Raw genomic sequence first — 114,952 nt, forward strand, 5'->3', positions numbered from 1 at the left:
TGCTGAGGCCGCCGGGGCCGATGCCGAGGCCGATGCCGGGCAGGACGGTGGCGCCGATGCCGACGGCGGTGGGGTCGACGGCGATGGCGCCGAGGACGCCGGCTTTGACGTCGAGGCCGTTGTCGCCGGTGGTGAGGCTGAGCTGGTGGGTGACGTTCTGGAGTTGGCCGACGACGTCGGTGGTGTCGGTCAGCAGGGGGTCGACGCCGAGTTGTCCGGTGGGGCCGGTCGGGGTGAGGCCGTGGACCGGGGCGTAGTCGACCACGAGGGGCACGACGTCCTGCACGTCGGCGGCGGTGATGTCGTGCAGACCGGCGGCCCGCAACGCGCCCTCCGGGTCGAGGTCGAACGCCGACCGCGCGTCGGGGTCGGTGAGCAGGTTGAGGACGAAGTCGTGCAGGGTCTGGTGCGGCATGGTGCCAGTTCTCCTCGGTTGGCGTCGGTGACCGTCGATCGTCGACAGCGACCGTACGGCCGGGGGCGGCGCCGGGCATCGGGGAACGCCCCGCAACCCGCCCCGCCGGATTAGGGTGTCCACCCCCTCGTCCGTTAGGGGGACTGGGGGACTCGGGCCGGCCAGAGTTAGGGTCCCGATCCGGGAGTGATCTCTGGTACGAACGTAGGAGCCCACGGGGGTTTCGCCGGGGGTGGTCGCCGCCGGGTGCCGACACCCGTCGCCACCGGCCGGCCGACTCGCGGTGAGGGAAGAAAGCGGATGCCGTACGTCCTGGGGATAGACATCGGAAGCACCACCACCGTGGCCAGTGTGGCCCGGCGCCGGGGGGAGACCTGGAGCCGACCCGAGGCGGTCACGCTGGATGACGGTTCGGTGACCGTACCGTCGGTGCTACGGCTGTCGGCGGACGGCATGTTCCTGGTCGGCGAGCCGACCGACGCCGAGCCCGGCCGCACCGCCCGCGGCTTCGTCCGCCGGGTCGGCGACGACGTTCCGCTGCTGCTCGCCGGCGAGCCGTGCTCCCCGCAGACGCTGACCGCCGCGCTGGCGACCTGGGTGGTGCAGCGCGTCCACGACCAGGAGGGCGAGCCGGCCGAGGCCGTCGTGCTCAGCCACCCCGCCGGCTGGGGCGGGCACCGGCGTGACCTGCTGCGAGCCGCCCTGCGGGAGTTCGGGCTGGCTGGGGTGACCCTGCTGCCCCGGACGGTCACCGTGGCCGAGAGCCACGCCGCCCGTGGCTTCCCGGGCGGCTCGGCGGCCGTGTACGCGCTCGGCGGCACCACCTTCGAGGCGGCCCTGGTGCGGCGCACCCCGCGCGGCACCTACCAGACGTTCGGTCTCCCGCAGGGGCTCGACCGGCTCGGCGGAGCCGACTTCGACGAGGCGCTGGCCGACCACGTCCGCGCCGTGCTGGCCCGGGAACTGGGCGCCGCCGGGCGGCGCACGGCGGACGCCGTGCTGCGCGGCCTGCTGCCCCAGTGCGAGCGGGCCAAGCGCGAGCTGACCGTGGACGCCGAGACCGACGTGCTGCTGACCCTGCCGACCGGCCCCGCCCGGGTGCCGGTCAGCCGGACCGGGTTCGAGGAGCTGATCCGGCCGGCCGTCCAGGCCACCGTCGACCTGCTGGTCCGGACCGTCCACTCCGCCGGGTTGCGCCCGGCGCAGCTCGACGGCGTCCTGCTCGCCGGCGGGTCCACCCGGATCCCGCTGGTCGCCGAACTGCTCGCCGCGGCCTTCCCGGTGCCGGTCGAGGTGGAGCCCCATCCGCAGCTGACCGCCGCCACCGGGGCGGCGCTGGCCGCCTGCCAGGTGGTCGCGCCGCGCCCGCCGCGGCGGGTGCCGGAGCCCCGCCCGGCCGCCGGGCCGCGCCGTGCCGAGGCCCCGGTCAGCGGCGCGGGCCGAGAAGCCCCCCTGCCGGCCCGGCGACGACCCGACCTGGACGGGCCGGTGCCCGACCAGCCACCACCCCGGCCGCCGGTCCGGATCACCCCACTGGAACTGCCGAGGGCGTCCCGCCGCCTGGCGCTCGCGCGCGGGCGGGGACGCGAAGGATGACCATGATCATGAGTAGCGTCGCCGGGTCCCGCCTGGTGCTGGACCCGGGGCCGCGAGCCCTGCTCGACGCCGTCGGGCGCGACTCGGACGCGCCGCTCACGCTCGGCGTGACCGGGCCGGGCGGGCACGGCCGCAGCGCGTACCTGCAGGAGCTGGGCCGGATCTACCGGCAGGCCGGGGCGACCGTGGTGGAGGGCGCGCCGGCCACCGCCGAGGCGGTCGACCCGGACGCGGTGCTGCTGGTCGACGACGCGCACCTGCTCGACGACGCCCGGCTGCGCGCGCTGCACGCCCTGGTGGTCGCCCGCCGGCACCGGCTGGCCGTCGGCTACCGGCCGTGGCCCCGGTCGGCGGCGCTGGTCGAGCTGGCCGACGCACTGCGCCGGGACGGGCAGCTGGTCCTGCTCACCCCGTTCGCCCGGGAGCAGACCGCCGCCTACCTCGCCGCCGCCGACCTCGGCCGCCGCCCCGACCTGGTCGACTTCGTGCACACCCAGGCCGCCGGCGTGCCGCGGGACGTCGAGCGGCTGGCCCGTGGGCTGCGCGGGCAGGGCGGTGCGGTGCCCGCCGAGCCGTCCCGGCAGGTGGTGCTGGAGTTCGCCCCCGAGCTGGAGGAGTTGGCGCCGGACGTACGCCGGCTGCTGCTCGCCGTCGCCGCCGGGGTGCCGCTGCCGGTCGACCTGCTCGGTCCGCTGCTCGGGCGTACCCCCGAGGAGGTGGACGAGCTGGTCGCCGCGACCCGGGCGGCCGGCCTGCTCGGCGCGGACGGCCGGCTCGCGCCGATCGTGCGCCGGGCGGTGGCCGCGCTGAGCCCGGCCACCGACCGCACGGCGGTGTGGCGCCGGCTCACCGAGGTGCAACTGGCCCGCGGCGGGCCGGTGCTCCCGCTGGTCCGCTCGCTGCTCGCGGCCGGCGTGGCCGCCGAGTGCCCGGCCCCGACGCTGGCGGCCGCGGCCGAGGAGGCGCTGGCCGGGGAGCCGGCGCTGGCCGCGGAGCTGTTCGCCGCCGCCGCGGCCGCCGGTCGGCCGGCGGCCGTCCGGCAGGCGGTCGCCGCCGCGCTCGCCGGCGACCTGGACGCCGCCCTGCGGCTGGCCGACCGGCTGCTGGACACCGCCCCGCCGGCCGACCGCGCCGAGGCGGCGGCGGTCGCCGCCACGGCGCTCGCGCACCGGGGCCAGCTCGGCCGCAGCGTGGAGCTGTACCGCTGGTCGGGCAGCGCCTCGGCGCGCGCCTTCGCGGCCGTCGGTGTGCTCGCCGCCGGTCACCGGGTCGACCGCCCGGACAGCGCCGGACCGGTCCCCGACGGGCCGCCCACCCTGCACGCCAGCGCGGCCCGGCTGATGGCCGACGGGATCGCCGCCAGCGTCGACGGCCCGCCGACCGCCGCGCTCTCCACCCTGGTGCAGGCGGCCGCGCTGCTCGAACCGGCCGGCCGGGCGGTGCTGCTGCCGGACAGCCCGGCCGCGCTCGCCGCGCTGACCGCCCTGCACTGCGGCGAGCTGGAGATCGGCGAACGGGTGCTCGACCGGGCCCTGGCCAGCGGCACCGGCGGGCCGTTGCTGGCCCGGCGGCACCGGCTGCTGCAGGCCTGGATCGCGATGGTCCGCGGCCGTACGGTGCTCGCCGCCGACCGGCTCGCGTCGGTGACCGGCGGCCGGCCGCTGGAGTCGCGGGACCTGCTCTTCGCCACCGCGCTGGAGCTGGGCATCGCCCGCCGCAACAGCGACCTCGGCGCCCTCCAGCGCGGCTGGGGGCACGCGCTGGAGGCGCTGGTCCGGCACCCGGTCGACCTGTTCACCCTGCTGCCCCTCGGCGAGCTGGCCATCGCCGGCGCGCGCCTGGGCGACCTGGGCCGCCTGGCGCCGTACCTGCGCGAGGCCCGGCTGCTGCTGGCCCGGCTCGGCGACCCGCCACTGTGGAGCGCCCCGCTGCACTGGAGCGGGCTGCACGCGGCGATCCTCACCGAGGAGCCGGCGGCCGCCGACGACCACGTGGCCGCGTTGCTCGCCGCCGCCGGCCACAGCCGGTACGCCGCGGTGGTCGCCGCCGCGGCGGCGAGCTGGGTGGAGGTGCTGCGCGGCGTCGTCGACCCGGTGCGGGTGGAGGCGGCCGCCCGCGGGCTGCACGACGCCGGCCTGTGCTGGGACGGCGCGCGGCTCGCCGGGCAGGCGGCGATCCGCACCTCGGACCGGCGGGCGATGACCGCGCTGCTGGACTGCGCCCGGATGTTGCAGGGGCGGTCGGCCGGCGCCAAGGGCGGCCCGCGGGCCGAGGACGCCGAGGCCATCGCCAGCCCCGCGCCGCACCGGCTCAGCGACCGGGAACGCGAGGTCGGTGAACTGGTGGTGGCCGGCCTGACCTATCGCGAGATCGGTGACCGGCTGTTCATCTCCGCCAAGACGGTCGAGCACCACGTGGCCCGGATGCGCTCCCGGCTCAACTGCGCCAACCGCGCCGAACTGCTCGCGCTGCTGCGGACGCTGCTGGCCGACCGCTCGACCGGCGCGTCCGGCCGGCCGTGGCCGGAGAGGCCGGCCCCGTGAACCACACCGACGCCATGAACGCCGTGGGCCGCGCCGACGCCGTGGGCCGCGCCGACGCGGTGGGCCGCGCCGACGCCGTGAGCCGCGCCGACGCGGTGGCCCGGCCGGCCGATCCCCGGATCCGCCGGCAGCTCGTCGCGCTCGCCGCCGTGCTCCTCGCCCTCTGGTCGTACGCCGCCTACCTGACCGGCCGGGACGCCGCCGACCTGGTGCGGGTGCGGGCGCTCGCGGAGACCTTCGGGCAGCCCACCGACCGGCTGATCCTCGACCTGCAGGTGGAGCGCCGGCTCAGCGCGGCGGCGATCGCCGGGGACGACCGGGCCCGCGCCGCGCTGGCCGGTGCCCGGGCGGACACGGATCGCTCGGCCGGCGCCCTGCGGGCGGCCACCGACGGTCCCGACCTCCGGCTGGTCACCGCCGGAGCCGTCCGGGACCGGGTCGACGACCTGCTCGGGCGACTGGCCGGGCTGGCTGGGCTGCGCGCCGAGGCGGACGTCGGCCGGGCCGCCGCGGTGGCCGGCTACCACGGGCTGATCGACGCCGCCTTCGCCGTCTACGGCCCGGAATGGGGGGCGCGGGAGAGCACCCTGGCCGCCGAGACCCGCGCGGTGATCGGGCTGGCCCGGGCCCGCGAGCTGCTCGCCCGGGAGGACACCCTGGTCAGCGCCGCGCTGACCAACGGCTGGCTGACCGCCGACGACCGGCTCCGGCTGACCGAACTGGTCAGCACGCACCGCTACGTCCGGGCCGAGGCGACCGCCGGACTGCCGGCCGCCGACCGGGACGGCTACCGGGCCCTGGTGGAGGGGCCGGGGTTCACCGCGCTGCTCTCGTTGGAGGATCGGCTGCTGCGCGCCGGCGAGGACGGGCCGGTGCCCACCGGCGAGCAGTGGCGCGCGGCGGTCGACCCGGCCCTGGGCGGGCTGCACCAGCTGGTGACGTCCGCCGCCCGGGGCAGCGTCGAGCGGGCCACTCCGGGTGCGGCGCTGGTGGTCGCGCGGGCCGGCGTGGTGCTGGGCCTCGGCCTGGTCTCGGTGCTCCTCCTGCTGGCCGGCTGGGTCGGCACCGTCCGCCGGCTGACCGCAGCCGCCGGCGATCCCGCGCCGTCCCCACTGGGCGCGCCCACCGGCGTTCCCGCGCTACCACCGGCGGGCCTGTCCGCCGGCGCTCCGCGGCGCCACGACGGTGCCCCGGCCGGGCCGTCGACGGTCGGGCCGGCCGCCCACCGGGCTGGCCCCGCCGCCGCCCCACCGGCCGGGCCGGACACCGCCGAGCTGCGCCTGCCCCCGATGGCGGTCCGGCATGGCGGGCCGGCGGCCGCCCCGGGCGCCGGGCCGGTGCCGGGAGCGGGGGAGCCGGCCCTGCACGAGTTGTTCCTCCTGTTGACCCAGCGCAACCAGGTGCTGCTGCGCGACCAGTTCACCCTGCTGGACGCCCTGGAACGCCGGGAACGTTCGGCCGCCGAGGCCGCCGAGCTGTTCCGGCTCGACCACCTGGCCACCCGGATCCGGCGCAACGTGGAGAAGGTGGTCACCCTCGCCGGCGGCACGCCTGCCCGCCGCTGGCGACGCCCGGTGCCGCTGCTGGACGTGGCGCGCGGCGCGGTCGCCGAGGTGGCGGACTACCAGCGGGTCCTCGTCGCGGCGCAGTGGCCGTGGACGCTCGCCGGGCCGGCGGTCACCGACCTCGTCCACCTGCTGGCCGAGCTGGTCGAGAACGCCCTGGTCTGCTCGCCGCCCAGCAGCACGGTCCGGGTCGCCGCCGAGGCCGCGGCACGGGGCTGCGCGATCCTGGTCACCGACGACGGGCCGGGGCTGGACGCCACCGCGCTGGCCGAGCTGAACCACCTGCTCGCCGCCCCGCCGCCGGGCGGCCCCCCGGCCGGCCGCTCCGGGTTGTACGCTGCCGCCCTGCTCGCCACCCGGCATGGCGTCCGGGTGTCGTTGCGGCCCGGCCCGCGGGGCGGCACCACGGCGGTCGTGTGGCTGCCGGCCGGCCTGGTCGATCCGACCGGACCGGGCGGCGTGCCGAGGGCGGCGGCTGGCCCGCCGGCCGGCGTTGGCGGCGTGCCGACCGGAGTGGACGGCGTGCCGGCCGGGTCGGGTGGCGCGCCGGCCGGCGTGGGTGGCCGGCCCGCCGGACCGGGTGGCAGGCCGGCCGGTGGGCCCGAGCGGGCACCTGCCCGGTCCGGCGGCCGGGGCGACAGTGGCGGACTGCCGGTCCGGGACCGCCGACCCGGGGCGGTGCGGCCCGGGCCGGGCACCGTCGGCTCCGACACGGTCGAGATACCGGTACCCCGAGCACCGAGAGGACGATGATGACGCAATCGTTGGTCAGCGCCGACAGCCTGACCTCCGCCCTGAACGACCTGGTCGACCGGGTGCCCGGCGCCGAGTTCGCGGTGGTGCTGTCCCCGGACGGGCTGCTGCTCGGCGCCTCCCGGGACGTCGACGACGAACTGGCCGCCCAATTGTCCAGCATGATCGCCGGGCTGGAGGCGCTGGGCATGGCGGCCACCCGGGTCTGCGTCGGCGGTGCGCTGCGGCAGGTCGTGGTGCAGATGTCCCGGGCGTTCCTGTTCGTCGCCACCATCCGCAACGGGGCGATCCTCACCGTCCGGATCGGCGGCGACGCCGAGGTCGGCGACATGGCGTACGAGGTGGCGCTCTTCGTGGGACAGGCCGAACGGCACCTGCCGGTGTACCTGGAACCGGCCGCGACAGCGACGAGCGGAGGCCCCGGTGCCAGCGACCGGCGACGCTGACGAGGCGTGGTACGACGACGACGCCGGCCCGATCGTCCGCCCGTACGCGATGACCCGCGGCCGCAGCGCGCCGGACCAGGGACGGTTCGACCTGATCACGCTGGTGGTGACCCGGCCCGCGGCACCCGTCGCCCAGCTCTTCCCGGAGCAGGCGCGGATCGTCGAGCTGTGCCGGCGTCCACTGTCGGTGGCCGAGGTCGGCGCGGAGCTGGACCTGCCGGTGGGCACCGTCCGGGTGCTGCTCGCCGACCTGGCGGACGCCGGGCTGATCGAGACCCACGAGCCGCCGATGCTCTCCGCGTTGCCGACCGAGGCGCTGCTCAAGGACCTGCTCGCCGGGCTTCGCGCGCTGTGACCGGGCCGGGCGGCCCGCCGCCCGGCGGGCGCGGCACGATGTCCGGCGGACGATCTGTAGGGGGAGAATTAAATGCCGGCAGCACCGCCGCAGCCACGGCGGACCGTGGCGATCATCGTGCTCGACCGGATCACGGCCGCCGCCGGATCGGTGCGGCGCGTCGCCACCGGGCGGGCTGACGGGCCGACCGTCGCCCGGCTCGCCCTGCTCGCCGCGCTGGCGGTGCTGGTCGCGACGGCGGTCGCCGTGGTCGTGGTGCTGCGCACCCCGGAGCGCCTGGCGCCGGTGGCCCTGGACCCGCCGCCGGCGGTCGCGGTGCCGACCGGTTCACCGGCGGGCGGCGTCGGGGTGCAGGCCGAACCGCCCAGTTCCCGCCCGACGTCGGGGCGCCCGAGCCCGGCCGCCTCCTCGGCCGCCCGGCCGACCAGCGCGTCCCCCGCGGCGCCGCCGGCCACCGGCGCGGCGCTGGGCGCCGAGTTCGCCATCGAGGAGCGCGCCCTGCTCAGCTACGGGGCGGCGGTGACCATCCGCAATCCCGGCCCGGGCCGGGTCACCGACTGGACCCTGGCGGTCACCTTGCCCCGGGAATCCCTGGAGGTCACCTCGGTCAGCGGCGCCCGGGTCAGCCGGGACGGCGCGACCTGGACCTTCGTGCCGGACGGCGCCGGCGGGGCGGTGCCCGGCGGCGGTTCGGTGCGGGTCGGCTTCCGGGTGACCGGTTCCCCGGTCAGCGCGCGCCCCACCGCCTGCACCATCGACGGCACGCCCTGCGCCGGCCTCGACTGAGCCGCCGGGCCGGCGCGGGCACCGCCTCGTGCCGCCCGGGCGTCATCGGGTACCGCGACGACCGGGAGCGGGTGACCGCGCGTGCCGGGTCGGCGGGCGGCCGGGTCACTCGTCGGCGCCGGCCCGCTGGCGCAGCAGGGCGATCGCCTCGTCCACCCGGCCGTGCTCGGTGAGCAGGGTCAGCAGCAGCGGCAGCGAGCGCCAGTCGTCGTCGGCGACCGCCTGGCGCAACAGGCTCGTCGCCTCGTCGTGCCGGCCCTGACCGGCGAGCAGCGCGGCCAGCTCGTGCCGGGCGCGGGGCTCGCCCTGGTCGGCGGCGATCCGCCAGTAGCGCTCGGCCTCGTCGTCCCGGCCCCGGGCGGCCAGCAGCGCGGCGAGCCGGGAGGCGGCGTGCCAGTCGCCGTGCTCGGCGCGCAGCCGCAGCTCCTCGGTGCGGCCCCGGTCGGCCAGCAGGTCGACCAGCACGCTGCTCGCGCCGGTGGCGCCGGTCTCGCCGGAGTCGGCGAGGTCGCGCAGGTAGCCGGTCGGGTCGGGGACCGCCACCAGGCCGGACGCCTCGGGCCCGAAGAACCGGCTGCCGCCGAACTCCTGCCGGAGCTGGTCGTCCAGGTCGTCGGCGAGCTCCACCATGGCCCGTACGGCCAGCAGCAGGTGGGTGGGCTGGAACTCCTGCCCGAACACCGGGATCGACGCCCAGACGGTGTCGCCGGTGCAGTAGACCCGCCCGATCACCAGGCCGTTGGTGAGGTCGGACAGCCGTTGGTAGAGCGTCTCGGTGGCGTCGACGCCGGTGAGCAGCGGCGAGAAGACATCCACCAGCGGCGGGTCCTCCTGGGTGCGTACGAAGATCATCGCGGAGCCGGCCCGGATGCCGACATCGCCGTCGGAGTCCACCCGCAGCTGGTCGGCGGTGGTGCCGAGGATGCCGGCCAGCACCTCCCGGACCCGCTCGGTCAGCTTGCCGTCGCGGTAGCGGGTGGCCACCGGCGGCACCGGCCCGGAACCCGGCCGCGGGCCGGCCACCGGGCGGGCCGCGAGCGCGGCGGCGAACCGGGTCCGGGTCGGCGGGGGGACGGTGGTGGCGGTGGTGGCCGGCCGGGCGGCCAGCGCGACGGCGAGCCGGCGCAGGAAGCTGTCACGCGGCGTCATCGTGGCTGCCGTTCGGGCCGTCGCCGCTCGGTTCGGCGGGCCGGTCCGCCACCCGGAGCTGGTCGAACATCTTGGCGATCACCAGGGGCGCGGCCACTCCGAAGGTGAAGCTGGCGAAGGCGGTGGTGGCCAGGCCGCCGGCGCCCGCCGCGGCGGCCAGCCCGGTGCCGGCCACCATCCGCAGCAGGACGGCGAAGAGCACGATCGGCCGGTCCCGCGGGTCCCGCCAGGGCCACTGCCACCGGTGTCCCGACTCGGTCGTCGGGCGCATCATCCCGTAGAGGTTCAGCGCCTCCGCCACCGCGCTGCCGACCAGTCCCCACATCGCGGCCATCCATAGAGACACATCCCTACCCTACTGATCGCCGATCCGGCTCCCGCACCAACCCTCGGCGTGGGGGCCGGGCGGGCCCGGTCGGTACCGCCGACTCCGACGGTAGGCAGCGGGGGCAACCGGCGAACCGGGACCGGACGGGGGAGACCCGTCGGCGTGCCCCGACGACCGCCGGGCGTGGGACGCCCGACGGTCGTCGGTCACCGGTCAGGCGATCCGCCGGATCCGGCGTACCGCGAGCAGCAGCAGCAGCGCGGCGAGCGCGACGAAGATGCCGGTCTCGATGTACTGGAACGTCCAGTACCGGTCCGCCGGCTGGTAGAGCTGCCAGTTGTAGGCGCCCGGCTCGAGGCCGAGTTCCGCCCCGCAGCGCCCGCCGGTCGGCCCGGTGGCGCCGGGTGGGCAGGCGATCTGCGCGTTCGCCGCCACCATGGTGCCGTCGGCGTCCCGCACGCCGTTGGCGAGGACCCAGTCGCCGTGGGCCTGGTGCGGCATCGGGCTGTCGCTCTCCACCGGGAAGGTGCGCGTCCGCGCCGCCATGTAGTGCGGCCGGGCGAACTCCACCAGGGCGACGCGCAGGGCGAGGAAACCGGCCAGGGTGCCCCCCATGGCCGGCAGCATCCGCGGCCAGAGCGTGCCGGCGAAGATCCCGAGCGCGACCGCGAGCACGGTGTAGCCGACCGGGACGAGGCCCTGCATGTCGAAGAAGAAGACGTCGAACCGGCCCTGCCGCTCCGCCTGGGTCAGCGGCGCCAGCCACCACGACATGCCCAGCCCGTAACCGGCCGCCGCGACCGCCGCCCCCGCGCCGACCAGCCCGAACTTCACCGCGGCCCAGCGGCGCCGGCTGACCCCCTGGGTCCACACCAGCCGGTGGGTGCCCTGCTCCACCTCCCGGGCGACCAGCGGGGCGCCCCAGAACAGGCCGACCAGCAGCGGCAGGACGAGGAACAGCACGCCCACCAGGTTGAACGCGCCGTACTGGTTGCTGAACTGGTCGAACGCCCGGTTGCAGCTCTCCACCACGCCCGGCGCCAGCTCGGACCGGGCCAGTTGGCGTACGCACTCGGGGCCGCCGAGGTCGGCGAACCGGTTCCGCATGGCGAGGCCGGTGGGGACCAGCAGGGCGGCGAGCGCCGCCAGGCCGGCGAGGGTGAACAGCGCCTGCCGGCGGTGTTGGCGCCAGGTCAGCCAGATCATGCCGGCACCTCCCACTCGGCGTGGCTGGCCCGGGCCTCGCCGTCGGCGAGGTAACCGAGGATGACGTCCTCCAGGGACACCTCGCGGACCGTCCAGTTCGGGTCGACGACCACCCCGTCGGTGCGGACCAGCAGGGTGGACTGCCGGTCGGTGTGGCTGGCCCGGACCACCGCCGACACCCCGGCGATCGGCTCGCCGTCGTGCCGCGGCCCGACCAGCTGGCGGTGCTCGGCGACCAGGTCCTCGACGGCGCCGATCAGCCGGGCCTGGGAGGCGTGCAGCACGATCAGGTAGTCGCAGACGCGTTCCAGGTCGGCGAGCAGGTGCGAGGAGAGCAGCACGGTGGTGCCGGCGTCGGCGACGCTGCCCATCAGCGACTGGAGGAACTCGCGCCGGGCCAGCGGGTCGAGGCTGGCCACCGGCTCGTCGAGCAGCAGCAGCCGGGGCCGCTTGGCCAGCGCGATGGCGAGCGCCACCTGGGCCCGCTGGCCGCCGGAGAGCTGCCCGACCGGCTTGCGCGGCGGGATGCCCAACTCGGCGAGCCGGTTGCGGGCCAGCGCCGCGTCCCAGCGCCGGCTCAGCTTGGCGCCGAGGGTGAGCAGCTCGGCCGCGGTGAAGTCCCGGTACAGCGGGGTGTCCTGGGCGACGAACCCGATCTCGGCGAGCACCGAGGTGTTGCCGTACGGCGCCGCGCCGAAGACCCGCACCGCCCCCGCGTCCGGCCGCAGCAGGCCCACCGCCAGGTGCAGCAGCGTGCTCTTGCCCGCCCCGTTCGGGCCGACCAGGGCGGCGATGCGGCCGGCGGGCAGCCGCAGCGAACAGTCCTGTAGCGCCCATCTGTTGCCGTATCGCTTACCGAGTTGGTCGGTCTCCAGCACGACGTCCATCCGGTCTCCTCTCATCTGCTCACGCTCTGCTGCGGCGGCCCGGCCGGGAGGGTGGCCCGGATCGTCGTCTCCACCAGGGCGGTGACGTCCTCGTGGCTGAGCCCGGCGGCCCGCGCGCGGTGCAGCCACGCCACCAGGTCGTCGCGGAGCTCGGCCTGGTGCGGCAGCGAGTCGCCGGCGAGTGTGCGCCGGACGAACGTGCCCTGCCCCGGGCGGCCCTCCACCAGCCCCTCGATCTCCAGCTCCCGGTACGCCTTCAACACCGTGTTCGGGTTGATCGCCAGGGCCTGCGCGACGTCACGGACCTTGGGCAGTTGGTCGCCCGGGGCGAGCAGGCCGACCCGCAGCGCCTGCTTCACCTGCTGCACCAGCTGCACGTAGGTGTTCACCTTGGACCGGCCGTCCAGCACGAACTCGATCACCCGGAACGATCCCTCCTATTGTCCTACGGCAGTAAGACTATAGAACAGGAATCCGGTGTCAAGCGTCCTTGTGGACAGCACCCACCCGGCCGTGTCACCGCACCACCGGACGGTCGCCGGTCGTTGACCTTCGCGGGGCGCCGGGGGAGCGCCCGGAGCGGTACGGGGGAACGGAGCGGGCGTGGACGCAGCACATCGTGGGCCGCTGGCGGGGCGTACCGCCGTGGTGACCGGCGCGGCGCGGGGCATCGGCCGGGCGGCGGCGGTGGCGTTGGCGCGGGCCGGCGCCGACGTGGCCGGAGTGGACGTGGCGGCGCCGGTCAGCCCGATCCTCGACTACCCGCCGGCCGGCCCGGCGGACCTCGACGAGACGGGCCGGCGGGTGCTGGCCGAGGGCCGCCGCTGGCTCGCCGCGGTGGCCGACCAGCGGGACGTGGGCCAGCTGCGGGCGGTCGCGGAGCGGGTCGAGCGCGAGTGGGGCGGGCTCGACGTCGTCTTCGCCAACGCCGGCATCCAGGCGTTCAAGCCGCTGCTGGAGATGGCCGACCCGGACTGGCACGACCAGATCGACGTGAACCTCACCGGCACCGCCAACGCGCTACGGGTCTTCGCGCCGCTGCTGGTCCGCCGCGGCGGCGGCCGGATCATCGTGACCTCGTCCACCCAGGGGCAGCACGGCACGAAGTTCGGGGCCGCGTACTCGGCGTCGAAGTGGGGCATCCTCGGCCTGATGAAGTCGGCGGCGCTGGAGTTGGGGGCGTACGGCATCACGGTGAACGCGGTGGTTCCCGGGCTGGTCGACACGGCGCTCACCCGGCACCCCGACCGCTACGCCCAGGCGGTCAGCGAGGCGGGGCGTACCCCCACCGGTGACGCCGGGCGGGACGAGCAGGCGGCGGTCGAGGCGTTGCGCGCCCGCACCCCGCTCGGGGTGCCGTGGGTGGAGCCGGCCGACGTGGCTCCGCTGGTGGTCTTCCTCGCCTCCGACGACGCCCGGATGGTCAGCGGCACCGCGTTCGCGGCGACCGCCGGCGACAGCGCCCACTTCGTCGGCTGACCCGCCGATCCGCTCCGGTGGGGGCCCGGCGCCCGCCGGGGATGCCGGGCCCCCACCGGGCTCACCACGGTGCCGGTGGTGGCGGGGGTACGACCGGGGGCCGGTCGTCGCAGGTGATGGTGTTCGGCAACTGCCAGGGGGCGAGCCAGCCGCCGTCGTTGCCGCCCAGGTCGGTGAGGGCGAACTCGGAGCCGGCCGGGGTGAAGTGGAACGACCCGCAGTTGTTCACGCCGACGGCGCCCACGTGCCGCGCGTCGACGTTCTGGAACGACGCCGAGCCCGCGGTCCGCGCGCTCACCACCGAGGTGCCGGTGCCGTCCACCCGGATGTCCCGGAAGTGCACGTCGCTGATCGCGTAGCGGTCCTTCACCGCCCACTCGCTGACCAGCATGATGGCGTTGTAGGTGTTGTCGAGGTACGCGTCGCCGACCACCTCGATCCGCGCGTCGATGCTGCGGTCCAGCGCGTAGAGCCAGATCGCGCCGAGGCCGATCTTCCAGTTCAGCTCGTAGGTGCCGGCGCGGACGGTGGTGTTGTCCCGGATCCGGACGTACCCGGTGAACGGCTCGGCGCCGAACCGGGAGCCGATCTGGATGGCGCTGCCCTCGCGGACCGGGTCGGCGATCAGGTTGCCGGAGGCGGTGTTGTCGGTGCCGCCGTAGAGGGCGATGCCGTTGGCGAGCACCGGGGACTGCACTGTGTTGTTGGCGAAGGTGTTGCGGGCGTTCGCCGTCGACTCCGACCACATGGCCAGGCCGTCGTCGCCGGTGTTGCGGACGAAGTTGTGCGCGACCAGTGAGTCGGTGACGCCGGTGTGGAAGTTCAGCGCGTCCGCGATCTGGTCGACGATGATGTTGTTGGTGATCCGCATGTTGCGCATCGGCCCGTCGAACCACATGCCCACCTTGGTGTGCCGCAGGTGCAGGCCGTCGATGGTGGAGTCGCTGAGCGCGCCGCCGATCCCGTTCACCTGGTCGGTGTCGATGCGCTCCCGGACGTCGCCCTCGATCGCGAAACCGGAGAGGTGCACGTTCCGGCTGCCGCCGTCGGCGGCGTCCCGGCCGTAGAAACCGACGCCGGTGTGCACCGAGCCGTCCGGCGCCGGGGCGGGCAGGGCCACCTCGCGGCCCTTGACGATCGTGTACCAGTTGCCGGCGCCCTCGATGGTCACGTCGTCGACGAGGATGTGCCGGTTCACCTGGTAGGTGCCGGGCGGGAGGTAGACCGGGAGCCCGGTGCGCCGGGCGACGGCGATGGCCCGCTCGATGGCCGGGGCGGCGTCCCGGCGGCCGGTCGGATCGGCCCCGAACGCCAGCACGTTCGCCGCCGCCAGCCGCACCCGCGGCGGGCCGACCAACTCGGAGTCGAGCAGGTCGATGACGGTCCAGGCGGCGTTGCTGCCGGCGGGGACGGTGAGCCGGATCCGGTCGCCCGCCCGGTAGGTGCGGCCGAGCAGCAGCCGCTGCTCGTCGTAGAAGTGGCTGGGGCGGAAGGGCTTGGCGATGCTCGGGAACGGGGTGGTCGCGGCCGGCACGCAGGAGCACTCGGTGATCCACCAGTCCGGGTGCAGCAGGTCGGCCCGCGGGTCGTTGGTGAACGGGTACTGGTTGTAGAGCCAGGCGTACTGCGAGGTGAGGGTCATGGTGCGGACCCGCTTGCGGTTCACCGCGACGTCCAGCGGCGCGGTGATGCCGCCGCCCTCGGGCGCGTCCGGGATGCTGTAGCGCACGGTGATCGCGTTGGCCGCGGCCGGCAGCACGAACTCCACGTGCTGGCCCGGGGTCAGCCGCACCGCGCGGCGGCCGGAGGCCTCCGACGGCAGCGTGTAGGCCGTCCGGTCGGGGCCGATGACCTCGCCGTCGGTGTACGCGTTCTCCGCCTCCTGCTCGAGGAAGCCGACCCGGGCGCCCCGGCCGGCGACCAGCGCCGGATCGAGGGCGGCCCGGGTCACGACCGGGCGCTGACCGGAGCGGCCGGCCGGGTCGGCGGCGGCCGGGGCGGGCGCGCCGGCCAGCACGCCGACGGCGAGCGCGAGCGCGGTGGCGGACGCGACCGCCCGCGCGGGTCGGCTCCGCCGCGACGACCGCGGCAGGCCCGGTGGCACACGTCGGAACATCGGTGACTCGTTTCTGTCGGGTGGTGGGGCCCCGCCGGCTGGCGGAGAGCGGGGGATCGCGGTGCGGGGTCGGCGGGGCCGGCCGGCCGCCGGGTCAGGGGGCGTACACCTCCACCTGGGACAGTTGGCCGGCCGGCCACCCGGTGTTGCCGGTGACGTGCACCCGCAGGTACCGGGGCTGGGCCGGGGGAAAGGTCAGTGTCACCTGGTTGCCGGTCGCCGGGTCGAAGACCCGGCCGGCGGAGGCCACCACCGTGCTCCAGTTGGCGCCGTCCGGGCTGCCCTGGATCGAGAGCGTCTGGGTGCGGGTGGCCCAGGCCGGTGACGGCGGCAGCCGGAGCACGACCCGGCCGACCGCCGTCGGCGCGCCGAGGTCGATCCGTACCCACTGCGGGAAGGCGTTGTTGGCGCTTTCCCAGTAGCTGTCCGGGCTGCCGTCGACCACGTTGGCGCAGCCGTAGTCCTGGGTGTGGCTGCTCTCCGCCACCGGCCGGCCGCGGGCTAAATCGGTCTGCGGTGTCGCGGTCGTGCTCACGGTGACCGCGTTCGACGGCGGCGACGGCATCCCGGCGGTGTCCAGCGCGACGACGGTGAAGGTGTAGCTGGTGGCCGGGCTGAGCCCGGTGACGGTGGCGGCGGTTGCGGTGACGGAGGCGACCGGCTGGCCGCCCTGGCGCACCTGGTAGCTCGCCACCCCGTCGGCGTCGGTGGCGGCGGTCCAGGCCAGCGAGACGCTGGTGGCGCTCCGGCCGGTCACCGTCAGGTTGCCCGGCGCGGTGGGTGGGGTGGGGGTGCCGCTCGCCGCGTACGCCTGCACCCGGGCGAGTTGCGCGGCCGGCCAGCCGGTGTTGCCGGCGATCGTCACCCGGACGTGCCGGGCGGCGGAGCCGGGCAGGGACAGGGTGGCGGCGTTGCCGGTGGCCGGGTCGAAGCGGACGCCGGCCGGCGCGGTCAGCGTGCTGAAGGTCGAGCCGTCGGTGCTGCCCTGCACCGACACCGTCTGGGTGCGCGGCTCCCAGCCGGGCGGCAGCGCGAGCACGAGGCGGGCCAGCGGGTGGCTGGCGCCCAGGTCGACCTGCCACCACTGGGGGAAGCTGCCGTTGGCGGCCTCCCAGTAGCTGCCCGGGTCGGCGTCGACGGCGTTGCCGGCGACGAACGGGCCGTGCTGGCTGCTCGCCGTCGTGGGCCGCCCGGCGGCCAGGTCGCCGGTGGGCGGGTTGCCGCCGACGACCGGCGGCGTCGGCCGCACCGGGGTGAGGGCGAGCTGTCCCTTGAGCATCCGTCCGCCGTCGGCGGTGATCCGCAGGTAGTAGTCGGACGAGCAGAGGGTGCCGTCCTCGTCGAGCGCGCGGATGCCCGCCCCGGCCGGCGTGCTCGCCTGCGTCTCGCTGGTCTTGGCGATCTGGTTGCCCTCGTTGAACTCGTCGAACATCGAGATGTAGATGCCCTGGGCGCCGAGCCGGACGGTGTTGTAGAAGTGCCGCCAGTAGAAGTCGCCGTGCCGGCGGTGCCCGGCGGACAGGTCGCCGGGCATCACGCAGGGCTGGTAGTCGATGCCGTGTGCGGCGCAGTCGGCCAGGTCGGGCACGTTGACGTTGGTGTGGAACCAGTCCAGGCCGTCGAGGGTGCCGGTGCGGCCGACCATCCACGGCGAGAGCATGTCGAAGGCGTGGTAGACCTCGGCGAAGCCCGGTCGGGAGTCGTTGATCCCCTGCCGCCAGTAGGTCGGCACCCCGCCGATGACGTAGCAACCCTGCGCTTTGAGCCAGCGCACCACGTCCAGGCAGGGCGCGGGGGCGAAGGGGCGGCCGTCGTCGTTGAAGCCGAAGCCCCAGACGCAGACCACCGGTCTGCCGTTCTGCCGGGCGTACGCCGGGGAGGCGGTGTGCGCCGACATCTTCGTCGTCCAGTCCTCCTTGAGCTGGGACTGCATGCCCGTCCAGCCGGTGACGTCGTACATGATGTAGAACTTGCGCCCGAACCGCTCGGCCGCTGCGCGTACCTTGACCGCCATGGCGTCGCGGGTCGGCCCCTCGTCGCCGAACGGGTTGAACCGCTGCAACGCCGCGGTGTCGCAGCCGTGCTCCTGCATCCAGCGGAAGTGGGTGTCGACGGTCTGCTGGTCGTAGGAGGAGAAGAGCCGGGCCGGCTGGCCGTTGCCGAGGGCGGGGTAGGCGGTGGCGTAGCTGGTGGCGTACTCCCGCATGTCGGGCCAGGAGACGATGGTCGTGTTGGCCGGCGACGGCGGCTGGAACCGGTCGCGGCTCCAGTGCCACCAGCCGCCGATCGGCGCCCCGTCGCCCGGGCAGCTGAACCAGCCCTGGTAGCCGACGGTGATCTTGCCGACCACGTCGCCGGGCGGGCTGGCGGCGACCGCGCGCCGGGTGAGGGCCGGCACCAGCTCGGCCGGGGAGACGGCGGCGAGCGCGGAACCCGCCGCGACGGAACCGATCAGCTTGCGGCGGGACAGCGTCATGGCCACCGCTCCTTCACCAGGCCGGCGAGAATTGACGGTCATCATGCCAGCGTCGTACGGGCGACCGCAATACAGAGACTGCTCTTTGAAAGATTGCGCGTGCCTGCACGTAAGAACCAGATGAGGGGGTGGCGCCTCGCCGGCCGCCGAGCGGCGCTGCCGGCGACCGCTGTCGCGCACGCTGTGCGCCGGCACGGGGCCCCGGGGGTGATCATCTGCGGGTATCGTGCCTGCCGGCGAGGGTGGAGGCGGGGCGTGATGACGGGTACGAGATCGACGGGTGTCCGGTGCCGGTTGCTGGGTGCCGCGGTGGCGGTCGCCGGCCTGCTGGCCGCGACCGGATGCGCGCAGCCTGCCGACACCGCCGAGCCGGTGGCGGAGCCCGCCGTGCCGGCCACCCCCGCCGCGATGCGCCTGGACAAGCCGAAACTGCTGCTGGACCGCTGGGCCGAATCGGCCAACCGGAACCTGCACGCGCCGGCACAGCATCGCCTCGGCGAGTTCAAGAAGCTGCTGGCCGGTGAGCCGACCAGCGCGGTCGGCACCGCCTACGTCACCGCCGAGGAGGCGTACTCCCCGGAACTCGGCGTCCACCTCCCGGACGGCGGCGGCGTCGTGCTGGTCAGTGGGGTGTCCGGCACGGTCGGCGAGCCCGAGGCCGTCCTGGACGCGGTCTTCGCCGGTCTGCCCGCGGTCGCCGGCGTCGCGCCGACCGCGCCCGGCCCGTTGGGCGGCGTGGCGCGCTGCGGCACCGGCCGGAGCCGGGGCGTCCACGCCGAGGTCTGCGCCTGGGCGGACGGCCACACCGTGGCGACCGTGACCTTCCTCGGGTTTCCGGCGACCGGGAACCGGGCCGAGGACTTCCGCCGGATCCGATCGCAACTGGAGCACCCGGACCGCTGAAGCGCCCGTCCACCGGGCCGCATCTCCGACCGGCCGGCCGTCTCCCGGGGTGCGGCGCCGGCGGGCCGGCACGGGCCACAATGGGCCGGTGGAGCCCGAGGAGGTGACGGCCGAGGCGGTCCGGCCGCTGCGCCGGCCGGTGCTGGTGCAGCGCTGGGAGGATCTGACCTTCCTGCACTGGCCGGTCGACCCCGCGGCGGTCGCGCCGCTGCTGCCGCCCGGCACCCGGCCGGACGTCGTCGACGGGCGGACGTACGTCGGCCTGATCGGGTTCCGGATGGTCGGGCTCGGCCTGTTCGCCGGTCCGGGCCTGCCCTACCTGGGCACCTTCTGCGAGACCAACGTGCGGCTGTACAGCGTGGACGTCGCCGGTCGGCGGGCCGTGGTGTTCCGGTCGCTGGACGCGTCCCGGCTGCTGCCCGTGCTGGTCGCCCGGGTCAGCCTGCGGCTGCCGTACCTGTGGTCGCGGATGCGCCTGCACCGCGACGGCGACCTGCTCACCTACACCAGTCGCCGGCGCTGGCCGGGGCCGCGCGGCGCGGCCACCGCGTTCAGCGTCCGGGTGGGAGCGCCGATCGCCGAGCCGACGCCGCTGGAGCACTTCCTCACCGCGCGGTGGGGGCTGCACACCCGGGCGTACGGGCGCACGCTGCACCTGCCCAACGTGCACCCGCGGTGGCCGCTGCACCGCGCGGAACTGGTGCGCCTGGACGACGGGCTGGTGCACGCCGCCGGCCTGCCCGACCCCGGGTCGGCGCCGGTCAGCGTGCTCTACTCGCCGGGCGTCCCGGTGCGCTTCGGCAGTCCCGCCGCCGTCGGCTGACCGGCGCCAGCCACGGCTGCGCCGTCGGCTGACCGGCGGGGTGCGGCTCCGGGGCGTCGCGTGGACCGCCGGGACTGGTGATTTCACCGATGCGGGCGGCGGCCGACACGCCGAAGACTGACGGGCGTCGATATCCCCGACCGCAGGGAGCGCCCGACGTGTCCGTACCGACCACCACCCGTCCCCGTCCCCTCGCCCGCGTCGCCGGGCTGGCCCTGGCCACCGTCCTGACCGCCGCCGGTGTGCTCACGGCGTCCCCGGCGCAGGCCGCCGAGAACCCGTACGAGCGCGGCCCCGCCCCGACCGTCGCGCTGCTGGAGGCCAGCCGCGGCCCCTTCGCCACCGCCTCGCAGAGCGTCTCCTCGCTCAGCGTCACCGGCTTCGGCGGGGGAGTAATCTACTACCCGACCAGCACCAGCGAGGGCACCTTCGGCGCCATCGCCATCTCACCCGGCTACACCGCCGCCTGGTCCAGCATCAGCTGGCTCGGCCCGCGGATCGCCTCGCACGGCTTCGTGGTGATCGGCATCGAGACCAACAGCCGGCTCGACCAGCCGGACAGCCGGGGGCGGCAACTGCTCGCCGCGCTCGACTACCTGGTGCAGCGCAGTTCGGTGCGGAGCCGGATCGACGGCACCCGGCTCGCCGTCGCCGGTCACTCGATGGGTGGCGGCGGCAGCCTGGAGGCCGCCGTCTCCCGGCCGTCCCTGCAGGCCGCCGTGCCGATCGCACCGTGGAACCTGGACAAGACCTGGTCCGACGTCCGGGTGCCGACGCTGATCATCGGCGGTGAGAGCGACAGCATCGCCCCGGTCTCCTCGCACTCGGAGCCGTTCTACAACAGCATTCCGGCCTCGTCCGAGAAGGCGTACCTGGAGTTGAACGGGGCGAGCCACTTCTTCCCGCAGACGGTCAACACGCCCACCGCCCGGCAGATGGTCGCCTGGTTGAAGCGGTTCGTCGACAACGACACCCGCTACGAGCCGTTCCTCTGCCCGGGGCCGAGCGGCTTCGAGATCGAGGAGTACCGCAACACCTGCCCGAGCGCCTGAGTCTCCACGGGGCGCGCCGCCCCACGGCCCGGCCCGTCGCCGCCTCGCGCGGCGGCGGGCCGGCGCCGCATCTGGAGTGCAGAATGCGCCGTGATCCGGCTGACCGGCCGGTGCCGCGCCATCGCTCTCGACGGCCCGGCGGATCCGGGGTGGATCGTTGATCCGGGGCAGGCGGCGGGGGCATCGAAGGTATTGACGCGGCACCCGAGAAACGTACACTCCCAGTGTAAATAACGCCCCACCGTCACGAGGGATGGGTCAATGGAGCAAGGGCTCGCGCTGCACCACATCGGGGTGCGCTTCGGCGGCCTCACCGCCCTCGACGACGTCTCGCTGCGGGTGCCGCCCGGCCGGGTGGTCGGCGTGATCGGTCCCAACGGCGCCGGCAAGACCACCCTGTTCAACGTGGTCTGCGGCTTCGTGCCGCCGGACGCCGGCACGATCACCCTGGACGGCCGGCCGCTGCGCCCCCGGCCGCACCGGCTGACCCGGCTCGGCATCGCCCGCACGTTGCAGGGCACCGGGCTCTTCGCCGGGCTCACCGTGGTGGAGAACGTAATGGCCGGCGCCACGCACACCGCCCGCGCGGGCTTCCTCCCGGCGCTGCTCGGCCTGCCACGCAGCGACCGGGACGAACGCCGGCTACGCCAGGACGCCCTCGACGTGCTCGACAGCCTGGGCATCGCCGGGCACGCCGACGCCGCGCCCGGCACCCTGCCGTTCGCCGTACGCCAGCGCGTCGCGCTGGCCCGCGCGCTGGCCGCGCGTCCCCGCCTGCTCCTGCTGGACGAGCCGGCCGGCGGGCTCGGCGGCGACGACATCACCGAGCTGGCGGAGCTGGTCCGGCAACTACCCCGGCGGGACACCGACCCCTGCGCGGTGCTGCTGGTGGAGCACCACATGGACCTGGTGATGTCGGTCTGCGACGAGATCGTGGTGCTCGACTTCGGCCGGGTCATCGCCGCCGGCACCCCCGACGAGATCCGCGACGACCCGGCCGTCACCGACGCCTACCTCGGCGCCGCCGTCGACGAGGCGGCGGCATGAGCGAGCGGATCGTCAGGCTCAGCGCGGTGGTGCCTGGTGCCGGCTCGCAGCGGAGCGGAGTGCCGGCATGAACGGCGACGATCTGCTGGTGGTGCGCGGGCTGGTGGCCGGCTACGGCGCCGCGCCGGTGCTGCACGGGGTCGACCTCACCGTGCCGGCCGGCACCATCGCGGCGGTGGTGGGGGCCAACGGGGCGGGCAAGACCACCCTGCTGCGCGCCCTCTCCGGCATGCTGCGCCCGCTCGCCGGCCGGGTCGCGCTGGCCGGGGACGACCTGCGCGGCGTCCCGGTGGAGCAGCTGGTCCGGCGCGGCATGGCGCACGTGCCGGAGGGGCGGGGCGTGGTCGGTGAGCTCACCGTAGACGAGAACCTGCGGCTCGGCGGGTTGTGGCGGCGCGACCGGGCCGACGCGACGCGCGCCCTGGACGAGGTCTACCAGCTGTTCGAGCCGCTGGCCCGGCGCCGGCGGCACCTCGGCCACCAGCTCTCCGGTGGCGAACGGCAGATGCTCGCCCTCGGCCGGGCGCTGGTGGGCCGGCCCCGGCTGCTGCTGCTCGACGAGCCGTCCCTGGGCCTGGCGCCGCGGGTGGTCGCGCAGACCATGGCGCTGCTGCGCCAGCTGCGCGAGGCCACCGGGCTGACCGTGCTGCTGGTCGAGCAGAACGTGCGCAGCGCGCTGTCGGTCGCCGACCAGGGCGTGGTGATGGCGCTGGGCCGGGTGGTCAGCACCGCCCCGGCCGCCCGGCTGCGCGACGACGACGACCTGCGCCACGCCTACCTCGGTTTCTGACCACCTCGTCCCCCCGGGAGGACTGTTGGACCGCTTCGTCTTCCTCACCCTCGACGGCCTGTCCCGGGGTGCGGTCTACGCCGCGTTCGCGCTGGCCCTGGTACTCATCTGGCGGGCCGCCCGGATCGTCAACTTCGCCCAGGGCGCGATGGCCGTGGCCACCGCGTACGTCGCCTACAGCGTGTCGGCCGCGACCGGCTCGTACTGGCTGGGCTTCCTGGCCGCGCTCGCCGCCGGGCTGCTGCTCGGCGCCGCTGTCGACCTGGCGGTGATGCGCTTCGTCGACCACCGGTCGCCGCTCAACCCGGTGATCGTCGCGCTCGGCCTGGTGCTGCTGATCCAGGCGGTCCTCGGCATGGTCTACGGCAACGAGTTCCTGCCCGCCGAGGCGCCGTTCTCCCGGTCCGCGCTCACCGTGGCCGGGGTCGCCGTGCTCTCCCCGTACGACCTGTTCGCGTTCGCGGCGGTCGGGGTGGTGGTGGTCGGGCTGGCCTGGATCTTCACCCGCACCGCGGTCGGGCTGCGGATGCGCGCCGCGGCGTTCGCCCCCGAGGTGTCCCGGCTGCTCGGGGTCAACGTCGGCGGCATGCTCACCCTCGGCTGGGCGCTGGCCTCCGGGGTCGGCGCGCTGGCCGGCATGCTGGTCATCCCCACCGAGCTGGGCCTGCACCCGCACGCGATGGACCTGGTCTTCGTCTCCGCGTTCACCGCCGCAGTGGTGGGCGGGCTGGACAGTCCACCGGGGGCGGTGGTCGGCGGGCTCGCGGTGGGCCTGCTGCTCTCCTACGTCAGCGGGTACGCCGGCAGCGACCTCACCCCGCTCGCCGTGCTCGTGCTGCTGCTGGCGGTGCTGCTGGTCCGCCCCGGCGGGCTGTTCGCCCCGGTCGCCGCGAGGCGGGTGTGAGCGCCACCCGGGCGGCCGCGCCGCCGCGTACCCCGGCGCCGGACGCGGGCCCCGGACCGGCCGGCGGGCGCCGCGTCCCCACCCTGCTGCGCCACCTCGCCGTCGCGGCGGTCGCCGCGCTGCTGCTGACGGCGGTCAGCTACGGCCTGGACCCGTTCCGCAACTTCCAGCTCGCCACCGTGGCGGCCTACCTCTGCGCCACCGCCGGGCTGACCGTCCTGACCGGACTCAACGGGCAGCTCTCGCTGGGGCACGGCGCGTTGATGGCCACCGGCGCGTACACGGTGGCCTTCTGCCAGACCGCGTTCCTCGACGCCGGACTCACCGGCGGCTGGTGGCTCGCCCTCTCGCTGGCCGCGGCGGTGCTGGCCGCGCTGGCGGTCGGCGCCGTGGTCGGCGTGGCCGCGGCCCGGCTGCGCGGGCCGTACCTGGCCGGGGTGACGCTGGCCGTCGCGGTGGTGGTGCCGGCGCTGACCGTCACCTTCGACGGCGTCTTCAACGGCGAGCAGGGGCTGTCGGTGCCGGTGGAGCCGCCGCCGGCCGGGCTCGGCCCGTACTTCCCCTACGAGCGCTGGCAGCTCTGGGTCGCCGCGGCGGCCACCCTGCTCGCCCTGGTGCTGCTGGCCAACCTGGTCCGCAGCCGGTACGGCCGCACCTTCCGGGCGGTACGCGACGACGAGGTCGCCGCCCGCCTCGCCGGCATCCACGTGGCCCGCACCCAGGTGCTCGCCTTCGTGGTCAGCGCGGCCGGCGCCGGGCTCGGCGGCGCGCTGCTCGCCGTGCTCGCGCAGAGCGTCTCGCCCGGGGCGTTCTCGCTGACCCTGTCGCTCTTCCTGCTGATGGCGGTGGTCATCGGCGGGCTGGGCAGCCTCGCCGGCGCGCTCTGGGGCGCCGTCCTGCTGGTGGTCCTGCCCGACCTCACGCACACCCTGACCGAGCAGTTCACCCTCTCCCCAGCCGTGGCCCAGCGGATGGAGGGCAACCTTCCGCTGGCCATCTTCGGGGTCACCCTGATCGTCGTCATGATCGCCGCGCCCGGCGGCGTGCAGGGCCTGCTGGCCCGCCTCGGCCGGGCGCTGGCCGCCCGGCTGCCGGGCCGCCGGCGGTCCTGAACCGGTCCGGCGCCCCGTCCGCACCCGCTCCACCCACCCACCAGAAACCGGACCGAGGAAAGGTCGGTGTCCCCATGCCACCCTCGACACGACGTGGTCTCGCGATCGCCACCGCCATCGCCCTGCTCGCCACCTCCGCCGCGTGCAGCGGCGGCGACGGCGGGTCGCCGGGACGCGGGCCGGTGCCCGGCGTCACCGACACCGAGATCGTGGTCGGCACCCACATGCCGCTGACCGGCCCGGCCTCGGCCGGCTACTCCAAGATCGCGCCAGCCACCAAGGCGTACTTCGACTACGTGAACGCCAACGGCGGCGTGCACGGCCGGAAGATCACCTACAAGATCATGGACGACGGGTACAACCCGGCGAACACCCAGCAGGTGGTCCGCCAGCTGGTCCTGCAGGACAAGGTCTTCGCGGTGCTCAACGGGCTGGGCACGCCGACCCACACCGGGGTGCTCGACTTCCTCAAGAGCAACCGGGTGCCGGATCTCTTCGTCGCCTCCGGCAGCCGCAGTTGGGACCAGCCGGACAAGTATCCGGGCACCTTCGGGTTCAACCCCGACTACACGGTGGAGGGCAAGATCCTGGCCAACCACGTGAAGACCGCGCTGCCCGGCAAGAAGGTCTGCTTCCTCGGCCAGGACGACGACTTCGGCCGGGACAGCCTGGCCGGGGTGGAGCAGGTGCTCGGCGCGGGCGTGGTGGTGGCCAAGCAGACGTACGTCACCAGCAACACCAACGTGGCGCCGCAGATCGGCGCGTTCAAGGCCGCCGGTTGCGAGGTGGTCGTGCTGGCCACCGTGCCCGGCTTCACCGCCCTGGCCGTCGGCACCGCGGCCCGGCTGGGCTTCAAGCCGCAGTGGCTGGTCTCCAACGTCGGCGCCGACCACCCCACCCTGGCCAAGCAGCTCGGCGAGGCCGCGCCGCTGTTGGAGGGCATGATCGGCGTCAACTACCTGCCCATGCAGAACGACACGGCGAACCCGTGGATCCAGCTCTTCACCAAGGTGAACAAGGAGCACAACGGGGACGCGCCGTTCGACGGCAACACCGTCTACGGGATGGCCGTCGGCTACCTCTTCGTGCAGGTGCTCCAGGCCGCCGGCAAGGATCTCACCCGGGAGTCGGTGCTGGCGGCGGTCAGCAGGGGCGGCTACCAGGGCCCGGGGCTGGCGCCGCTGCGCTTCTCCGAGACCGACCACTCCGGCTACGGCGGCGAGCGGCTGACCCGGGTCAGCGGCGGCGTGCAGGCGTACTTCGGGCCGGCGTACGAGACCGACGAGGGTGACGGCCCGGTGCGGGAGTACACCGCCGCCCCGGTCACCCCGCCGGCCAACGGGATCCCCACCGCGTCCTGAACCCGGCGCCGGGCGCGGTCGGCTCGACCACGTCCGTCCTCGGGTCGGCCGGGCCCGGCCGGGGTCGACCGGGCCCGGCACCGTGGTGCCGGGCCCGGTCAGCTCTGGTCAGCTGAGCCGTTCGACGATCATCGCCATGCCCTGGCCGCCGCCGACGCACATGGTGGCCAGCCCGATCTGCCGGTCGTGCCAGCGCAGCGAGTTGAGCAACGTGGTGGTGATCCGGGCGCCGGTCATGCCGAACGGGTGCCCGACCGCGATCGCGCCCCCGTTGACGTTGAGCCGGTCCCAGTCGACGCCGAGCTCGCGGGCACTGGGCAGCACCTGGGCCGCGAACGCCTCGTTGATCTCGACCAGGTCGACGTCGGAGATGGACATCCCGGCCCGGCGCAGCGCCCGCCGGGACGCCTCCACCGGCCCCAGCCCCATGATCTCCGGGGAGAGGGCGCTCAGGCCGGTGGCGACGATCCGGGCCAGCGGGGTGATGCCCAGTTCCCGGGCCCGCACGTCGGACATCACGACGAGCGCGGCGGCGCCGTCGTTGAGCGGGCAGGAGTTGCCGGCGGTCACCGTGCCGTCCGGCCGGAACACCGGCGGCAGCGCCGCCACCGCCGCCAGGGTCACCCCGGGGCGCGGTCCGTCGTCGGCGGCGACCACCGCGCCGCCCGGCACGGTGACCGGGGTGATCTCCCGGGCCCAGAAGCCGTCGGCGATCGCCTTCTCGGCCAGCAGTTGCGACCGGACGGCGAACTCGTCCTGGCTCTCCCGGGAGACCCCGCGCAACTGGGCCACGTTCTCCGCGGTCTGTCCCATGGCGACGTAGACGTCCGGCAGTTCGCCGTCCTCGCGCGGGTCCTGCCAGTCCGGGGCCGCGCCGGCGGCCCGCGCGGCGGTCCGCGCCGTCGCGTCGCCGAACCGCGGGTTGGTGCTGTCCGGGTGCCCGTCGCTGCGTCCCCGGTGGTACCGGGAGACGCACTCCACCCCGGCCGAGACGAACGCGTCGCCCTCACCGGCGCGGATGGCGTGCAGCGCCATCCGGGTGGTCTGCAACGACGAGGAGCAGTACCGGTTGACGGTGGTGCCGGGCAGGTGGTCCAGGCCGAGCAGGACGGCCACCACGCGGGCGAGGTTGTAGCCCTGCTCGCCGGCGGGCTGGCCGCAGCCGAGCATCAGGTCGTCGATCCCGGCCGGGTCCAGTTGGGGCACCTGGTCCAGGGCGGCCCGCACGATGGTGGCGGCCAGGTCGTCGGCGCGTAGGTCGCGCAGGGAGCCCTTGTTCGCCCGGCCGATCGGTGATCGGGCGGCGGCGACGATGACGGCTTCCGGCATGGTGGGTCCTTTCCGGGGGAGAGATATATGCACCGACGGTGCGGTTACCGCTGTGGCCGTGTCAACGGATTGTGAGATGGTCATCGGCATCCGTCGTTGACGCGCCAGGCCCCGGCTCCTACTATCTGCATCGTGAATGCAGATTCAGCCCGGTTGGCCGGTCGGGTCGCCCTGGTCACCGGGGCGAGCCGTGGCATCGGCCTGGCCGTCGCCCGCCGGCTGGTCGCCGAGGGCGCCCGGGTCGGCCTGACCGCCCGCCACCCCGAGGCGCTGGCCGAGGCGGTCGCCGAGCTGGGCGGGCCGAGCCGCGCGGTGGCGGTGGCCGGCCGGGCCGACGACGCCGAGCACCGCCGGGCGGCGGTGCACCGGGTCACCGAGGCGTTCGGGCCGGTGGACGTCCTGGTCAACAACGTCGGCATCAACCCGGTCCACGGGCCCCTGGCCGAGCTGGACCTGGCCGCGGCCCGCAAGATCCTCGACGTCAACCTGGTCGGCACGCTCGGCTGGGTGCAGGAGGTCCGCGCCGCGGGGATGGCCGAGCGGGGCGGCTGCGTGGTCAACGTCTCCTCGATCGCCGGGCTGACGCCGTCACCGGGCATCGCGTTCTACGGCGTCAGCAAGGCCGCCGTCAACCACCTCACCGCCTGCCTCGCCGTCGAACTGGCCCCGGCCATCCGGGTCAACGCCGTCGCCCCCGCCGTGGTGAAGACCCGGTTCGCGGCCGCGCTGCACGAGGGCCGGGAGGCGGAGGTCGCCCGGGCGTACCCGCTGGGGCGGCTCGGCGTACCCGAGGACGTGGCCGGCGCGGTCGCCTTCCTCGCCTCCGCCGACGCGGCCTGGATCACCGGGCAGACCCTGGTCCTCGACGGCGGGGTCGGCCTCGCCGGCCGGATCGCCGGATGACCGCGCCCGCCGCGCCCCGCGGTCTGGTCGTGGCCGGGGCCGGCGTGGTGGTGACCGGGGCGGGCTCCGGCATCGGCGCGGCGCTGGCCACCCGGTTCGCCGCCGACGGCGCCCGGGTGGTGGTCAACGACGTCGATGCCGCGGCGGCCGAGGAGGTGGCGGCGCGGATCGGGGCGTACGCCTGCCCCGGTGACGCGGCCGACCCGGCCGGGGTGGCCGCCCTGGTCGGCTTCGCTCGCGACCGCCTCGGCGCGGTCGACCTGTTCTGCGCCAACGCCGGGGTGGCCCCGCCCGGCGGCGCCGACGCCCCGGACGAGGCGTGGGAGCGGGCCTGGCGGGTGAACGTGATGGCGCACGTGCTCGCCGCACGCGAGCTGCTGCCGCACTGGCTCGCCGCCGGCCGTGGCCGGCTGCTGGTCACCGCCTCCGCGGCGGGCCTGCTCACCCTGCTCGGCAAGGCGCCCTACTCGGTGACCAAGCACGCCGCGCTGGCCTTCGCCGAGTGGCTGCGGGCGAGCTACGCCCACCGCGGGATCACCGTCCAGGCGCTCTGCCCGCAGGGGGTCCGTACGCCGATGCTGGCCGCCGCCGACGACACCAGCGTCGCCCTGCTCGACGCCACCGCGGTCAGCTGCGAGCAGGTGGCCGACTGCGTCAGCGCGGCGCTGGCCGACGACCGGTTCCTGGTGCTGCCGCACCCGGAGGTGGCGGCCTGGTACGCGCGCCGCGCCGCCGACCCGGACCGCTGGCTGCGCGCGATGAACCGCACCCAACGCGAGGTCGAGCGGCGCGGCACCGACCGGCCCGACCCGCGGCCGGAACCGCCTGACCCCGACCCGCGGCCCGCGCCGCCCGGCCTCGACCCGCGGCCGGAACCGGCCGACCTCGACCCGCGGCCGGCGGCGGCCGACCCCGACCCGCACCGGAGTGCCTGATGGACTTCCGCTACGACGAGACCACCGAGCGGCTGCGCGAGGAACTGCTCGCCTTCATGGCCGAGCGGATCTACCCGGCCGAGCCCGTCTTCGCCGACCAGTCGGCGGCGCGGGTCGACCCGTGGGGCGCCCCGCCCGTGGTCGCCGAACTGCAGGCCGAGGCCCGCCGGCGCGGCCTGTGGAACCTCTTCCTCCCCGGCGAGCACGGCGCGGGCCTGACCAATCTCCAGTACGCCCCGCTGGCCGAGATCACCGGCTGGTCGCCCGGGCTCGCCCCGGTCGCGCTGAACTGCGCGGCCCCGGACACCGGCAACATGGAACTGCTGGCCCTGTTCGGCACCCCGCAGCAGCGGGAGCGCTGGCTCGAACCGCTGCTGGACGGGCGGATCCGCTCCGCGTTCGCGATGACCGAGCCGGCCGTCGCGTCGTCCGACGCCACCAACATCGCCACCCGGATCGAGCGCGACGGCGACGAGTACGTGGTCAACGGCCGCAAGTGGTTCGTCACCGGCGCGCTCGACCCGCGCTGCGCGGTCTTCGTCGTGATGGGACGGACCGACCCGGACGCGCCCCGGCACCGGCAGCAGAGCCAGCTCCTGGTGCCCCGCGACACCCCGGGCGTCACCGTCCGCCGGGGCCTGCGCACCTTCGGGTACGACGACAGCGACCACGGCGGCCACGCCGAGATCGACTTCGTCGACGCCCGGGTGCCGGTGGGCAACCTGATCGGGGCGGAGGGCGACGGCTTCGCCATCTCGCAGGCGCGGTTGGGGCCGGGCCGGGTGCACCACTGCATGCGGCTGCTCGGCATGGCCGAGCGGGCCGTCGAGCTGATGTGCCGGCGGGTCGCCGACCGGCACGCGTTCGGCGGGCCGCTGGCGGCGCAGGGGGTGGTCCGGGACTGGATCGCCGAGGCGCGCGTCCGGCTGGAGCAGGCCCGGCTGCTGGTGCTCAAGACCGCCTGGCTGATGGACACGGTCGGCAACCGGGCGGCGCACACCGAGATCCAGGCGATCAAGATCGCCGTGCCGGAGACCGTGCAGTGGGTGATCGACCGGGCCGTGCAGGCCCACGGCGCGGCCGGGGTCAGCCAGGACACGCCGCTGGCCCAGCTCTGGGTGAAGGCCCGCGCGCTGCGGCTGGCCGACGGCCCGGACGAGGTGCACCGGCAGTCGTTGGCCCGTCGGGAGCTGCGCCGGCACCAGCCGGGCCGGCCCGCGGCCCGCGGCTAGACTCCCGAGGCGGTGGGGACGACGTGGCAGCGGTGAGAGGGAGAGCGCGGATGGGCGGGGCCGACGCGCCGGGCCGGGTCGACGGGCGGACCGCCCGGGCGGAGCGGACCCGGGCGGCGATCGTCGAGGCGCACCTCGCGCTCATCTCCGAGGGCGACCTGCGGCCGACCGGCGAGCGCATCGCCGAACGGGCCGGCATCTCGCTGCGCACGCTCTGGACCAACTTCAAGGACATGGAGACGCTCTTCGAGGCCAGCGGCGCGGAGGTGCTCCGCCAGCAGGACGCCGCGTACCGGCCGATCTCGCCGACGCTGCCGCTGGCCAAGCGGGTCGACGCCTACTGCCGGCAGCGGGCCCGGCTGCTCCAGCTCGTCGCGCCGTCGGCCCGGGCCGCCCAGATGCGGGAGCCGGTCTCCGCCCAGTTGCACCGCAACCGGCTCAAGCACATCGACCGGGTGCGCGACGAGGTCGAGCAGCTCTTCGCGGCCGAGCTGGCGCAGGCCGGGCCGGGCCGGGAGCAGCTCGTGCACGCGCTGGTGGCGGCGAGCATGTGGCCGGCCTGGTCGATGCTGCGCGACGGGCTGGGGCTGGGCGTGGACCAGGCCCGGGCGGTGATGGCCCGCACCGTGGGTGCGCTGCTGGCCGACGTGGCCGGCCCCTGACGGGCTGTCGCGGCCGGCCCGGCAGCCCAGCCCAGCTCGCGCGGAAATCGACTCTTTCCTTCCGGTTTCCGATAGGTGACACTCGATGCATGGTTACTGCATCGACAGTGCAATTAACCGGGTTGTGGGGCCGCGACACCGAGTGCGCGGCCATCCGCCGGCTGCTCGACGGGCCGCCGGCCGCCGGGGGCGCGCTGCTGCTGTGGGGCGAGCCGGGAACGGGCCGCAGCGCACTGGTCGGCTACGCGCACCGGCAGGCCGGCGACCGTACAGTGCTCGCCGGTGCGGGGCTGGCCGAGGAAGCGGCGCTGCCGTACGCGGGCCTGCAACGCCTGCTCGACCCGCTGCTCGACCGGGCCGACGCGCTGCCCGAACCGCAGCGCGGGGTGCTGCGGGCGGCCCTGGCCGGCGCGGGCTGCCCCGCCCACCGCCGGCTCGCCCTGTCGATGGCCGTGCTGGGGCTGCTCACCGCCGCCGCCCGGGACCGCCCGCTGCTGTGCACCATGGACGACGTCGACCGGGGTGACCCGCAGACCGCCGAGGTGCTGGGTTTCGTGGCCCGCCGGCTACGCGACCTGCCCGTCGCCGTGCTGCTCACCGCGGGCACGGACGCGGTGGCCGGGGGAGTGCCCCGGCACCGGTTGCGGCCGCTCGACGAGCGTGCCGGCGCCGCCCTGCTCGCCGACCGGCTGCCCGGCCCCGCCCCGGCGGTGGCGGCGGCGCTGACCGCTGTCGCCGGCGGGAACCCGCAGGCCCTGGTCGACCTCGCCGAGGTGCTCACCCCCGGGCAGTGCCGGGGCGACGAGCCGCTGCCGGAGACTCCGCCGGTCGACGGCACGCTGGGCCGCGGCTACCGCGCCCGGCTGGACCGGCTGCCGGCCGACACCCGGCGGGTGCTGCTGCTGGCCGCGCTCGACCCGGACGCCGACCCGGCCACCCTGGCGCGGGCCGCGCGGGCCGCCGGCACCGCCATCGAGGCGCTCGCCCCGGCCGAGGCCGCCGGCCTGGTCCGCGTCGACGCGCGCCGGGTCGCCCTGCCGCAACCGCTGGCCCGGGCGGTGGTGGCGCAGAGCGCGCCGCTGGCCGCGCGGCGCGCCGCCCACCTGCTGCTCGCCGGCGTGCTCGACGGCCCCGACCAGCGGCTGCGTCGAGCCCTGCACCGGGCCGCCGCGGCGGAACCACCCGATCCCGCCTTGGCGGCCGAACTCGAGGCGGCCGCCACCGGCGCCGCCCCGGAGACCGCCGCGGCGGCGCTGGCCCGGGCCGGTGAACTCAGCGCCGCGCCCCGCCAGGCCGCGGCCCGGCTGGTCGGTGCGGCCCGGCTCGCCTGGACGGCCGGCCGGCCACAGTGGGCCCGGCGGCTGCTGGCCGACCCCCGGGTCGGCAACCCGGCCGACCCGGCCACCGCCGCCCGGGCCGAGCTGCTCCGCGGTGAGCTGGAACTGCGCTGCGGTACGCCGGCGGTCGCCGCGGCCACCCTGCTGGCCGCCGCGGCGGCGGTGTCCGGCGTGGATCGCCTCGCCGCCCTCGGTGCGCTGGTCCGTGCCGGCGAGGCGGCCTGCTTCACCGGCGACCAGTACCGGTACGCCGAGGTGGCGCGCCGGGTGGCGGCGCTGCGCCGGCCCGGCGACCCGCCCGCCGCCGAGTTGATGACCGCGCTGGCCGCCGGGGTGGCGGCGACGCTGCGCGGCGACCACGAGCGGGGCGGGCCCGCGCTGCGCCGGGCCGTGGTCCTCGGCAACCGGTTGACCGGGCCGGCGCTCACCCCGACCGCGCTGACCTGCGCGGCGGTCGCCGGCCTGCTGGTCGCGGTGGACGGCGCCGCCCACCGGCTCGCCGAGCGCGCCGTCGAGCTGGCCCGCGACCGGGGTGAACTCTCCCTGCTCTCCCGGGCGCTGGAGCTGCGCGCCATCGCCGAGTACTGGCTGGGCCGGCACGACGCCGCGGCGGACACCTCCCGGGAGGGGCTGCGGGTGGCCCGGGAGACCGGCCAGGTCAACTGCGCCGGCGTGCACCTGGGCATGCTGGCGGTGCTGGCGGCGGTACGGGCCGACCGGGACACCAGCCTGCGCCGGATCCGGGAGATCGGGGAGGCGGCCGCGCCGTACAGCCGGCCCTGGGCGCTGGCGCAGTGGGCCCTCGCGGTGCTCGACCTGGTGGACAACCGGCACGACGCGGCCGCCGCGCGGCTGGCCGCCCTGGCCCGACCCGCCATCGGCCGGGGGCAGGTGCTGATCCAGGTGATGGCGACCCCGTACCTGGTGGAGGCCGCCGCCGGCGCCGCCCACCGGCCGGCGGCCGCCGCCGCGCTCGCCGTCTTCGACCGGTGGGCCAGCAGCACCGCGAGCCCGTCCCGCCGGGCGCTCTCCGCGCGCTGTCACGCGCTGCTGGCGCCCCGCGGCAGCGCCGCGGCCGAGCAGGGTTTCCGCACCGCGCTGCGGCTGCACCCGACCGACGCCGGGGCGTTCGAGCGGGCCCGTACCGAGTTGCTGCTCGGCCGCGAGCTGCGCCGCAACCGCCGCCCCCGGGACGCCCGGGAGCACCTGCACACCGCCCGGGAGACCTTCGGCCTGCTCGGGCTGAGCGCCTGGTCCGAGCAGGCCACCACCGAGCTGCGGGCCGCCGGCGAGTCGGTCGGCACGCCCGACCTGCCGGCGGCGCGGCTGCTCACCGGCCAGCAACTGCGGATCGCGCAACTGGTCGCCGAGGGGGCCACCAACCGGGAGATCGCCGCCCGGATGTTCCTGTCCACCCGTACCGTCGACCACCACCTGCGCAACATCTTCCACCGGCTCGGCATCCGCTCGCGTACCGAGCTGGCCCGGGCGCTCACCTGACGACCGCCCGTGGTGAGCCCGGGGCCGGCCGTTCCGAGCGGTCCAGGGTGGCGCCGTGGGGAGGCGGGGGCGTCAGGGCAGCACGACGGTCCGGGCGCCCTCGCCCCGGGCCATCCGCTCGAACGCCGCCGCGGCGCCGTCCAGGCCGGTCCGGTCGGTGATCAGGGGCGCCAGGTCGAGGGTGCCGTCGAGCACGGCCCGGGCGAGGTCCGGTACGTCCCGGTCCGGATCGGACGAACCGTAGACCGAGGAGCGCAGCGTGCGGGCCGAGTGGAAGATGTCCAGCGCGCTGAGCCCCACCACGTCGTCCTTCGCGCCCATGCCCACCACGATCACCTGCCCGCCGCGCCGGGTGGCCCGCCAGGCGGTGCGGATGGTGGCGCCGCGCCCGACGCACTCCAGCGCGTGGTCGACGCCCCGGCCTCCGGTCCGCTCCCGGACCGCCCGGTTGAGCGAGTCGTCGGCCAGCAGGAAGTCGGTGGCGCCGGCCGCGCGCGCCAGCTCCGCCTTGGCCGGCGACACGTCGACCGCGAGCACCGGATCCGCGCCGGCCGCCCGGGCCGCGGAGACCACCGACAGGCCGACCCCGCCGAGCCCGATCACCGCCACCGACTCGCCGGCGGCCACCCGGGCGGTACGGCGCACCGCGCCGACCCCGGTGAGCACGGCGCAGCCGAGCAGCGCCGCGGCGTCGAAGGGCAGCTCCGCCGGCACCGGGATGACCGCGTCCTGCGGCACCACCACCTCCTCGGCCAGCGCGCCGAGACCGAGCGTGACGTGCAGCGGCTCGCCGGTCGACGTCCGGCCCCGCGCGGCCGCCGGGGAGCCGGCCCGCTCGCAGAGCCACGGCTCGCCGCGCCCGCAGTACCAGCACCGCCGGCACGGCGGCGCCCAGTTGAGCACCACGTGCGCGCCGGGTGCGACCCGGTCGACGCCGGCGCCGACCTCGACCACCACGCCGGCCGCCTCGTGCCCGAGCACCAGCGGGTACGGCGGCGCCAGCGTGCCGTTGACCATGGACAGGTCGGAGTGGCAGACGCCGGCGGCCCGGATGGCCACCCGCACCTCACCCGACCCGGTGGCGGGCAGCTCCACCCGCTCCACCCGAGGCGGCCCGCCCACCGCCCGGACGACCAGCGCCCTCACCGCTGGATGGCCTTGGTCTGCCAGAACTCCTCCAGCCCGTAGCGGCCCAGCTCGCGGCCGAGGCCGGACTGCTTGTAGCCGCCGAACGGGGCGAGCGGGTTGAACGGCGCGCCGTTGATGTCGACCGCCCCGGTACGCAGCCGCCGGGCGACCCGCAGCGCGCGCTCCTGGTCGCCGGACCAGACCGCGCCGGCCAACCCGTAGCGGGAGTTGTTGGCGACGGCCACCGCCGCGTCCTCGTCGTCGACCGGGATGACCGCCAGCACCGGGCCGAAGACCTCCTCCTGGGCCAGCGCGCTGTCCGGGTCGACGTCGGCGATCACCGTCGGGGCGACGAAGTAGCCGCGCTCGGGCAGCGGGGCGTCCGGCCCGCCGGCGACCAGCCGTCCGCCGTCGGCCAGCCCTCGGGCGACGTGCCCGGTGACCCGGTCCCGCTGGGTGGCGGAGACCAGCGGGCCGAGCCGGGTGTCCGGGTCGAACGGGTCGCCGAGCCGGTAGCCCTCGGCGACCTTGGCGGCCAGGGCCAGCGCCTCGTCGTAGCGGTCCCGGTGCACCAGCATCCGGGTCCAGGCGGTGCAGGTCTGGCCGGAGTTGAGGAAGGCGTTGCCCACTCCGACCTTCACCGCGGTGGCCAGGTCGGCGTCGTCCAGGATCACGTTGGCGGACTTGCCGCCGAGTTCCAGGGCCACCCGGGCGATCCGGTCGGCGGCCAGGTGGGAGATCCGCCGCCCGGTGGCGGTCGAGCCGGTGAAGGAGACCATGTCGACGTCCGGGTGGGCGGCGATGGCCTCGCCGACCTCCGGGCCGGTGCCGGGCACCAGGTTGACCACCCCCGGCGGGAAGCCGGCCTCGTGGATCGCGTCGAAGAGCAGGTACGCGGTGAGCGGCGTCAGCTCGCTCGGCTTGAGCACCACTGTGCAGCCGGCGGCCAGGGCGGGCGCCAGCTTCGCCACCACCTGGTGCAGCGGGTAGTTCCACGGGGTGATCGCGCCGACCACGCCGACCGGTTCGCGGACGACCAGCGAGTTGCCGACCGTCTCCTCCGCCGGTGGCCGGGCGGCCAGGTCCACGTAGCTGCGCAGCACGGTCAGCGGCAGCCCGGCCTGCACCCGGACGGCGATCTTCAGCGGGGTGCCCAGCTCGGTCGCGACGGTGTTGGCGATGGTGTGCGCCCGCGCAGTGAGCGCGGCGTGCAGCCGGTCCAGCGCGGCGGCCCGCTCGGCCGGGGCGGCGCCGGCCCAGCCGGGGAAGGCCGCCCGGGCCGCCGCGACGGCCCGGTCGACGTCGGCCGCCGTGCCGGCCGGCACAGTCGCGACGACCTCCTCGGTCGCCGGGTTGCGCACCGCCAGGGTCTGCCCGGAGGAGGCGGCGACCCAGGCCCCGTCGAGGTAGATGTCGGTCCGTGCGAGATCCATCGCGCCCCTCACGTACGTCGGCCAAAACTAGCGGTGCAAGTTTTGACTCTAGTACGCCGTGCGGCCGGACGGGAGGGGCGGCAACGGCCCGATGTGCTCCTCGTAGGTGCGGGAGAGCCCGTCGATGAGCGCGTCGAGGCCGAGCGCGAAGGCGCCCTCGTCCACCCGCTGCTGGTGCTCGGCGAGCCGGTGCGCCTGGGTCAGGTGCGGGTACTGCTCGGCGTAGAGGCTCGGGTCCTCGACGAAGCCGCGGGCGAACGACCCGAGCGCCGAACCGGCGACGAAGTAGCGCATCAGCGCGCCGATGTGGGTGGCCCGGGCGGGCGGCCAGCCCGCGTCGACCAGTCCACCGTAGACGGCGTCGGCCATGGCCAGCGCCGCCGGGCGGCGCCCCGGCCCGCGGGCCAGGTACGGCACGATGTTCGGGTGCGCGGCCAGCGCCGCCCGGTACGAGTGCCCCCACCGGCGCAGCGCCTCGCGCCAGTCGACGTGGCCGAAGAACGACACGTCCACCTGGCCGGTGACGCTGTCGGCCACCGCGTCGAGGATCTCGTCCTTGGTGGCGAAGTGGTTGTACAGCGACGGTCCGCGTACCCCGAGTTCGGCGGCGAGCCGGCGGGTGGAGAAGCCCTCCAGTCCCTCCGCGTCGATCAGCGCGGCGGCGGCCTCGACGATCCGCTGCCGGCTGAGCAGCGCCTGCCGCGGCCGGGGCATCCGTCCCTCCCTCGCTCGATGGTCCGCCGCAAACTCTGCCACAGCCGGGTCTGGACGGAATTAAACTTGCAGCGCTAGTTTATCGGCCATGGACCTTCAGCTCTCCGCCGAACAGGCGGCGGTCCGCCGGCTCGCCGCGGAGTTCGTCGACCGCGAGGTGACCCCGCACGCGGCGGCCTGGGACCGGCGGGAGTCGGTGGACCCGGAGATCGTCGGCAAGCTCGGCCAGCTCGGCTTCCTCGGGCTGACCATCCCCGAGGACGACGGCGGCTCCGGCGGCGACCACCTCGCGTACTGCCTGGTGCTGGAGGAACTGGGCCGGGGCGACTCGGCCGTGCGGGGCATCGTCTCGGTGTCGCTCGGGCTGGTCGCCAAGTCCATCGCCGCGCACGGGACCCCGGCGCAGCGGGCGCAGTGGCTGCCCCGGCTCTGTGCCGGCGCCGCGCTCGGCTGCTTCGCGCTGACCGAACCGGACAGCGGTTCGGACGCCGCCGCGCTGGCCACCCGGGCGGTCCGGGACGGCCGCGACTGGCTGCTCACCGGCACCAAGACGTTCATCACCAACGGCACCACCGCCGACGTCGCGCTGGTCTTCGCCCGCACCGGCGGCCCCGGCCACCGGGGGATCACCGCGTTCCTCGTGCCCACCGACGCGCCCGGGCTCACCCGCCGCGAGATCCACGGCAAGCTCGGCCTGCGCGGGCAGGCCACCGGCGAGCTGCGCTTCGACGGCGTGCGGGTGCCGGACTCGGCGCGCCTGGGCGAGGAGGGCGGCGGCTTCCGGCTGGCGCTGGCCACCCTGGCCAAGGGCCGGATGTCGGTCGCCGCCGGCTGCGTCGGGATCGCCCAGGGCTGCCTGGACGCGGCGGTCGGCTACGCCGGGCAGCGCACCCAGTTCGGCAAGCCGATCGCCGGCCACCAGCTGGTGCAGCAACTGCTCGCCGCCATCGCGGTCGACACCAACGCCGCCCGGCTGCTGGTGTGGCAGGTCGCCGACCTCGTCGACCGGGGCCAGCCGTTTGCCACCGAGGCGTCGATGGCCAAGCTCTTCGCCAGCGAGGCCGCCGTCCGCGCGGCCAACAACGCCGTGCAGGTCTTCGGCGGGTACGGCTACATCGACGAGTACCCGGTCGGCAAGTACCTGCGCGACGCCCGCGTCGCCACCCTCTACGAGGGCACCAGCCAGATCCAGCAGCTGCTCATCGGGCGCGCGCTCACCGGCGTGAACGCCTTCTGACCCCCCAGGGAGCAACCGTGACCAGATTCGCCGACCGGGTCGCCGTCGTCACCGGCGCCGCGCGGGGTATCGGCGCCGCGACCGCGCACCGGCTGGCCACCGAGGGCGCCGCCGTCGCCGTGGTCGACCTCGACGCGCAGCGCAGCCAGGCCGTCGCCGACGAGATCACCGCCGCCGGCGGCCGGGCCGTCGGGATCGGCTGCGACGTGACCGACCCCGAGGCGGTCGCCGCGATGACCGACCGGGTGGTGCGCACCTACGGCGGGCTGCACGTGCTGGTGAACAACGCCGGCATCACCCGCGACGACCTGCTGTTCAAGATGCCCCTGCCGCACTGGGAGGCGGTGCTGACCACCAACCTGACCAGCATGTTCCTCTGCTGCCAGGCGGCCCAGCAGCACATGGTCGCGGCCCGCTACGGGCGGATCGTCAACCTCAGCAGCCGCTCCGCCCTCGGCAACCGGGGCCAGGTCAACTACGCGGCGGCCAAGGCCGGCGTGCAGGGCCTGACCGCCACCCTCGCCATCGAGCTGGGCCCGTTCAACGTCACCGTGAACGCGGTCGCCCCGGGCTACGTGGCCACCGCGATGACCGCCGCGACCGCCGAGCGGGTGGGCGCCAGCCCGGCGGAGCACCAGCGGATGGTCGCCGAGCACACCCCGCTGCGCCGGGTCGCCCAGCCGGCCGAGATCGCCTCGGTGATCGCCTTCCTGGCCAGCGACGACGCCTCGTACGTCAGCGGCCAGACCCTGTACGTCAACGGCGGCGCGCGCTGAGGCGCGCGTACCAGCTCAGCACCCGGAGGGGACATGGACTTCGCGCTTTCCGACACCGAGCGGGCCATCCGCGACACCGCCCGCGACTTCATCACCAAGGAGGTCATGCCGCTGGAACCGGAGCTGCTGCGGCGGGAACGGGCGCACCGGCCCGGGCTGGAACCGGCTGAACTTCGCGAGTTGCAGCTCAAGGCGCGCGCGTTCGGCTTCTGGGGCCTGGCCACCCCGGAGGAGTACGGCGGCATGGACCTCTCCGCCGTCACCCAGTCGCTGATCTGGACCGAGATCGGCCGCTCGTTCGTGCCGTTCCGGTTCGGCGGCGAGGCCGACAACATCCTGTTCCACTGCAACGAGGAGCAGAAGCGGGAGTACCTGATCCCGACCATCGAGGGCGAGCGGCGCAGCTGCTTCGCGATCACCGAGCCGGGCGCCGGGTCGGACGCGGCCAACATCAAGCTCAGCGCCCGCCGCGACGGCGACGACTGGATCCTCAACGGCGAGAAGACCTTCATCACCGGCGGCAACGAGGCCGACTTCGCCATCGTGATCGCGGTGACCGACCGGGAGAAGGGGGCGCGCAACGGCGGCGCCACCGCGTTCCTGGTGGACCGGTCGATGGGCTGGCGGTCGGAGTTCATCCAGACCATGGGTGAGGGCGGGCCGGCCTCGCTGGTCTTCTCCGACGTCCGGGTGCCCGGCCGCAACATCCTCGGCGAGCTGGGGCAGGGCTTCACCCTCGGCATGGAGTGGATCGGCAAGGGCCGCTACACCATCCCCTCGCACGCGGTGGGCATCGCCGAGCGCGCGCTGCGGATGGCGATCGACCACGCCAACAGCCGGCAGACCTTCGGCCGGCCGATCGGCGAGAACCAGGCGATCCAGTGGATGATCGCCGATTCGGAGACCGAGCTGGAGGCGGCCCGCTGGCTCATCCTGCGGGCCGCCTGGACGGTGGACCAGGGCATGGACCCCCGGCACGCCTCCTCGATGGCCAAGCTCTACGGCGCCGGCATGGTCAACCGGGTGGTGGACCGGGTGCTCCAGATCCACGGCGGCATGGGCTACACCCGGGAGCTGCCGATCGAGCGCTGGTACCGGCAGGTCCGGCTCTACCGGATCTTCGAGGGCACCGACGAGATGCAGCGGCTGATCATCGCGCGGGACCTGTTGCGCGGCTACACCAAGCTGGGCGGGCACCTGGCATGAGGACCTTCGCCTCCCTCGACGAGCTGGCCGCCGCGGTCGGCGAGACCATCGGCCCCGGCGACTGGCAGCGGATCGACCAGAGCCGGGTCGACCTCTTCGCCGACGCCACCGACGACCACCAGTGGATCCACGTCGACCCGGAGCGGGCCGCCGCCGGCCCGTTCGGCGGCACCATCGCGCACGGCTACCTGACGCTGTCCCTGCTGCCGGCGCTGGCCGGCCGCCTCTACCGGGTGCAGGGGGTGCGGATGGGCGTCAACTACGGGCTGAACCGGGTGCGGTTCCCCGCCCCGGTGCGGGTGGGCAGCGCGGTGCGGGCCACCGCCACCATCGCCGAGGTCTCCGGCGTGGACGGCGGGGTGCAGCTGGTCGCCGCGGTCACCGTGGAGAGCGACGCGGGCGGCAAGCCGGTCTGCGTCGCCGAGACGGTGAGCCGCCTCTACGCGTGACCGCCGCGCCGGCCGGGCCCACCCGGTTCGGCCGGCGCGGTCAGAAGGCGTACCGGATGCGGCAGTACGGGGTCCGGGCGGCGATCAGCTCGGTCAGCGCGGCGACGTAGCGCCCCTTGTGGCCGGTGCGGTAGCGCACGTTCCAGCCGCCGGTCTGCGAGCGCTTGGGCTGCTGGAGGTCCGGGCGCCAGAGCAGCTCCTCGGCCTTCGGGTGCCAGCCGAGGTTGACCTCGTGCAGCCGGTCGTTGTGGGTGAGGAAGACGACCTCGGCGGCGAGCTGGGCCCGGGCCCGGGGCCCGATCCCGGCGTCGAGCTGGTCGAGCAGCTCCGCCCAGTCGTCGAGCCAGCCGTCGCGGACCACCACCGGGCTGAAGTTGACGTGCACCTCGTAGCCGGCCGCGACGAAGTCGTCGATGGCGGCGATCCGCTCGGCGACCGGCGAGGTGCGGATGTCGAGCAGCCTGGCGTCCCGGGCGGGCATCAGCGAGAACCGGATCCGGGTACGCCCGCGCGGGTCCCAGTCGAGCAGGTCGCGGTTGACGTGCTTGGTGGCGAAGCTGGCCTTGGCGGTGGGCAGGGCGCGGAAGCGGGTGACCAGGTCGCGGACGTTGTCGCTGACCCGGGCGTCCAGCGAGCAGTCGGAGTTCTCGCCGATGTCGTACACCCACGCGTGCGGGTCGCACTGGTTCGGGGTGTCCTTCACGCCCTGCCGGGCGACGTGCCGGGACAGGTAGCCGGTGATCCGGTCGATGTTGGCGAAGACGGTGATCGGGTTGCTGTAGCCCTTGCGCCGCGGCACGTAGCAGTAGGCGCACGCCATGGCGCAGCCGTTGGCGGTGGACGGGGCGATGAAGTCGCTGGAGCGGCCGTTGGGCCGGGCGGTGAGCGACTTCTTCACCCCGAGCACCAGGGTCTCGGTCTTGATCCGCACCCAGCGGGCCACGTTCGTCTCGTCGCCGTACAGCTCCGGGATGCGGGTGTGGCTGTCGATCTCGATCCGCTCGGCGTCGGGGAAGCGGGCCAGCACCTGCTGGCCGCGCGGGAGCGCGGCGGCCTCCGGCTCCACGAAGATCCGCCGGATGTCGAGCAGCCGGGACTGCGGGGCGACGTCGGTCACGAACCAGTACAACTGCGGACCGACCGCCCGTCTTCCCGCCGGTGGCGGCGTTTCCCGCCGGACGTGCCGGGTATCCGCCGCCATGCCCGCCCTGTCCCGCCGAGGTGGCTGACGTGCCCGAGGGGCACCTGATCCACCGGTACGCCCGCGAGCAGCAGGCCGCGCTCGCCGGGCAGGTGCTGGCGGTCTCCAGCCCGCAGGGCCGGTTCGATCCGGGCCCCTACGACGGGCGGCGGCTGCGCGCCGTGGAGGCGTACGGCAAGCACCTGCTCTACCACCTGGACGGCAGCCCGACCCTGCACGTGCACCTGGGCATGCGCGGGCTGTTCCTGCGCCACGACGACCCGACCGCCGCCCCGCGCGCCGGGGTGCGGCTGCGGCTGGCCGGCGCCGCGGTCGCGTACGACCTGATCGCCCCGATCCGGTGCGAGCCGCTGCCGCCCGGCGGCGAGCGCGCGCTGCGGGCCTCGCTCGGGCCGGACCCGCTGCGCGCCGACGCCGACCCGGCGGAGGCGGTCCGCCGGCTGGCCGCCGTGCGGGGCGCGGTCGGCGCCGCGGTGCTCGACCAGGCGGTCTGGGCCGGCATCGGCAACGCCTGGCGGGCCGAACTGCTCTTCCTCGCCGGCCTCGACCCGGACACCCGGGGCGTCGGGCCGGAGCCCGCCCGGCGGCTCTGGGACCTCACGGTGCGGTACCTGGCCCTGGGCCGCGACGCCGGTCAGGTGGTCAGCGACCCGGCGGCTCCGGACGAGCGGTGGGTCTACAAGCGGCCGGCGTGCCGGCGCTGCGGCGCGCCGGTGCGGGTCTGGGAGCTGGGCGGGCGCTCGGCGTACGCCTGCCCGGTCGACCAGCCCTCCGGCTGACCCGGCCGGCGGGGCGCCTCACCCGGTCCGGACGGGGGCGGCCGCCGCCCGCCGCGCCGGAGCCGGACCGGGGCCCGCGGACCCGGCGGCGCGGCTCGGCCGGGACACCTCCGCGACGGCCTCCTCGACGCTGTCGAAGACCGGGAAGACCCCGTCCAGGCGCATCGTGTGCAGCACCGTGCGGAGGTAGCGGGACGGCGCGGCGAGGCACAGCACCGCACCGCGTTCGCGGGCGTCCCGGTGGGCGCGGACCAGCAGCCCGAGCCCGGCGGAGTCGATCAGGTGGACGCGGGCCAGGTCGACCACCACGTGCCCGCGCACCTCGACGGCCCCGTGCAGGGCCGCACGGAGCGCGTCGCCGCCGTCCAGGTCGATGTCGCCGGTGACGCTCACCACCGGTACGTCCTCGAGGTAGTCGATGCCGAGCACCTCGCCGGGGTGGCGGCCGCCGGTCGGGTCGGCCGGGTCGGGCGGCAGCGGGGCGCAGCGCGGGCAGCGGTGCGGGCCGGTGGCGAAGGGCGAGCCGCTCCAGCCGTGCTCGGACACCAGCGTCCAGACCACCTCGGCGTCCGGCAGCACGCAGGCGGTCGCCCGGACCGTGTCGCCGCAGGCGTCGCAGATCAGCGTCATCAGGTTCTCGTCGGGTACGACGGTCATGGTCCTCTTCCTCGCGTTCTGCCGGTCGGCTCGCGCGGTGCCCCCGCCGACCCCGGCGCCCCGTCGGGCCGCCGGAGTGGCCGGTCCGGCGCGGGACGACCGGCCGGGGAACCCGATCAGGTCGGGTCGGATTCCTCACGTCCGGTGGTGAGCGCGACCAGGGCGACACCGGCCGTCGCCGATCCGACCTGCACGACCAGGTCGAGCGGGCCGAAGCGGCCGCCGGCGTCGGCCAGGCCGACCACCACCGTGCCGAGCACGGCGGTGACCACCCCGACCACCAGCGCCAGCCAGACCGGGACCTCCCGCAGTCCCGGCAGGGCGAACCGGCCCACCGCCCCGACGGCGAGGCCGACCGCCACCGCCGCGCCCAGACCGGTCCCGGTCATGCTGTCCTCCTCGGTACTCGACCCCGGTCGCCGCCGGGGCGTGGTCACGACGGCGAGGCGACCACCGCCCGGCCGCAGGGGCGGCCGTTCGGGCCGCTGGAGCGGGTCGCCCCACCGGCCGGCAGGGGGGTTGTGCCGGCCGGTGGGGGAGCCGTGCCGGCCGGCGGGGAAGCCGGACCGACGGGTGGGGGTGGCGCGTCGGGGAGTGGTGCCGCCGGCGGTCCGGAGCCGGTCACCGGCAGCACCTGGTCCAGCCGGGCGGTCTGCAGGATCCGGCGGATCCGCGGGTTCGGGTCGCGCAGGCTCAGCACCGCCTGCCGGCGGGCGAGCCGCCGGTGCACGTCCAGCAGCAGCCCGATGCCGGCGGCGTCGACGTGCCGGCAGCCGGCCAGGTCGACCACCACGTGCCCGGGGGACAGCGCCAGCACCCGGTCGAAGACCGGGCCCGTCACCGACAGGCCGGCCCGGTCCAGTTCCGTGCCGAGCGCCACCTCGATCAGCGGCACCGACCACCCTGCCTGCTGTTGCGTCACCGGTCGCCCTCCCCGCCCGTCGGCTCCGGCACCCACCCTGCCGGCCGACCGTGGCACTGGATCCGCGGTTGCATGACAGTTATGTGACAAATCCGTCCGGCGCCGGCCAGGGCTGGGCGCCCGGCGGGGTGCCGGGGATGATGCGGGTATGACGGGCGTACTGGTGATCGAGGACGACGACCGGATCCGTCTGGCCCTGCTGCTCGCCCTGGAGGACGAGGGTTACGCCGCACGCGGGGCGGCCACCGCGGAGGAGGGACTCCGCGCGCAGCGTCAGGACCCGGCCGACAACGTGCTCGTCGACCTGATGCTGCCGGGGCTGGACGGCTTCGAGTGCATCCGGCAGCTGCGCCGCGACGACGACGTGCCGATCGTGGTGATCAGCGCCCGCGACGACACCCACGACATCGTCGCGGCGCTGGAGGCGGGCGCCGACGACTACGTGGTGAAGCCCGTCGCGATCAAGGAACTCTCCGCGCGGCTGCGCGCCCTGCGCCGGCGCGCCCGGGCCGCCGCCCCGGCGGTGTCCGTGCTCACCTTCGGTGAACTGGAGATCAGCCCGGAGGCCGGCGAGGTACGCCGCGACGGGCAGCCGGTGCCGGTCACCCGCACCGAGTTCCGGCTGCTCTGCGAGCTGGCCGAGCACGCCGGACGGGTGCTGTCCCGGCAGCAGTTGCTCAGCCGGGTGTGGGGCTACCACACCGGCGACGAACGCCTCGTCGACGTGCACGTCGGCCGGCTCCGCCAGAAGATCGAGAGCGACCCGGCCAACCCGCGCCACCTGGTCACCCTGCGTGGGCTCGGCTACAAGCTGCAACGATGAGGCGGCTCGGCCTGCGGGCCCGGGTCACCGCCGGCTTCGCCGTCGGCGCGTTGCTGCTGGCCGCGTCGATGGCCCTGGTGTCCTACGAGCTGACCCGGCGGTCACTGCTGGACGAGCGGGAGCGCACCGCGCTGCGCGCGGCGTACTTCGACGCGGCGGTGGTGCGCACCGGCCTGGACGCCGAGGCGCCCGACGTGGCGGAGGTGCTGCGGTCGCTGGACACCGGCGGCAACCGCCGTCCGTTGCTGTACCGCGACGACCAGTGGTACCTGCGTACCGCCGACGACGGGCTGACCGCCGCCGTCCCCGCCGAGCTGCAACGCCTGGTGCGCGGCGGGGAACCGGCGGTGCAGCGGGTCCGGATCGACGGTCAGCCGGCCCTGCTGGTCGGCGTGCCGGTGGCCGAGGCGGTCGGCTACTACGAGGTGACCTCGCTGCGGGAGCTGGAGGAGACGCTCCAGGTCCTCGCCCTGGCGCTGACCGCCGTCGCCATCGTGGTGGCCGGGTCCGGCGCGGCCGTCGGCTGGTACGCCACCCGGCACAGCCTGCGGCCGCTCACCGCTGTCGCCGACGCGGCCGAGAAGATCGCGGCCGGCAGCTTCACCGCCCGGCTGGCGCCGACCACCGACCCCGACCTGACCCGGCTCTCCACCTCGTTCAACCACATGGTCGACCAGCTCGCCCGGCGCATCGAGCGGGACCGCCGGTTCGCCGCCGACGTCAGCCACGAGCTGCGCTCGCCGTTGCAGACGTTGTCCGCCGCGGCGAGCGTGCTGGCCAACCGCCGGGAGCACCTCGACGAGCGGACCGCGCTGGCCGCCGGTCTGGTGGCCGACGAGGTGGCCCGCTTCCAGCAGTTGGTCAACGACCTGATCGAGCTGGCCCGCAGCGACCGGCCGGCCGACCGGGCGCCGGTCGACGTGGCGGCGCTGGCCCGGGAGGCCTGCCGGTCCCGGTCCCTGCCCGACGCGCTGGTGCGGGTCGCGCCGGGCACCGCGACGACCTGGTCGGTGGACCGGCGCCGGGTGGAGCAGATCCTGGTCAACCTGCTCGACAACGCGGTGCGCTACGGCGGCGGGCCGGTCGCCGTGCGGCTGGCCCGGCAGGGCGGGACGGGCGTCGTCGAGGTGGACGACGAGGGTCCGGGCGTGCCGGTCGCCGAGCGGGAGGCGGTCTTCGACCGGTTCGTCCGGGCCCGGGCCGCGCACGCCCGGGCCGGCGGCGACGGCAGCGGCCTCGGGCTGGCCCTGGTCGCCCAGCACGCCGCCGCCCACGGCGGCCGGGCCGAGGTCGGGGACCGCCCCGGCGGCGGGGCCCGGTTCCGGGTCGAACTGCCCGAGGCCCTCCGATGAGCCGGCACACCGGCGGCGGCGGGCCGGGCCGGCGGGCGGTGGGCCGGGCCGCCCTCGCCGCGCTCGTGCTGCTGCTCGCCGGGTGCGGGGTGCCGGTCGAGGACACCCCCCGCACCGTGCCGGCGCCGCGCGGCCCGTTCCCCTCGACGGCCACCGGCGAGGCGACCTCCCCGGCGGGCCGGGTCGCCGAGGTGCTCTGCTTCGTCCGCGACGACCGGCTGGTGCCGGTCGAGCGGCGGCTGGACGCCGCCCCGACGGCCGACGCCCAGTTGGCCCACCTGCTCGCCGGCCCGAGCGCCGCCGAACGGGACCGGGGGCTGACCAGCTCGCTGCCCGGCGCGGTCGGCGGGGCCACCGTGCGGATCACCGGCGCCCACGCCGAGGTCGACGTCGGCGCGGTCGACGACGAGGCGGGCCGCAGCGACGAGGTGCTCGCCTTCGGGCAGCTGGTCTGTACCCTGACCGCCCGCACCGACGTGGAGACCGTGTCGTTCCTGCGGCGCGGGCAGCCGCTCGGCGTACCGCGGGCGGACGGGTCGCTGTCCCGGCAGCCACTCAGCGCGGCCGACTACACCGACCTCATCACCCCGGGCTGACCCCGCGCCCCGGTCGGTCGCCGCCCCGGGCGGGCCAGCGCGCCGCCGCCCGGCCCGCCCGGCCGCCCGGCCGGTCAGCCGGTCAGCCGGCCGTGCGCCACCAGGGCCCAGCCGAGCAGCGTGAACGCGGCGGTCGAGGCGACCGCGCGGACCAGGTTCCAGCGCACCCAGTCGGCGGTGAACCGGTCCCGCACCGCGGCCAGGTCGGCCACCCGGTCCGGATCGCCGGCGGCGGCCAGCTGGTTGTTCAGCGGCACGTTCACCGTCCCGGTGACGACCAGCACCACCAGGTAGAGCAGCAGCGCGGCGAGGATCCACGGCAGCACGGACCGGTGCGCCGCGCCGAGGTGCAGCGCCGCCGCCAGCCCGGTGCACACCAGCGCGCCGAGGAAGCAGAGCAGGAACCAACCGTTGATGATGGACTCGTTGATGCGCTGCATGGCGAGGACCAGGGTCCGGTCGTCCGCCCGGACCAGGCCGGGCAGCACCGCGTAGGCGAACGCCGCGAACAGGCCGGCCATCAGGCCGGTGGACACCGCGGCGGCGAGCAGGCTGACCGTACGCAGCACTGTCATCTCACGCCTCCCACACGCCGGTCGCCGCGGTGGCCCGGGCGTACTCGGTGACATCCCGCGGCGGGCGGCCCAGCGCCCGCCGCACGCCGCCGGCCAGGCTGGCGTTGCGCCCGTCGAGGACCTCGGTGAACAGGTACGTCAGCAACGCGACCACGTCGGCCGGCGCGCCGGCCCGGTCCAGCGCCGCGGTGTACTCGGCGACCGGCACCGGGGTGAACCGGACCGGCCGGCCGGTCGCGGCGGCGATCTCGGCGACCACGTCGGCGAACGTCAGCAGCCGCGGGCCGGTCACCTCGTACACCTCGCCGGCGTGCCCGTCCCCGGTCAGCGCCGCGACGGCGACCGCCGCGACGTCGTCCGCGTCGACGAACGGCTGCGCCACCCCGTCGACCGGCAGCGCCACCTCGCCCCGCCGTACGTCGTGGACGAACGGGCCCTCGCTGAAGTTCTGCTGGAACCAGCTCGCCCGCACCACCGTCCACCGGCCCCCGGCGGTGTCCACCACCTGCCGTACCGCCCGCTCGGCCTGCTCGGCCTCGGGTTCGCCCCGGCCGGAGAGCAGCACCACCCGGTCCACCCCGGCGGCGACCGCCAGCCGGGTGAACGACTCCACCGTCTCCACCGCGCCGGGCGCCGCCAGATCCGGCTGGTACGACAGGTACACCGCGCCGACGCCGGCCACCGCGTCCGGCCAGGTCGCCCGGTCGGTCCAGTCGAAGGGGGGCGTGCCGGTGCGGGAACCGAGCCGGACGGGCCGGCCGAGCGCGGCGAGCCGGTCGGCGACGCGGCGGCCGGTCTTGCCGGTGCCGCCGAGCACCAGCACCGGTTGTTCGTTGATCGTCATGCCCTCCATCCAACGCCGGCCGCGCGCCGCGGGCCATGCGCGGGACGCGCGACCGCATGCGCGTGCGTCTCGCCGCCGGCCGCGGCCACCGGCCCCGCGTCAGCGGCCGTGCGCCCGGCCGGCCGGCGGGCCGGCGCCGAAGGCGGTCAGGAACCGGTCGCGGAAGGCGTCCATCGGCCAGACCGGCGCGTCCGGCCCCGGTCGCAGCCCGTCCTGCCAGCCCCAGCCGGCGACGCGGTCGAGCACCGCCGGGTCGGCGGCGACGATGCTGACCGGCACGTCCCGGCTGGCGTCGTCGCCGGTGACCACCGGGGCTGGCTGGTGGTCGCCGAGGAAGACCAGCACCAGGTCCCGGTCCCCGTACGTCTCCAGGTAGGAGATCACCGTGCGCAGCGAGTACTCGACGGCCTTGCGGTAGCCGGCGCGGGGCTGCGACTTCGGGTTGCTGACCGCGGCGTCGTGGTAGACGCTGCCGTCGCCGACGGCTGCCCAGTCGATCACCTTGGGGATCCGGGTCCAGGGGGAGTGGCTGGAGATCAGCGGGATCTCGGCCATCAGCGGCGGGCGGCCGGCGACGTCCCGCTCCCGGCGCTGGAAGGTGGCCAGGGTGTACTGGTCGGGCATCGGGGCGTAGCTGAACTTCGGCCCCCGGTAGCCCAGGCCCGCGGCGTCGTAGTACCGGTCGTAGCCGAAGAACGACCCCTCCGGCCACGGCTGGGTGGCGGCGGGCATCACCCCGACGGTGTCCCAACCGGCCCGCCGGAAGGCGCCGCCGAGGGTGAGCCGGTCGCTGGCCAGCAGGCTGCGGTGGCGCTGCTCGTTGTCGATCCACAGCCCGGACAGCAGCGTGTCGTGGGCCAGCCAGCTGCCGCCCCCGGTGGTGGGCGAGGTGAGGAAGCCGCTGCGGGCGGCGAACCCGGCCGCCCGCAGCCGCTCGGTGCCGGCGTCCAGCACCTCGCCGACCCGCGCGAACTCCGGGTCCTCGACCGCGTCCCGGCCGTAGCTCTCCACGAAGGCGACGATGACGTCCTTGCCGCGCAGCGCGGTCAGCAGTTCGGTGCCCGGGGTGTCGCGGAACGGGTCGGCGCCCACCTGCGCGGCGAACGCCTCCCGGTCGCGCAGCCGCGCCTGCGCCTGCCGGGCGTGGTCCCGCACCAGCGCGGTGACGGCGGTGTCGGCGACCGGCACGCCGGGGGCGACCCGCACCCCGGTGGTCGCGGCGGCCACCCAGAGCACCACCAGCACGGCGATCACCCGGCGCGCCCCGACCTCGTGCCGGGCCACCAGCCCGGCCAGCCGCAGCGCCGCCGCGGTGAGGGCCAGCACCAGCGCCACGGCCAGCACCAGCACGCCGACGACCGCGCCGGTGCCACCGGCCCGCCCGAACGAGTCGGTGAGGAAGGCGACCGCGTCGTCGAGCAGCGCCCAGTCGAGCACCACGTCGAAGCGCCGGCCCAGCGCCGAGCGGAACCCCAGGTCGGCGAGCTTCAGCACGGTCAGCAGGGCGAGCAGCGTCCCGGCCGCGGCGGCCACCAGCCGCCGCGGCCGGCCCGGCAGCGCGAGCAGCAGGGCGGCCAGCAGCAGCCCTTCCAGCGGAACGCGCAGGAAGGCGGCGGGGGTGAGCTGCCCGGGCCGGCTCGGCAGGGCGAGCGCGACCAGCACCAGCAGCGCGGCCAGCGCGGTGGTCACCCACCTCGCCGCGGCCCGGCCGCGCCGGCCGCCGCGCCCGGCGGTGGTACGCGGTGGGCCGGCGTCCGGTGCCTCGTGCTCCGCCCCGGACGGTTCGGGGCGGTGCGCACCGGATGCGTCCGGGCCGGTCGGCGACGGGCGGGGCGGGGTGTGGGTCGGCATCACGGCTCCGGGGTCAGCGCAACGAGAGCACGGGCGGGGCGACCGACAGGTCGCGGTCGCCGGCCGGCTCGCCGGTTCGGGTGGGGTGCCGGCGGATCGGCAGCGGCACCGGGCCGACGGGCAGCGCCGGCCCGGGCACGGTCCGGCCGGCGCGTGGCGGGCCGGCCGGGACCGGACGGTGCCGCCACAGCCAGCCGACGTCGCGGCCGAAGGACTCCACCAGCAGCGCCAGCGCCACCGCCGGCACCAGCACGGTCAGCGTCCGGGGCAGCGCCCCGGACGCGGCGACCAGCAGCAGCACCCCCTGCGCCGCGGCGACCACCTTGCGCCAGTAGCGGGCCGGCAGCGGCCCGCGCAACCAGGGCAGCACCCGGGCCGCCGCGACGAAGGCGTACCGCATCGCGCCGATCGCGAGCACCCAGCCGCCCGCCGAGGGCGCGACGTGCAGACTGAGCACCAGGATGAGGAACGCGTCGACCTCCATGTCGAAGCGAGCGCCGAACGCGCTCGCGGTGCCGGTGCGCCGGGCCACCCGGCCGTCCACCGCGTCCAGCAGCAGCGCGACAGCGGTCAGCGCGACCAGCACCCCGACCGGGGTGGGCCGGTACGCGGAGTCCGCCACCAGCGCCGTCACGCCACCGACCAGCACCGCCCGGGTCAGCGTCACCCGGTCCGCCGGGCCCAGCCCGGCCGCGCCGCAGCGCCGCAACCCCCGACTCAGCACGGCGTGACCGACCGCCGCGTACGCCAGCCCGGCCAGCCAACCGGCGCCGCCGAGACCGACAGTTCCGGCGAGGCCGGCGAGCAGGACAATCTGGAAGATCAGCCCGATCACCGGACCAGTTCGAACCGTGGGCACCGTGCCTCCGTGTCTATGATCGACAACCCCCTGCCGGGGTACACGGAAAATCCGGCCGTTCGGTTCGGTCGGGTGAGGAGATGCCGGTGACCCGAGAGGCCCACGCCTTCTGGCTCCGCGCCCCCGGCCGCGGCGAGATCCGCCCGGTAACGCTGCCCGCGCCCGGCCCCGACGAGGTCCTGGTCCGCACCCGCTATTCCGGGGTCAGCCGGGGCACCGAGACGCTGGTCTTCGCCGGCCGGGTGCCGGCCAGCCAGTACGCCGCGATGCGCGCCCCGTTCCAGGACGGCGACTTCCCGGCCCCGGTGAAGTACGGCTACCTCAACGTCGGCGAGGTCGAGCAGGGCCCGGACCACCTGCGCGGGCGCACCGTGTTCTGCCTCTACCCGCACCAGAGCGCGTACGTCGTGCCGGCCAGCGCGGTGGTGCCGGTGCCGGAGGCGGTGCCGCCCGCCCGGGCGGTGCTGGCCGGCACCGTGGAGACCGCTGTCAACGCGCTCTGGGACGCCCCGCCGCTGGTCGGCGACCGGGTCAGCGTGGTCGGTGGCGGCATGGTCGGCTGCTGCGTGGCCGCCCTGCTCGCCCGGTTCCCCGGCGTCCGGGTGGAACTGGTCGACGTCGACCCGGCCCGCGCCGGCGTGGCCGCGGCGCTGGGCGTGGAGTTCGCCACCCCGCCGCGGGCGACCGGCGGCCGGGACCTGGTGGTGCACGCCAGCGCCACCGGAGCGGGGCTGCAACACGCGCTGGACCTGCTCGCCCCGGAGGGCACCGTGGTCGAGCTGAGCTGGTACGGCGACCGCCCGGTGCAGGTGGCCCTGGGCGGCAACTTCCACTCCGGACGGCTGACCATCCGCGGCAGCCAGGTCGGCGCGGTGGCGCCCGCCCGCCGGGCCAGCCGCGGCTTCGCCGACCGGCTCGCGCTCGCCCTGGAGCTGCTCGCCGATCCGGTGTTCGACGCGCTGATCACCGGCGAGTCGCCGTTCGCCGAGCTGCCCGACGTGCTGCCCCGACTGACCACGGGCAGCCTGCCCGCCCTGTGCCACCTCATCAGCTACGACGGGAAGTGATCAGTGTTCAGCGTGACCGTCCGGGACCACATGATGATCGCCCACAGCTTCCGGGGGGAGGTCTTCGGCCCCGCCCAGCGGCTGCACGGGGCGACCTTCGTGGTCGACGCCACCTTCCGCCGGGCCGACCTGGACGCCGACGGCATCGTGGTCGACATCGGGCTGGCCACCGAGCAGCTCAAGGCAGTCCTCGCCGAGCTGACCTACCGCAACCTCGACGACGAGCCGGCGTTCGCGGGGGTGAACACCACCACGGAGGTGCTGGCCCGCACGGTCGCCGACCGCCTCGCCGACCGGGTGCACGCCGGCGACCTGGGCCCGGGCGCGCGCGGCCTGGCCGGCATCACTGTCACCCTGCACGAGTCGCACATCGCCTGGGCCAGCTACGAACGGCATCTCTGATGGACGTGGTGCACGTCGTGCTGCCGAACGACATCGACGACCCGGCCCGGCCGAGCGGCGGCAACCACTACGACCGCCGGCTCTGCCAGGGGCTCGCCGCGGCGGGCTGGTCGGTGCGGGAGCACGCCGTGCCCGGGGGGTGGCCCGACCCGACACCGGCCGAGCGCCGGGGACTGGCCGGGCGGCTCGCCGCGCTGCCCGACGGGGCGATGGTGCTGGTGGACGGCCTGGTCGCCTCGGCGGTGCCCGAGGTGCTGACCCCGCAGGCTCGCCGGTTGCGCCTGGTGCCGCTGGTGCACCTGCCGCTGGGCGGGGACGCCGAGGCCGCCGCGCTGGCGGCGGCGACCGCGGTGGTCACCACCAGCGAGTGGACCCGGACCCGGCTGCTGGCCGCCTACCCGCTGCCGGCCGACCGGGTGCACGTCGCCCGGCCGGGGGTCGACCCGGCGCCGGTGGCGCCCGGCACCGCCGCCGGCACCGCGCTGCTCTGCGTCGCCGCGGTCACCCCGCACAAGGGACACGACGTGCTGGTGGACGCCCTGGCCGGGGTCGCCGACGCGCCGTGGAGCTGTGTCTGCGCCGGACCGCTGGACCGGGACCCGGACTTCGTCGCCGGATTGCGCCGGCGGATCGACGCGCACCGTCTCGTCGACCGGGTGCGGCTGGTCGGCCCGCTGGCCGGGGAGCGGCTCGCCGCCGCGTACGCCGGCGCCGACCTGCTGGTGCTGGCCTCGCGCGGTGAGACGTACGGCATGGTGGTCACCGAGGCCCTGGCCCGCGGGATCCCGGTGCTGGGCACGGCGGCCGGCGGGCTGCCGGAGGCGCTCGGCCGGGCGCCGGACGGCACCCCGCCGGGGCTGCTGGTGCCGCCCGGCGACCCGGCGGCGCTGGCCGGCGGGCTGCGCCGGTGGCTCGGCGACCCGCCGCTGCGCGACCGGCTGCGGGCGGCGGCCCGGGCCCGGCGGGACACCCTCGACGACTGGACGCTCACCGCGACGCTGACCGGCAAGGTGCTGAAGGAGGCGATGCCGGCATGACGGTTTCCCTGCCCCCGGACTTCGCGCGGTGGCTCGCGCTGCGCGAGCCCGCCGACGCCGCGGCCCGCGCCGCGGACCTGGTGGACCGGGTCCGCGGCCGGCTGGCCGGCGGCGCCGCGCTGGTGGTCCACGACCTCGGCGCGGGTACCGGCTCGCTGGGCCGGTGGCTGGCCCCGCGCCTGCCCGGCCCGCAGCACTGGGTGCTGCACGACCGCGACGCGGACCTGTTGCGCCGGGCCGCCGCCGGGATGACCGGCCTGGTCGCCGCCGACGGCGCGCCGGTCACGGTCGCCACCCGGCAGGGCGACCTGACCCGGCTCACCGCCGCCGACCTGGCCGGCACCTCGCTGGTGGTCGCCTCCGCGCTGCTCGACATGCTCACCGCCGACGAGGTCGACCGGCTGGTCGGGGCGTGCTCCGGCGCCGGCTGCCCGGCGCTGTTCATGATCTCGGTGACCGGGCGGGTGGAGCTGACCCCGGCCGACCCGCTGGACGGGGCGGTCGCGGCGGCGTTCAACGACCACCAGCGCCGCACGCTGGCCGGCCGTACGCTGCTCGGCCCGGACGCGGTGGAGGCGGCCGTCGCCGCGTTCGCCCGGCGCGGGGTCGGCGTCGACGTGCGGCCCAGCCCGTGGCGGCTCGGCCCCGACCAGGCCGAGCTGGCGGCCGAGTGGTTCACCGGCTGGCTGGACGCGGCCTGCGAGCAGCGGCCGGAGTTGGCCGACGCGACAGTGGCGTACCGCCGGCGCCGGTTGGCCGACGCGGCGGCCGGCCGGCTCGGCGTCGTGGTCCGGCACAGCGACCTGCTGGCCGGTGGCGCCGGTGGCGATTGAACCGACCGGTCCGCCGGCACGTGCCTATGAGCAGGGAGATCGTGCGGGGAGGCTCGGGTGGGGGCAGAGGGCGACGGCGCCGCGTCGGCGCGGCCGGCGGGACGGCCGGGTTGGGCGTGGGCGCGTACCCTCGGCGGAGTGGGCGTGCTCGCCGTCCTGCTCGGCTGGCTCGGGGTCGGCCCGTTCCTGGCCGGGCTGCGGCTGATCGACGCCCCGGCGCTCGCGGCGGCGCTCGGCATCGGCGTGCTCACCACGGTCTGCTGCGCCTGGCGGTGGAGCCTGGTCGCCGGCGGGCTCGGGGTGCGGCTGCCGCTGCGCACCGCCGTGGCGCACGTCTACCGCGCGGTGTTCCTGAACGCGACGCTGCCCGGCGGGGTGCTCGGCGACGTGCACCGGGCGGTGCGGCACGGGCGGGACGTCGGCGACGTCGCCCGGGGCATCCGCGCGGTGGTCTGGGAACGGGCCGCCGGTCAGGCCGTGCTCGCCGGGGTCGCGCTGGTGGTGCTGCTGGCCTTCCCGTCGCCGGTGCGGCCGTACCTGCCGGCGGTCACCGCGTCGGCGGTGGTGGCCGGGCTGGTGGTGGCGCTGCTGGCCCGCGCGCTGCCCCGCACCGGGCCGTCCCGGTGGGCGCGGGCGGTGCGCACCGCGGCGGCCGACGTCCGCGCCGGGCTGCTCGCCCGGCGCACCTGGCTGGGCGTGCTGACCGCCTCCGCCGTCGCGGTGGCCGGTCACCTGGCGACGTTCCTGCTCGCGGCCCGGACCGCCGGTTCCACCGCGCCGCTGACCCTGCTGGCGCCGCTGACCCTGCTCGCCCTGCTGGCGATGGGGGTGCCCGCCAACGTCGCCGGGTTCGGGCCGCGCGAGGGCGTGGCCGCGTGGGCGTTCGGCGCCGCCGGCCTGACCGCCGCCGAGGGGGTCGCCACCGCGACGGTGTACGGAGCGCTCGTGCTGGTCGCGAGCCTGCCCGGCGCCGCCGTGCTGGTGGCCCGCCGTGCCCGCGTGCCCGCCGGCACCGTCTGATGAGGAGTTCCATGTCCGAACCACTGCCACCCGCCGCCGTCCGGACCCAGGTCACCGTCCCGCTGCGGTTCCCCGACGGGTACGCCACGGACGCCCGGGTGTTCACCTTCGACGGCCTCGTCGACGGCCGGGAGCATCTGGCGTTCGGGCTGGGGGACTGGACGGGGGCCCGCGACCGGGGTGCCGCCGGCGGCGCCCCACCGCTGGTCCGGCCGCACAGCGAGTGCCTGACCGGCGACGTCTTCGGCAGCCAGCGCTGCGACTGCGGACCGCAGTTGCGGGAGGCGGCCGAGCGGATCAGCGACCGGGGTGGCTTCCTGCTCTACCTGCGCCAGGAGGGGCGGGGCATCGGCCTGTACGCCAAGCTCGACGCGTACGCGCTGCAGGACGCCGGGCTGGACACCTACGAGGCGAACGAGGCGCTCGGCCACCGGCCCGACGAGCGGGACTACACGGTTGCCGCGCAGATGCTGGCCGCGCTGGGCGTGCCCCGGATCGCGTTGCTCAGCAACAACCCGGACAAGGCCGCGCAGCTGCGCGGGCACGGCGTGACGGTGGCCGGGCGGGTCGCCACCGGGGTGTACCTCTCCCCGGCCAACGCCGGCTACCTGGCGACCAAGGCCAGCCGCGGTGCGCACGCCCTCGACCTCCCGCTGGTCCGTGACTGAGCGCCCGTACGTCGTGCTCAGCTGCGCGACGTCGATCGACGGCTACCTCGACGACGCCAGCGAGCAGCGGCTGCTGCTGTCCAACGCGGCCGACCTGGACCGGATCGACGCGGTCCGGGCCGGCTGCGACGCCATCCTGGTCGGCGCCGGCACGGTCCGGCGGGACGATCCGCGGCTGCTGGTGCGCTCGGCGCGGCGCCGGGCCGCCCGCGCCGACCGGGGTCTGCCCGCCTCGCCGACCCGGGTCACCCTGACCGCGACCGGTGACCTCGACCCGGCCGGCCGGTTCTTCACCGTCGGCGAGACCGACCGGATCGTCTACTGTGCCGCGGCCGTGGTGGAGAAGACCCGGGACCGGCTCGGCGCGCTCGCCGAGGTGGTGGACGCGGGCGAGCCGGTCGACCCGGCCCGGCTGCTGGCCGACCTGGCCGCCCGGGGCGTACGCCGGCTGATGGTGGAGGGCGGCGCGAACGTGCACCGGCAGTTCCTCACCGCCGGGCTCGCCGACGAACTGCACCTGGTGGTCGCGCCGTTCTTCGTCGGCGACTGCCGCGCGCCCCGGTTCGTCGGCGACGGCCGGTTCCCGTGGCACCCCGGCCGGCGGGCCCGGGTGGCCGAGGTACGCCAGATCGGCGACGTGGTGCTGGTGCGCTACGCGCTGTCGGACCGCTGCGCCGAGGGCTGACCGGCCGGTCGCGGTTGACGACGCCGCCACCCGGCGGCGAAGGTGGCGGAAACCGGCGACGCGGAACCTCCAGCGTGTGCCGCATCCGCCACCACGAGGGGGTCCCGTGCGGCTGAGTGTCATCCTGCCCTACGCCGGTGACGTGCGGGCCACCGCCGAGCGCGCGGTCGCCTGGGAGCGGGTCGGCGTGGACGTGCTCTGGGTGCCCGAGGCGTACGGCTTCGACGCGGTCACCGTGCTGGGCTTCCTGGCCGCCCGGACCGAGCGGGTCGGCCTCGGGTCGGCGATCCTGCCGATCTACACCCGCACCCCGGCCCTGCTCGCGCAGACCGCCGCCGGCCTGGACGCGCTCTCCGGCGGCCGGGCGCTGCTCGGCATCGGCGCCTCCGGACCGCAGGTGGTGGAGGGCTGGCACGGGGTCGCGTACGACCATCCGGTGGCGCGTACCCGGGAGGTCGTCGAACTGTGCCGGCGGGCCTGGCGCCGGGAGACGCTGCGCCACGAGGGCCACTACCGGCTGCCGCTCCCGCCGGAGCAGGGCACCGGGCTGGGCCGGCCGCTGAAGATGCTGACCCGTCCGGTCCGGGAGCGGATCCCGATCTACGTGGCGTCGCTCGGCCCGGCCAACGTCCGGATGACCGCGGAGGTCGCCGACGGCTGGCTGCCCGCGCTCTTCCTGCCCGAGAAGGCCGCGCAGGTGTGGGGAGAGGCGCTGGCCGCCGGGGCGGCGAAGCGCCCGGGCGACCTCGATCCGCTGGAGGTGGTCGGCGGCGGCCCGTTCGCCATCGGGACCGACCTGGCCACGGCGCGCGAGCACGCCCGGCGCTGGATCGCCCTCTACGTCGGCGGGATGGGCGCCCGGGGGCGCAACTTCTACCACGACCTGGTGTCCCGGTACGGCTACCCGGCGGAAGCGGACCGGATCCAGGAGCTGTACCTGGCCGGGCGCAAGGCGGAGGCGGCCGCCGCCGTGCCGGACGAGTTGCTGGAGGCGGTCTGCCTGATCGGCCCGCCCGGTCACGTCCGCGAGCGGGTGGCGGCGTACGCCGCGGCCGGCGTCACCATGCTCCAGCTCGCGCCGGTCGGCCCGGACCCGCTGCGCGAACTGGCAGCGGTGCGCGAGCTGCTGCCGTAGCTGTTCAAGCGTGGAATTTCGCCGGACGACCGGCGGGGCGACCCGGCGTTACGGTGGGGCACCGTTCCGTGTCCACCGTCCGATTCGGAGACTCCATGACCACGACACAACCGTTGACCGTCGCCGCCGACCCCACCGGCCCCGGCCGGGACTTCAAGGTGGCGGATCTGTCGCTCGCCGAGTTCGGGCGCAAGGAGATCCGGCTTGCCGAGCATGAGATGCCGGGTTTGATGGCGATTCGTCGTGAGTTCGCCGAGGCGCAGCCGCTTGCCGGGGCCCGGATCACGGGTTCGTTGCACATGACCATTCAGACCGCCGTCCTGATCGAGACCCTGGTCGCGTTGGGTGCGCAGGTGCGGTGGGCGTCGTGCAACATCTTCTCCACCCAGGACCACGCGGCCGCGGCGGTCGTGGTCGGCCCGGACGGCACGCCGGAGGCGCCGGCGGGTGTGCCGGTGTATGCGTGGAAGGGTGAGTCGCTTCAGGAGTACTGGTGGTGCACCGAGCAGGTGTTGACCTGGCCGGACGGTCAGGGCCCGAACATGATCCTCGATGATGGTGGTGACGCCACGCTGCTGGTGCACAAGGGCGCGGAGTACGAGAAGGCGGGTGTGGTGCCGCCGGTGGAGTCCGCCGATTCGGAGGAGTTCGCGGTCATCCTCGGCCTGCTGCACCGGTCGCTGACCGAGGACGGTCAGCGGTGGACCCGCATCGCCTCCGGGATCAAGGGCGTGACGGAGGAGACCACCACCGGTGTGCACCGGCTGTACGAGATGCACCGCACCGGGACGCTGTTGTTCCCGGCGATCAACGTGAACGACTCGGTGACGAAGAGCAAGTTCGACAACAAGTACGGTTGCCGGCACTCGTTGATCGACGGGATCAACCGGGCCACCGATGTGCTGATCGGTGGGAAGATGGCCGTGGTGATGGGCTACGGCGATGTGGGTAAGGGCTGCGCGGAGTCGTTGCGGGGTCAGGGTGCGCGGGTGGTGGTGACCGAGGTCGACCCGATCTGCGCGTTGCAGGCGGCGATGGACGGCTACCAGGTCGCGACGTTGGATGACGTGGTGGAGCAGGCGGACATCTTCATCACCGCGACCGGCTGTTTCAACGTGATCACCAACGAGCACATGGCGCGGATGAAGCACCAGGCGATCGTGGGCAACATCGGTCACTTCGACAACGAGATCGACATGGCCGGGCTGGCCAAGCGTTCGGACGTGACCCGGGAGAACATCAAGCCGCAGGTCGACCTGTGGCGCTTCGACGACGGGCACGCGATCATCGTTTTGTCCGAGGGTCGGCTGCTGAACCTGGGCAACGCCACCGGGCATCCCAGCTTCGTGATGTCCAACTCGTTCGCCAACCAGACCATCGCCCAGATCGAGTTGTACACCAAGACCGACGAGTACCCGATCGGCGTGTACGTGCTGCCCAAGCACCTCGACGAGAAGGTCGCCCGCCTGCACCTGGACGCCCTCGGCGCCAAACTCACCCAACTCACCAAGGAACAGGCCGCCTACCTCGGCGTGCCGGTGGAGGGGCCGTACAAGGCCGACTACTACCGCTACTGACCAGCACGACGAGGGGCGGGGCGGCCGTCGGCCGCCCCGCCCCTCCGGTGCACCCGCGCTCAGCCGGCCGGGCGGATCTCCGCGTACCGGATCGGCAGCGAGGTGAGCCCGCCCAGCGCCCGCGGCGTGCCCGGCGGCTCGGCGGCCAACTCGGGCGCCACCACCCGGCGCAGGAAGGCCGACAGCGCCAGGTTCGCCTGCAACCGGCCCAGCGTGGCCCCGAGGCAGTAGTGGGGCCCGGCGCCGAAGCTGAGGTGCTGCTCGGTGCGGTCCGGGTCGAGCCGGTCCGGGTCGGCGAACCGCTCCGGGTCCCGGTTCGCCTGCGCCAGCACGATCACCATGCTGTCGCCGGCGCGCAGCCGCGCCCCGCTCGGCAGCGTGGTGTCCTGCTTCACGTGCCGCCACAGGCACTGCACCAGCGGGGTCAGCCGCAGCAGCTCGTCCACCAGGCCGGGGATCTTCGCCGGCTCGGCCCGCATCCGGTCGGCCAGCGCCGGCTCGGTGAGCAGGCTGTAGAGCCCGCTGGCGATCAGGCTGCTGGTGGTCTCGTGCCCGGAGACGACCAGCAGCCACAGGCCGTTGACCACCTCGGCCCGGGTGAGCCGCTGGTCGCCGCTGCGGCTGGCCAGCATGGCACTGACCACGTCGTCCCCCGGCTCGGCGGCCCGGGCGTCGACCAGCCGTTCCAGGTAGCCGCGCAGCTCGCCGGAGACCCGGTCCACCTCGGCCGGGTCCACCGGGTTCGACGGGTCCATCGAGCGGGAGATGAAGTGCGACCAGTCCTGCACCCGCTGCCGGTCGTCCTCGCCGGCGATGCCGAACAACGCGCACAGCACCCGGATCGGGATCGCGTAGGCGTACTCCCGCACCACGTCGCACTCGCTGCCGCCGGAGAGCCGGTCCAGCAGGCCGTCGACCACCAGCCGGGTGGGCTCCGCCGCCCGGGCGGCGCGGGCCGCGAACGCCTGCCCGACCAGCAGCCGGTGCCGGGTGTGCTCGGGCGGATTCAGTTCGATGAACGGAGCGTCGGCGTAGCGCTGCTCCTCCTCGGCGCTGACCTCGCCGGCCGCGGCGCGCTGCTGGTACCAGCGGCTGTCCCGTGGGTCGACGCTGACCGCGGGATCGGCCAGCGCGGCCTTCGCGTCGTCATGGCCCAGGACGATGACCTTCCCGTCCGCGTCCACCACGACCGGGCCCTTGTCCCGCCACTCCCGGTACACCGGGTACGGGTCGGCCTGGTGCTTGACGTACATGTCCTCGATACGGTCGACAATCGCCGGTTGCATGAGCATCCCCTGACCGGTCGGCCTCTGACAGTGGCTGTCGAGGCTATGTCCCGTCGCGTGGCGGGGACAACGCGCGCGGATTGCGCGACCTCGCACACGGTGCCGCCGGGCGGCCGGGCCCCTATCCTCGCGTCGTGGCGCTCGGGTGGAGGCGGCGACGGTGCGGGTGACCGCCGCGGTGGCGCCCGCTCCCGACCACCCGTTGCGGCTGGAGGAGCTGCGCCTGGACGGCCCGGGCCCGGGCGAGGTGCTGGTGCGGATCGTCGCCTCCGGGGTCTGCCGCACCGACGCCGACGCCCGGTCCGGCCGGTCGGCCTTCCCGTTGCCCGGTGTGCTGGGGCACGAGGGCGTCGGCCGGGTGCTCGACGTGGGACCGGGCGTCACCTCGCCGGCCGTCGGCGAGGCCGTGCTGCTCGGCTGGCCGGCCTGCGGGCGCTGCCGGCACTGCCGGGGTGGCCGGCCGCGGTACTGCGCCGACCTGCCCGGGCTGCTGTTCGGCGGGCGCCGCCCGGACGGCGGTGCGGTGTTCCGCCGCGCCGACGGCACCCCGGTGGCCGGGCGGTTCTTCGGCCAGTCGTCGTTCGCCAGCCACGCGGTGCTGCCGGCCGCGGCGCTGTTGCCGGTGCGGACCAGCCTGCCGCTGGCCGCGGTCGCCGCGCTGGGCTGCGGGATCAGCGCCGGCGCCGGGGCGGTGCTCTACGCGGCCCGCCCGGAACCGGGCGCGTCGGTGGCGGTGTTCGGCGTCGGCGCGGTGGGCCTGGCCGCGGTCATGGCCGCCCGGTGCACGGCGGCCACCACCATCGTGGCCGTCGACCGCGATCCCGCCCGGCTGGCCCTGGCCCGCCGCTACGGCGCCACGCACACGGTGGACGTGACCGGCGTCCGCAACGTGGCCCGGGCCGTCAGGGAGCGCTGCGACGGGCCGGCCGACGTCACGGTGGAGTGCACCGGCGACCCCCGGGTCGTCCGGCAGGCGGTCGACGCGGTGGGCATGCCGGGGACGTGCTGCCTGGTCGGGGCCGCCCGGCCGGGTGAGACGTTCGCCGTCGACCAGCAGACCATGCTGCGCGGCAAGCGGATCCAGGGTTCGCTGGGCGGCGAGGGGCGCCCCGAGGAGCTGGTGCCGGCGCTGCTGCGGCTGGCCGAGCAGGGCCGGTTCCCCTTCCCCGAACTGGTCGCCTACCGGCCGTTCGACGACCCGGAGGCGGCGCTGGCCGACCTGCTGGCCGGGGCCGTGGTCAAGCCGGTGCTGGTGCTGGAACCGGCCGCGTTGACGGCGCGGACCGACGGATGTGAGGGTTCCGGACGATCGCGCTGAACGGTGCGTGCCGGTCCGCTCACCCGGGGGGCGCCATGTCTCTGCAGCTCTACTGGTTCATCCCGGCCCACGGCGACGGCCGCGAGGTGGCCAGGCCGCGCGCCGGCGGGCCACCCGGCGTGGCCACCCTGCGCCGGGACCCCGACATCGACTACCTGAGCCAGGTGGCCGGCGCCGTGGACCGGCTGGGCTTCGCCGGCGCGCTGGTGCCGTTCGGCATCTTCTGCGAGGACCCGTGGCTGGTCGCGGCGGCGCTCAGCCAGCGCACCGCGCGGCTGCGCTTCATGGTCGCGTTCCGCCCCGGGCTGCTGTCGCCGACCCTGGCCGCCCAGATGTCGGCCACCTGCCAGCGGATCTCCGGCGGCCGGCTGCTGCTCAACGTCGTGGTCGGCGGCGACCCGGAGGAGCAACACCGCTACGGCGACTGGCTGGCCCACGACCAGCGGTACGCGCGGGCCGACGAGTTCCTGGCCGTGCTGCGCGGCGCCTGGTCGGGCCCGGTGGACCTGGACGGGGAGCACTACCGGGTGGCCGGGGCGACGGTGATGCGCCGGCCGGACCCACCGCCGATCTTCCTCGGCGGCTCCTCCGCCGCCGCGCAGCAGGTCGCGGCGCGCCGGGCCGACGTCTTCCTCACCTGGGCCGAACTGCCCGCGCAGACCGGCTCGCTGGTGTCCTCGGTACGGGCGCTGGCCGCCGAGGCCGGCCGGGAGATCGCCTTCGGCACCCGGTTCCACGTGATCAGCCGGGACACCTCGGAGCAGGCCTGGGCGGTGGCCGACGCCATGGTGGCCAACCTGGACCCGGCGCTGGTGGCCCGGACCCAGGAGCGGTTCCGCCGCAGCGACTCCGAGGGGCAGCGCCGGATGGCGGCGCTGCACGGTGGCCGTACCGACCGGCTGGAGATCTACCCGAACGTGTGGGCGGGGTACGGCCTGGTCCGCCAGGGCCCGGGGATCACCCTGGTCGGGTCGCACGAGGAGGTGGCCGACCGGATCGCCGAGTACCACGCCCAGGGGCTGGACCACCTGATCCTGTCCGGGCAGCCGCACCTGGAGGAGGCGTACTGGTTCGGTGAGGGGGTGATGCCGGCGCTGCGCCGCCGGGGCCTGCTGGCCGGCCCGGACGGCCCGTCCGGGCCGGACGGCGACCGGCCGGAGCCGGCGCAGCGCCGGGCCGGGCAGCGGCCGGAGGTGTCCGTCCGGTGAGCGCCCAGCTGACCCGGGCCGGCACCGGCAGCCTCGCCGACCCGGCCACCTATCTGGACGGTCCGCCGTTCGCCGAGTTCGCCCGCCGCCGCCGGGAGGCGCCGGTCGGCTGGGTGGCCGAGGTGCCGCTGCGGCGGCACTCGGCCCGCGGCACGGTGGTGCAGCGGGTCGGCGGCTACTGGGCGGTCACCGGGCACGCGGCGGTGGTCGCCGCGTCGCGCCGGCCGGAGGTCTTCTCCTCCGCCGAGCGCGGCGCGTTCCTCGCCGATCCGACCTCCCGGGCCGACCTGGAGCGCTCCCGGCAGCTGCTGGTCGGGATGGACCCTCCGGCGCACACCCGGTTGCGCCGGGTGGTCACCGCCGCCTTCACCGCCCCGGTGGTACGCGGCATGCGCGCGGCCATCGCCGAGCACGCCCGGCAGATCGTGCGGCGGGCCACCGCCGGCCATCCGGTGGACGCGGTCGCCGAGGTCGCCGCCGAGCTGCCGTTGCTGGTCCTCGCCGACCTGCTCGGCATCCCCCGCGAGGACCGGGGGCTCTTCCTGCGCTGGAGCAACAACCTGGTCGGCTTCGACGACCCGGCGTTCGGCGGCGGGGACGTGGAGGTGTTCAAGCAGACCTTCGTCGAGGCGTTCGGGTACGCCCTCACCGCCGCGAAGGCCCGCCGCCGCGACCCGGGCGAGGACCTGGTGAGCCGGCTGGTGACCGCCGAGGTGGACGGCCGCCGGCTCACCGAGAGCGAGTACTGCCACCTGTGGCTGCTGCTGGTGGTGGCCGGCAACGAGACCACCCGGCACCTGATCTCCGGCGGCCTCGACCTGCTGGCCGACCGTCCCGACCTGGCCGACCGGCTCGCCGGCCAACCGGACCTGGTGCCGACGGCGGTGGACGAGATGCTGCGGTGGACGACGCCGATCATGCAGTTCCGCCGGACCGCGGTGGTCGACACCGAGCTGGCCGGGCAACGGATCCGGGCCGGGGACAAGGTGGTGCTGTACTACATCTCCGCCAACCGGGACGAGTCGGTCTTCGACCGACCGGAAACCTTCCTGTTGGATCGCAGTCCCAACCCGCACGTCGCGTTCGGCGTCGGGCCGCACTTCTGCCTCGGCTCGCACCTGGCCCGGGTGGAGGCCGCCGTGCTCTTCGAGGAGCTGGCGCCGCACCTGCCCCGGCTGCGCCGCACCGGCCCCGCGGTCCGGCTGGAGTCGAACTTCATGAACGGCCTGAAGCAGCTGCCGGTCACCTTCGCCGCCGGCTGACTGGCGCGTCTCCTCAGTTGCACACCACCCGCACCGGGATCCGGTCGTAGCCCCGGAAGCCCAGTCCGGTGCGGCGGTGCGCGGGGCCGGTGGCCTCGAACCGGCGCAGCCGGGTGGCGAGGTGACCGAAGACCGCCGCGCCCTCGACCCGGGCCAGGGTGGCGCCCAGGCAGTGGTGCGGCCCGGAGCTGAAGGCCAGGTGCGGGTTGGGTGAGCGGGCCAGGTCGATCCGGTCCGGCTCGGGGAACCGCCGCTCGTCGCGGTTGGCGGAGGCGAGCAGCAGCACCACCACCCGGCGGGCCCGGATCACCCGGTCGCCGACGGTGACCGGCTCGCGGACCACCCGGGAGGTGGCGTGGATCGGGCAGTCCCAGCGCAGGAACTCCTCCACCGCGCTGGTGGCGAGGCCGGGATCGCGGCGCAGCCGGTCCAGCAGCTCCGGGCGGTCCAGCAGCAGCGCGGCGCCGGTGGAGAGCAGGTTGGTGGTGGTCTCGAAGCCGGCGAAGAACAGGAAGATGACGTTGTCGACCAGCTCTTCCCGGCTGATCGCCCCGGTCGCCTCGGCGTCGCGGAGCAGGTGCGACAGCAGGTCGTCGCCGTCCTGGCCGGCCCGCTCGCGCAGCAGCCCGCCGACGTAGCCGCGCAGCCAACCGACCGCCCGGACGGCGTCCGCCCGTTCCTGCTCGGTGGGGGCGCCGGAGCCGAACATCCGCCCCAGCGCGACGGCGTGCGGCTGCGCCTGGGCCCGGTCGGCCACCGGGATGCCGAGCAGTTCGGCGGCCACCGTGACCGGCAGCGGGTAGGCCAGGTCGGTGACCAGGTCGGCGGCCGGCGCGTCGGCCATCGCCGCGAACAGCTCCGCCACCAGCTCGACGATCCGGGGCCGCAGCGCCGCCACGGTACGCGGGTTGACCGTCCGGGCCATCGCCCGGCGCAGCGTCGAGTGCTGCGGCGGGTCCCGGTTGAGCACCGTGGCCCGGAAGAACTCGGTCAGCTCGTCGGGCTCGCCGGAGAGCCGGTAGACCAGGTCGGGGAACTCGTGGCTGAGCCGCGGGTCGGTCAGCAGCGCGGTGACGTCGGCGTGCCGGGTGACCGCCCAGGCGCCCGGCCCGGCGGGCAGCACCCGGCCGGCGGCGCGCAGCTCGGCGTAGTGCGGGTACGGGTCGGCGAGACCGGCGACCTCGGCCTCGTCGTAGCGGAGCACCGTCACACCCGGGTCAGGCTGAGCGGTTCGGTGGGCCGGGCGGCCGCCGCCCGGGCCAGGGTGAGGTAGTCCGCCAGGAACTCCTCCGCCCAGGCCGGCTGGAACCGGTCGGTGGTGTAGAAGAGCATCGCCTGGCAGGCGCCGGTGTGCTGCGGGATCAGGCCCAGCTCCAGGCCGAACCGGCTGCCCAGCGAGTCCGGCGTGTACAGCTCGAACTCCACGCCGCGGGCCTGCACCTTGGTGCCCGGCGGCGGGGTGAGCAGCATCTGGAACACCACGTCGTCGACCCGGCCGGAGGTGTTCTGCAGGTTCAGCGGCAGCATCTGGTAGGGGATGCCCTCGTGCAGGAAGCCGTCGATGACGGTGCCCCGTACCCGCCGGACCACCTCGACGAACGGGGCGTCCGGGTCGACCTGGTTGCGCAGCACCACCATGTTCGCGAAGAAGCCGACGGTGGTCTGGACGCCCTTGACCGACCGGTTCGCGAACAGCGACGCCACCGAGATGTCGGTCTGCCCGGTGCGCTGGGCCAGCAGCAGGTAGTACAGCGAGAGCATCACCGCGAACGGCGTGGTCCGCTCGCCCCGGGCGACCGCCTTGAGCCGGTTGAAGACGCCGGCGTCGATCGTGGCCACCTCGATGCCGGTGGGCCGGCCGCCGTCGGTGCCCGGCACCGCCGGCGGCAGCTCGACCAGCTTCATGCCGCGCAGCTGCCGGATCCAGTAGTCCTGGTGGACCTTCAGCGCGCCGCTGGTCAGCTGCTCGTGCTGCCACCGGGCGAAGTCCGGGTACTGCCACCGCACCGGGGGCAGCCCCGGGTCGCCGTCCGGCCCGGCCTCCAGGAACCGGATCAGGTCCTGCAACACGATGCCGCACGACCAGGCGTCGGAGACCAGGTGGTGCATGTTGAGGCAGAGCATGTGCTCGTCCGGCCCGAGCCGCCACAGGGTGACCCGCAGCGGGTAGCGGCCGACGTCGACCGGCGTGTGCAGCTCCCGCTCGACGGCCTCGGCGACCACCGCGTCGAGCCGGTCCGGCTCGGCGGCCAGCGGCACCACCTCGAACGGCGGTGGCAGGTCGTCGTGGATGTGTTGGACGAGTTCCCGACCCCGGCGTACCAGCGTCGTCCGCAGCGCCTCGTGCCGCCGGGTCAGCCGGCCCAGGGCCACCTGGAGCTCGGTGACGTCGAGCGGTCCGTGCAGTTTGCACACGACTGGGCAGTTCAGCGACGCGGTGTCCGGGCGGTAGTGCTCCAGGAACCACAGTAGACGTTGTCCGATGGATGCCGGCGCCTCCCGATGAGCCATGGGCAGCAACATAGTGGGCTGCCGGGTCGCTGGCGAGAAAACTCATCGGCCGAAAATGTGACCCTTCGTCATCGTCAGATAACCAACAGATGTCGATGTGGAACCCGATGCCGATTGCGCGGGCGGCTTCGCGTTCATAGCTTTGTGTCCGCGCTCCGTGACGACATGTTGCGGTAGGGGGCTGAGCAGCAAACTGTCCATTTCGGAGCGCACTGTGTCATTTCGCGGATCGAATTGGTCGACCGGACCGGACAAAGCGCAGGCGAAGTTGCATTCAAGACAACTCGGGGGAGTGCCTTGTCGATGCCCGCACACCAGCTCATGCCCAGCACGTCTTCGGCGACGGAGGTCAAGCGACCCATGCAGCCGCCCCGGATCCCGAAGCCGTCCCCATCGCCCGAGAACCACCCCGTCACCATGCTGCCGATCAGCAAGCTGCTGCCCGCGGACTCGCCCCGGCTCTCCGGGGAGGACGTGCAGCACGTCCGGATGCTCGCCGACTCCGACGCCGACCTGCCGCCGATCCTGGTGCACCGGCAGACGCTGCGGGTGATCGACGGCATGCACCGGCTCCGGGCGGCCGTGCTGCGCGGCCAGGAGGAGATCGCCTGCCGGCTCTTCGACGGCGGCGAGGACGCCGCCTTCGTGATCGCCGTCGAGACCAACATCGCCCACGGGCTACCGCTCTCGCTGGCCGACCGGGAGGCGGCGGCCGCCCGTATCCTGCGGTCCCACCCACAGTGGTCGGACCGGGCGATCGCCGCCGTGACCGGCCTCTCCGCCAAGACCGTCGGCGTCATCCGGCGGGGTGCAACTGTGGACCAGCCTCAGTTGCACAGTCGGATCGGCCGCGACGGCCGGGTCCGCCCGGTCAACGGCGCCGACGGTCGCCGCCGCGCCGGGGAGCTGTTCGCGCTGCGGCCCGACGCCTCGCTGCGGGAGGTGGCCCGGCGCGCCGGGATCTCGCCCGGCACCGCGCGGGACGTGCGGGAACGCATCCGCCGGGGCGAGGACCCGATCCCACCCCGCCAGCGCGGCAACCGCCCCCGCCCGGAGCCGCCGAGCCCGGAGCGGGAACTGCGCCGGCTGATGAGCGTGCGGGGCGGCCCGCTGCGCGACCGGGAGACGATCCTGCGCAACCTGCGCCGTGATCCGTCTGTCCGGTTCACCGACAGCGGACGTAGCCTCCTGCGGTGGCTCGACGCGCGGGCCACCTCGCCCGACGGGTGGGAGACGGTCGTGCACTCGATCGCGCCGCACTGCGCGTACGCCATCGCCGACCTGGCCTGCGCGATCGCCGAGGAGTGGCTCGCCGTGGCCGAGCACCTGCGCCAGCGGGCGGAGAGCAGCGCCTGACCCGCGCCACCCCGTCCCGCACCCCGCCCGACCCCTCCACCCCGGGGAGACCGATGGACAGCCACAGCACCCTGCCCGCGACCGGGACGCCGCTGACCGCCGACCGGATGCGCGCCGACATCGCCGAACTCGTGGGCGGGGAGACCGCACTGGACGAGGCCGGCGGCGACCTGATCGCCGTCGGGCTGGACTCGATGAAGGTGATGCGGCTGGCCGCCCGGTGGCGCGCCGCCGGGGTGGACGTGAAGTTCGCCGACCTGTTCGCCCGCCCCACCTTCGCCCAGTGGCAGGACCTCGTCGCGCAGCGGCAGGGCGTCCCGGCCGAGCCGGCCGCCCCGGCTCACGTCGAGGTGGACGAGAGCGCGCCCTTCCCGCTGGCCACCATGCAGCACGCGTACTGGGTGGGGCGGGCGGAGAACCTGACCCTGGGCGGGGTGGCCACCCACTTCTACGCCGAACTGGACGGGGCGGCGGTCGATCCGGGCCGGCTGGACGTGGCCGCCCGGGCGCTGCTGCGCCGGCACGGCATGCTGCGGGCCCGGGTGCTCGGCGACGGGCGCCAGCAGATCCAACCCGAACCGAGCTGGCCCGGCCCCACCGTCCACGACCTGCGGGACCTGCCGCCGGCGCGGGTGGCGGCCGAACTGGCCCGGATCCGGGACGCGCTGTCGCACCGGCGTTTCGACGTGGCCGGCGGCGAGGTCTTCGACGTCGGCGTGTCGCTGCTGCCGGACGGGGGCACCCGGCTGCACCTGAACATCGACATGCTGGTCGCGGACGCGCTCAGCTTCCGGATCATCATCAACGACCTGGCCGCGTTCTACGCCGACCCGGCCGCGGAGCTGCCCGCCATCGGCTACAGCTACCCGCGCTACCTGGCCGACCGCCGGGCCCGGCCGGTGCCCGGCCGGGCGGACGCCGAACGCTACTGGGCCGACCGGTTGCCGCGGCTGCCCCGGGCGCCCCGGCTGCCGCTGGCCGTGGCGCCGGAGAAGCTGACCCGGCACCGGGTCACCCGCCGGCACCACTGGCTCTCCGCCGACCGCTGGGGCCGGCTCGCCGAGCGGGCCCGGGACCAGGGCGTGACCCTGTCCATGGTGTTCGCGGCCGCGTTCAGCGAGGTGCTCGCCGGCTGGAGCGAGGAGCCGGACTTCCTGCTCAACGTGCCGCTGTTCGACCGGGAGCCGATCCACCCCGACGTGGGGCTGCTGGTCGGTGACTTCAGCAACCTGCTGATCCTCGGCGTGCACACCGCGGCGGGCGGCTCCTTCCTGGACCTGGTCCGGCGGACCCAGGCCCGGTTCACCGCGGACGCCGCGCACTCCGCGTACTCGGGGCTGGAGGTGCTGCGCGACCTGGCCCGGCGGGACGGCGCCGCGCAGACCCTCGCGCCGGTGGTCTTCACCAGCGCGCTCGGGCTCGGCGAGCTGTTCAGCCGCAAGGTGACCGAGCACTTCGGCACCCTCGGCTGGAACATCTCGCAGGCTCCCCAGGTGGTGCTCGACCACCAGGTCACCGAGCACGCCGGGGGGCTGCTGCTCAACTGGGACGCGGTCGACGAGCTGTTCTGCGACGGCGTGCTGGACGCGATGTTCGACGCGTACCTGCGGCTGCTCGACTGGCTGGCCACCGAGCGGGACTGGTCGGCGCCGACGCCCAGCCTGCTCCCCGCCGACCAGGCGGCGCGCCGGGCGGCGGTGAACCGCACCGCCGGCCCGGAACGGGAGCGCCGGCTGCACGAGCCGTTCTACCGGCACGCCGCCGAGCACCCCGACCGGGTCGCGCTGGTCGCCGGCGACGGCAGCACGGTCGGCTACCGGGCGCTGGCCGAGCGGGCCGACCGGATCGCCGGCCTGCTGGCGGCGCGGGGCTGCCGGCCCGGCGACCCGGTGGCGGTGACCCTGCCGCGCGGGCCGGACCAGGTGGCCGCGGTGCTCGGCGTCCTGCGCGCCGGGGGCGCGTTCGTCCCGGTCGGCGTCGGCCAACCGGCCGAGCGGCGCGCCGCCATCCACGCCGACGCCGGGGTCCGGCTGGCGCTCACCGACGCGGCCACCCGGGCCGCGCTGGCCTGGCCGGCCGGGACCGAGGCGCTGACCGTCGAGGAGGCGGCCACCGCGGCGCCGCTGTCGCCCGCCGTCGAGGTCGACCCGGAGGACCTGGCGTACGTCATCTACACGTCCGGCTCCACCGGCACCCCCAAGGGCGTCGAGATGAGCCACCGGGCCGCGGCCAACACCATCGAGGACATCGGCGACCGCTGGTGGGTCGGCGCGGACGACCGGGGCTTCGCGGTCACCTCGCTGGAGCACGACTGGTCGGTGTACGAACTCTTCGCCTACCTGTCGGCCGGCGGCGCCCTGGTGCTGCCGCCGGAGGAGGCCCGCCGGGACGCCCAGTGCTGGGCCGAGCTGGTCGACCGGCACGGGGTCACCGTCTGGACCGGGGTGCCCGCCCTGCTCGACATGCTGCTCACCACCGCCCGGACCGGCCAGCTGCGCAGCCTGCGGCTCGCCCTGCTGGGCGGCGACTGGGTGGGCCTGGACCTGCGCGACCGGCTCACCGTCCACGCCCCGGGCTGCCGGCTGGTGGCGCTCGGCGGGGCGACCGAGGTCGGCATCCACTCCACCTGGCACGAGGTGACCGAGGTGCCCGCGCACTGGCGCTCGGTGCCGTACGGCGCGCCGCTGCGCAACCAGCAGGTGCGGGTGGTCGACGCGCGGGGCCGGGACTGCCCGGACTGGGTGCCCGGCGAGCTGTGGCTCGGCGGCGTCGGGGTCGGCCGCGGCTACCGGGGCGACCCGGCCCGCACCGCCGAGCGCTTCGTCGAGCACGACGGCCGGCGCTGGTACCGCACCGGCGACCTGTGCCGCTACCACCCGGACGGCACGCTGGAGCTGCTCGGTCGGACCGACTTCCAGGTGAAGCTGCTCGGCCAGCGGATCGACCTGGGCGAGGTGGAGGCGGCGGCACGGTCGTATCCGGGAGTGGGCCGGGCGGTCGCGCTGGTGCTCAGCGAGCCGCGCCGGCTCGCCCTGGCGGTGGTGCCGGCGGACGCCGAGCCGGCGGTGGACGACCTGGTGGCGCACCTGCGCCGGCGGCTGCCCGAGCACATGGTGCCCCGGCAGGTCGACCTGCTGACCGCGTTGCCGCTGAACGCCAACGGGAAGGTGGACCGGTCGGCGATCGCCGGCCTGCTGGCCGGCCGGCCCGGCCGGCAGGAGACGGAGCCGCCGCGTGGCGAGACCGAGACGCGGGTGGCCGCGATCTGGTCGCAGCTGCTGGAGAACCCGGCCGTCGGCCGCGCCGACAGCTTCTTCACCCTCGGCGGCAACAGCCTGCTCGCCACCCGCGTGATCGCCGCGCTGCGCCAGGCCGGGTACGCCGACGCCAGCCTGACCCAGCTCTTCGCGACGCCCACGCTGGCGGAGTTCGCCCGGCACCTCAGCCCCGGCCGGCCGGCGCCCGCCACCGGGGTGGCGATCCGGGCGGACGAGGAGCACCGGCACGAGCCGTTCGGCGCCACCGAGGTGCAGCGCGCGTACTGGCTGGGGCGGCGGCCGGAGTTCACCCTCGGCGGGGTCGGCTCGCACTGGTACTGGGAGTTCGAGGGCCGCGACGTCGACCTCGACCGGCTGGAGGCGGCCTGGAACCGGCTGGTGGCCCGGCACGGGATGCTCCGGGCGGTCTTCGACGACGACGGCCGGCAGCGCGTGCTGCCCGAGGTGCCGCCGGTGCGGATCCGGGTGACCGACGCCGGGGCGGACCCGGAGCCACTGGTCGCCGCGATGCGCGCGGAGATGTCCCACCACGTCTTCGCCACCGACACGTGGCCGCTGTTCGACCTGCGGGCGGTCCGCTCCGCCGACGGCGTCACCCGGCTCGGGGTGAGCCTCGACTTCGCGGTGCTGGACGCGCTCAGCATCATGATCCTCTTCGCCGAGCTGTCCCGGCTCTACACCGACCCGGAGGCGGTCCTGCCGCCGATCGGGCTCTCCTTCCGCGACGTGCTGCTCGCCGACCCGGTCGACCCGGCCCGCCGGGCGGCGGCCCGGGACCACTGGCTCAAGCGGATCGACGAGCTGCCCCCCGCGCCGCAGCTGCCGCTGGCCCGGGACCCGGCCCAGCTCTCCGGACACCGGTTCAGCCGCCGGGAGTGCCGCCTCGACGCGACCGACTGGCGGCGGCTGACCGACCGGGCCGCGCGGCACGGCGTCACCGGCTCCACAGTGGTCGCCACCGCCTTCGCCGCCGTGCTGCGGGCCTGGAGCGCCGCGGAGGAGTTCACCCTGAACTTCACCCTCTTCGACCGTCCCGAGGTGCACCCGGACATCCACCGGGTGGTCGGCGACTTCACCTCGCTGCTGCTGGTGGCCGACCGGCCGGAACCGGGGGAGAGCTTCGCCGCGGCGGCCCGCCGGTTGCAGCGGCAGGTCTGGTCCGACATGGAGCACAGCGCCTACTCGGGCATCTCCGTGCTGCGCGAGCTGGCCCGCCGCACCGGCGCGCCCGAGGTGCTGATGCCGGTGGTGTTCACCAGCACGCTCGGCGTCCGGGACGCCACCGAGCACCGCTTCGACCTGCGCACCCCGTTCGGCGAGTACCGCACCGGGCTGTCCCAGACCCCGCAGGTGCTGCTCGATCACCAGGTCACCGAGCACGACGGCGGGCTGCTGCTCAACTGGGACGCCGTCGACGAGGCGTTCTGCCCCGGCGTGCTGGACGCGATGTTCGCCGCGTACCGGGACCTGCTGGTCCGGCTGGCCGGGGCGGCCGACTGGGACGCCCCGGCCCGGGTGCCACTGCCGGACGCGCAGGCGGCGGTGCGCCGACGGGTCAACGACACCGCCGGCCCGCGCTCCGGCCGGCTGCTGCACGAGGGCTTCCTCGCCGCCGCCGCGGCCCGGCCCGACGCGCCAGCGCTGGCCTGGGGCCACGACGGCGTGCTCGGCTACGGCGAGCTGGCCGACCGGGCCGGGCGGGTCGCCGCCGCGCTGCGCGCCGCCGGGGTGCGTCCCGGCGACCGGGTGGCGGTCACCCTGCCCAAGGGCCCCGGGCAGGTGGTCGCGGCGCTCGGCGTGCTGGCCGCCGGCGCGGCGTACGTGCCGGTCGGGATGGACCACCCCGCGCTGCGCCGGGCCCGGATCGTCGCCGACAGCGGCGCCCGCGCCGTGCTCGACGCGGCGTTCCTCGACCGGGCCGGCGACCACGCCCCGGCCGAGCCGGTGACCGTGCCGCCCGACCAGCCGGCGTACGTCATCTACACCTCCGGCTCCACGGGCGCGCCGAAGGGCGTGGTGATCTCCCACGCCAGCGCTGTCAACACCGTCGAGGACGTCAACCAGCGCTACGGCGTCGGCCCCGCCGACCGGGTGCTGGCCGTCTCCGCGCTCGACTTCGACCTGTCGGTGTACGACATCTTCGGGCTGCTCGCCGCCGGCGGCACCGTGGTGCTGCCGGCCGAGGACGAGCGGCGCGACCCGGCCGCCTGGCTGCGGCTGGCCCGGACCCACCGGGTCACCCTGTGGAACAGCGTGCCGGCCCTGCTGGACATGCTGCTCACCGAGGCCGGCGGCGAGCTGCCGGCGGCGCTGCGGCTGGCCCTGGTCTCCGGCGACTGGGTCGGGCTGGACCTGCCCGGGCGGCTCGCCGCGGCCGGTGCCGGCCGGTGCCGGCTGGTCGCGCTCGGCGGCGCCACCGAGGCGGCGATCTGGTCCAACGCCTTCGAGGTGACCGAGGTGCCGGCGAGCTGGACCTCCATCCCGTACGGCTTCCCGCTGCGCAACCAGTGCTACCGGGTGGTCGACGGGCACGGCGGCGACCGGCCGGACTGGGTGCCCGGCGAGCTGTGGATCGGCGGCGCCGGGGTGGCGCTCGGCTACCACGGCGACCCCGAGCGCACCGCCGCCCGGTTCGTCGAGTACGCCGGCGGACGCTGGTACCGCACCGGCGACCTGGGCCGGTACTGGCCGGACGGGACGCTGGAGTTCCTCGGCCGGGTCGACCACCAGGTGAAGGTGCGCGGCCACCGGATCGAGCTGGGCGAGATCGAGACCGCGCTGGAGGGCCACCCCGCGGTGACCGCCGCGGTCGCCTGCGCGGTGGGGGAGCGCACCCGCCGGCTCGCCGCCGCGGTGACCACCGCCGCCCCGGTGGACCCGGACGACCTGCGCGCCCACCTGGCCGCCCGGCTGCCCGACTACATGGTGCCCCGGCAGCTGGAGGTGCTGCCCCGGCTGCCGTTGAGCCCGAACGGCAAGGTCGACCGCGCCGCCGTCGGCGCCGCGCTGGCCGGCGCGGCCGGCGTGGCGGTCGCGGAACCACCGCGCGGGCCGACCGAGGAGGGGGTGGCCGGGCTCTGGCGCGGCCTGCTCGACCTCCCGGTGGTCGACCGGGACACCAGTTTCTTCACCGCGGGCGGGGACAGCCTGCTCGCCACCCGGCTGGTCCAGCTGATCCGGCAGCGGTTCGGCGTGCAGATGTCGCTGCGGGAGGTGTTGAGCGCGCCGTCGGTGGCCGGGCAGGCCCGGGTGGTCGCGGCGCGGCTCGACCAGGCCGGGGCGACCTTCGAGGAGGGGGTGCTGTGATCGAGCCAGCGGTCACCGTGTCGGACCTGGTCGACACCCTGGAGGCGCACGGCGTCGAACTCTGGGAGGAGGACGGCCAACTGCGCTTCCGGGCGCCGCGCGGGGTGCTCACCGAGGAGCGCCGGGAGACGCTGCGGGCCCGCCGTCCGGAGCTGCTGGCGTACCTCAAGGGGGCGCCGACGGCCGGGCTGGAGCCCGACCCGGCGGCGCGGCACGACCCGTTCCCGCTGACCGACATCCAGATGTCCTACGTGCTGGGTCGGCGCAGCGCGTTCGCCTACAGCGGGGTGGGCTGCCACGCGTACGGCGAGCTGACCTTCCCCGACCTGGACGGCGACCGGGTCGCCGAGGTGTGGCGGATGCTGGTGCGCCGGCACGACATGCTCCGCGCCCGGATCGACCCGGCCGGGTCGCAGCGGATCATGCCCGACCCGCCGCCGCTGGTCGTCCCGGTGCTCGACCTGCGCGGCCGCGGCCCGGCGGCGGTGGCGGCCGCGATCGACGGGGTCCGCGCCGAACTGGACCACCGGGTCTACCCGCCGGACGGCTGGCCGCTGTTCGAGGTCCGGGTCACCCGCGCCGACGACCGCGCGGTGCTGCACCTGTCGATCGACTTCCTGGTCGCCGACTACGTCAGCATCCAGCTCTTGCTGGAGGAGTTCACCCGCTGCTACCACGACCCCGGGCACCGGCTGCCCCCGCTGGAGCTCTCCTTCCGCGACTACCTGCTCGGCGAGCGGCAGCTGCGCGGCACCCGCCGGTACGCCAAGGACCGCGAGTACTGGTGGCGCCGGATCGACACGCTGCCGCCGGCGCCGGAGCTGGTGGTGCTCGGCGACCGCCCCGCCGAGCCGGGCGGGGTGCGGTTCCGCCGCTGGCAACTGCACCTGCCCACCGAGGCGTACGAGGGGCTGAAGCGGCTCGCCGCCGACCGGGGCGTCACCCCGTCGGTGGCGGTGCTCGCCGCGTACGCCGAGGTGATCGGCCGGTGGAGCAAGGGGCGGCGGTTCCTGCTCAACCTGACCATGCTCCGCCGACTGCCGCTGCATCCCCAGGTCGACCGGCTGGTCGGCGACTTCACCTCGGCGGTGCTGCTGGAGGTCGACGGCGACGCCGGCGCCAGCTTCGGCGAGCGGGCCGGCGCGGTGCAGCAGCAGCTCTGGGCGGACATGGACCACCTGCTGGTCAGCGGCGTCGAGGTGCTGCGCGAGGTGGCCCGCCGCCGGGGCCAGGACGCCGCGCTGATGCCGGTGGTCTTCACCAGCGCGCTCGGGCTCGGCACCGCCGGGGAGTCCGGCCCGCAGCGGGTCGGCTTCGGCTACGGGATCAGCCAGACCCCGCAGGTCTGGATCGACTGCCAGGCGCTGGAGCGCTCGGACGGGCTGGTGGTCAACTGGGACGTCCGCCAGGGCATCTTCCCCGACGGCATGGTCGAGGCGATGTTCGGCGCGTTCCAGGCGCTGGTGGGCGAGCTGGCGGCCGGGCGGCGGTGGGACGACGCGGACCCGGTCGAGCTGCCGGCCGACCAGCTGGCCCGGCGGGCCGAGGTGAACGACACCGCCGCCCCGCTCTCCGGCGCGCTGCTGCACGACGGTGTCGTCGCCCAGTGCCGGCGTACCCCGGACCGGCCGGCGGTGATCGGCGCGGACGGCACGCTGAGCTACGGCGAGCTGCTGGCCCGGGCGGCGGCGGTCGCCGACGCGCTGCGCGCCGCGGGCGGCGCACCGGGCGACCTGGTCGCGGTGCTGCTGCCGCCCGGCCCGGAGCAGGTGGTGGCGGTGCTCGGCGTGCTGCTCGCCGGCGGCGCCTACCTGCCGGTGGACACCCGCGCCCCGGTGGCCCGCAAGGAGTCCCTGGTGGAGGCCGCCGGCGCCCGGTACGCGGTGACCACCGCCGACGCCGAGGGCCTGCCCGCCGGGGTACGCCGGATCGTGCTGGACGGCCTCGCGCCCGGCGGCGAACCGCCGGCGCCGGTCGGCGTCACCGACCGGGACTCCGCCTACGTCATCTACACCTCCGGCTCCACCGGCCGGCCCAAGGGCGTGGTGATCCCGCACCGGGGCGCGGTGAACACCGTCGAGGACATCAACCGGCGGTTCGCGGTCGGGCCGGACGACCGGGTGCTCGGCCTGGCCGGGCTCTCCTTCGACCTGTCCGTCTACGACATCTTCGGCCCGCTGGCGGTCGGCGCGGCACTGGTGCTGCCCGCCGCCGACCGGCGCGGCGACCCGTCGCACTGGGCGGAGCTGATCCGCGCCCACCGGGTGACCCTGTGGAACTCGGTCCCGGCGCAGTTGCAGATGCTCGCCGACTACCTGGCCGTGGCCGACGCCACCGGGCTGGACTCGCTGCGCCTGGCGATGCTCTCCGGCGACTGGATCCCGGTGCGGCTGCCCGACCAGATCCGCGCCCTGCTTCCCGGCCTGGTGCTGCACAGCCTCGGCGGCGCCACCGAGGGATCGATCTGGTCCATCGGCTACCCGATCGACGAGGTGCCGGCGGAGTGGCCGAGCATCCCGTACGGGCGGCCGCTGACCAACCAGACAATGCACGTGCTGGACGAGACGATGCGGCCCTGCCCGGACTGGGCGGTCGGCGAGCTGTACATCGGCGGGGTCGGCGTCGCCGACGGCTACCTCGGCGACCCGGAGCTGACCGCGCGGCGGTTCGTCCGCCACCCGGTCACCGGCGAGCGGCTCTACCGCACCGGCGACCTCGGCCGGTACCTGCCCAGCGGGGACATCGAGTTCCTCGGCCGGGAGGACCTCCAGGTCAAGATCCGGGGACACCGGATCGAGCTGGCCGAGATCGAGGCCGCCGCGCAGGCGTACCCGCCGGTCGGCGCCGCGGCGGTGGTGGTCGAGGGCGACGCCCCGCTGGAGCGGCGGCTGGTCGCCTTCGTGGAGCCGGCCCGCCGCGCCGAGGGCCCGGCCGAGCCCGTCGACCTGGCCGCCTCCGCGGTGCGGGAACTGGCCGCGATCCGCGCCGAGCAGGACGGCGAGCAGGCCGTCCGGTTCGCCCGGCAGCTGGACCGCACGGCGCTGCTGGCGATGATCGGCGCGCTGCGCGACCAGGGCCTGTTCACCTCCGCCGAGGTGGGGCACACGGTCGACGAGGTGATGCGCACCGCCCGGGTGGGCGCCAAGCACCAGCGGCTGATCCGCCGCTGGCTGGCCGCGCTGGAGCGGCACGGGCTGATCCGGCGCGACCCGGCCGGCCGGCTGCGCCCGGCGCCGGAGAGCCTCACCGTCGACGCGGACACCGTGCGCGCCGCGTGGCAGGAGATCGACCGGATGCAGGACGCCGGTGGCCTGCGCACCGAGCTGGTCGGCTACTTCCGCACCGCCAGCGCCCACCTGCCGGAGCTGATGCGCGACGAGGTCGACCCGGTGCAACTGCTCTTCCCGCAGGGCCGGCTGGACATCCAGGAGTCGGCGTACCAGGGCAACTTCCTCAGCCACAGCCTCAACCGGCTGGTCGTCCGGGCCATGTGCGACCTGGCCGCGGCCTGGCCGGCCGACCGCCCGATGCGGGTGCTGGAGGTCGGCGCCGGTGTCGGGGGCACCAGCATCGACCTGATCCCCGCCCTGCACGGCTACCCCGTGCGGTACGCCTTCACCGACGTCTCCCAGTTCTTCCTGAACAGCGCCCGGGAGCGGTTCGCCGACTACCCGTGGGTGGACTACCACCTCTTCGACCTCAACGTGGACTACCGCGCGCAGGGCATGACGGCCAACAGCGTCGACGTGATCCTCTGCGCCAACGTGCTGCACTACGCCCGCGACGCCGGCCAGGCGCTGGCCCGGTTCCGGGAACTGCTGCGCCCCGGCGGCTGGCTGGTGTTCATCGAGACCACCCGGGACAACTACCAGATCCTCACCTCGATGGAGTTCCTCTTCGACGCCACCGCCGGGGACTTCGCCGACGTGCGGGCGGGCCGGGACGAGACCTTCATCTCCGCCCCGCAGTGGCGGGACCTGCTCGCCGCGGCCGGCGCCGCCCCGGCGGTCCAGCTCTCCGCGACCGACGCCGCCCTGGACGCCATCGGCATGCACGTCTTCGCCGCCCGGTTCAAGCCCGACCGGGTCGACGTCGACCCGGCGGCGCTGCGCCGGCATCTCGCCGAGCGGCTGCCGGAGTACATGCTGCCCAGCCGGCTGGAGGTGCTCGACGCGATCCCGCTCAGCGCCAACGACAAGGTGGACCGGGCCGCCCTGCGCGCCCTGCTGCCCCGGGCGGCGGCCGCCCGCGCCGCCGGGTCCGCCGAGCCCAGCGGTGAGCTGGAGACCGCTATCGCGGCGATCTGGGCCGACGTGCTCAACGTCGAGCGGGTGGGCCGCGACGACGACCTGTTCAGCCTGGGCGGCGACTCGCTGCTCGCGGCGCAGCTGGTCGGCCGGATCCGGGACGACGTGCCGGCCGCGTCCGGTGCGCTCTTCGACACCATGCTGCGGGACCTGCTGGAGGGCGCGACGGTGCGTACGCTCGCCGCCCGCCTCACCGGCGCCGACGCCGCCGAGCCGGCCACCGGGCCGGCCGGGGCGCCCGCCCTGCCGTTCCCGGTGCCGCCCGAGGGGCCGGTCCGGCTGGAGCTGCCCGGCGACGCCACCGCCGACGACCCGGAGCGGAGGGCCGCCGGATACCTTCCGGCGCTCCGCGCCGAACTGCGCGGCCGGCCGGTGGAGCTGACCGGGCGGGACCTCGGCGGCGTCCTGGCCGCGGAGCTGGCCCGGCAGCTCGGCGAGGCCGGCGAGACGGTGGCCGGGCTGACCGTGGTCGCCGGCCTGCCGCTGCCCGACGGCGAGCCCGGCGAGCTGCTCGGCGAGTACCTGTTCGCCCGCGACCTCGGGGTGGACCCGGCCGACCTTGGCCTGCCCGGCGAGGCGGAGTTGGCCCGCGCCGTGGAGGGCGGTGACGACGGCGTCTTCGGCGCGCTCGCCGCGGAGCCGGCCGACTGGCGGCTGGCCCGGATCGCCGCGGTGCTCGACGTCGACCCGGCCGAGCTGACCGCCCGGCACGCCGCGTTCCGGTCCGCGCTCGACGCCCTGGTACGCCACGGGCCACCGCTGTACGCCGGCGACCTCACCCTGGTGTTCGGCTTCGACCGGTCGCACTGGCCGGAGGCGGCGGCGCGGGTGGAACGGCGCTGGCGCGAGGCGTGCCTCGGCGAGCTGCGGGTCGTCGACGGGGCACGGCCGTGAGCGCGAGGAGTGCGCCGGGGTTGCGCGCCCCGCAGTCGCGAACGAAGGGTGGGCTCGGGTGAGCGCGAGGAGTGCGCCGGGGTTGCGCGCCCCGCGGTCGCGAACGAAGGGTGGCCTCCGGTGAGCGCGCTGGTCGGGGTGGTCGGCGGGTCGGGTGCGGTGGGCGGCGCGGCGGCCCGCCGGCTGCACCGGCTGCTCGGGCCGGAGTACCGGCTGCGCATCGGTGGTCGCCGGCTGGCCGCCGCCGAGGACCTGGTCCGCCGCGAGCTGGCCGGCCGGGCCGAGGCGATGGCGGTGGACGTCTACGACGACGAGGCGCTGCGCCGCTTCTGCGCCGGCTGCCGGCTGGTGGTCAACGCCAGCGCCGCGTCGTACCTGGTGGTCGACCGGGTGGCCCGGGCGGCCCTGGCCGCTGGCGCCGACTACGTCGACGCCGGTGGCGACCTGCCGCTGCTGGACCGGCTCACCCCGCTCGGGCTCGCCGAACAGGACCGCACCGCGCTGGTCACCGCCGGCCTGATGCCGGGACTCACCGGGCTGCTGCCCCGCTGGCTCGCCGCCACCGAGTTCCACCGGCCCCGCCGGCTGGTGGTCCACGTGGGGGTGATGGACCGGCTGACCCCGGCCGGTGCGGTGGACTACCTGCTCAGCCTGGGTACCCGGGACGAGGAGTCGCAGGCGGTCTGGCTGGACGGCCGGCGGGTCACCCGGGCGGCGGGGGCGCTGACCGACGTGGAGCTGCCGTTCTTCCCCGGCCGGGTCACCGCCTACCCGTACCTCGGCTACGAGGGGGAGCGGCTCGCCGTGCAGCTCGGGCTCACCGAGCTGCGCTGGCACGCGGTCTTCGACGGCGGGGCGGCGATGATGGCCACGCTGAGCCGGTTGCAGGGCGCCATGAGCGGGGAGGGCGACCTGAGCGCCGCCGCCCGGGACCTGGCCGCCGCGGCGGAGCTGGACATGTTCGGCAAGCGCCCGTACCAGTTGCTGGTCTTCGAGCTGGGCGGCACCGGGCCGGACGGCGCCGAGCGCACCCGCACCCTGGTGCTGCGCTCGGCGGACACCTCGGAGATCACCGGTACGGTCTGCGCGCTGGCCGCCGCGCAGGTGCTCGCCGGCCGGGTGCCGCCGGGCGCGCACCTGGCCGCCGAGGGGCTCGCCGCGGCCGAGCTGGTCGAGGCGTTGCGGGCCACCGGGGTGGTGCGCGCGTTCGACCTGTTCGACGGGGCGGCCGCCGACGTCGCGACGGTCGAGGAGGGGGTGCTGTGACCCGGCGGCGGGCGGTGGTCTGCGGCACCGGGTTCGGCCGCGTCTACCTCGCCGGGCTCGCCGCGCCCGACTCGCCGGTGGAGCTGGCCGGCATCCTGGCCCGGGGCAGCGACCGGTCGGCCGCCTGCGCCCGCCGGTGGGGCGTGCCGCTCTACCGGCACCCCGACGAGCTGCCCGGGGACGTCACGGTGGCCTGCGTGGTGGTCGGCTCGGCGATCACCGGCGGGCCCGGCGCCCGGCTGGCGCGGGCGCTGATGTCCCGGGGGATCCACGTGCTCCAGGAGCACCCGCTGCACGCCGACGAGCTGGCCGGGTGCCTGCGCGCCGCGCGGGCCAACCGGGTCGCGTACCGGCTCAACAGCCACCACGTGCACGTGGCGCCGGTGCGCCGGTTCGTCGCCGCGGCCCGGGCGCTGCTGCGCCGGCAGCCGCCGCTGTTCGTGGACGCGGCCGGCAGCGTCCAGGTGCTCTACCCGCTGCTCGACGTGCTCGGCGCGGCGCTCGGCCGGCTGCGGCCGTGGGGCTTCGCGCCGCCGGTCCCGCTGCCACCGGCGGTGCGCGCCATGACGCCGCTGGACGTGCCGTTCCGCAGCCTCGACGGGGTGTTCGCCGGGGTGCCCACCACGCTGCGGGTGCAGCACCAGATGGACCCGCGGGAGCCGGACAACCACGCCCACCTGTGGCACCGGATCACCATCGGCACCGAGGGCGGGCAGCTGACCCTGGTCTCCAGCACCGGGCCGGTGCTCTGGACCGTCCGGCCGCACCTGCCCCGGGAGGCGGCCGGCGCGGCCGGCTTCGACCGGCTCGGCGTCGACCATCTCGCCCTCGCCGGCACCACCCCGATCGGGCCGCCGGCCGCGCCGAGCTGGGCGCAGACACTCGACACGCTCTGGCCCGAGGCGGTCCGGGTCGCGGTGCGGCGGCTCACCGACGACGTGGCCCGTGGGGCCGACCCGATGGCCGACGGGCAGTACCACCTCGGGTTGTGCCAGCTGACCCGGGAGATCACCCAGCTGCTGGGCCCGGTGGAGCTGGTCCGCCGGGACGAGCCGCGGTTCCTCGCGGCCGGTGACCTGATCGAGGGGGAGCACGAGGTGCTGACGTGAACGCCTATCCGGGCCGGGCGGCGGCGCCCTGGTTCCAGTGCTACCGGCCGGTGCCGGTGGCGACCGCGCGGCTGGCGTGCTTCCCGCACGCCGGTGGCAGCGCCAGCTTCTTCCGGCCGTGGGCCGACGAGCTGCCGGCCGACGTCGAGCTGCTGGCCGCGCAGTACCCCGGCCGGGAGGACCGGCTGCGCGAGCCGCCCGCCACCGACCTCGGCGAGCTGGCCGACCGGTACGCCGACGTGCTGCGCGCGGTCGCCGACGTGCCGCTGGTCCTGTTCGGACACAGCCTCGGCGCGGCGGTCGGCTACGAGGTGGCCCGCCGGCTGGCGGACGCCGGCACGCCCCCGGCGCTGCTGGTCGTCTCCGGCCGCCAGGCGCCGTTCGACCCGTCCCGGGCGGTGCACCTGATGGACGACGACGCGCTCTGGGCGGACGTCGCCCGGGCCGGCGGCACCAGCCGCGCCGTGCTGGAGAGCCCGGAGCTGCGCGCCCTGGTGCTGCCGGTGCTGCGCGCCGACTACCGGCTCAGCGAGACCTACCGGCCGGCCGCCGGTCCGCCGCTGACCTGTCCCGTCCTCGCGGTCAGCGGCGACGCGGACCCGGACGTGGACCTCGCCGTGCTGCCCGGCTGGGGGACCGTCACCAGCGCCGGGTGCGAGGTGCGGGTCTTCACCGGCGACCACTTCTTCCTCCAACCGCACCGCCGGGCCCTGGTCGGCGAGATCGTCCGGCGGCTGCGCGCCCGCACCGACGCCTGGGCCACGCCGTGACCGGCCTGGACGCCCCGGCCGGCCTGGCCGACGGGGCCGACCTGGCCGCCGTGCGCGCCTGGTGCGCCGACGCGCTGGTCTCGCTGGACCGGCGGGACGCCCCGCTGGTCCGCCTCGCCCACGCCGAGCTGCGCCGCCAGCGCGGCACGCTGAACCTGGTCGCCGCCGCCAGCCCCACCCTGCCGGCCGCCCTGGTGGCGCACGCGCTGCTGTTCAGCTCGGTGACCGCCGAGGGGTACGCCGGCGGCCGCTACCACCCGGGCACCGAGGTGGTCGACCAGGTCGAGCAGCTGGCCCGCGGGCGCGCCGAGCGGCTGTTCGGCGCCCCGCACGCCAACGTGCAGCCGCTCTCCGGCTCGGCGGCCAACCTCGCCGTGCTCTACGGCCTGCTCGACCCGGGCGACACCGTGCTGGCCCTGGAACTGGACCACGGCGGGCACCTGACCCACGTCTCCCGGGGCGCCAGCATCGCCAAGCGGGTCACCGCCAGCTACTACGAGGTCGACGAGCGGGGCCTGATCGACTACGCCGCGCTGGCCGTGCTGGTCAAGCAGGTCCGGCCCCGGCTGCTGATCTGCGGCGGCTCGGCGTACCCCCGGCAGCTGGACTTCGCCGCGTTCCGGGCCGCCGCCGACGAGGTGGACGCGCTGCTGATGGCCGACGTCAGCCACGTCAGCGGGCTGGTCGCCGCCGGCGCGCACCCGTCACCGGTGCCGCACTGCGACGTGATCACCACCTCGACGTACAAGCAGCTCTGCGGGCCCCGCGGCGGCCTGCTGCTGCGCGGGGCGTCGTCCCGGCTCAGCGCCCGGGCGCTCGATCGGGCGGTCTTCCCCGGCTTCCAGGGCACGCCGGACTTCGGCGGCATCGCCGCCAAGGCGGTGGCGCTGGGCTTCGCCGCCCGCCCGGAGTTCGCCGCGGCGATGCGCCGGGTGGTGCGGTACGCGCGGGCGTTCGCCGGGGCGCTGGCCGAACACGGGGTGCCGGTGGTCTCCGGCGGCACCGACAGCCACCTGGTCCTGGCCGACCTGCGCGCGGTGGCGGTCACCGGCCGGCAGGTCGCCGACGTGCTGCGCCGCCTCGGCGTCCTGGTCAACATGAACCTCGTCCCGCGCGATCCCCGGCCGGCCGCCGAGACCAGCGGCATCCGGATCGGCACCAACGACCTGGGCTTCCGGCGGGTCGGCGACGCCGAGGTGGCGGAGCTGGCCCGGGCCACCGCCGCGGTGGTCGCCGAGGTGGCCGGCGGCGGGCGGCCGGACGCCGTGGTGCGCGGCCCCCGGGGACGCGAACTGGCCGGCTGCGTCGCCGGCATCACCGCTCGCGGCTACCGCGAGGACTGGCGCCAGGGAGGTGCGGTGGCATGAAACTCGTCGTCACGTGTCAGCCGGCGGTCGGCCACTTCCACGCGGTCGCTCCGCTCGCCCGGGCCGCGGTGGACGCCGGGCACGAGGTGGTGGTGGCCACCGGCCGGGGGATGGGGCACTGGGTGACCCGCGCCGGGTTCGCCGTCCGGGAGGTCGGGCCGGCCTGGCTCGCCGACGGTCCCCGGGCCGGTGCGTTCGACGACCCGCGCCGGCGGCTGCGGCTGATGAGCCTGGCCACCGGCTCGATGGTGGCCGGCCTGGTCGACCTGTTCCGCGAGCTGCGCCCGGACGTGGTGCTGCACGAGTCGCTGGAGTGGGCCGCGCCGCTCGCCGCCGACGCGGCCGGGGTGCCGTACGCGGCCCTCGGGCAGTTGCCGCGACTTCCCCGGCCGGTGCTCGCCGAGGTGATGGCCGAACCCTGGAACGCGGCGCGGCGCCGGCTCGGCCTGCCCGCCGACCCGGGGCTGGCGCGGCTCTACCCCTACCTCTACCTCGACGCGTACCTGCCGAGCTGGCAGCCGCTGACCGCGAACCCGCTGAGCTGGTTCGACGGCCCGGCCGAGCCGGACGTGGCGCACCTGGTGCAGCCGCCGCTCTACCAGGTCGGCGACGAGGTGCCGGCGTGGCTCGACGCGCTGCCGGACCGGCCGCTGGTCTACGTCACCATGGGCACCGCGTTCAACCAGGTGGGGCCGCTGTTCGCCACCGTCGCCGAGGGGCTGCGCGACGAGGACGTGTCGGTGGTGCTGACCGTCGGGTCCGGGGTGGACCCGGCCCCGCTCGCCGCGATCGGCCCGAACATCCACGCGGCCCCCTACATCCCGCAGGAGGCGGTGCTGTCCCGGTGCGCCGCGGTGGTGCAGCACGCCGGCTACCTGACCACCGTCGGGGCGCTGCGGCACGGCCTGCCGATGGTCGCGATCCCGGTGGCGGTGGACCAGCCGTACCACGCGCACCGGCTCGCCGCGGCCGGCGCCGCGGTGCGGCTGGACCACCGCACCCTCGACCCGGGGCAGGTCCGCGCCGCCGTCCGCGCGGTGCTCGACGAGCCGCTGTACCGGGCCAACGCCGAACGGCTGCGCCGGGAGATGCTCGCCATGCCGCCGGCCGGGCACGGCGTCACGCTGCTGGAACGGCTGGCCGCCACCGGGCGGCCGGTCTACGACGGCGCCGACGAGCTGGCGGCCGTCCGATGACCGCCGTCCTGCTCACCGGCGCCACCGGCCGGGTCGGTGCCCGGTTCATCCCGCTGCTGCGGGCCCGGGGGCTGCGGCTGCGGCTGGCCGTCTGGAACCCGGCGGGCGGCCCCGCCGGCGGCAACCGGGATCTGGTGGTGGGCGACCTCACCGACCCGGACACCTGCCGGCGCGCGGTCGAGGGGATGGACGCCGTGGTGCACATCGCCAGCGCGTTCACCGGCATCGACGCGCGGGAGGCCGACCGGCTCAACCACCTGGCCACCGACCGGCTCGCCGCCGCCGCGCTGGCCGCCGGCGCCCGCCGGTTCGTGCAGTTGAGCAGCTACCTCATCTACCGCCCGACGCCCGGGCGGGCCACCCGGGAGGACGACCCGGTGCGCGACCCGGCCGGCGCGCCGTTCCCCGCCGCGAAGCTGGGCGCGGAACGGGCGGTGGCCGGCTACTTCGACACCCCGCTGGGGGTGTGCGTGCTGCGGGTCGCCTACACCTACGGCGAAGGCGACCCGCACCTGGTGGACGCGTTCGCCTGGGCCCGCCGGGCCCCCGCCGACCAGCGGTTGCACCTGGTGCACCACGCCGACGTGCGGCAGAGCGTGCTGCACGCGCTGGAGGCCGGCGCCACCGGGGTGTTCAACATCGCCGACGACGCGCCGGTGACCGCCGCCGAGCTGGCCGAGCTGGCCGGGCAGGTGACGCTGCCGCACGGCGAGTCGGCCGACGCGCCGGTGCTGGACACCGACCAGTTCGGCGGCGAGGTGGACACCACGGCCGCACGGGCCGGGTTGGGCTTCGCGCCGACGTACCCGTCGATCCACGTCGCCGCGCTGGCGGGGGCGGCGTGATGGAACCGGTGCCGATGACGATCGACGGGGCCGCGGTGCCCGGCGACCGGCACGTCGAGGTGGTGAACCCGGCCACCGGCGCGGTCTGCGGGCTGGCGCCGGTCTGCGGCCCGGAGCAGGTGGACGCCGCGATGCGGGCCGCGGCCGGGGCGTGGCGGCGGTGGAGCGCCGACGAGACGGCGCTGCGCGAGGGGCTGCGCGCCGCCGCCAAGGCGGTCGGTGCCGCCGCCGGGCGGATCGGCGCGCTGGTCACCGCCGAGATGGGCAAGCCGCTGCCGCTGGCGGTCGGCGAGGCGTACGCCGCCGCGGCCACCCTGCGCCACCACGCCGACCTGGAGCTGCCTCCGGAGGTGCTCCAGGACGACCGGCGCGGCTACGCCGAGCTGGTCCGCCGCCCGTTGGGAGTGGTCGCCGCCGTCACGCCGTGGAACTTCCCGGTGGCGGTGGCCGCGGCGAAACTGGCCCCGGCGCTGCGGGCCGGCAACGCGGTGGTGCTGAAGCCGTCCCCGTACGCGCCGCTGGCCACCCTGGAGCTGGGCCGGGTGCTCGCGGAGGTGCTGCCACCCGGGCTGGTGAACGTGCTCAGCGGGGACGACGCGCTGGGCGCGGCGGTGGTGGCCCACCCGGTGCCCGCGCACGTCACGTTCACCGGCTCGGTGCCGGCCGGGCGCCGGGTCGCCGGCCGGGCCGGTGGCGACCTGAAGCGGTACGTGCTGGAGCTGGGCGGCAACGACCCGGCAGTGGTGCTCGACGACGCCGACCCGGACGAGCTGGCCGAGCGGCTGTTCTGGGACTCGTTCGCCAACAACGGGCAGGCGTGCGTCCTGATCAAGCGGCTGTACGCGCCGCGGCGGCTGCACGCCCGGCTGGTGGACGCGCTGGCCGACCGGGCCCGGGCGGCCCGGGTCGGTGACCCGACCGCCAAGGGCACCCAGTTGGGGCCGCTGGCGCACCGGCGGCAGTTCACCCGGATCGCCGACCTGGTGGCCGCGGCCCGGTCCCGGGGCGCCCGGGTGGCGGCCGGCGGCGCCGCGCCGGACGGGCCGGGGCTGTACTACGCCCCGACCGTGCTGACCGGCGTCGACGACGGCGACCCGGTGGTCGACCAGGAGCAGTTCGGGCCGGTGCTGCCGGTGGTGCCGTACCGGGACGTCGAGGACGCGGTGCGCCGGGCCAACGCCAGCTCGTACGGGCTCGGCGGGTCGGTCTGGTCGGCCGACCCGGACCGGGCGTGGGCGGTGGCCGACCGGCTCGAGTGCGGCACGGTCTGGGTCAACGGGCACGCCCTGCTCGGGCCCGACCAGCCCGTCGGCGGCATGAAGTGCAGCGGGATCGGGCTGGAGGGCGGCCGGCTGGGGCTGGCCGAGTACACGGCGGTCCAGGTACGCCGGCGCCCACCGACCGCGCCGCGGTAGCTCGGCCGGCCGGGCGTCGGGTCGTCAGACCAGGCCGCTGTAGAAGAGCGCGCCGATGAAGGCGCTCTCCTGTTGCGGCAGCCGGGCGTGCGGCACGGCCCGGCCGGTGAGCGCGAAACCCTCCCGGGGCCGGTAGACGAAGTCCCGGCCGCCGTCGGGGAACTGGCCGTTGTCGTGCACCCAGCGGTGCAGCGCGGCCGGATCGGTGGCCGTCCGGTCGAAGTAGGAGCGCATCGGGCCGGGCTCGCCGTCCACAGTGAACAGCAGCGACACCTCGCAGGTCGGCTGGTCGGTGTGCACGCCGAGGAAGTCGCCCGGCCGGTACTCCAGGTAGGTGCACCGGGTCGGGTACATCCGCCGGCCCATCCGGGCCGAGATCTGCGCCACCAGCGCCGGGTCCTCGTGGATGGCCACCAGCGTCGGCCCGGCGCCCAGGTAGGCGTTGCAGGAGCGGCTCACCAGGGCGTCGTGCTCCTTGTCCCAGCCGGGGCTCAGCCCGCCGTCGTACGCGGCGCCGGCGCTGGCCGGCAGCGTGGCGATCTCGGCCACGCAGGCCCGCCGGGTCGACTCGGAGATCAGGTCGCCGATCATCCACCAGGTGTCGTCGGGCAGCTTGCGCAGGTAGTCCGCGCGGCGGCGGGTGGAGGCGAGCATCATGGCCGCGTACTGCTCGTCGGTCTCCCGGGCGGCGACCTGCCGGACCACCCGGGCCTGCATCGCCTTGGCGATCAGCGGCCCCTGCGGGAACATCTCGTCGTAGCTGAGCGTGGTCAGCGCCCCGCCGACCTCGGCGGCGAGCGGGGCGGTGGCCGCCGGCGGCAACCCGGCGGCCACCGCGATCCGCTCGAAGAGCTTGATCGAGCCGGGCGGGTCGTCGTCGGCGGCGAGCCAGCGGCGCAGCCGCCAGCGCCGCCACTCCAGGTCCACCTCGTTGAGCCGGTGCCGGGGCCAGCGGTGCGGCCCCTGCGGGGCGGACAGTTCCCGGCGCACCGCCGAGACGTCCAGTCCCGCCGCGTACGCCACGGCTTCCGAGATCAGCTGCGACTCGTCGGGCCGGGAGTCCGTCATGCCCGATGTCCCTTCTCCGTCGGTGGGGCCGGCCCGACCCGCGTCACGAGACCAGCAGGTCGGCCGCCTCCTTGGCGCATCCCCACGACAGCATGACCCCTGTGCCGGCGTGGCCATAGTTGTGCACGATCCGCGCCCGGCCGAGCTTCTCCAGCTCCAGCCGGGGCGCGGGCCGGCCCGGCCGCAGCCCGACCGAGTGCTCCAGCACCGGCGCGTCGGCCAGCCGCGGCTCGACCACCGCGCACCGGCGGATGATCTCGGCCGCCTCCGCCTCGTCCGGTGTGGTGTCGTCGGAGTCGCGGTGGGTCCCGCCGAGCACCACCCGGTCGCCGTGCGGGATGAAACCGGCCCAGATCGGCCCCAGCGGCGCCTCGATGAAGAAGTGCTCGATGCCCGGGTTCGCCACCACGATCTTCGGCCCGCGTACCGGCTTGAGCTGCCGGTCGCCGGTCAGCTCCGCGGCACCCAGGCCGGCGCAGTTGGCCACCAGCGGCGCGACCTCGGCGGCCTCGTCCAGCGAGCGCACCGGTTCCAGCACCAGCCGCCCGCCGGCGGCGGTGAACCGGTCGGCGAGGTGTCCCAGGTACGGCGGCATGTCGACCACCGGCTGGCGGACCCAGAACGCGGTGCCGTAGCCCTCGGGCAGCTCCTCCGGGCGGCACGGGCGGTAGCCCTCGAACCGCTCCACCCCGGGCGGGACCATCCCGGCCGGCCGGGCCGCCATCCGCCCGTCCAGCACCCGTACGCCGGGGGTGTCCGGGGTGAGCCGGCGGACGGTCTCGCGCTGCCAGCCGAGCGCGGGGTCGCCGGGGCCGGCGAAGCTGGGCCCGATCATCGCCGAGGCCATCATCGAGGTGCTGCGTTCCGGTGGCTGCGCGGACCGGACGAGCACCCGCAGCCCCGCCTCCTGTAGGCAGATGGCGGTGCTCAGCCCGCTCACCCCGGCGCCGATGACCAGCGCGTCGACCTCACCGTGCACGGTGGCTCCCTCCGTTGACGTCGCGGAAGCGCTGCCACATCACGCGGCGTCTCGGCTTTCCGCTGGTGGTCCGCAGGATTGTACCGACGGGAACGCGGAGCGCGATCAACTCGGCACCCTCGGTGAGTCGGCCGACGACCGCGCCGGCCCGCCGTTCCCAGTCCGGCTCGGCGTTCTCCAGCAGCACCATCGCCACCGGCCGGTCGGCGTGTCCGAGCAGGACGGTGTGCCGGTGCCGGGGCAGGCCGGCGGCCTCCAGGGCGGCCTCCACGTCCTCGGCGAACAGGGTGCGGCCGCGCAGCTTCAGGCTGTCGCCGAGCCGGCCGAGGACGTAGAGCTGCCCGTCGTGCAGGAAGCCGCTGTCACCGGTGCGCAGGGCGTCGCCGGTGAACCGGGCGGACGTCCCGGCCGGGTCGCCGAGATAGCCGGCCGCGACGCAGCGCCCGCCCACCTCGATCTCGCCCACCCGCCCGTCGGGCAGCGGGTGACCGGCGTCGTCGACGATCCGCACCGACACGCCGTCGAGCGGGGCGCCGCAGCCCACCAGCGGTGCGGCGGCCGGGCCCGCGCCGGGCGGGCCGCCGAGCGGGATCCGCGCCGGGTCGACCGGGGCCGTGCGCCACGGCTCGTCCAGCGCGCCGCCGGTCACCGCGAGGGTCGCCTCCGCCAGGCCGTACGCCGGCAGCAGGGCCCGCCGGTCCAGCCCGTGCGGGGCGAGCAGCCGCCAGAAGTCCTCCAGCGCGGCGGGGGAGACCCGCTCGGCCCCGACGATCACCGCCCGCCAGGCCGCGAAGTCCAGCCCCGCGAGCTGCTCCGGGCGGACCCGGTCGACCACGTGCCGCAGCCCGAAGGTCGGCATGGCGGTCAGCCGGGCTCCCCGCTGACCGAAGCAGCGCAGGTAGCGCAGCGGGTCGCGGACGAACTGCTGCGGGGTCAGCAGCCACAGGTCGCCCTGGTGCGCCACCGGGGTGAGCAGGCAGCCGATCAGTCCCATGTCGTGGTGCAGCGGCAACCAGGAGGCGGTGGGATCCGCCGGCCCCTGGCGCAGCCACCGGCCGATCGCGGCGACGTTGTGTTCCAGCGCGGCGAACGGCACGCGTACCGCCCGGGGCCGGCCGGTCGAGCCGGAGGTGAACTGGAGCAGCGCCAGCCCGGCGCGCCGGTCCCCGGCCGATTCGTCGGCGCCGTCGAGCAGGTCGGCGGTGCGGACCACGCCCGCGTCCCCGGCGACCGGACGCAGCGGCTCGGCCAGCGTCCCGCCGGTCACCACCAGCCGGGGCGCGGCCGTGGCCACGATGTGCCGGACGTGCTCCAGGTAGCCGGCCAGGTCCTGGCTGAGCGCGGGCGGTGCGACCGGGGTCGGCACCGCGCCGGCGAGCATGGTGCCGAAGTAGCCGGCGACGAAGCCCGGGCCGGTCGGCTCGACCAGCACCACCCGGTCGTCGCGCCGCACCCCGGCGGCGCGCAGTCCGCCGGCCACCCGGCGCACCGCGGCGGCCAGCCGGGGGTACGGCCACTCGTCCCAGCCGTCAGCGGCGGCGGCGAACCGGACCACTCCCGGTCCGGGACGCTCCACCCAGGACAGCAGGGGGGACGGGGTCGCCGGTCGGTCGTCTTCAGCGGTGGTCGGCATGGCGGTATCTTGCGGCCGTTGTCGGCGGCCGGCCAGGCGGGTCAGGATGACACCGCTCCGGCTGCGTGGCACCTGGACGCGACCCGCGCCCGGTGACCAGCGCCCCGTCGCGGGGCGGGGTGAGCGAGTGCGGACACTGCCCACTTGAACAACCGGCGGGCCGGGCGCCGCGGCACCGGGGAGGAACGGCACTCCCAGCCACGCGGCGGAAGGCATCGACATGACCGGTACGGCAGTCATCTGCGGACTCAAGCTGACCCACGACGGCGCCGTCGCGGTGATCACCGACGGGCGCCTGCTCTTCTCCACCGAGGCGGAGAAGATCGCCAACTCACCCCGCCACAGCGGGCTGACCGACGCCGGTCAGATCCTCGACGAGCTGCGGGCCAGCGGCGTCGACCCGGCCGAGGTCACGCACGTCGCGGTGGACGGGTGGACGCCCCGGGTGGACGGCTCGTCGTACGTGCAGCTGCGCGGCCCGGACGGCCGGGCGCACCCGCTGGCGGTCGCCGGGTACTCCGACGAGCCCGGCGGGCCGGCGGAGCCGGTGGCGCCGGTGCACGGCGACGGCCTGCCGCTGCACCCGATGCCCGGCGGGTTCGCCAGCTACACCCACTCCGCCGGCCACCTGTTCGCCAGCTACTGCACCTCGCCCTTCGCCGAGCAGGACCGGCCGGCGCTGGTGGTGGTCTGGGACGGCGGGATGCCGCCCTTCCTCTACCGGTACGACCCGCGCGGCGGAAAGCTGCGCCGGGTCGGCTGGGTCGGCCCCGCCTCGGGCGGGCTCTACCCGATCTTCGCCTCGCACTTCCCGCCCTTCCGGGTGGACCGGCGCAGCCCCGACCCGGACCGGATGTTCGGCATGGAGGCGCTCTTCCCGGTCTCCGGCAAGGCGATGGCGTACGCCGCGCTCGGCAAGCCGGACGAGGACGCCATCGCGGTGATGGAGCGGGTCACCGCCGACCTGCCGCCGGCGGACACCCACCTGCGGATGTACGGCTGGACCCGGGAGGTGCTGCGCCGGCTGGACGGCTCCGGCCTGCCCGACGCCACGGTGATCTCCTCGTTCCAGGAGTACCTGTTCCGGGTGCTGCTGGCCGGGGTGCGCGCCGCGCTGCGCGACGCCCCGGAGCTGGCCGGCCTGCCGCTCTGCCTCTCCGGCGGCTGCCACCTGAACATCACCTGGAACGCCGGGCTGCGCGCCAGCGGCCTCTTCGACGAGGTGTGGGTGCCGCCGTTCCCCAACGACGCGGGCTCCGCGATCGGCAGCGCCTGCGCCGAGATGGTCCGGGTCACCGGCCGCTCAGCGGTGCGCTGGTCCGCGTTCGCCGGGCCGGGCATCCGCTGGGACGGGGTGGTCCCGGCCGGCTGGTCGGCGCGGCCCTGTGACATCGCCGGCCTGGCCGAGCTGCTGCACCGGGAGAACGAACCGGTGGTGGTGGTCAGCGGCCGGGCCGAGCTCGGCCCGCGGGCGCTGGGCCACCGCAGCATCATCGCCCCGGCGGTGAACGCGGCCATGCGGGACACCCTGAACCGGCTCAAGCACCGGGAGGGGTACCGGCCGGTGGCCCCGATCTGCCTGGAGGAGCACGCCGCCGAGGTGTTCGCGCCCGGCACCCGCGACCCGTACATGCTCTTCGCCCACGACGTCCGTCCGGAGTGGGTGGACCGGGTGCCGGCGATCGTGCACGTGGACGGCAGCGCCCGGTTGCAGACCGTGGACCCGACCAACAGCCCGACCTACGAGCTGCTGCGCGCCTACCACCGGCTCAGCGGCGTCCCGGTGCTCTGCAACACCAGCGCCAACCACCCGGGCAAGGGTTTCTTCCCCGACCCCGGCTCGGCCATGGCCTGGGGCCGGACCCGGTACGTCTGGTCGGAGGGAATTCTCTACACCCGCGGTGACACTTCGCTGTGCAACTGAATACGCGCGCACTTCCGCATCCGCGGGGGTCGAACTAACGTCCTCGACGTGCCGACTCGAACGGAATCAGAAGTCAGAACCCAGCTCCGGGACATCATCCTGGACCTGGCGCCGAACCCGCAGCCTGAGGTCACCGACGAGGCCCTGCTGGTCGAGGATCTCGAGTACCACAGCCTGGCTCTCCTCGAACTCGCATTCGCGCTCGAGGACGAGTTCGACCTGCCGCCCATCGACGAGGAAAATGCGCGCAACATCCGGTCCATCAAGGACATCGAGGACTATGTGTTGCGCCAGATGGATGCCAAGAATGGCAATCCGTCGGCCGCCTGATCAATTCCACGGTTAATTGTCGTCGGGGCGTCGTACGACGCCGAGCGCCGCACCGGCGGCGGGTGGGGGTGGTGGTAGGCGTGACCGGTCGACAGGTGATCTGCGGCCTGAAGGTGACCCACGACGGCGCGGTGGCGGCGATCGACGGTGACCGGCTGCTCTTCTCCGTCGAGGCGGAGAAGATCGACAACCGGCGCCGCCACGCGCACCTGTCCGACCTCGCCGACGTCGCCCACCAACTCGCGCTGCACGACGTCGACGTGGCCGACCTGGCGGCGGTCAGCGTGGACGGCTGGGTGCAGTCGCGCGACGGCCGGGCCGGCGCCGAGGTGGTCCGCGAGGACGGCTCGGCGGTCACCCTCGACCTGGCCGGCTACGCGGTGCTCGGTGGGCCGGGGGAGAACCCGGAGGCGCTCACCGGGATCACCGGCGCCGGGCTGTCGGTGGGCGGCCGGGACCTGCCGCACACCAGCTACCCGCACGCCACCGACCACGCGCTGGCCAGCTACTGCACCAGCCCGTACGCCCGGGCCGGGCAGCCCGCGCTGATCCTGGTCTGGGACGGCGGGATGCCGGCGGCGCTCTACCGGTTCGACCCGGCGGCCCGGTCGCTGACCGCGCTGGGGCCGGTGCTCGGCATCGCCGGCGCGCTCTATCCGGTCTTCGCCTCGCACTTCGCCCCGTTCCGGGTCTCCGCGGAGCAGCGCCGCTCGCTCGGCGGGCTGGGCGACTTCGCCCAACTGGAGGCGCTGCTGCCCATCTCCGGCAAGGCGATGGCGTACGCCGCGCTGGCCGAACCGGACGAGGCGGCGATCGCGGTGATGGCCGAGCAGACCCGGCGGCTGCTGCCGATCGAGGTGACCCGCGGCTTCATCTGGAGCGCCCAGGTGCTGCGCCAGCTGGCGCCGATGGGGCTCTCCGACGCGGCAGTGCTGGCCAGCTTCCAGGAGCACCTGCTGCGGCTGCTGCTGGCCGGCCTGCGCGACGGCCCGGCCGCCCGGTACGCCGCCGCCGGCGAACCGCTCTGCCTCTCCGGCGGCTGCGCGCTGAACATCAAGTGGAACGCGGCGATCCGGGCCAGCGGGATGTTCTCCGACGTCTGGGTGCCGCCGTTCCCCAACGACGCCGGCTCGGCCATCGGCGCGGCCTGCGCCGAGCTGATCCGGCGGACCGGCACCTCCGCGCTGACCTGGTCGGTCTTCGCCGGGCCGGCGGTCGGCTACGGCGACGCCCCGCCGGCGGGCTGGACCTTCCGGCCGTGCGAGATCGAGGAGGTCGCCGAGCTGCTGCACCGCGAGCGGGAACCGGTGGTGGTGCTGCACGGCCGCGCCGAGCTCGGGCCGCGGGCGCTGGGGCACCGCAGCATCATCGCCCCGGCCGACGATCCGGGGATGCAGGACCGGCTCAACCGGATCAAGCTGCGCGAGGCGTACCGGCCGGTGGCGCCGATCTGCCTGGTCGACCGGGCGCCCGAGGTGTTCGACCCGGGCACCCCCGACCCGTACATGCTCTTCGAGCACCAGGTGCGCGCCGGCTGGCGGGACCGGGTGCCGGCGATCGTGCACGCCGACGGCAGCGCCCGGTTGCAGACCGTGGGGCCCGACCATCCGCTGCTGTTCCGGCTGCTCACCGCGTACCACGCGCGCAGCGGGGTGCCGGTGCTCTGCAACACCAGCGCGAACCTGCCCGGCCGGGGCTTCTTCCCGGACGCCTTCTCGGCGATCAAGTGGGGTGGGGTCCGGTACGTCTGGTGCGACGGGCGGCTCTACTCCAGCGGGGACGCCGGCGCCGGGTCGGGGCCGGCATGACGCTCCGCCGCGGCGACATCTCCTCGATGCTGGAGATGCTTCCGCCGTTCGCCATCCGGGTGGCCGCCACCCTGCGCCTCTCCGACCACCTCGGCGACGGTGCCCGGTCGGCCGGCGAGCTGGCCCTGGCCACCGGCGCGGACGCCGACGCGCTCGGCCGGCTGCTGCGCTACCTCTGCTCGCTGGGCCTCTACCGGGAGGCCACGCCGGATCGGTTCGCGCTCACCCCGGCCGGCCGGATGCTCACCGGGCGGAGCGCCGGCGACCTGCGGCAGTGGCTCGACCTGGACGGCGCCGGCGGCCGGATGGACCTGGCGCTGGCCGGGCTGCTGCACGCGGTACGCACCGGCGGGGCGGGCTACCCGGCGGTGTTCGACCGGCCGTTCTGGGACGACCTGGCCGCCGACCCGGCCCGGGCCGCCTCCTTCGACGAGCTGATGGCCGCCAAGTCCGCCCGGGTGGTGCCGGACCTCGCCGCGCTGGACTGGGCCGGGGTGCGGCACGTGGTGGACGTCGGCGGCGGCGTGGGCCGCACCCTGGGCGCCCTGCTGGAGGCCCACCCGCACCTGCGCGGCACCCTGCTGGACCGGCCGCCGGTGGCCGAGCAGGCCCGCCGGCGGCTGGCCGAGGCCGGGCTGGCCGACCGGTGCGACGTCGTCGGCGGGAGCTTCCTGTCCGGGGTGCCCGCCGGCGGCGACGCCTACCTGCTCTTCGACATCCTGCACAACTGGGACGACGAGACCGCGCGGGAGATCCTCGGCCGGTGCGCCGCGGCGGCCGGGCCGGCCGGCCGGGTGCTCGTGGTCGAGGAGGTGCCCGCCGACGACGACCGCACCGGCCGGGCGATGGACCTGAAGATGCTGGTCCTGTTCGGCGGTCGCCAGCGCACCGAGGCGGGCTTCGCGGCGCTGGCCGCCAAGGCCGGCCTGGGTGCGCCCACCGTACGCCGGCTGCCCTGCGGGTTCTCCGTGGTGGAGACGGCCGGCACGCAGCGGAGCGGAGGGCCGGCATGAGCGAGCGGATCAGCGGGCGCGGTGCCGGCGTGAGCGGGCACGTGCTGGTCACCGGGGCGTCCCGGGGCATCGGCCGGTCGGTCGCGCTGCGCCTGGCCGCGGCCGGCTTCGACGTCACGGGCTGCTACGCCGGCCGGGCCGACGACGCGGCGCAGACCGAGAAGGCCGTCGCCGACCTCGGCGTCCGGACCCATTTCGCCGCCTGCGACGTGGGCGACCTGGCCGCGGTGACCACGCTGGTGACCGAGGCCGAGGAACGGCTCGGGCCGCTGACCGCGGTGGTCAACAACGCCGGCATCACCCGCGACGCCACCACCGTGCTGATGGCCGAGCGGGACTGGGACGCCGTGCTGCGCACCAACCTCACCGGCACCTGGAACGTCTGCCGCACGGTCGGCTACCGGTTCCTCAAGCGGCGCCGGGGGGCGATGGTGAACATCTCCTCGGTGGCCGGCGTGTACGGGCACGCCGGGCAGTCCAACTACGCCGCCGCCAAGGCCGGCATCATCGGGCTGACCCGGTCGCTGGCCAAGGAGATCGCCCCCTACGGCCTGCGCGCCAACGTGGTGGCCCCGGGTTTCATCGAGACCGAGATGACCGCCGGGCTGCCCGACCGGTTGCGGGCCAAGGCCCGCGAGTCGATCCCGCTGCGCCGCTTCGGCACCCCCGACGACGTCGCCGGGCTGGTCGCCTTCCTGCTCTCCGACGACGCCTCCTACATCACCGGCCAGGTGTTCCAGGTGGACGGGGGGATCGTGCTGTGACCGACCTCCTCGACGCCGTCCGGCCGCTGGTCGCCTGTGACCGGGTGACCGCCATCGTGGACGGCGACGTCCGGCGGATCACCGGCGAGCTGCGGGTCCGCGGCGACGGCCCCTACCTGCCGGACCACTTTCCCGGGCTGACCATCTTCCCCGGCGTGTTCGTGCTGGAGGCGGTGGTGCAGGCCGCGGCCGGGGCGTTCGGCGAGCCGGACGGGCACCGGATGCGGCTGGGCACCGTGCGGTCGCTGCGCTTCCTGGTGCCGTTGCGCCCCGGCGACCTGCTGCGGGTGCTCGCCGAGGCGACCGAGGTGTCGCCACCGCACCCGGTGCTGGTGCGCGCCGACTGCCGGCGCGGCGACGGGGTGCGGGTGGCCACCGCGACGGTGGAGTGCGGGTGGTCGGGGTGAGGCTCGACTTCCCCCAGCTGCGCCGGACGCTGCCGCACGGGCCCGGCATGCTGCTGCTCGACCGGGTCGAGGAGCTGCGCCCCGGGGTGGGGCTGACCGCGGTCAAGACCGTCTCCGGGATCGAGCCGTGCTACGCCGGGCTCGACCCGGCCGACGGCGTCGAGGCGTACGCCTACCCGTCCTGCCTGCTGCTGGAGTCGTTCGGCCAGGCGGCGGCGGTGCTCTGGCTGCACAGCGCCGGCGGCACCCGGCCGGACGAGGTGCTGATGCTGGCCGCGGCCCGGGACTGCGCGTTCGTCGGGCGGGCGTACCCGGGCGACGTGGTCCGCCACGTCGTCGAGCTGGAGCACCGCAGCGACGGCGCCGCGTTCGTCACCGGCCGCAGCAGCGTGGGCTCGCGCCCGATCGCGACCTACGGCTCGCTCACCGCGGTCGTCCGGCCGCGCACCGCCCTACCGGCACGGCCCGACGGCACGTGACCACCAACCGATCGGAGGGAGCAGTTGACCATGGCTGACGGCGACACGCGTCTGGCGGAGCTGAGGGAACTCGTCGCGGAGGTCCTGGAGGTCGAGCCGGAGGAGCTGACCGACACCGGGGACTTCCAGGAGGAGTACGAGGCGGACTCGTTGCGGGCGATCGAGATGCTCGCCCGGATCGAGAAGAAGTACAAGATCGAGATTCCGCAGCAGGAGCTGGCGAACATGCAGAACCTCAAGGCCGTGTACGCGGTGACGGCCGGCTACGCCGGCTGGTCCGAATCGTGACATGAAGCGGGTGGTGATCACCGGCCTGGGACCGGTGTCGAACATCGGGATCGGGGCGGCGGCGTTCGAATCCGGGCTGCGCGGCGGGCACACCGGCATCTCCGCCATCACCAGCTTCGACACCGCCGGCTTCCCCCGGACCATGGCCGGGGAGGTGCGGGCGTTCGAGCCGGAGCCGATCCTGCGCCGGCTCGACACCGCCACCTGGGGCCGGTCCAGCCTCTTCGCGGCCGCCGCGGCGCGGCTCGCCGTGCGCGACGCCGGCCTGCGCGTCGACCGGGTGCCGCCGCACCGGGTCGGCGTGGTGGTCGGCACCACCAGCGGCGAGTCGAAGGTGACCGAGGAGATGGGCCGCCGGATCGTCGACCACGGCTTCCCGGCGCTCCCCGGTGAGCTGGCCGAGCAGCTGCCCGCCGGGCGGCTCGCCGCCGCGGTGAGCGAGGAGCTGGGCGTCACCGGGGAGTCGGTCACCCTCGCCACCGCCTGCTCGGCCAGCAACTACGCCCTCGGCTACGCGTACGACCTGGTGGCCAACGGCGACGCGGACGTGATGCTCACCGGCGGCGCGGACTCGGTGTGCCGCTGGGCGCACGCCGGCTTCGTCCGGCTCGGTGCGGTGGCCGACAAGGCCTGCGCGCCGTTCGACCGGGACCGCTCCGGAATGATCACCGCGGAGGGCGGCGCCATGCTGGTGCTGGAGTCCGCCGAGCACGCCCGCGCCCGGGGGGCCACGCCCTACGCCGAGGTACTGGGCTACGGCCTGAACTGCGACGCCCGGCACATGGTCGCCCCGGACGCCGCCTCGATCGCCGAGTGCATGCGGCTGGCGCACCGCAACGCCGGCGTCCGTCCGGACGACGTCGACTACGTCTGCGCCCACGGCACCGGCACCGCGGCCAACGACGCCACCGAGGCGGCCGCGCTGGAGGACGCCTTCGACGGGCGGGTGCCGCCGGTCAGCTCGATCAAGTCGATGCTCGGCCACACCATGGGTGCGGCCAGCGCGTTCGGGGTGATGGCGACGGCCCTGGCGATCGCCCGCGGGTTCCTGCCACCCACCATCAACTGGAGCAACCCGGACCCGGCGATGGCCCGGCTGGACCCGATCCCCAACCACGCCCGGCCGGCCCGGGTGCGGGTGGCCCAGAACAACGGCTTCGCCTTCGGCGGGAACAACGCCATCGTGCTGCTGGGAGCGGTGTCGTGAGCGCGCTGCAGATCATCGGCTGGGGCGTCACCAGCCCGGCCGGCACCGACGACCACGCCCTGGTCGGTGCGCTCGACCGGCCGCCCGCGCCGGTCGAGGTCACCGGCCGGTACGACGCCCCGCTGCCCACGCCGCGCGCGCACGCCCTGCTCGACTTCGACGTCCGGGCCGAGCTGGGCCGCAAGGGCACCAGCTTCTTCGACCGGCGGACCGCGCTCACCGTGGTCACCTGCCGCCGCGCGCTGGCCGACGCCGGTCTCCAGGTCAGCGACGCCAACCGGCACCGGATCGGGGTGGTGCTCGGCACCACCGCCGGCAGCGTCCGCTCCTCGGTGGACTACGCGGTGGACACCTTCACCCAGGACCCGCCCTACATGGTGAACCCGGCGCTGTTCCCGAACACGGTGATGAACTGCGCCGCCGGGCAGTCCGCCATCTGGTTCAACCTCACCGGGGTCAACGCCACGCTGGCCGGCGGCCGGGTGGCGTTCCTGTCCGTGCTGCGCTGGTGCGCCAACAGCTTCCGCTCCCGGCAGGCCGACTACCTGCTGGCCGGCGCGGTCGAGGAGTTCACCCCGCACACCGCCTGGCTGTCCCGGCACGGCCGCGACGACGAGCTGCCGGCCGGTGAGGGCGGCGCGGTGTTCGTGCTGCGCCCGCCCGGCGGCACCCACCTGCGCGGCCCGGACGCCGAGGTGCTCGCCGTGACGCTGGGCTTCTGCCCCCGGGGGCGGGACCGCGCCGAGGCGCTCGCCGGCTGCCTGCGCGGCGCCCTCGACCGCTGTGGGGTCGGCGGCGACCGGGTGCGGATGGCGGCGATCGGCGGCGCCGACGACGCGGCGGCCCGGGCCACCGCGTGGCGGGCCGTCGAGTCGGCGCTCGGGCACTCCCGAGTCCGGCGGATCGCCGTCGACGGGGCGATGGGTGACAACCCCACCGCCGGCGGGGCGCTGGAACTGGCCACCGTGCTGGCCGCGCACCGGCAGGATCCGCGGCTGGACGGGCAGCTGTCGGTGCTGGTGGCGCAGAACCGCGAGGGGGCGGTGGGCGCCGCCGTCGTCCGGGGGTGGGGCCGTGGCTCTGCTCGCGGCTAGCGCGGTACGCAGCTGCCTCGGCGACGGCGCCGCGACCTTCGACCGGCTGCTGGCCGGCGAGAGCGGCGTCGGCCCGCTGCGCCACGTCGACCCGGCCGCTGTCAACGTCACCCGCGCCCACCACCTGCCCGCCCCGGCCGGCGCGGGCGAGCCGGACCTGCCGGCCAGCGACTGGCTCGCCGGGTGCGTCACCGCCGCGCTCGCCGCGGCCGGGCTCGACCCGGCCACCGCCCGGGTGCCGGTGCTGGTCGGCACCGGCCTGCGCGAACTGCGGGCGGTGGAGCGGCAGGCGGTGTCCGGCCGGCCGGTCCGGGCGGCCCGGCTGCACTTCACCGGCGCGCTGCGGGCCGCCGCCCCGCGGCTGGGCCCGGTGCTCACCGTCGCCAACGCGTGCAGCGCGTCCGGGCACACCCTCGCCCTCGCCGCCGACCTGGTCGACGGCGGGTCGGCCGACGTGGTGGTGGCCGCCGGCACCGACGCGATGACCGCGTCCATGCTGGCCATGATCGGACGGGTCACCGAGGAGCCGACCGAACGGGTGCGCCCCTTCGACGCCGACCGCACCGGGGTGCTGCTCGGCGAGGGCGCCGCCGCGGTGGTGGTGGTCGGCGAGGCGTGGCGGGGGCCGGTGGCGGCCCGGCTGCTCGGCGTCGGCCTCTCCTGCGACGCGCACCACGAGACCGCCCCGTCGCTGGCCGGCATCAGCCGGGCGATGACCGACGCGCTGGCCCGCGCCCGCCGGTCCCCGGCCGAGGTGGACGTGGTGGTCAGCCACGGCACCGGCACGCTGCTCAACGACGTCACCGAGGCCGAGGCGATCCAGCGGGTGCTGGTCGACGCCGGCGGCGACCCGTACGTCACCGGCGTCAAGGGGGCGCTCGGGCACACCTCCGGCGCGTCCGCGCTGATGAGCCTGGACGTGGCGATCCGCTGCCTGCGCGCCGGTCGGGTGCCGCCGGTGGTGGGGCTGCGCCGGCCGCTGCCGGAGGCCAAGGGGCTGCGCCTGGTCACCGGCGCGCCGGTGCGCTGCGCCGCACGGGTGGCCCAGGTCAACTCGTTCGGCTTCGGCGGCGTCAACGCGGTCACCCTGGTGGAGGCGGCGTGAGGGGCTCAGGGGTCGCGGTCACCGGGTGGAGCGCGCACCTGCCCGAGCTGCCGTCCGGTGCCCGGCTCGCCGGCTGGGACCCGGGCCCGGCGTGCCCGCCCGAGGACGCCGCGACGCTGCTCGGCCGCAAGGGGCTGCTGGCCAAGGAACCGGCGACCCGGTTGGCGCTCTGCGCGGTGCACCGGGCGCTGGGCCGGCCGGCGCGGGCCGGCCGGCGGGCCCCCGACACGCCACCGGACCCGGACACCGCCGTGGTGGTGGCCACCAACCTCGGCAACTGCGCCACCGTCGCGGCGGTGGCCACCGCCGTCGCCGCGGACGGGGTCCGGGCGGTCAGCCCGCTGGACGCGCCGAACGCGTCGAGCAACGTGGTCAGCAGCACCGTGGCGATCTGGTTCGGCTGGGGCGGACCCAACCTGACGGTCTGCTCGGGCCACCCGGCCGGCCTGGACGCGGTCGCGCTCGGCATGCTGCTGCTGGCCGCCGGCCGGACCCGCCGGGCGGTGGTGGTCGGCGCGGAACCGGCCGACCCGGTCGCCGCCGGGCTGCTGGACGCCGCGGCGCCGCTGCGCCCGGTGGCCGCCTGCGTGCTGCTCGAACGCGACGGGGACCTGCGGCTGGACCCGGTCGACGAGCTGACCGGGCCGCCGCCCGGGGAAGCGGACCTGCTGCTCGCCCCGGCCGGCCTGACCGCCGGCGCGGTCGACCTGACCGGCGCGGTCGGCGCCGGCTACGGCGCGCTCGGCGTCCTCCAGGTGGCGGTGGCCGCCGCCGTGCTCGCCGAGCGGGGCGGCAGCGCCCGGATCGTCTGCGGCGACCCGGACGACGGGTACCGCACCACCCGGCTGTCGAGGGAGACCGGATGACGTCGCCGCAGGCCCACCTGCTCTCGCCGGGCACCGACACCGGCCCGTGCGCGGTCTTCGTGCACGGCATCGAGGACACCTGGCGTACCTGGACCCGGCTGTCGCGCTGCCTCGGGCCGCAGTGGCGCACGGTCGCCCTCGACCTGCCCTGGCGGGCCGGCAACGACTACCGCTGGCGCTGGTCCGGCGGCCCGGGGGACTGGGTCGCGGCCGGGCTGGACGGCCTCGGCGACCGCCCGTTCCTGCTGGTCGGCCACTCGTTCGGCGCGAACGCGGTGCTCGCCCGGCTGGCCGCCGGCGAGCCGCGGGCCACCGCCGCGGTGCTCGCCGCGCCGTTCTTCCGACCGGCCGAGCACCGGGTCACCTGGGAGACCTTCGACCTGTCCCGGGAGACCTTCCAGCGGCAGATCAGCGACGGGATGCGGCTGCGGCTGCGGCGCACCGCACCGCCGGACGTCTTCGAGGTCATGATCGCCCGTACCTGCGAGCGGATCGGCCCGGTCGGCTTCCTCGCCGTCTTCGAGCAGTACGTCGCCAGCGGCCACCTGCCGCTGTCGCACGTGGACATCCCGGCGGCCATCCTCATCGGCGAGGCGGACCCGGGGATGTTCCGCCCGCACATGGAGGCGCTGGCCCGCCGGCTGCCCCGGGCCACGGTGGCCGCCGGCGACGACTTCGACCACTTCTGCCACGTCAACCACGCACCCGAGGTGGCCCGGCTGATCGAGGAGCTGGCGGCCGCCGGCGCCGGCACCCGACCGACCGAGTGAGGAGGGGATCCATGTCCAGTCCCGAACCGGACCGCGGCACCGTCTGCCGGCTCCGTCCCCGGTACGCGGGCGCCAACATCCGCACCTGGATCGGCTTCAAGACCTTCATGTACCTGGCCGAGGAGGCCACCCTGGCCTGGTTCCGGGAGCGGGACCTCGGACCGCAGACCCTCTACCACCGGTACGGCCTCGGGCTGGAGATCGTGGACAGCTCGGTGCAGCTGCCCGCCGTCCTGGAGGTCGACGACGAGGTGGCGGCGCGGGTCGAACCGCGCGGGCCCGGACGGTTCGGGGTGCGGCTGCACCTGCGCCGCGACGGGCAGCCGGTCACCGTGGCCCGGGGCACCGTGACTGTCGCGCTGGTCACCGAGCGCGGCGCCCCCGCCGGTGACCCGCCGCCGGCACTGGCCCCGCTGGTGGTGCCCGGCGTGGCCGCGGTCGCCCCGGCCGACCCGCCGCCGCCGGGCACGGAGCCGTACCGCTTCGGGTGGCGGGCCCGCTACTTCCACTGCCACTACTCCGACCGGGTGCAGCACGGCAGCCACGTCGCCGCGCTGGAGGAGGTGGTCGACCGGTTCCTCGCCGACCGGGGCCTGTCGGTGCCCCGGCTGCTTGCCGAGCGCAGCTGGATCCCGGTGGTGTCCCGGGCCCGGGTGCGGCTGCTCGCCGACGCGCACATGGACGACGAGATCGAGACCACCTTCACCGTCACCGAGATCGTCAAGGACCGCGCCTTCGACGGCCGGATGGACGCCTTCGCCACCGGGCCCGGGCGGGACCGGCCGCGGCACGTGGCGACCGCCCGCATCCTGCACGGCTACGCGGTCAGCGCCGGACCGGAGGCCGGCACCCTGGCCCAGCTCGACCCGGAGACGGTCAAGGCGCTCACCGGGGGCGCGTCGTGAAGCGCGGACCCCGGGTGCACTTCTCCTTCCGCAGCCCGTTCAGCTGGATGGCGATCCACCGGCTGCGGCGCCGGCTGCCCGACGCCCACCAGCGGCTGGAGTTCATCCCCTACTGGGACCCGGACGAGCGCACCAGCGCCGACCTGGCGGCCGCCGGGGCGCAGTTCCACTACACCCCGATGAGCAAGGCCAAGCACCTCTACATCCTGCACGACACCCGGCGACAGGCCGCCAAGCTCGGGCTGCGGATGGTCTGGCCGGTCGACATCGACCCGTGGTGGGAACTGCCGCACCTGGGCTACCTGCTGGCCCGGCGACTCGGGCGCGGCGAGCGGTTCTACGACGAGGTCACCGCCGCCCGGTGGGAGCGCGGCGAGAACATCTGCGACCCGCCGGTGCTGCGCGCCGCGGCCGAGCGGGCGGGGCTGGACGGCGACCGGATCGTGGCCGCCGCCGAGTCCGCCGAGATCCGCGCCGCCGGGGTGGACTGCCTGGTCACCGCGTACCACGACGACATCTTCGGGATCCCGTACTTCCGGGTCGGGCGGCACCGGTTCTGGGGGCTGGACCGGCTCGACGACTTCCTCACCGAACTGCTCGGCCCGGCCACCGAGCCGGTGCCCACCGGCGCGCCGCGGCGGGTGCTCGCCGACACCGACACCGCGGGCGGCTGCGGATGAGCGGCACCGCGGTCCGCGGACCGGCGCTGTTCGACCCGACGGACCCGGCCGTCGCCGACGACCCGTACCCCAGTTACGCCCGGCTGCGCCGGGAGGCCCCGGTGCTGCACCTGCCGGCGGCGGACGTCTGGGCGGTGAGCCGGCACGCCGACGTGGCGGCGGTGCTGCGCGACCCGGCCACGTTCTCCTCCAAGGTGGGCATGAGCCCCGACTTCGGCGGGCGGAAGGTGATCCCGGACGCCGGGGTGCGCTACCGGATCGGCGCGCCGGACGTGCGGGTGCTGATCGCCACCGACCCGCCCGAGCACCAGGTGTTCCGGCGGGCGGTGGCGCGCGCCTTCAGCCCGTCCGCGGTCGCCGCCCTGACGCCGCGGGTCACCCGGATCGCCCGCGACCGGGTGCGCCGGCTGCTGGCGTACGACGGGCCGGTCGACTTCTTCGCCGAGGTGGCCGAGCCGGTGCCGGCGCTGGTGCTGGCGGAGATGCTCGGCGTCCCGGCGGAGATGCAGCACGAGTTCCGGCAGTGGTCGGCGGTGATCACCGCCGACCTGAGCCAGGCCGGTTCCGGCGCCGACGGCATCGGCCGCGGCATGGACATGTTCCGGTTCTTCGGGCGGCGGCTGCGGCACGGCACCCCGCACGACCCGCCCGACCTCTTCGACGCCATCGCCGCCGGGCGCCGGGCCGGCATCACCGACCAGGAGGTACTGGCCTTCTGCGCGTTCCTGCTGGTCGCCGGGATCGAGACCACCACCAGCCTGGCCACCAACCTGCTGCACGCGCTGATCGGCCGCCCCGAGCTCGCCGACCGGCTGCGCCGCCACCCCGAGCTGGTGCCCGCCGCGGTGGAGGAGGGCATCCGGTACGACACCTCGGTGCAGGCGCTGTGGCGCGGCACCACCCGGGAGGTGACGCTGCGCGGGCAGCGCATCCCGGCCGGCGCCCGGGTGCTGGTGCTCTTCGGCTCGGCCAACCGCGACGAGGCGGTCTTCCCCGACCCGGACACCTTCCGCCTGGACCGCCACCCCAACGACCACCTGGGCTTCGGCGGCGGGGTGCACTACTGCCTCGGGGCCCGGCTGGCCCGCCTGGAGCTGACAGCGGTCTTCACCGAACTGCTCGCCGCGACCCGGGCGATCGAGGCGGCCGGCCCCGGCCGGCGTACCGGCAGCCTGGTGCTGCGCGGCTTCACCCACCAGCCGGTACGGGCGGTGCCCCGGTGACCGGGCTGACCGACGCGGTGATCGTGGACGCCGTCCGCACCCCGATCGGGCGGCGCGACGGCGCGCTGTCCGCCCTCAAGCCGGTGGCGCTGCTGCGGCACGTGCTGCTCGGGCTGATCGAGCGCACCGGCCTCGACCCGGCCGCGGTGGAGCAGGTGATCGGCGGCTGCGTCAGCCAGGTCGGCGAACAGGGGCTCGGGGTCACCCGCAACGCCTGGCTCGCCACCGGGCTGGACCCGGCCGTCGGCTGCACCACCGTCGACGTCAGCTGCGGCTCCGCCCAGCAGGCCAACCACCTGGTCGCCGCGCTGGTCGCCACCGGCGCGATCGAGGTGGGCATCGCCTGCGGCGTCGAGTCGATGAGCCGGGTGCCGGCCGGCGCCAACGCGCCGGGCGGCGTGGACGAGCACAAGCTGCCCGACTACCCGTGGGACGACCCGCCCGGCGTGCAGTTCGGCGGGGCCGAGCGGATCGCCCGGCGCGAGGGGCTGACCCGCGCCGACCTCGACGGCTACGGGGCGCTGTCCCAGCAGCGCGCCGCCCGCGCCTGGGCGCGAGGACGGTACGCCGCCGAGGTGCTGCCGCTGGGCGGCCTGACCCGCGACGAGGGGCTGCGCCCCACCACCGTCGAGACGCTGGCCGGGCTGCGCCCGGTGATGCGCGGCGGGCTGCACACCGCCGGCAGCACCTCGCAGGTCTCCGACGGTGCCGCCGCGGTGCTCTGGATGTCCCGCCGCCGCGCCGACGAGCTGGGGCTGCGGCCCCGCGCCCGGCTGCTGCACCAGGTGGTGACCGGCGCCGACCCGTACTTCCTGCTGGACGGGCCGACCGTGGCCACAAGGCGGATCCTGGACCGGGCCGGGCTGAAGCTCACCGACCTGGACGTGGTGGAGGTCAACGAGGCGTTCGCCGCGGTGGTCCTCTCCTGGGCCCGGCACCACGGCGCCGACCTGGACCGGGTGAACGTCAACGGGGGAGCGATAGCGCTCGGGCACCCGATGGGCGCCACCGGCGCCCGGCTGCTCACCACCGCCCTGCACGAGCTGGAACGCGTCGACGGCGAGCTGGCCCTGGTCACCATGTGCTGCGGCGGCAGCCAGGGCACCGCCTCGGTGCTGCAACGGATCGCGGGGTGAGCCGGTGCGGATCGGACTGCTGCTCGACCGGTTCGACTGGCCCGGCGGCCCGGCCGCGCAGGGCCCCACCCTGCGCCGGATCGCCGTCGAGGCGGAGCGGGCCGGGGTGGCCAGCATCTGGATCAACGACCACTTCCTGCAGATTCCGCTCTTCGGCGAGGTCACCGACCCGATCCTGGAGTCCTGGACGGTGCTGGCCCACCTCGCCGCCGTCACCCGGCGGGTCGAGCTGGGCACCCTGACCACCGGTGGGCACCACCGGCACCCGGGGCCGTTGCTGAAGATCGTCACCACCCTGGACGTGCTCTCCGGCGGGCGCGCCTGGCTCGGCGTCGGTCCGGCCTGGAACGAGCGCGAGCAACTCGCCCTGGGCATCCCGACGTACAGCTGGCCGGAACGGTTCGCCCGGCTGGAGGAGCTGCTCCAGGTCGCGCACCGGGCGTTCGCCGGCGACCGCAGCCCGTACGCCGGGGAGCACCTGCGGCTGGCGGAACCGATCTTCTCGCCGCCCCCGCTGCGCCGACCCCCGATCCTGGTCGGCGGCGCCCACGAGCGCCGGGTCTTCCCCCTGGTCGCCCGGTACGCCGACGCCTGCAACCTGTTCGAGGCGGGCGGGCTGCCGATGCTGCGGCTCAAGCTCGACCTGCTGCGCCGCCGCTGCGAGGAGATCGGGCGCGACTTCGCCACCCTGCGCCGGACCTCGTTCGGCCCGCTGCACCTGACCCGCACCGGCGCCGGCGACTCGCAGACCGTCCCGGCCGCGCTGGAGCGGTTCGCCACCCTCGCCGGGGAGGGCTTCGAGCTGGCCATCGTGGCGCTGGCCGACCCGCTCGACCCGGCCGCGTTCGAGCTGCTCGCCGAGCTGGTCGAGGCGCTCGCGCCGGTCGCCGCCGCGCCCCGGTAGGCGGTTCGCGCCGGTCGCCGCCGCGCCCCGGTAGGCGGTTCGCGCCGGTCGCCGCCGCGCCCCGGTAGGCGGTTCGCGCCGGTCGCCGCCCCCCGGGTAGCCGATCCCGCCGGTCGCCGTCGTGCCCCGATGGCCCGCCCGCGTCGCGTGGACTGCCGGACCGGCAGCCCGTCCGTGTTGCCCGGAGCCGGGGCCGGGTGAACCGCTCGGGTCGGTCGCCGTCGCGGGCCGGTGGAGCCCGTGCCGGGCGGCCCGGTGTGCAATCCGCGCTCCTTGTCGGTCTCCGCGGCCCGTTGGGAGACTGGCTGCGCCGTGACGGTGGGCGACGAGTCGCGTGCCATCTGCGTACACATTGGAGGTCCGATGAGCGTGACCGGTGAAGCGGCGCGGGACACCGCCCGCAGCGGCGCGGACGTCGTCAAGGCCGCCGAGCTGCTGGCGCCGGAGTTCGCCGAGCGGGCCGCCGAGGGCGAGCGGCTGGGCCAGCTGCCGGCGGACCTGTTCACCAAGGCGCAGGACGCCGGCCTGATCGACCTGATGCTGCCGCGCGCGCTCGGCGGGCTGGAACTGGACCCGCTCACCGTGGTGGAGGTGATCAGCACGATCTCCGCGGCGGACGGGTCGGCCGGGTTCACCATCCTGACCCTCAACGCCACCTGCTACGTCGCCTGGCTCGCCGAGGACGCCGCCCGCACCGTGCTGGCCGGCGAGCCGCGCGCGGTGGCCACCGTCTTCACCCCCCGGGGCAGCGCGGCCCCGCAGGACGACGGCAGCCTGCTGGTGACCGGGCGCTGGCCGTTCAACACCGGCTGCCGCAACGCCTCCTGGTTCTGCAACGGGGTGATGGTGCTCGACGGCGACAAGCCGGCCGTCGTGCCGCCCGGCCGGCCGGACTGGCGGCTGGTGTTCGCCCCCCGCGAAGAGTGCGGGATCCTCGACACCTGGGACGTCGCCGGGCTCAAGGGCACCGGCAGCAACGACACGGTGATGGAGCGGGTACGGGTCACGCCGGAGTTCACCGCCAACCCGATCTTCGAGCCGCCCCGGCACGACGGGCCGCTCTACCGGTGGTCGTTCTTCGCCCTGATGGGGGTGCAGTTCGCCGGGTTCCCGCTGGGCATCGCCCGCCGGGCGCTGGACGAGTTCGTCGCGCTCGCGCCGAAGAAGTCCCGGGGCAGCAAGCCGCTGGCGCAGGAGCAGTCGGTGCAGCTCGCCGTCGCCCGCTGCGAGGCGGACCTGCGTTCGGCGAAGGCCCTCGTCACCGACGTGATGGGCGCCGCCTGGGAACGCACGCTGCGCGGCGACGAGATGAGCATGGACGACCGGGTGGCGGTGCGGCTGGCCACCGGCCGGGCGATCCGGGCCGGCGTCGAGGTGGTCGACACGGTGTTCCGGCTCGCCGGCGGCGGCGCCCTCTACGGCAGCTCGCCGCTGCAACGGTGCTGGCGCGACATCAACGCCGGCAGTCACCACGGCTACTTCTCCGAGTACCACGAGACGCGGGTCGGGCGGGCGCTGCTCGGGGTGCCCGTGCCGGACCCCTGGATGATGTGAAGGGCGGTGGCCGATGAGCCAGTCGGATGCCAAGGTCAGCGAGGTCGAGGACCCGGCGGCGGTGGTGCAGTCCATCGTCGACGAGATCGCCGGCAGCCCGGTCTCGCCGGAGCTGAGCTTCTTCGACCTGGGGCTGGACTCGATCCAGCTGATGGACATCTGCAACCGGATCAACGACCGGTACGGGGAGGTGATCGACCTCTTCCTGCTGTTCGAGAGCCCGACCATCAACGAGTGCGCCGACATCGTCCGGGCGCACGGCCACGGCGCCTGATGCGCCACCGTCGCCGCCCGCCGGTGCGCCGATGAGCAGCGCGTGGACCGCCCAGTGGATCTGGTGCCACGACAGCGGCATCGACAAGCTCGGCGAGTTCTCCACCGACACCCGGATAGCGGCCGGCGCGCACGACCGCCGGGTGCTCTTCCGGCGCGTGTTCGACCTGCCGGGGCCGCCGGAGACCGCCCCGCTGCGGATCACCGCCGACTCCCGGTACGTGCTCTGGGTCAACGGCCGGGAACTGGCCCGGGGACCGGCCCGGTCACATCCGGCGCGGCTGCCGTACGACACCGTCGACGTCGGACCCGCCCTGGTCGCCGGCCGCAACGTGCTCTGCTGCCTGGTCCGCTTCTACGGCGAGCCGAACGCCCGGTGGATGCCGGCCGGGCCCACGTTCAGCCACGGCGCCGGCGGGCTGCTCGCCGAACTGGCGCTGCCCGACGGCCCGCTGGCCACCGACCGCGCCTGGCGCTACCGGATCGCCGACGCCTGGACCCCGCAGCGGCCGGAGGGCGTCGGCGGGACGGTGCCCGAGGTGCTCGACGGCCGCCGGCTCGACCCGGACTGGCTGGCCGTCGACGTCGACGACGCCGGGTGGCGGCCGGCTCGGGTGATCACCGCGCTGCACATCGGCGGCACCGCGCGGACCACCCCGCCGACCGACCCGTACGGACCGCTGCCGCCCGGCCCCGGCCCGGCCGCGCCCGCCGTGCCGCGGCCCGCGCCGAGGGCCCGGCTCCGGCTGGCCCCGCCGCCGGCCGGTGACGCCGGTCCGGCCCGGTACGTGGCCGACGCCGACGCGCAGGCCGGCCCGGTACGCGGCGAGCTGACCTTCCCGGTCGAGCTGGAGCTGACCGCCGGCACGGCGGCGGTGCTGACCGTCGACTGGGGACAGGTGGTGGCCGGCACGCTGGAACTGCGGCTGCACGCCCCGGCCGGCACCCGGCTGGACGCCCGGATGTGCGAGGAACTCGACGCCGACGGCCGGATCCCGGCGCACCACCACAGCCACGGGGTGCGCTACGTCGCCCGGGGCCACGCCGACCGGTTCGAGTCCGCCGACCCGGCCGGCGGCCGGTACGCGGTGCTGGTGCTCACCGGCGCCGGCCCGGTCCGCCTCGACGCGCCGGTGGTGCGCGAGCGCCTGCGCCCCCGCCCGCCGGGGGCGTACTTCACCTGCTCCGACGAGCTGCTCGACCGGATCCACCGCACCGGCCTGCGCACCGTCGACCTCAGCGCCCAGGACGCCTACCTGGACTGCCCGACCCGGGAGCAGCGGGCCTGGGTCGGCGACTCGGTGGTGCACCAGTCGGTCGACCTGCTCACCAACCCGGACTGGGGGCTGGCCCGCTGGCATCCCCGGCTCTGCGCCAGCCCCCGCCCGGACGGCATGCTGCCGATGGCGGTGGCCTGCGACTACGAGCACCGCGGCGGCACCTACATCCCGGACTGGTCGCTGCACTGGATCCGCTCCGTGCACAACCTCTACCGCTGGACCGGTGACCGGGACCTGGTGGCCGAACTGCTGCCGGTGGCGGAGCGGGTGCTGCGCTGGTTCGCCGACTTCACCCGCGACGGGTTGCTGCACGACGTGACCGGCTGGGTGCTGCTGGACTGGGCCAGCGTCCAGGGTTCGGGCGCCAGCGCGGTGCTCAACGGGCTCTGGGGGCGGGCGCTGCGCGACGTCGCGGAGATGTCGGCCTGGCTGGGCGACCAGGGCCGGGCCCGGTGGGCGGCGGCCCGGCACGCCGAGCTGGCGGCCGCGTACCCGGTCTTCTGGGACCAGGGGCGGGGCGCGTACCGCGACTGGCTGCGCGACGGCGTGCCGGCCCCGCAGGTCTCCGACCACGCGACCGCGGCGGCGGTGGTGGGCGGTCTGGTGCCGGCGGCGCTGCGCCCGGCCGCGCTGCGCTTCCTGCTGCGGCGCGCGGACCGGGTGTGCCGGGCCTGGTCCTTCCGCACCATGCCGCTGCGCACCGCGATGGGCCCGCCGCCACCGGACTGGGACGTGACCCGCGAGGTGGTCGAGGCGCAGCCGTTCTTCCGGTACGTGGTGCACGACGCGGTGGCCGAGCTCGGCGCCGCCGAGCAGGTGGCGGCGCTGTGCCGGGACTGGGCGCGGCTGTTCGAGCTGGGCGACGGCACCTGGCCGGAGACCTGGCTCGGCGGCTCGCACTGCCACGGCTGGTCGGCCACCCCGAGCCGCGACCTGCCGCTGTACACCCTGGGGGTCAGCCCGGACCTGCCCGGCTTCGCGCGGGCCCGGATCGCGCCCCGGCTGGGCGACCTGGCCTGGGCGCGCGGGGCGGTGCCCACGCCGCACGGGCTGATCGAGGTGGCGGTCACCGACCGGGTGGAGGTCACCTCGCCGGTGCCCTTCGTGCTCGACCTGGCCGGCCGGTGCGAGTCGCGCCCCGCCGGCAGCTTCAGCGCCGCGCTGGTGGGGGCGCGATGACCGGGCCCGAACCGGATCCCGCCGCGGTGCGCGACCTGCTCCGGCAGGCGTACGCGCTGGTCTGCGGCCGGCTGGACGGCGACATCGCGATCAACGCCGCGTTGCTGACCACGGTGGAGGCCGCGCTCGGGCTGGCCGAGCTGCGGGCGGACCGCGGCGCCGACCCCGGCCAGCGCAGCGAGCGGCTCAGCGAGGTCTACCGGTGCACCCGGGCGGCGGCGACAGCCGTCCGGTTCGCCGTGGTGGAGGCCGACGACCTCCGGCGGGTCCGCGCGGCGCGGCGGCCGGAGCCGCGCCCGGCGCCACCGGTGGAGGCCGCGCCGGCGACGTACGACGGCGGGAACGGGCGCCGCCCACGCGCCCGGCGGGAACAACCGGCGGTGGCCGGCGGGGAGGGATGATCACCATGCCCGGTGGCGAGCAGGTGGCGGAGCGGGTGAGCTTCGACCGGTCCGACCCGGCGTTCCTGCACGACCCGTATCCGACCTGGGCCCGGCTGCGCGACGCGGATCCGCTGCACCTGACCGCCGGCGGCACCTTCCTGGTGACCCGGTACGAGGACGTGACCGCGCTGCTGCGCGACCGCCGCTGCGGCCGGTCGGTGCCGCCCCGGCTGGTCCGCCGGGTGGCCGGCACCGGCCCCACCCTGACCTCGTTCCTGGCCAGCGTGCTCAACATGGAGGGGGAGCGGCACGGCCGGATCCGCCGGCTGATGCTCACCCCGTTCACGCCCCGGCCGGTGGCCGGGCAGCGGGAGCGGATCGGCGCCCTGGTCGACGGCCTGCTCGACCGGGCCGGCGACCGTTTCGACCTGATCGAGGCGGTCGCCGCCGACCTGCCCATCCTGCTCGTCTCCGACGTGCTCGGCCTGCCGCACGCCGACGCCGCCGAGCTGAAGCGGGGGATCGCCGCGCTGATCGACGCGTCCGCCGTCTTCCCGCCGCCGGAGGCGCTGGCCCGCAGCGACGAGGCGAACGCGTTCTTCGCCGACTACTTCGCCCGGATGGTGCGCCGGCCGGCGGCGGACGGCCTGCTGGCCGGGATGGCGGCGGCCTGGCGGGCCGGCCGGATCACCGTCGAGGAACTCTCCGCCAACGCCACCCTGCTGCTCTTCGCCGGCAACGAGACCACCACCAACAGCATCGGCAACGGGGTGCTGGCGCTGCTGAACCGTCCCGAGCTGCTCGACCGGCTGCGCCGCTCGCCCGGGCTGGTGCCGACGGTGGTCGACGAGCTGCTGCGCTACGACAGCCCGGTGCAGACCACCATCCGCTGGACCGAGGCGGCGATCGACCTGCCGTCCGGGCGGTTGCCGGCGCGCCGCTTCGTGGAGGTGTCGCTGGCCGCCGCCAACCGGGACCCCCGGGCGTTCGACCGGGCCGACGAGGTGGTGCCCGACCGGCAGCCGAACCCGCACCTGGCCTTCGGTCACGGCATGCACCTGTGCCTGGGCCTGCACCTCGCGCGGCTCGCCGGCGAGCTGGTGCTGAGCCGGCTGCTGACCCGCTACGCCACGGTGGAACTGGACGGGGAGCCGGTGCGCGCCGCGTCGCTGTGGAACCGCGGCCTGCAC

98 protein-coding genes and 2 pseudogenes (1 of these 100 cut by a window edge) are annotated in these 114,952 nt (G+C 75.8%); 73 read left to right on the plus strand and 27 right to left on the minus strand.

Features of this window, described 5'->3' with window-relative positions:
* Nucleotides 1-415, minus strand: a 415-nt coding sequence (locus tag SM577_RS27355) for an IniB N-terminal domain-containing protein (protein ID WP_474582771.1), incomplete at its 3' end; no start/stop codon positions are given.
* A 300-nt stretch (nt 416-715) separates the two neighbouring features.
* Between SM577_RS27355 and SM577_RS27360 the strand changes: the two genes are divergently transcribed.
* From SM577_RS27360 to SM577_RS27385, 6 genes are all read left to right on the plus strand, one after another.
* A complete protein-coding gene (locus SM577_RS27360; protein ID WP_302919975.1) occupies nt 716-2,011 on the plus strand; it encodes an Hsp70 family protein in 1,296 nt (431 codons plus the stop codon).
* A 2-nt stretch (nt 2,012-2,013) separates the two neighbouring features.
* Nucleotides 2,014-4,554 carry a helix-turn-helix transcriptional regulator gene (locus SM577_RS27365; RefSeq protein WP_474588321.1) on the plus strand — a complete coding sequence of 847 codons (2,541 nt, stop codon included), beginning with the start codon at nt 2,014-2,016 and terminating at the stop codon, nt 4,552-4,554.
* A 14-nt stretch (nt 4,555-4,568) separates the two neighbouring features.
* Nucleotides 4,569-6,872, plus strand: coding sequence for a sensor histidine kinase (locus SM577_RS27370; protein WP_474588322.1), 2,304 nt, complete (start codon nt 4,569-4,571; stop codon nt 6,870-6,872).
* A complete protein-coding gene (locus SM577_RS27375) occupies nt 6,872-7,318 on the plus strand; it encodes a roadblock/LC7 domain-containing protein (RefSeq protein WP_302919972.1) in 447 nt (148 codons plus the stop codon). The genes SM577_RS27370 and SM577_RS27375 overlap by 1 nt, the downstream gene beginning before the upstream one ends.
* Complete coding sequence (locus SM577_RS27380; RefSeq protein ID WP_302919971.1) at nt 7,296-7,673, plus strand: DUF742 domain-containing protein; 378 nt, start codon at nt 7,296-7,298, stop codon at nt 7,671-7,673. Before SM577_RS27375 ends, SM577_RS27380 begins: the two co-directional genes overlap by 23 nt.
* A 72-nt stretch (nt 7,674-7,745) precedes the next feature.
* Nucleotides 7,746-8,459, plus strand: a complete 714-nt coding sequence (locus SM577_RS27385) for a cellulose binding domain-containing protein (RefSeq protein ID WP_474588323.1) — start codon at nt 7,746-7,748, stop codon at nt 8,457-8,459.
* Nucleotides 8,460-8,564: 105 nt separating this feature from the next.
* On the opposite strand, the gene SM577_RS27390 is transcribed toward SM577_RS27385, so the two are convergent.
* The 6 genes and pseudogenes from SM577_RS27390 to SM577_RS27415 form a co-directional block, all read right to left on the minus strand.
* Nucleotides 8,565-9,002 carry a tetratricopeptide repeat protein gene (locus SM577_RS27390; RefSeq protein ID WP_474582793.1) on the minus strand — a complete coding sequence of 146 codons (438 nt, stop codon included), beginning with the start codon at nt 9,000-9,002 and terminating at the stop codon, nt 8,565-8,567.
* An 18-nt stretch (nt 9,003-9,020) separates the two neighbouring features.
* Nucleotides 9,021-9,416 (minus strand): annotated as a pseudogene (locus SM577_RS27395) (T3SS (YopN, CesT) and YbjN peptide-binding chaperone 1); the annotation flags it as partial.
* A 178-nt stretch (nt 9,417-9,594) separates the two neighbouring features.
* Nucleotides 9,595-9,954: a hypothetical protein gene (locus SM577_RS27400; RefSeq protein ID WP_302919969.1), complete on the minus strand. Its 360-nt coding sequence runs from the start codon at nt 9,952-9,954 to the stop codon at nt 9,595-9,597.
* Nucleotides 9,955-10,149: 195 nt separating this feature from the next.
* The gene (locus SM577_RS27405; RefSeq protein ID WP_474588324.1) at nt 10,150-11,142 is read right to left on the minus strand and encodes a transporter; all 993 of its coding nucleotides are present in this window, start codon (nt 11,140-11,142) and stop codon (nt 10,150-10,152) included.
* Entirely contained in the window at nt 11,139-12,029 is an 891-nt protein-coding gene (locus SM577_RS27410; RefSeq protein WP_474588325.1) for an ABC transporter ATP-binding protein, read from the minus strand. The genes SM577_RS27405 and SM577_RS27410 overlap by 4 nt, the downstream gene beginning before the upstream one ends.
* Nucleotides 12,030-12,040: 11 nt before the next feature.
* A complete protein-coding gene (locus SM577_RS27415) occupies nt 12,041-12,451 on the minus strand; it encodes a GntR family transcriptional regulator (protein ID WP_302919965.1) in 411 nt (136 codons plus the stop codon).
* Nucleotides 12,452-12,632: 181 nt separating this feature from the next.
* Here SM577_RS27415 and SM577_RS27420 point away from each other — a divergent pair, with 181 nt between their 5' ends.
* The gene (locus SM577_RS27420; protein ID WP_474588326.1) at nt 12,633-13,508 is read left to right on the plus strand and encodes an SDR family NAD(P)-dependent oxidoreductase; all 876 of its coding nucleotides are present in this window, start codon (nt 12,633-12,635) and stop codon (nt 13,506-13,508) included.
* A gap of 61 nt (nt 13,509-13,569) precedes the next feature.
* Here SM577_RS27420 and SM577_RS27425 read toward each other — a convergent pair whose 3' ends face one another.
* Entirely contained in the window at nt 13,570-15,624 is a 2,055-nt protein-coding gene (locus tag SM577_RS27425; RefSeq protein ID WP_474588327.1) for a glycosyl hydrolase family 28-related protein, read from the minus strand.
* A gap of 94 nt (nt 15,625-15,718) precedes the next feature.
* Nucleotides 15,719-18,100, minus strand: a complete 2,382-nt coding sequence (locus SM577_RS27430) for a glycoside hydrolase family 99 protein (protein WP_474588328.1) — start codon at nt 18,098-18,100, stop codon at nt 15,719-15,721.
* 258 nt (nt 18,101-18,358) lie between these two features.
* Between SM577_RS27430 and SM577_RS27435 the strand changes: the two genes are divergently transcribed.
* From SM577_RS27435 to SM577_RS27470, 8 genes are all read left to right on the plus strand, one after another.
* The gene (locus SM577_RS27435) at nt 18,359-19,003 is read left to right on the plus strand and encodes a hypothetical protein (RefSeq protein ID WP_474588329.1); all 645 of its coding nucleotides are present in this window, start codon (nt 18,359-18,361) and stop codon (nt 19,001-19,003) included.
* An 88-nt stretch (nt 19,004-19,091) separates the two neighbouring features.
* The gene (locus SM577_RS27440; protein ID WP_302919960.1) at nt 19,092-19,826 is read left to right on the plus strand and encodes a YqjF family protein; all 735 of its coding nucleotides are present in this window, start codon (nt 19,092-19,094) and stop codon (nt 19,824-19,826) included.
* Between the two features lie 158 nt (nt 19,827-19,984).
* Entirely contained in the window at nt 19,985-20,878 is an 894-nt protein-coding gene (locus SM577_RS27445; protein WP_302919959.1) for an alpha/beta hydrolase family protein, read from the plus strand.
* A gap of 261 nt (nt 20,879-21,139) precedes the next feature.
* A complete protein-coding gene (locus SM577_RS27450; RefSeq protein ID WP_302919958.1) occupies nt 21,140-21,925 on the plus strand; it encodes an ABC transporter ATP-binding protein in 786 nt (261 codons plus the stop codon).
* Nucleotides 21,926-21,992: 67 nt separating this feature from the next.
* A complete protein-coding gene (locus tag SM577_RS27455; RefSeq protein ID WP_474588330.1) occupies nt 21,993-22,715 on the plus strand; it encodes an ABC transporter ATP-binding protein in 723 nt (240 codons plus the stop codon).
* 25 nt (nt 22,716-22,740) lie between these two features.
* Entirely contained in the window at nt 22,741-23,619 is an 879-nt protein-coding gene (locus tag SM577_RS27460; protein WP_302919956.1) for a branched-chain amino acid ABC transporter permease, read from the plus strand.
* On the plus strand, nt 23,616-24,731 hold the full coding sequence (locus SM577_RS27465) for a branched-chain amino acid ABC transporter permease (RefSeq protein WP_302919955.1): 1,116 nt from the start codon (nt 23,616-23,618) through the stop codon (nt 24,729-24,731). Before SM577_RS27460 ends, SM577_RS27465 begins: the two co-directional genes overlap by 4 nt.
* A gap of 74 nt (nt 24,732-24,805) precedes the next feature.
* On the plus strand, nt 24,806-26,092 hold the full coding sequence (locus SM577_RS27470) for an ABC transporter substrate-binding protein (protein ID WP_474588331.1): 1,287 nt from the start codon (nt 24,806-24,808) through the stop codon (nt 26,090-26,092).
* 108 nt (nt 26,093-26,200) lie between these two features.
* Here SM577_RS27470 and SM577_RS27475 read toward each other — a convergent pair whose 3' ends face one another.
* The gene (locus SM577_RS27475; protein WP_302919953.1) at nt 26,201-27,421 is read right to left on the minus strand and encodes an acetyl-CoA C-acetyltransferase; all 1,221 of its coding nucleotides are present in this window, start codon (nt 27,419-27,421) and stop codon (nt 26,201-26,203) included.
* A gap of 132 nt (nt 27,422-27,553) precedes the next feature.
* Here SM577_RS27475 and SM577_RS27480 point away from each other — a divergent pair, with 132 nt between their 5' ends.
* From SM577_RS27480 to SM577_RS27500, 5 genes are all read left to right on the plus strand, one after another.
* The gene (locus tag SM577_RS27480; RefSeq protein ID WP_302919952.1) at nt 27,554-28,324 is read left to right on the plus strand and encodes an SDR family oxidoreductase; all 771 of its coding nucleotides are present in this window, start codon (nt 27,554-27,556) and stop codon (nt 28,322-28,324) included.
* Entirely contained in the window at nt 28,321-29,259 is a 939-nt protein-coding gene (locus SM577_RS27485; protein ID WP_474588332.1) for an SDR family NAD(P)-dependent oxidoreductase, read from the plus strand. Before SM577_RS27480 ends, SM577_RS27485 begins: the two co-directional genes overlap by 4 nt.
* The gene (locus SM577_RS27490; RefSeq protein WP_474588333.1) at nt 29,259-30,491 is read left to right on the plus strand and encodes an acyl-CoA dehydrogenase family protein; all 1,233 of its coding nucleotides are present in this window, start codon (nt 29,259-29,261) and stop codon (nt 30,489-30,491) included. Before SM577_RS27485 ends, SM577_RS27490 begins: the two co-directional genes overlap by 1 nt.
* Nucleotides 30,492-30,541: 50 nt before the next feature.
* Nucleotides 30,542-31,153, plus strand: a complete 612-nt coding sequence (locus tag SM577_RS27495; protein WP_302919949.1) for a TetR/AcrR family transcriptional regulator — start codon at nt 30,542-30,544, stop codon at nt 31,151-31,153.
* An 89-nt stretch (nt 31,154-31,242) separates the two neighbouring features.
* The gene (locus SM577_RS27500) at nt 31,243-33,990 is read left to right on the plus strand and encodes a helix-turn-helix transcriptional regulator (RefSeq protein WP_474588334.1); all 2,748 of its coding nucleotides are present in this window, start codon (nt 31,243-31,245) and stop codon (nt 33,988-33,990) included.
* Between the two features lie 72 nt (nt 33,991-34,062).
* On the opposite strand, the gene SM577_RS27505 is transcribed toward SM577_RS27500, so the two are convergent.
* Genes SM577_RS27505 through SM577_RS27515 form a run of 3 tightly spaced genes read right to left on the minus strand, consistent with a single transcriptional unit; the run spans nt 34,063 to nt 37,265 of the window.
* Nucleotides 34,063-35,136 carry an alcohol dehydrogenase catalytic domain-containing protein gene (locus SM577_RS27505; RefSeq protein WP_474588335.1) on the minus strand — a complete coding sequence of 358 codons (1,074 nt, stop codon included), beginning with the start codon at nt 35,134-35,136 and terminating at the stop codon, nt 34,063-34,065.
* Entirely contained in the window at nt 35,133-36,551 is a 1,419-nt protein-coding gene (locus SM577_RS27510; protein WP_302919946.1) for an aldehyde dehydrogenase family protein, read from the minus strand. The genes SM577_RS27505 and SM577_RS27510 overlap by 4 nt, the downstream gene beginning before the upstream one ends.
* 48 nt (nt 36,552-36,599) lie before the next feature.
* Nucleotides 36,600-37,265, minus strand: a complete 666-nt coding sequence (locus tag SM577_RS27515) for a TetR/AcrR family transcriptional regulator (protein ID WP_302919945.1) — start codon at nt 37,263-37,265, stop codon at nt 36,600-36,602.
* Nucleotides 37,266-37,353: 88 nt separating this feature from the next.
* On the opposite strand from SM577_RS27515, the gene SM577_RS27520 reads away from it, so the two are divergent.
* Genes SM577_RS27520 through SM577_RS27535 form a run of 4 tightly spaced genes read left to right on the plus strand, consistent with a single transcriptional unit; the run spans nt 37,354 to nt 40,933 of the window.
* Nucleotides 37,354-38,502 carry an acyl-CoA dehydrogenase family protein gene (locus tag SM577_RS27520; RefSeq protein ID WP_302919944.1) on the plus strand — a complete coding sequence of 383 codons (1,149 nt, stop codon included), beginning with the start codon at nt 37,354-37,356 and terminating at the stop codon, nt 38,500-38,502.
* A 17-nt stretch (nt 38,503-38,519) separates the two neighbouring features.
* Entirely contained in the window at nt 38,520-39,278 is a 759-nt protein-coding gene (fabG, locus tag SM577_RS27525) for a 3-oxoacyl-ACP reductase FabG (RefSeq protein WP_302919943.1), read from the plus strand.
* 33 nt (nt 39,279-39,311) lie between these two features.
* Nucleotides 39,312-40,484 (plus strand): acyl-CoA dehydrogenase family protein, encoded by a 1,173-nt coding sequence (locus SM577_RS27530; protein ID WP_302919942.1) that lies wholly within the window; start codon nt 39,312-39,314, stop codon nt 40,482-40,484.
* Nucleotides 40,481-40,933 (plus strand): MaoC family dehydratase, encoded by a 453-nt coding sequence (locus tag SM577_RS27535; protein WP_302919941.1) that lies wholly within the window; start codon nt 40,481-40,483, stop codon nt 40,931-40,933. The genes SM577_RS27530 and SM577_RS27535 overlap by 4 nt, the downstream gene beginning before the upstream one ends.
* 40 nt (nt 40,934-40,973) lie before the next feature.
* Here SM577_RS27535 and SM577_RS27540 read toward each other — a convergent pair whose 3' ends face one another.
* Nucleotides 40,974-42,062 (minus strand): spore photoproduct lyase family protein, encoded by a 1,089-nt coding sequence (locus tag SM577_RS27540; protein ID WP_474588336.1) that lies wholly within the window; start codon nt 42,060-42,062, stop codon nt 40,974-40,976.
* Nucleotides 42,063-42,163: 101 nt separating this feature from the next.
* Here SM577_RS27540 and SM577_RS27545 point away from each other — a divergent pair, with 101 nt between their 5' ends.
* Nucleotides 42,164-42,913, plus strand: a complete 750-nt coding sequence (locus tag SM577_RS27545; RefSeq protein WP_474588337.1) for a DNA-formamidopyrimidine glycosylase family protein — start codon at nt 42,164-42,166, stop codon at nt 42,911-42,913.
* A gap of 18 nt (nt 42,914-42,931) precedes the next feature.
* Here the strand turns inward: SM577_RS27545 and SM577_RS27550 are convergent, their stop codons facing one another.
* From SM577_RS27550 to SM577_RS27560, 3 genes are all read right to left on the minus strand, one after another.
* A complete protein-coding gene (locus SM577_RS27550) occupies nt 42,932-43,570 on the minus strand; it encodes an STAS domain-containing protein (RefSeq protein WP_474588338.1) in 639 nt (212 codons plus the stop codon).
* 116 nt (nt 43,571-43,686) lie between these two features.
* Nucleotides 43,687-43,959, minus strand: coding sequence for a GlsB/YeaQ/YmgE family stress response membrane protein (locus SM577_RS27555; protein ID WP_302919937.1), 273 nt, complete (start codon nt 43,957-43,959; stop codon nt 43,687-43,689).
* A gap of 44 nt (nt 43,960-44,003) precedes the next feature.
* The gene (locus SM577_RS27560; RefSeq protein WP_474588385.1) at nt 44,004-44,465 is read right to left on the minus strand and encodes an STAS domain-containing protein; all 462 of its coding nucleotides are present in this window, start codon (nt 44,463-44,465) and stop codon (nt 44,004-44,006) included.
* A gap of 175 nt (nt 44,466-44,640) precedes the next feature.
* Between SM577_RS27560 and SM577_RS27565 the strand changes: the two genes are divergently transcribed.
* Genes SM577_RS27565 through SM577_RS27575 form a run of 3 tightly spaced genes read left to right on the plus strand, consistent with a single transcriptional unit; the run spans nt 44,641 to nt 47,263 of the window.
* Nucleotides 44,641-45,315 carry a response regulator transcription factor gene (locus SM577_RS27565; protein WP_302919934.1) on the plus strand — a complete coding sequence of 225 codons (675 nt, stop codon included), beginning with the start codon at nt 44,641-44,643 and terminating at the stop codon, nt 45,313-45,315.
* Nucleotides 45,312-46,667: a sensor histidine kinase gene (locus SM577_RS27570; RefSeq protein ID WP_302919933.1), complete on the plus strand. Its 1,356-nt coding sequence runs from the start codon at nt 45,312-45,314 to the stop codon at nt 46,665-46,667. The genes SM577_RS27565 and SM577_RS27570 overlap by 4 nt, the downstream gene beginning before the upstream one ends.
* Nucleotides 46,664-47,263, plus strand: coding sequence for a GerMN domain-containing protein (locus SM577_RS27575; RefSeq protein WP_474588339.1), 600 nt, complete (start codon nt 46,664-46,666; stop codon nt 47,261-47,263). Before SM577_RS27570 ends, SM577_RS27575 begins: the two co-directional genes overlap by 4 nt.
* Nucleotides 47,264-47,337: 74 nt before the next feature.
* Here SM577_RS27575 and SM577_RS27580 read toward each other — a convergent pair whose 3' ends face one another.
* From SM577_RS27580 to SM577_RS27595, 4 genes and pseudogenes are all read right to left on the minus strand, one after another.
* On the minus strand, nt 47,338-47,838 hold the full coding sequence (locus SM577_RS27580; RefSeq protein ID WP_474588340.1) for an anthrone oxygenase family protein: 501 nt from the start codon (nt 47,836-47,838) through the stop codon (nt 47,338-47,340).
* A 1-nt stretch (nt 47,839) separates the two neighbouring features.
* A complete protein-coding gene (locus SM577_RS27585; RefSeq protein ID WP_474588341.1) occupies nt 47,840-48,682 on the minus strand; it encodes an NmrA family NAD(P)-binding protein in 843 nt (280 codons plus the stop codon).
* A 99-nt stretch (nt 48,683-48,781) separates the two neighbouring features.
* Nucleotides 48,782-50,533: a sulfatase gene (locus SM577_RS27590; protein WP_474588342.1), complete on the minus strand. Its 1,752-nt coding sequence runs from the start codon at nt 50,531-50,533 to the stop codon at nt 48,782-48,784.
* Nucleotides 50,534-50,609: 76 nt separating this feature from the next.
* Nucleotides 50,610-51,392 (minus strand): annotated as a pseudogene (locus SM577_RS27595) (CDP-alcohol phosphatidyltransferase family protein); the annotation flags it as partial.
* Nucleotides 51,393-51,478: 86 nt separating this feature from the next.
* Between SM577_RS27595 and SM577_RS27600 the strand changes: the two are divergent.
* From SM577_RS27600 to ahcY, 9 genes are all read left to right on the plus strand, one after another.
* A complete protein-coding gene (locus SM577_RS27600; protein WP_474588343.1) occupies nt 51,479-52,459 on the plus strand; it encodes a zinc-dependent alcohol dehydrogenase in 981 nt (326 codons plus the stop codon).
* Nucleotides 52,460-52,462: 3 nt separating this feature from the next.
* The gene (locus SM577_RS27605; protein WP_302919928.1) at nt 52,463-52,861 is read left to right on the plus strand and encodes a 6-pyruvoyl trahydropterin synthase family protein; all 399 of its coding nucleotides are present in this window, start codon (nt 52,463-52,465) and stop codon (nt 52,859-52,861) included.
* Nucleotides 52,861-53,898 carry a glycosyltransferase family 4 protein gene (locus SM577_RS27610; RefSeq protein ID WP_474588344.1) on the plus strand — a complete coding sequence of 346 codons (1,038 nt, stop codon included), beginning with the start codon at nt 52,861-52,863 and terminating at the stop codon, nt 53,896-53,898. Before SM577_RS27605 ends, SM577_RS27610 begins: the two co-directional genes overlap by 1 nt.
* Nucleotides 53,895-54,731, plus strand: a complete 837-nt coding sequence (locus SM577_RS27615) for a class I SAM-dependent methyltransferase (protein ID WP_474588345.1) — start codon at nt 53,895-53,897, stop codon at nt 54,729-54,731. Before SM577_RS27610 ends, SM577_RS27615 begins: the two co-directional genes overlap by 4 nt.
* A 57-nt stretch (nt 54,732-54,788) precedes the next feature.
* Complete coding sequence (locus tag SM577_RS27620) at nt 54,789-55,751, plus strand: lysylphosphatidylglycerol synthase transmembrane domain-containing protein (protein ID WP_474588346.1); 963 nt, start codon at nt 54,789-54,791, stop codon at nt 55,749-55,751.
* 11 nt (nt 55,752-55,762) lie between these two features.
* Nucleotides 55,763-56,419, plus strand: coding sequence for a GTP cyclohydrolase II (locus tag SM577_RS27625; protein ID WP_474588347.1), 657 nt, complete (start codon nt 55,763-55,765; stop codon nt 56,417-56,419).
* Complete coding sequence (locus SM577_RS27630; RefSeq protein ID WP_302919924.1) at nt 56,412-57,104, plus strand: RibD family protein; 693 nt, start codon at nt 56,412-56,414, stop codon at nt 57,102-57,104. Before SM577_RS27625 ends, SM577_RS27630 begins: the two co-directional genes overlap by 8 nt.
* Before the next feature lie 106 nt (nt 57,105-57,210).
* Nucleotides 57,211-58,239 carry an LLM class F420-dependent oxidoreductase gene (locus tag SM577_RS27635; RefSeq protein WP_302919923.1) on the plus strand — a complete coding sequence of 343 codons (1,029 nt, stop codon included), beginning with the start codon at nt 57,211-57,213 and terminating at the stop codon, nt 58,237-58,239.
* 95 nt (nt 58,240-58,334) lie between these two features.
* Entirely contained in the window at nt 58,335-59,816 is a 1,482-nt protein-coding gene (ahcY, locus tag SM577_RS27640) for an adenosylhomocysteinase (protein ID WP_474588348.1), read from the plus strand.
* A gap of 59 nt (nt 59,817-59,875) precedes the next feature.
* On the opposite strand, the gene SM577_RS27645 is transcribed toward ahcY, so the two are convergent.
* Entirely contained in the window at nt 59,876-61,102 is a 1,227-nt protein-coding gene (locus SM577_RS27645; protein WP_474588349.1) for a cytochrome P450, read from the minus strand.
* A gap of 145 nt (nt 61,103-61,247) precedes the next feature.
* Between SM577_RS27645 and SM577_RS27650 the strand changes: the two genes are divergently transcribed.
* Genes SM577_RS27650 through SM577_RS27660 form a run of 3 tightly spaced genes read left to right on the plus strand, consistent with a single transcriptional unit; the run spans nt 61,248 to nt 64,890 of the window.
* The gene (locus tag SM577_RS27650; protein ID WP_474588350.1) at nt 61,248-62,420 is read left to right on the plus strand and encodes an NAD(P)-dependent alcohol dehydrogenase; all 1,173 of its coding nucleotides are present in this window, start codon (nt 61,248-61,250) and stop codon (nt 62,418-62,420) included.
* A 35-nt stretch (nt 62,421-62,455) separates the two neighbouring features.
* Nucleotides 62,456-63,628, plus strand: coding sequence for an LLM class flavin-dependent oxidoreductase (locus SM577_RS27655; RefSeq protein WP_474581044.1), 1,173 nt, complete (start codon nt 62,456-62,458; stop codon nt 63,626-63,628).
* Complete coding sequence (locus SM577_RS27660) at nt 63,625-64,890, plus strand: cytochrome P450 (protein ID WP_302919918.1); 1,266 nt, start codon at nt 63,625-63,627, stop codon at nt 64,888-64,890. The genes SM577_RS27655 and SM577_RS27660 overlap by 4 nt, the downstream gene beginning before the upstream one ends.
* 13 nt (nt 64,891-64,903) lie before the next feature.
* Here SM577_RS27660 and SM577_RS27665 read toward each other — a convergent pair whose 3' ends face one another.
* Together SM577_RS27665 and SM577_RS27670 are read right to left on the minus strand one after the other, a co-directional pair.
* Nucleotides 64,904-66,100: a cytochrome P450 gene (locus SM577_RS27665; RefSeq protein WP_302919917.1), complete on the minus strand. Its 1,197-nt coding sequence runs from the start codon at nt 66,098-66,100 to the stop codon at nt 64,904-64,906.
* Nucleotides 66,097-67,401 carry a condensation domain-containing protein gene (locus SM577_RS27670; RefSeq protein WP_474581041.1) on the minus strand — a complete coding sequence of 435 codons (1,305 nt, stop codon included), beginning with the start codon at nt 67,399-67,401 and terminating at the stop codon, nt 66,097-66,099. Before SM577_RS27670 ends, SM577_RS27665 begins: the two co-directional genes overlap by 4 nt.
* A gap of 417 nt (nt 67,402-67,818) precedes the next feature.
* Between SM577_RS27670 and SM577_RS27675 the strand changes: the two genes are divergently transcribed.
* From SM577_RS27675 to SM577_RS27720, 10 genes are all read left to right on the plus strand, one after another.
* Complete coding sequence (locus SM577_RS27675; RefSeq protein ID WP_302919915.1) at nt 67,819-68,757, plus strand: ParB/RepB/Spo0J family partition protein; 939 nt, start codon at nt 67,819-67,821, stop codon at nt 68,755-68,757.
* Nucleotides 68,758-68,810: 53 nt separating this feature from the next.
* Nucleotides 68,811-75,341, plus strand: coding sequence for an amino acid adenylation domain-containing protein (locus SM577_RS27680; protein ID WP_474588351.1), 6,531 nt, complete (start codon nt 68,811-68,813; stop codon nt 75,339-75,341).
* The gene (locus SM577_RS27685; RefSeq protein ID WP_474588352.1) at nt 75,338-80,542 is read left to right on the plus strand and encodes a non-ribosomal peptide synthetase; all 5,205 of its coding nucleotides are present in this window, start codon (nt 75,338-75,340) and stop codon (nt 80,540-80,542) included. The genes SM577_RS27680 and SM577_RS27685 overlap by 4 nt, the downstream gene beginning before the upstream one ends.
* 120 nt (nt 80,543-80,662) lie before the next feature.
* The gene (locus tag SM577_RS27690) at nt 80,663-81,808 is read left to right on the plus strand and encodes a saccharopine dehydrogenase NADP-binding domain-containing protein (protein WP_474588353.1); all 1,146 of its coding nucleotides are present in this window, start codon (nt 80,663-80,665) and stop codon (nt 81,806-81,808) included.
* Entirely contained in the window at nt 81,805-82,917 is a 1,113-nt protein-coding gene (locus tag SM577_RS27695; RefSeq protein WP_474588354.1) for a Gfo/Idh/MocA family oxidoreductase, read from the plus strand. The genes SM577_RS27690 and SM577_RS27695 overlap by 4 nt, the downstream gene beginning before the upstream one ends.
* A complete protein-coding gene (locus tag SM577_RS27700; RefSeq protein ID WP_474588355.1) occupies nt 82,914-83,687 on the plus strand; it encodes a thioesterase II family protein in 774 nt (257 codons plus the stop codon). The genes SM577_RS27695 and SM577_RS27700 overlap by 4 nt, the downstream gene beginning before the upstream one ends.
* Nucleotides 83,684-85,054 carry a serine hydroxymethyltransferase gene (locus tag SM577_RS27705; RefSeq protein WP_302919909.1) on the plus strand — a complete coding sequence of 457 codons (1,371 nt, stop codon included), beginning with the start codon at nt 83,684-83,686 and terminating at the stop codon, nt 85,052-85,054. The genes SM577_RS27700 and SM577_RS27705 overlap by 4 nt, the downstream gene beginning before the upstream one ends.
* A complete protein-coding gene (locus tag SM577_RS27710) occupies nt 85,051-86,250 on the plus strand; it encodes a glycosyltransferase (protein ID WP_474588356.1) in 1,200 nt (399 codons plus the stop codon). Before SM577_RS27705 ends, SM577_RS27710 begins: the two co-directional genes overlap by 4 nt.
* Nucleotides 86,247-87,095: an NAD-dependent epimerase/dehydratase family protein gene (locus tag SM577_RS27715; RefSeq protein ID WP_302919907.1), complete on the plus strand. Its 849-nt coding sequence runs from the start codon at nt 86,247-86,249 to the stop codon at nt 87,093-87,095. The genes SM577_RS27710 and SM577_RS27715 overlap by 4 nt, the downstream gene beginning before the upstream one ends.
* A 14-nt stretch (nt 87,096-87,109) precedes the next feature.
* Nucleotides 87,110-88,510 (plus strand): aldehyde dehydrogenase family protein, encoded by a 1,401-nt coding sequence (locus SM577_RS27720; RefSeq protein WP_474588357.1) that lies wholly within the window; start codon nt 87,110-87,112, stop codon nt 88,508-88,510.
* Between the two features lie 24 nt (nt 88,511-88,534).
* On the opposite strand, the gene SM577_RS27725 is transcribed toward SM577_RS27720, so the two are convergent.
* The 3 genes from SM577_RS27725 to SM577_RS27735 are packed head-to-tail and all read right to left on the minus strand — an operon-like array spanning nt 88,535 to nt 92,190.
* Complete coding sequence (locus SM577_RS27725) at nt 88,535-89,578, minus strand: hypothetical protein (protein ID WP_474588358.1); 1,044 nt, start codon at nt 89,576-89,578, stop codon at nt 88,535-88,537.
* Nucleotides 89,579-89,621: 43 nt separating this feature from the next.
* Nucleotides 89,622-90,557, minus strand: a complete 936-nt coding sequence (locus tag SM577_RS27730) for an FAD-dependent oxidoreductase (protein ID WP_474588359.1) — start codon at nt 90,555-90,557, stop codon at nt 89,622-89,624.
* Nucleotides 90,547-92,190 (minus strand): AMP-binding protein, encoded by a 1,644-nt coding sequence (locus SM577_RS27735; RefSeq protein WP_474588360.1) that lies wholly within the window; start codon nt 92,188-92,190, stop codon nt 90,547-90,549. The genes SM577_RS27730 and SM577_RS27735 overlap by 11 nt, the downstream gene beginning before the upstream one ends.
* 220 nt (nt 92,191-92,410) lie before the next feature.
* On the opposite strand from SM577_RS27735, the gene SM577_RS27740 reads away from it, so the two are divergent.
* The 23 genes from SM577_RS27740 to SM577_RS27850 all read left to right on the plus strand — a co-directional run.
* Nucleotides 92,411-94,114, plus strand: coding sequence for a carbamoyltransferase C-terminal domain-containing protein (locus SM577_RS27740; RefSeq protein WP_474588361.1), 1,704 nt, complete (start codon nt 92,411-92,413; stop codon nt 94,112-94,114).
* A gap of 48 nt (nt 94,115-94,162) precedes the next feature.
* Entirely contained in the window at nt 94,163-94,444 is a 282-nt protein-coding gene (locus tag SM577_RS27745; RefSeq protein ID WP_088993388.1) for a phosphopantetheine-binding protein, read from the plus strand.
* 80 nt (nt 94,445-94,524) lie between these two features.
* Entirely contained in the window at nt 94,525-96,252 is a 1,728-nt protein-coding gene (locus SM577_RS27750) for a carbamoyltransferase N-terminal domain-containing protein (protein WP_474581031.1), read from the plus strand.
* On the plus strand, nt 96,249-97,265 hold the full coding sequence (locus SM577_RS27755; RefSeq protein WP_474588362.1) for a methyltransferase: 1,017 nt from the start codon (nt 96,249-96,251) through the stop codon (nt 97,263-97,265). The genes SM577_RS27750 and SM577_RS27755 overlap by 4 nt, the downstream gene beginning before the upstream one ends.
* On the plus strand, nt 97,262-98,029 hold the full coding sequence (gene fabG / locus SM577_RS27760; RefSeq protein ID WP_302919899.1) for a 3-oxoacyl-[acyl-carrier-protein] reductase: 768 nt from the start codon (nt 97,262-97,264) through the stop codon (nt 98,027-98,029). The genes SM577_RS27755 and fabG (SM577_RS27760) overlap by 4 nt, the downstream gene beginning before the upstream one ends.
* Nucleotides 98,026-98,436, plus strand: a complete 411-nt coding sequence (locus SM577_RS27765; RefSeq protein WP_474588363.1) for a 3-hydroxyacyl-ACP dehydratase FabZ family protein — start codon at nt 98,026-98,028, stop codon at nt 98,434-98,436. The genes fabG (SM577_RS27760) and SM577_RS27765 overlap by 4 nt, the downstream gene beginning before the upstream one ends.
* Complete coding sequence (locus SM577_RS27770; protein WP_302919897.1) at nt 98,424-98,915, plus strand: 3-hydroxyacyl-ACP dehydratase FabZ family protein; 492 nt, start codon at nt 98,424-98,426, stop codon at nt 98,913-98,915. Before SM577_RS27765 ends, SM577_RS27770 begins: the two co-directional genes overlap by 13 nt.
* Before the next feature lie 30 nt (nt 98,916-98,945).
* The gene (locus SM577_RS27775) at nt 98,946-99,203 is read left to right on the plus strand and encodes an acyl carrier protein (RefSeq protein WP_088993393.1); all 258 of its coding nucleotides are present in this window, start codon (nt 98,946-98,948) and stop codon (nt 99,201-99,203) included.
* A gap of 1 nt (nt 99,204) precedes the next feature.
* Nucleotides 99,205-100,410 carry a beta-ketoacyl-[acyl-carrier-protein] synthase family protein gene (locus SM577_RS27780; RefSeq protein WP_474581028.1) on the plus strand — a complete coding sequence of 402 codons (1,206 nt, stop codon included), beginning with the start codon at nt 99,205-99,207 and terminating at the stop codon, nt 100,408-100,410.
* Complete coding sequence (locus SM577_RS27785) at nt 100,407-101,504, plus strand: beta-ketoacyl synthase N-terminal-like domain-containing protein (RefSeq protein ID WP_474588364.1); 1,098 nt, start codon at nt 100,407-100,409, stop codon at nt 101,502-101,504. Before SM577_RS27780 ends, SM577_RS27785 begins: the two co-directional genes overlap by 4 nt.
* Nucleotides 101,485-102,609 carry a beta-ketoacyl synthase N-terminal-like domain-containing protein gene (locus SM577_RS27790; protein WP_474588365.1) on the plus strand — a complete coding sequence of 375 codons (1,125 nt, stop codon included), beginning with the start codon at nt 101,485-101,487 and terminating at the stop codon, nt 102,607-102,609. The genes SM577_RS27785 and SM577_RS27790 overlap by 20 nt, the downstream gene beginning before the upstream one ends.
* Nucleotides 102,606-103,475 carry a beta-ketoacyl synthase N-terminal-like domain-containing protein gene (locus SM577_RS27795; protein WP_474588366.1) on the plus strand — a complete coding sequence of 290 codons (870 nt, stop codon included), beginning with the start codon at nt 102,606-102,608 and terminating at the stop codon, nt 103,473-103,475. The genes SM577_RS27790 and SM577_RS27795 overlap by 4 nt, the downstream gene beginning before the upstream one ends.
* On the plus strand, nt 103,472-104,245 hold the full coding sequence (locus tag SM577_RS27800; RefSeq protein ID WP_302919892.1) for an alpha/beta fold hydrolase: 774 nt from the start codon (nt 103,472-103,474) through the stop codon (nt 104,243-104,245). The genes SM577_RS27795 and SM577_RS27800 overlap by 4 nt, the downstream gene beginning before the upstream one ends.
* A gap of 11 nt (nt 104,246-104,256) precedes the next feature.
* The gene (locus SM577_RS27805) at nt 104,257-105,150 is read left to right on the plus strand and encodes an acyl-CoA thioesterase family protein (protein WP_474581024.1); all 894 of its coding nucleotides are present in this window, start codon (nt 104,257-104,259) and stop codon (nt 105,148-105,150) included.
* Nucleotides 105,147-105,830: a 2-hydroxychromene-2-carboxylate isomerase gene (locus tag SM577_RS27810; protein WP_302919890.1), complete on the plus strand. Its 684-nt coding sequence runs from the start codon at nt 105,147-105,149 to the stop codon at nt 105,828-105,830. The genes SM577_RS27805 and SM577_RS27810 overlap by 4 nt, the downstream gene beginning before the upstream one ends.
* A complete protein-coding gene (locus tag SM577_RS27815) occupies nt 105,827-107,053 on the plus strand; it encodes a cytochrome P450 (RefSeq protein ID WP_302919889.1) in 1,227 nt (408 codons plus the stop codon). Before SM577_RS27810 ends, SM577_RS27815 begins: the two co-directional genes overlap by 4 nt.
* Nucleotides 107,054-107,058: 5 nt before the next feature.
* Complete coding sequence (locus tag SM577_RS27820; protein ID WP_302920418.1) at nt 107,059-108,189, plus strand: steroid 3-ketoacyl-CoA thiolase; 1,131 nt, start codon at nt 107,059-107,061, stop codon at nt 108,187-108,189.
* 4 nt (nt 108,190-108,193) lie between these two features.
* A complete protein-coding gene (locus tag SM577_RS27825) occupies nt 108,194-109,093 on the plus strand; it encodes an LLM class flavin-dependent oxidoreductase (RefSeq protein ID WP_302919888.1) in 900 nt (299 codons plus the stop codon).
* Between the two features lie 363 nt (nt 109,094-109,456).
* The gene (locus tag SM577_RS27830; RefSeq protein ID WP_474588367.1) at nt 109,457-110,647 is read left to right on the plus strand and encodes an acyl-CoA dehydrogenase family protein; all 1,191 of its coding nucleotides are present in this window, start codon (nt 109,457-109,459) and stop codon (nt 110,645-110,647) included.
* Between the two features lie 13 nt (nt 110,648-110,660).
* Nucleotides 110,661-110,921, plus strand: a complete 261-nt coding sequence (locus SM577_RS27835) for an acyl carrier protein (protein WP_088993403.1) — start codon at nt 110,661-110,663, stop codon at nt 110,919-110,921.
* Between the two features lie 31 nt (nt 110,922-110,952).
* The gene (locus tag SM577_RS27840) at nt 110,953-113,379 is read left to right on the plus strand and encodes an alpha-L-rhamnosidase-related protein (RefSeq protein WP_474588368.1); all 2,427 of its coding nucleotides are present in this window, start codon (nt 110,953-110,955) and stop codon (nt 113,377-113,379) included.
* The gene (locus SM577_RS27845) at nt 113,376-113,780 is read left to right on the plus strand and encodes a hypothetical protein (RefSeq protein ID WP_474588369.1); all 405 of its coding nucleotides are present in this window, start codon (nt 113,376-113,378) and stop codon (nt 113,778-113,780) included. The genes SM577_RS27840 and SM577_RS27845 overlap by 4 nt, the downstream gene beginning before the upstream one ends.
* Nucleotides 113,777-114,952 carry the 5' portion of a cytochrome P450 gene (locus SM577_RS27850; RefSeq protein ID WP_302919884.1) on the plus strand. 24 nt of this gene lie beyond the right edge of the window, so 1,176 of the gene's 1,200 nt are visible here — the first part of the coding sequence; the start codon lies at nt 113,777-113,779; its stop codon lies off the right edge, out of view. Before SM577_RS27845 ends, SM577_RS27850 begins: the two co-directional genes overlap by 4 nt.

The organism is Micromonospora desertarenae (assembly GCF_056150265.1).

Bases quoted from the DNA above. Each gene is read 5' to 3' on its own strand.
- SM577_RS27575 (WP_474588339.1), top strand. From the start codon at position 46,664: ATGAGCCGGCACACCGGCGGCGGCGGGCCGGGCCGGCGGGCGGTGGGC.
- SM577_RS27530 (WP_302919942.1), top strand. From the start codon at position 39,312: ATGGACTTCGCGCTTTCCGACACCGAGCGGGCCATCCGCGACACCGCC.
- SM577_RS27485 (WP_474588332.1), top strand. From the start codon at position 28,321: ATGACCGCGCCCGCCGCGCCCCGCGGTCTGGTCGTGGCCGGGGCCGGC.
- SM577_RS27510 (WP_302919946.1), bottom strand. From the start codon at position 36,551: ATGGATCTCGCACGGACCGACATCTACCTCGACGGGGCCTGGGTCGCC.
- SM577_RS27805 (WP_474581024.1), top strand. From the start codon at position 104,257: ATGTCCAGTCCCGAACCGGACCGCGGCACCGTCTGCCGGCTCCGTCCC.
- SM577_RS27450 (WP_302919958.1), top strand. From the start codon at position 21,140: ATGGAGCAAGGGCTCGCGCTGCACCACATCGGGGTGCGCTTCGGCGGC.
- SM577_RS27405 (WP_474588324.1), bottom strand. From the start codon at position 11,142: ATGATCTGGCTGACCTGGCGCCAACACCGCCGGCAGGCGCTGTTCACC.
- fabG (WP_302919899.1), top strand. From the start codon at position 97,262: ATGAGCGAGCGGATCAGCGGGCGCGGTGCCGGCGTGAGCGGGCACGTG.
- SM577_RS27370 (WP_474588322.1), top strand. From the start codon at position 4,569: ATGAACGCCGTGGGCCGCGCCGACGCCGTGGGCCGCGCCGACGCGGTG.
- SM577_RS27675 (WP_302919915.1), top strand. From the start codon at position 67,819: ATGCTGCCGATCAGCAAGCTGCTGCCCGCGGACTCGCCCCGGCTCTCC.
- SM577_RS27845 (WP_474588369.1), top strand. From the start codon at position 113,376: ATGACCGGGCCCGAACCGGATCCCGCCGCGGTGCGCGACCTGCTCCGG.
- SM577_RS27425 (WP_474588327.1), bottom strand. From the start codon at position 15,624: ATGTTCCGACGTGTGCCACCGGGCCTGCCGCGGTCGTCGCGGCGGAGC.
- SM577_RS27780 (WP_474581028.1), top strand. From the start codon at position 99,205: ATGAAGCGGGTGGTGATCACCGGCCTGGGACCGGTGTCGAACATCGGG.
- SM577_RS27800 (WP_302919892.1), top strand. From the start codon at position 103,472: ATGACGTCGCCGCAGGCCCACCTGCTCTCGCCGGGCACCGACACCGGC.
- SM577_RS27455 (WP_474588330.1), top strand. From the start codon at position 21,993: ATGAACGGCGACGATCTGCTGGTGGTGCGCGGGCTGGTGGCCGGCTAC.
- SM577_RS27610 (WP_474588344.1), top strand. From the start codon at position 52,861: ATGGACGTGGTGCACGTCGTGCTGCCGAACGACATCGACGACCCGGCC.
- SM577_RS27385 (WP_474588323.1), top strand. From the start codon at position 7,746: ATGCCGGCAGCACCGCCGCAGCCACGGCGGACCGTGGCGATCATCGTG.
- SM577_RS27490 (WP_474588333.1), top strand. From the start codon at position 29,259: ATGGACTTCCGCTACGACGAGACCACCGAGCGGCTGCGCGAGGAACTG.
- SM577_RS27585 (WP_474588341.1), bottom strand. From the start codon at position 48,682: ATGACGATCAACGAACAACCGGTGCTGGTGCTCGGCGGCACCGGCAAG.
- SM577_RS27680 (WP_474588351.1), top strand. From the start codon at position 68,811: ATGGACAGCCACAGCACCCTGCCCGCGACCGGGACGCCGCTGACCGCC.
- SM577_RS27735 (WP_474588360.1), bottom strand. From the start codon at position 92,190: ATGCCGACCACCGCTGAAGACGACCGACCGGCGACCCCGTCCCCCCTG.
- SM577_RS27375 (WP_302919972.1), top strand. From the start codon at position 6,872: ATGACGCAATCGTTGGTCAGCGCCGACAGCCTGACCTCCGCCCTGAAC.
- SM577_RS27410 (WP_474588325.1), bottom strand. From the start codon at position 12,029: ATGGACGTCGTGCTGGAGACCGACCAACTCGGTAAGCGATACGGCAAC.
- SM577_RS27655 (WP_474581044.1), top strand. From the start codon at position 62,456: ATGTCTCTGCAGCTCTACTGGTTCATCCCGGCCCACGGCGACGGCCGC.
- SM577_RS27535 (WP_302919941.1), top strand. From the start codon at position 40,481: ATGAGGACCTTCGCCTCCCTCGACGAGCTGGCCGCCGCGGTCGGCGAG.
- SM577_RS27430 (WP_474588328.1), bottom strand. From the start codon at position 18,100: ATGACGCTGTCCCGCCGCAAGCTGATCGGTTCCGTCGCGGCGGGTTCC.
- SM577_RS27645 (WP_474588349.1), bottom strand. From the start codon at position 61,102: ATGCAACCGGCGATTGTCGACCGTATCGAGGACATGTACGTCAAGCAC.
- SM577_RS27715 (WP_302919907.1), top strand. From the start codon at position 86,247: ATGACCGCCGTCCTGCTCACCGGCGCCACCGGCCGGGTCGGTGCCCGG.
- SM577_RS27720 (WP_474588357.1), top strand. From the start codon at position 87,110: ATGACGATCGACGGGGCCGCGGTGCCCGGCGACCGGCACGTCGAGGTG.
- SM577_RS27565 (WP_302919934.1), top strand. From the start codon at position 44,641: ATGACGGGCGTACTGGTGATCGAGGACGACGACCGGATCCGTCTGGCC.
- SM577_RS27550 (WP_474588338.1), bottom strand. From the start codon at position 43,570: ATGACCGTCGTACCCGACGAGAACCTGATGACGCTGATCTGCGACGCC.
- SM577_RS27740 (WP_474588361.1), top strand. From the start codon at position 92,411: ATGACCGGTACGGCAGTCATCTGCGGACTCAAGCTGACCCACGACGGC.
- SM577_RS27475 (WP_302919953.1), bottom strand. From the start codon at position 27,421: ATGCCGGAAGCCGTCATCGTCGCCGCCGCCCGATCACCGATCGGCCGG.
- SM577_RS27515 (WP_302919945.1), bottom strand. From the start codon at position 37,265: ATGCCCCGGCCGCGGCAGGCGCTGCTCAGCCGGCAGCGGATCGTCGAG.
- SM577_RS27725 (WP_474588358.1), bottom strand. From the start codon at position 89,578: ATGACGGACTCCCGGCCCGACGAGTCGCAGCTGATCTCGGAAGCCGTG.
- SM577_RS27710 (WP_474588356.1), top strand. From the start codon at position 85,051: ATGAAACTCGTCGTCACGTGTCAGCCGGCGGTCGGCCACTTCCACGCG.
- SM577_RS27830 (WP_474588367.1), top strand. From the start codon at position 109,457: ATGAGCGTGACCGGTGAAGCGGCGCGGGACACCGCCCGCAGCGGCGCG.
- SM577_RS27625 (WP_474588347.1), top strand. From the start codon at position 55,763: ATGTCCGAACCACTGCCACCCGCCGCCGTCCGGACCCAGGTCACCGTC.
- SM577_RS27470 (WP_474588331.1), top strand. From the start codon at position 24,806: ATGCCACCCTCGACACGACGTGGTCTCGCGATCGCCACCGCCATCGCC.
- SM577_RS27615 (WP_474588345.1), top strand. From the start codon at position 53,895: ATGACGGTTTCCCTGCCCCCGGACTTCGCGCGGTGGCTCGCGCTGCGC.
- SM577_RS27365 (WP_474588321.1), top strand. From the start codon at position 2,014: ATGATCATGAGTAGCGTCGCCGGGTCCCGCCTGGTGCTGGACCCGGGG.
- SM577_RS27520 (WP_302919944.1), top strand. From the start codon at position 37,354: ATGGACCTTCAGCTCTCCGCCGAACAGGCGGCGGTCCGCCGGCTCGCC.
- SM577_RS27570 (WP_302919933.1), top strand. From the start codon at position 45,312: ATGAGGCGGCTCGGCCTGCGGGCCCGGGTCACCGCCGGCTTCGCCGTC.
- SM577_RS27435 (WP_474588329.1), top strand. From the start codon at position 18,359: ATGACGGGTACGAGATCGACGGGTGTCCGGTGCCGGTTGCTGGGTGCC.
- ahcY (WP_474588348.1), top strand. From the start codon at position 58,335: ATGACCACGACACAACCGTTGACCGTCGCCGCCGACCCCACCGGCCCC.
- SM577_RS27360 (WP_302919975.1), top strand. From the start codon at position 716: ATGCCGTACGTCCTGGGGATAGACATCGGAAGCACCACCACCGTGGCC.
- SM577_RS27555 (WP_302919937.1), bottom strand. From the start codon at position 43,959: ATGACCGGGACCGGTCTGGGCGCGGCGGTGGCGGTCGGCCTCGCCGTC.
- SM577_RS27815 (WP_302919889.1), top strand. From the start codon at position 105,827: ATGAGCGGCACCGCGGTCCGCGGACCGGCGCTGTTCGACCCGACGGAC.
- SM577_RS27495 (WP_302919949.1), top strand. From the start codon at position 30,542: ATGGGCGGGGCCGACGCGCCGGGCCGGGTCGACGGGCGGACCGCCCGG.
- SM577_RS27580 (WP_474588340.1), bottom strand. From the start codon at position 47,838: ATGACAGTGCTGCGTACGGTCAGCCTGCTCGCCGCCGCGGTGTCCACC.
- SM577_RS27840 (WP_474588368.1), top strand. From the start codon at position 110,953: ATGAGCAGCGCGTGGACCGCCCAGTGGATCTGGTGCCACGACAGCGGC.
- SM577_RS27670 (WP_474581041.1), bottom strand. From the start codon at position 67,401: ATGGCTCATCGGGAGGCGCCGGCATCCATCGGACAACGTCTACTGTGG.
- SM577_RS27775 (WP_088993393.1), top strand. From the start codon at position 98,946: ATGGCTGACGGCGACACGCGTCTGGCGGAGCTGAGGGAACTCGTCGCG.
- SM577_RS27835 (WP_088993403.1), top strand. From the start codon at position 110,661: ATGAGCCAGTCGGATGCCAAGGTCAGCGAGGTCGAGGACCCGGCGGCG.
- SM577_RS27500 (WP_474588334.1), top strand. From the start codon at position 31,243: ATGGTTACTGCATCGACAGTGCAATTAACCGGGTTGTGGGGCCGCGAC.
- SM577_RS27590 (WP_474588342.1), bottom strand. From the start codon at position 50,533: ATGCCGACCCACACCCCGCCCCGCCCGTCGCCGACCGGCCCGGACGCA.
- SM577_RS27755 (WP_474588362.1), top strand. From the start codon at position 96,249: ATGACGCTCCGCCGCGGCGACATCTCCTCGATGCTGGAGATGCTTCCG.